The 115,343-nt window shown below is 52.4% G+C and carries 89 protein-coding genes, 3 tRNA genes, 3 pseudogenes and 1 riboswitch (2 of these 96 running past the window's edge); of the genes and pseudogenes, 40 read left to right on the top strand and 55 right to left on the bottom strand.

Translation table 11 applies throughout. The features are described from left to right. From SYN7336_RS18645 to SYN7336_RS28270, 4 genes are all read left to right on the top strand, one after another. Positions 1 to 1,081: the 3' portion of a tetratricopeptide repeat protein gene (locus SYN7336_RS18645; RefSeq protein WP_156820223.1), read on the top strand. It extends 1,076 nt beyond the left edge of the window; only the last 1,081 of its 2,157 coding nucleotides appear in the window; its start codon lies beyond the left edge, outside the window; its stop codon occupies positions 1,079 to 1,081. After that, entirely contained in the window at positions 1,081 to 2,445 is a 1,365-nt protein-coding gene (locus SYN7336_RS18640; protein WP_017327451.1) for a glycosyl hydrolase family 8, read from the top strand. Before SYN7336_RS18645 ends, SYN7336_RS18640 begins: the two co-directional genes overlap by 1 nt. Positions 2,446 to 2,469: 24 nt before the next feature. Further along, positions 2,470 to 4,833, top strand: a complete 2,364-nt coding sequence (locus SYN7336_RS26700; RefSeq protein ID WP_017327450.1) for a cellulose biosynthesis cyclic di-GMP-binding regulatory protein BcsB — start codon at positions 2,470 to 2,472, stop codon at positions 4,831 to 4,833. 79 nt (positions 4,834 to 4,912) lie between these two features. After that, positions 4,913 to 5,464 carry an FHA domain-containing protein gene (locus SYN7336_RS28270; RefSeq protein ID WP_227498539.1) on the top strand — a complete coding sequence of 184 codons (552 nt, stop codon included), beginning with the start codon at positions 4,913 to 4,915 and terminating at the stop codon, positions 5,462 to 5,464. A 329-nt stretch (positions 5,465 to 5,793) separates the two neighbouring features. On the opposite strand, the gene SYN7336_RS18625 is transcribed toward SYN7336_RS28270, so the two are convergent. The 9 genes from SYN7336_RS18625 to SYN7336_RS18585 all read right to left on the bottom strand — a co-directional run bounded on the left by SYN7336_RS18625 (position 5,794) and on the right by SYN7336_RS18585 (position 14,980). Next, on the bottom strand, positions 5,794 to 7,032 hold the full coding sequence (locus SYN7336_RS18625; protein WP_017327448.1) for a glycosyltransferase: 1,239 nt from the start codon (positions 7,030 to 7,032) through the stop codon (positions 5,794 to 5,796). Beyond that, positions 7,029 to 7,724 (bottom strand): DUF5752 family protein, encoded by a 696-nt coding sequence (locus SYN7336_RS18620; protein ID WP_017327447.1) that lies wholly within the window; start codon positions 7,722 to 7,724, stop codon positions 7,029 to 7,031. The genes SYN7336_RS18625 and SYN7336_RS18620 overlap by 4 nt, the downstream gene beginning before the upstream one ends. A gap of 75 nt (positions 7,725 to 7,799) precedes the next feature. Continuing rightward, positions 7,800 to 10,625, bottom strand: a complete 2,826-nt coding sequence (treY, locus tag SYN7336_RS18615; protein WP_017327446.1) for a malto-oligosyltrehalose synthase — start codon at positions 10,623 to 10,625, stop codon at positions 7,800 to 7,802. 462 nt (positions 10,626 to 11,087) lie between these two features. Further along, positions 11,088 to 11,465, bottom strand: a complete 378-nt coding sequence (locus tag SYN7336_RS18610) for a hypothetical protein (RefSeq protein WP_017327445.1) — start codon at positions 11,463 to 11,465, stop codon at positions 11,088 to 11,090. Between the two features lie 421 nt (positions 11,466 to 11,886). Then, positions 11,887 to 13,734: a malto-oligosyltrehalose trehalohydrolase gene (gene treZ / locus SYN7336_RS18605; protein WP_026101137.1), complete on the bottom strand. Its 1,848-nt coding sequence runs from the start codon at positions 13,732 to 13,734 to the stop codon at positions 11,887 to 11,889. Between the two features lie 35 nt (positions 13,735 to 13,769). Beyond that, positions 13,770 to 13,913 carry a hypothetical protein gene (locus tag SYN7336_RS31190; RefSeq protein ID WP_017327443.1) on the bottom strand — a complete coding sequence of 48 codons (144 nt, stop codon included), beginning with the start codon at positions 13,911 to 13,913 and terminating at the stop codon, positions 13,770 to 13,772. A gap of 163 nt (positions 13,914 to 14,076) precedes the next feature. Beyond that, positions 14,077 to 14,148: transfer RNA gene (locus SYN7336_RS18595), tRNA-Thr, on the bottom strand. 4 nt (positions 14,149 to 14,152) lie between these two features. Next, positions 14,153 to 14,238, bottom strand: a tRNA-Tyr gene (locus SYN7336_RS18590). 121 nt (positions 14,239 to 14,359) lie between these two features. Next, positions 14,360 to 14,980, bottom strand: coding sequence for a DNA-3-methyladenine glycosylase (locus SYN7336_RS18585; RefSeq protein WP_017327442.1), 621 nt, complete (start codon positions 14,978 to 14,980; stop codon positions 14,360 to 14,362). Positions 14,981 to 15,082: 102 nt separating this feature from the next. Between SYN7336_RS18585 and SYN7336_RS32765 the strand changes: the two genes are divergently transcribed. Then, positions 15,083 to 15,205, top strand: coding sequence for a hypothetical protein (locus SYN7336_RS32765; RefSeq protein ID WP_017327441.1), 123 nt, complete (start codon positions 15,083 to 15,085; stop codon positions 15,203 to 15,205). 154 nt (positions 15,206 to 15,359) lie between these two features. After that, positions 15,360 to 15,776 carry a photosystem I reaction center subunit II PsaD gene (locus SYN7336_RS18575; protein WP_017327440.1) on the top strand — a complete coding sequence of 139 codons (417 nt, stop codon included), beginning with the start codon at positions 15,360 to 15,362 and terminating at the stop codon, positions 15,774 to 15,776. Between the two features lie 111 nt (positions 15,777 to 15,887). Here the strand turns inward: SYN7336_RS18575 and SYN7336_RS18570 are convergent, their stop codons facing one another. After that, positions 15,888 to 16,700, bottom strand: a complete 813-nt coding sequence (locus SYN7336_RS18570; protein WP_017327439.1) for an inositol monophosphatase family protein — start codon at positions 16,698 to 16,700, stop codon at positions 15,888 to 15,890. A 176-nt stretch (positions 16,701 to 16,876) separates the two neighbouring features. Between SYN7336_RS18570 and SYN7336_RS18565 the strand changes: the two genes are divergently transcribed. Beyond that, the gene (locus SYN7336_RS18565) at positions 16,877 to 17,482 is read left to right on the top strand and encodes a DUF3318 domain-containing protein (protein WP_038027291.1); all 606 of its coding nucleotides are present in this window, start codon (positions 16,877 to 16,879) and stop codon (positions 17,480 to 17,482) included. Positions 17,483 to 17,516: 34 nt separating this feature from the next. On the opposite strand, the gene SYN7336_RS29170 is transcribed toward SYN7336_RS18565, so the two are convergent. The 3 genes from SYN7336_RS29170 to SYN7336_RS18550 all read right to left on the bottom strand — a co-directional run bounded on the left by SYN7336_RS29170 (position 17,517) and on the right by SYN7336_RS18550 (position 19,620). Further along, positions 17,517 to 17,633 (bottom strand): photosystem II reaction center X protein, encoded by a 117-nt coding sequence (locus SYN7336_RS29170; protein ID WP_071590813.1) that lies wholly within the window; start codon positions 17,631 to 17,633, stop codon positions 17,517 to 17,519. 105 nt (positions 17,634 to 17,738) lie between these two features. After that, on the bottom strand, positions 17,739 to 19,304 hold the full coding sequence (gene murJ, locus SYN7336_RS18555) for a murein biosynthesis integral membrane protein MurJ (protein WP_017327436.1): 1,566 nt from the start codon (positions 19,302 to 19,304) through the stop codon (positions 17,739 to 17,741). Between the two features lie 178 nt (positions 19,305 to 19,482). Further along, complete coding sequence (locus SYN7336_RS18550; protein WP_026101135.1) at positions 19,483 to 19,620, bottom strand: photosystem II reaction center protein K; 138 nt, start codon at positions 19,618 to 19,620, stop codon at positions 19,483 to 19,485. A gap of 130 nt (positions 19,621 to 19,750) precedes the next feature. On the opposite strand from SYN7336_RS18550, the gene SYN7336_RS18545 reads away from it, so the two are divergent. Beyond that, positions 19,751 to 19,839: transfer RNA gene (locus SYN7336_RS18545), tRNA-Ser, on the top strand. Between the two features lie 26 nt (positions 19,840 to 19,865). Here the strand turns inward: SYN7336_RS18545 and tsaB are convergent. Both tsaB and ftsZ read right to left on the bottom strand, forming a co-directional pair. Continuing rightward, positions 19,866 to 20,492, bottom strand: a complete 627-nt coding sequence (gene tsaB / locus SYN7336_RS18540; RefSeq protein ID WP_017327434.1) for a tRNA (adenosine(37)-N6)-threonylcarbamoyltransferase complex dimerization subunit type 1 TsaB — start codon at positions 20,490 to 20,492, stop codon at positions 19,866 to 19,868. A gap of 20 nt (positions 20,493 to 20,512) precedes the next feature. Next, entirely contained in the window at positions 20,513 to 21,718 is a 1,206-nt protein-coding gene (ftsZ, locus tag SYN7336_RS18535) for a cell division protein FtsZ (RefSeq protein WP_017327433.1), read from the bottom strand. A gap of 813 nt (positions 21,719 to 22,531) precedes the next feature. Between ftsZ and rpaB the strand changes: the two genes are divergently transcribed. Continuing rightward, positions 22,532 to 23,263 (top strand): response regulator transcription factor RpaB, encoded by a 732-nt coding sequence (rpaB, locus tag SYN7336_RS18520; protein WP_026101133.1) that lies wholly within the window; start codon positions 22,532 to 22,534, stop codon positions 23,261 to 23,263. 159 nt (positions 23,264 to 23,422) lie between these two features. On the opposite strand, the gene SYN7336_RS18515 is transcribed toward rpaB, so the two are convergent. Continuing rightward, positions 23,423 to 24,055 carry a response regulator transcription factor gene (locus SYN7336_RS18515; RefSeq protein WP_017327429.1) on the bottom strand — a complete coding sequence of 211 codons (633 nt, stop codon included), beginning with the start codon at positions 24,053 to 24,055 and terminating at the stop codon, positions 23,423 to 23,425. 723 nt (positions 24,056 to 24,778) lie between these two features. Here SYN7336_RS18515 and SYN7336_RS26685 point away from each other — a divergent pair. Then, complete coding sequence (locus SYN7336_RS26685) at positions 24,779 to 26,353, top strand: helicase C-terminal domain-containing protein (protein ID WP_017327428.1); 1,575 nt, start codon at positions 24,779 to 24,781, stop codon at positions 26,351 to 26,353. A 16-nt stretch (positions 26,354 to 26,369) separates the two neighbouring features. Here the strand turns inward: SYN7336_RS26685 and SYN7336_RS26680 are convergent, their stop codons facing one another. Both SYN7336_RS26680 and SYN7336_RS18500 read right to left on the bottom strand, forming a co-directional pair. Then, a complete protein-coding gene (locus SYN7336_RS26680) occupies positions 26,370 to 27,635 on the bottom strand; it encodes a serine hydrolase (RefSeq protein WP_017327427.1) in 1,266 nt (421 codons plus the stop codon). A 143-nt stretch (positions 27,636 to 27,778) separates the two neighbouring features. Then, a complete protein-coding gene (locus SYN7336_RS18500; RefSeq protein ID WP_017327426.1) occupies positions 27,779 to 28,606 on the bottom strand; it encodes an RNA methyltransferase in 828 nt (275 codons plus the stop codon). Positions 28,607 to 28,679: 73 nt separating this feature from the next. Between SYN7336_RS18500 and SYN7336_RS18495 the strand changes: the two genes are divergently transcribed. The 10 genes from SYN7336_RS18495 (at position 28,680) to SYN7336_RS26665 (ending at position 40,092) form a co-directional block, all read left to right on the top strand. Continuing rightward, positions 28,680 to 29,243: a hypothetical protein gene (locus SYN7336_RS18495; RefSeq protein WP_017327425.1), complete on the top strand. Its 564-nt coding sequence runs from the start codon at positions 28,680 to 28,682 to the stop codon at positions 29,241 to 29,243. 49 nt (positions 29,244 to 29,292) lie between these two features. Then, positions 29,293 to 30,321, top strand: coding sequence for a DUF4351 domain-containing protein (locus tag SYN7336_RS18490; protein ID WP_017327424.1), 1,029 nt, complete (start codon positions 29,293 to 29,295; stop codon positions 30,319 to 30,321). A 133-nt stretch (positions 30,322 to 30,454) separates the two neighbouring features. After that, the gene (gene rdgB, locus SYN7336_RS18485) at positions 30,455 to 31,057 is read left to right on the top strand and encodes an RdgB/HAM1 family non-canonical purine NTP pyrophosphatase (RefSeq protein ID WP_017327423.1); all 603 of its coding nucleotides are present in this window, start codon (positions 30,455 to 30,457) and stop codon (positions 31,055 to 31,057) included. A 49-nt stretch (positions 31,058 to 31,106) separates the two neighbouring features. Then, positions 31,107 to 32,030 carry a bifunctional methylenetetrahydrofolate dehydrogenase/methenyltetrahydrofolate cyclohydrolase FolD gene (gene folD, locus SYN7336_RS18480; protein ID WP_051039842.1) on the top strand — a complete coding sequence of 308 codons (924 nt, stop codon included), beginning with the start codon at positions 31,107 to 31,109 and terminating at the stop codon, positions 32,028 to 32,030. 162 nt (positions 32,031 to 32,192) lie between these two features. Next, complete coding sequence (gene crtE / locus SYN7336_RS18475) at positions 32,193 to 33,116, top strand: geranylgeranyl diphosphate synthase CrtE (protein WP_227498538.1); 924 nt, start codon at positions 32,193 to 32,195, stop codon at positions 33,114 to 33,116. 4 nt (positions 33,117 to 33,120) lie between these two features. Next, positions 33,121 to 33,576: a divergent PAP2 family protein gene (locus tag SYN7336_RS18470; RefSeq protein ID WP_017327420.1), complete on the top strand. Its 456-nt coding sequence runs from the start codon at positions 33,121 to 33,123 to the stop codon at positions 33,574 to 33,576. Between the two features lie 465 nt (positions 33,577 to 34,041). Continuing rightward, on the top strand, positions 34,042 to 34,404 hold the full coding sequence (locus tag SYN7336_RS18465; protein WP_017327419.1) for a response regulator transcription factor: 363 nt from the start codon (positions 34,042 to 34,044) through the stop codon (positions 34,402 to 34,404). Between the two features lie 6 nt (positions 34,405 to 34,410). Beyond that, a complete protein-coding gene (locus SYN7336_RS26675; RefSeq protein WP_017327418.1) occupies positions 34,411 to 34,938 on the top strand; it encodes a chemotaxis protein CheW in 528 nt (175 codons plus the stop codon). 86 nt (positions 34,939 to 35,024) lie between these two features. Continuing rightward, entirely contained in the window at positions 35,025 to 37,244 is a 2,220-nt protein-coding gene (locus SYN7336_RS28265) for a methyl-accepting chemotaxis protein (RefSeq protein WP_017327417.1), read from the top strand. Between the two features lie 4 nt (positions 37,245 to 37,248). Further along, positions 37,249 to 40,092, top strand: a complete 2,844-nt coding sequence (locus SYN7336_RS26665) for a hybrid sensor histidine kinase/response regulator (protein WP_017327416.1) — start codon at positions 37,249 to 37,251, stop codon at positions 40,090 to 40,092. 504 nt (positions 40,093 to 40,596) lie between these two features. On the opposite strand, the gene SYN7336_RS31185 is transcribed toward SYN7336_RS26665, so the two are convergent. After that, the gene (locus SYN7336_RS31185; RefSeq protein WP_227498537.1) at positions 40,597 to 40,773 is read right to left on the bottom strand and encodes a hypothetical protein; all 177 of its coding nucleotides are present in this window, start codon (positions 40,771 to 40,773) and stop codon (positions 40,597 to 40,599) included. Positions 40,774 to 41,010: 237 nt separating this feature from the next. Between SYN7336_RS31185 and SYN7336_RS18445 the strand changes: the two genes are divergently transcribed. The 3 genes from SYN7336_RS18445 to SYN7336_RS18435 are packed head-to-tail and all read left to right on the top strand — an operon-like array spanning position 41,011 to position 43,521. Beyond that, the gene (locus tag SYN7336_RS18445) at positions 41,011 to 41,682 is read left to right on the top strand and encodes an HAD family hydrolase (protein WP_017327415.1); all 672 of its coding nucleotides are present in this window, start codon (positions 41,011 to 41,013) and stop codon (positions 41,680 to 41,682) included. Positions 41,683 to 41,723: 41 nt separating this feature from the next. Further along, positions 41,724 to 43,031, top strand: coding sequence for a tetratricopeptide repeat-containing protein (locus SYN7336_RS18440; protein ID WP_017327414.1), 1,308 nt, complete (start codon positions 41,724 to 41,726; stop codon positions 43,029 to 43,031). Positions 43,032 to 43,062: 31 nt separating this feature from the next. Beyond that, complete coding sequence (locus SYN7336_RS18435) at positions 43,063 to 43,521, top strand: GatB/YqeY domain-containing protein (protein WP_017327413.1); 459 nt, start codon at positions 43,063 to 43,065, stop codon at positions 43,519 to 43,521. A 507-nt stretch (positions 43,522 to 44,028) separates the two neighbouring features. On the opposite strand, the gene SYN7336_RS18430 is transcribed toward SYN7336_RS18435, so the two are convergent. From SYN7336_RS18430 to SYN7336_RS18415, 4 genes are all read right to left on the bottom strand, one after another. Then, a complete protein-coding gene (locus SYN7336_RS18430) occupies positions 44,029 to 44,430 on the bottom strand; it encodes a response regulator (protein ID WP_369791865.1) in 402 nt (133 codons plus the stop codon). A 230-nt stretch (positions 44,431 to 44,660) separates the two neighbouring features. Next, positions 44,661 to 47,117: a PAS domain S-box protein gene (locus tag SYN7336_RS28260; protein ID WP_083885808.1), complete on the bottom strand. Its 2,457-nt coding sequence runs from the start codon at positions 47,115 to 47,117 to the stop codon at positions 44,661 to 44,663. 153 nt (positions 47,118 to 47,270) lie between these two features. Further along, positions 47,271 to 47,723, bottom strand: coding sequence for a response regulator (locus SYN7336_RS18420; protein WP_026101131.1), 453 nt, complete (start codon positions 47,721 to 47,723; stop codon positions 47,271 to 47,273). Positions 47,724 to 47,767: 44 nt separating this feature from the next. Continuing rightward, positions 47,768 to 49,777 (bottom strand): ATP-binding protein, encoded by a 2,010-nt coding sequence (locus tag SYN7336_RS18415; protein WP_017327409.1) that lies wholly within the window; start codon positions 49,775 to 49,777, stop codon positions 47,768 to 47,770. A gap of 798 nt (positions 49,778 to 50,575) precedes the next feature. On the opposite strand from SYN7336_RS18415, the gene SYN7336_RS28255 reads away from it, so the two are divergent. From SYN7336_RS28255 to SYN7336_RS18405, 3 genes are all read left to right on the top strand, one after another. Further along, complete coding sequence (locus SYN7336_RS28255; protein WP_017327408.1) at positions 50,576 to 51,175, top strand: PleD family two-component system response regulator; 600 nt, start codon at positions 50,576 to 50,578, stop codon at positions 51,173 to 51,175. A gap of 552 nt (positions 51,176 to 51,727) precedes the next feature. Then, on the top strand, positions 51,728 to 52,132 hold the full coding sequence (locus SYN7336_RS31180; RefSeq protein ID WP_156820221.1) for a hypothetical protein: 405 nt from the start codon (positions 51,728 to 51,730) through the stop codon (positions 52,130 to 52,132). A 433-nt stretch (positions 52,133 to 52,565) separates the two neighbouring features. Next, a complete protein-coding gene (locus tag SYN7336_RS18405) occupies positions 52,566 to 52,790 on the top strand; it encodes a hypothetical protein (RefSeq protein WP_017327407.1) in 225 nt (74 codons plus the stop codon). On the opposite strand, the gene SYN7336_RS31175 is transcribed toward SYN7336_RS18405, so the two are convergent. Then, a complete protein-coding gene (locus SYN7336_RS31175) occupies positions 52,747 to 53,238 on the bottom strand; it encodes a hypothetical protein (protein ID WP_156820220.1) in 492 nt (163 codons plus the stop codon). The genes SYN7336_RS18405 and SYN7336_RS31175 overlap by 44 nt on opposite strands. A gap of 727 nt (positions 53,239 to 53,965) precedes the next feature. Here SYN7336_RS31175 and SYN7336_RS26650 point away from each other — a divergent pair. Beyond that, positions 53,966 to 54,154, top strand: coding sequence for a hypothetical protein (locus tag SYN7336_RS26650; RefSeq protein ID WP_038026100.1), 189 nt, complete (start codon positions 53,966 to 53,968; stop codon positions 54,152 to 54,154). A gap of 643 nt (positions 54,155 to 54,797) precedes the next feature. Here the strand turns inward: SYN7336_RS26650 and SYN7336_RS32065 are convergent. Genes SYN7336_RS32065 through SYN7336_RS18385 form a run of 3 tightly spaced genes read right to left on the bottom strand, consistent with a single transcriptional unit; the run spans position 54,798 to position 56,280 of the window. Beyond that, positions 54,798 to 55,214, bottom strand: a complete 417-nt coding sequence (locus tag SYN7336_RS32065; RefSeq protein WP_071590812.1) for a tetratricopeptide repeat protein — start codon at positions 55,212 to 55,214, stop codon at positions 54,798 to 54,800. Next, positions 55,148 to 55,561 (bottom strand): tetratricopeptide repeat protein, encoded by a 414-nt coding sequence (locus SYN7336_RS32060; RefSeq protein ID WP_156820219.1) that lies wholly within the window; start codon positions 55,559 to 55,561, stop codon positions 55,148 to 55,150. Before SYN7336_RS32060 ends, SYN7336_RS32065 begins: the two co-directional genes overlap by 67 nt. Then, a complete protein-coding gene (locus tag SYN7336_RS18385; protein WP_017327404.1) occupies positions 55,483 to 56,280 on the bottom strand; it encodes an SIR2 family protein in 798 nt (265 codons plus the stop codon). Before SYN7336_RS18385 ends, SYN7336_RS32060 begins: the two co-directional genes overlap by 79 nt. Positions 56,281 to 56,550: 270 nt before the next feature. Between SYN7336_RS18385 and SYN7336_RS18380 the strand changes: the two genes are divergently transcribed. Then, the gene (locus SYN7336_RS18380; protein WP_017327403.1) at positions 56,551 to 59,574 is read left to right on the top strand and encodes an AAA family ATPase; all 3,024 of its coding nucleotides are present in this window, start codon (positions 56,551 to 56,553) and stop codon (positions 59,572 to 59,574) included. A gap of 111 nt (positions 59,575 to 59,685) precedes the next feature. Here SYN7336_RS18380 and SYN7336_RS31170 read toward each other — a convergent pair whose 3' ends face one another. From SYN7336_RS31170 to SYN7336_RS18355, 5 genes are all read right to left on the bottom strand, one after another. After that, on the bottom strand, positions 59,686 to 60,405 hold the full coding sequence (locus tag SYN7336_RS31170) for a hypothetical protein (protein ID WP_156820218.1): 720 nt from the start codon (positions 60,403 to 60,405) through the stop codon (positions 59,686 to 59,688). A 363-nt stretch (positions 60,406 to 60,768) separates the two neighbouring features. After that, complete coding sequence (locus SYN7336_RS18370) at positions 60,769 to 62,310, bottom strand: WD40 repeat domain-containing protein (RefSeq protein WP_020480092.1); 1,542 nt, start codon at positions 62,308 to 62,310, stop codon at positions 60,769 to 60,771. Continuing rightward, positions 62,307 to 63,863: a WD40 repeat domain-containing protein gene (locus SYN7336_RS18365; RefSeq protein ID WP_020480091.1), complete on the bottom strand. Its 1,557-nt coding sequence runs from the start codon at positions 63,861 to 63,863 to the stop codon at positions 62,307 to 62,309. Before SYN7336_RS18365 ends, SYN7336_RS18370 begins: the two co-directional genes overlap by 4 nt. After that, positions 63,860 to 65,425, bottom strand: coding sequence for a WD40 repeat domain-containing protein (locus tag SYN7336_RS18360; RefSeq protein WP_020480090.1), 1,566 nt, complete (start codon positions 65,423 to 65,425; stop codon positions 63,860 to 63,862). Before SYN7336_RS18360 ends, SYN7336_RS18365 begins: the two co-directional genes overlap by 4 nt. Positions 65,426 to 65,480: 55 nt before the next feature. Further along, entirely contained in the window at positions 65,481 to 73,313 is a 7,833-nt protein-coding gene (locus SYN7336_RS18355) for an Ig-like domain-containing protein (RefSeq protein ID WP_017327401.1), read from the bottom strand. A gap of 421 nt (positions 73,314 to 73,734) precedes the next feature. Here SYN7336_RS18355 and SYN7336_RS18350 point away from each other — a divergent pair. The 3 genes and pseudogenes from SYN7336_RS18350 to SYN7336_RS18340 all read left to right on the top strand — a co-directional run. Further along, positions 73,735 to 74,031: pseudogene (locus SYN7336_RS18350) on the top strand (SbcC/MukB-like Walker B domain-containing protein); the annotation flags it as partial. 215 nt (positions 74,032 to 74,246) lie between these two features. After that, on the top strand, positions 74,247 to 76,691 hold the full coding sequence (gene recG, locus SYN7336_RS18345) for an ATP-dependent DNA helicase RecG (protein ID WP_017327399.1): 2,445 nt from the start codon (positions 74,247 to 74,249) through the stop codon (positions 76,689 to 76,691). Positions 76,692 to 76,708: 17 nt separating this feature from the next. Next, a complete protein-coding gene (locus tag SYN7336_RS18340) occupies positions 76,709 to 76,960 on the top strand; it encodes a hypothetical protein (protein WP_017327398.1) in 252 nt (83 codons plus the stop codon). A 114-nt stretch (positions 76,961 to 77,074) separates the two neighbouring features. On the opposite strand, the gene SYN7336_RS18335 is transcribed toward SYN7336_RS18340, so the two are convergent. Beyond that, positions 77,075 to 78,859 (bottom strand): ABC transporter ATP-binding protein, encoded by a 1,785-nt coding sequence (locus SYN7336_RS18335; RefSeq protein WP_026101130.1) that lies wholly within the window; start codon positions 78,857 to 78,859, stop codon positions 77,075 to 77,077. A 132-nt stretch (positions 78,860 to 78,991) separates the two neighbouring features. Between SYN7336_RS18335 and SYN7336_RS26640 the strand changes: the two genes are divergently transcribed. Further along, on the top strand, positions 78,992 to 79,387 hold the full coding sequence (locus SYN7336_RS26640) for a Spy/CpxP family protein refolding chaperone (RefSeq protein WP_156820217.1): 396 nt from the start codon (positions 78,992 to 78,994) through the stop codon (positions 79,385 to 79,387). A gap of 146 nt (positions 79,388 to 79,533) precedes the next feature. On the opposite strand, the gene SYN7336_RS18325 is transcribed toward SYN7336_RS26640, so the two are convergent. Further along, positions 79,534 to 82,398, bottom strand: a complete 2,865-nt coding sequence (locus SYN7336_RS18325; protein ID WP_304412194.1) for an alkaline phosphatase PhoX — start codon at positions 82,396 to 82,398, stop codon at positions 79,534 to 79,536. Between the two features lie 534 nt (positions 82,399 to 82,932). On the opposite strand from SYN7336_RS18325, the gene SYN7336_RS18320 reads away from it, so the two are divergent. After that, positions 82,933 to 83,898 carry a GSCFA domain-containing protein gene (locus SYN7336_RS18320; RefSeq protein WP_017327394.1) on the top strand — a complete coding sequence of 322 codons (966 nt, stop codon included), beginning with the start codon at positions 82,933 to 82,935 and terminating at the stop codon, positions 83,896 to 83,898. A gap of 129 nt (positions 83,899 to 84,027) precedes the next feature. Here the strand turns inward: SYN7336_RS18320 and SYN7336_RS26635 are convergent, their stop codons facing one another. The 4 genes from SYN7336_RS26635 to nadA all read right to left on the bottom strand — a co-directional run bounded on the left by SYN7336_RS26635 (position 84,028) and on the right by nadA (position 89,584). Next, positions 84,028 to 84,372 carry a hypothetical protein gene (locus SYN7336_RS26635; protein WP_017327393.1) on the bottom strand — a complete coding sequence of 115 codons (345 nt, stop codon included), beginning with the start codon at positions 84,370 to 84,372 and terminating at the stop codon, positions 84,028 to 84,030. Positions 84,373 to 84,499: 127 nt separating this feature from the next. Beyond that, the gene (locus SYN7336_RS18310) at positions 84,500 to 84,832 is read right to left on the bottom strand and encodes a hypothetical protein (RefSeq protein ID WP_017327392.1); all 333 of its coding nucleotides are present in this window, start codon (positions 84,830 to 84,832) and stop codon (positions 84,500 to 84,502) included. A gap of 854 nt (positions 84,833 to 85,686) precedes the next feature. Continuing rightward, positions 85,687 to 88,233, bottom strand: coding sequence for a hypothetical protein (locus SYN7336_RS18300; protein WP_017327390.1), 2,547 nt, complete (start codon positions 88,231 to 88,233; stop codon positions 85,687 to 85,689). Positions 88,234 to 88,621: 388 nt separating this feature from the next. Next, positions 88,622 to 89,584, bottom strand: a complete 963-nt coding sequence (gene nadA / locus SYN7336_RS18295) for a quinolinate synthase NadA (protein WP_369791887.1) — start codon at positions 89,582 to 89,584, stop codon at positions 88,622 to 88,624. A gap of 245 nt (positions 89,585 to 89,829) precedes the next feature. Between nadA and SYN7336_RS18290 the strand changes: the two genes are divergently transcribed. Continuing rightward, positions 89,830 to 91,050 (top strand): glycosyltransferase family 4 protein, encoded by a 1,221-nt coding sequence (locus SYN7336_RS18290; RefSeq protein ID WP_017327388.1) that lies wholly within the window; start codon positions 89,830 to 89,832, stop codon positions 91,048 to 91,050. A 96-nt stretch (positions 91,051 to 91,146) separates the two neighbouring features. Here the strand turns inward: SYN7336_RS18290 and SYN7336_RS26630 are convergent, their stop codons facing one another. Continuing rightward, positions 91,147 to 91,359, bottom strand: coding sequence for a helix-turn-helix domain-containing protein (locus tag SYN7336_RS26630; RefSeq protein ID WP_017327387.1), 213 nt, complete (start codon positions 91,357 to 91,359; stop codon positions 91,147 to 91,149). 173 nt (positions 91,360 to 91,532) lie between these two features. Here SYN7336_RS26630 and SYN7336_RS18280 point away from each other — a divergent pair, with 173 nt between their 5' ends. Further along, positions 91,533 to 91,964, top strand: a complete 432-nt coding sequence (locus tag SYN7336_RS18280) for a transcriptional regulator (protein ID WP_017327386.1) — start codon at positions 91,533 to 91,535, stop codon at positions 91,962 to 91,964. Positions 91,965 to 92,126: 162 nt separating this feature from the next. Here the strand turns inward: SYN7336_RS18280 and thiC are convergent, their stop codons facing one another. The 3 genes from thiC to SYN7336_RS26625 form a co-directional block, all read right to left on the bottom strand. Beyond that, positions 92,127 to 93,503: a phosphomethylpyrimidine synthase gene (gene thiC, locus SYN7336_RS18275; RefSeq protein WP_017327385.1), complete on the bottom strand. Its 1,377-nt coding sequence runs from the start codon at positions 93,501 to 93,503 to the stop codon at positions 92,127 to 92,129. A 7-nt stretch (positions 93,504 to 93,510) separates the two neighbouring features. After that, a riboswitch (TPP riboswitch) is annotated at positions 93,511 to 93,608 on the bottom strand. 310 nt (positions 93,609 to 93,918) lie between these two features. Then, complete coding sequence (locus tag SYN7336_RS31800; RefSeq protein ID WP_017327384.1) at positions 93,919 to 94,071, bottom strand: hypothetical protein; 153 nt, start codon at positions 94,069 to 94,071, stop codon at positions 93,919 to 93,921. Beyond that, the gene (locus SYN7336_RS26625) at positions 94,068 to 94,334 is read right to left on the bottom strand and encodes a hypothetical protein (protein WP_017327383.1); all 267 of its coding nucleotides are present in this window, start codon (positions 94,332 to 94,334) and stop codon (positions 94,068 to 94,070) included. The genes SYN7336_RS31800 and SYN7336_RS26625 overlap by 4 nt, the downstream gene beginning before the upstream one ends. 455 nt (positions 94,335 to 94,789) lie before the next feature. Between SYN7336_RS26625 and SYN7336_RS18260 the strand changes: the two genes are divergently transcribed. Continuing rightward, complete coding sequence (locus tag SYN7336_RS18260) at positions 94,790 to 95,782, top strand: GntR family transcriptional regulator (protein ID WP_017327382.1); 993 nt, start codon at positions 94,790 to 94,792, stop codon at positions 95,780 to 95,782. A gap of 2 nt (positions 95,783 to 95,784) precedes the next feature. Here the strand turns inward: SYN7336_RS18260 and SYN7336_RS31165 are convergent, their stop codons facing one another. The 9 genes and pseudogenes from SYN7336_RS31165 to SYN7336_RS31905 form a co-directional block, all read right to left on the bottom strand. After that, positions 95,785 to 95,943 (bottom strand): hypothetical protein, encoded by a 159-nt coding sequence (locus SYN7336_RS31165; RefSeq protein WP_017327381.1) that lies wholly within the window; start codon positions 95,941 to 95,943, stop codon positions 95,785 to 95,787. A gap of 64 nt (positions 95,944 to 96,007) precedes the next feature. Further along, positions 96,008 to 96,190, bottom strand: coding sequence for a hypothetical protein (locus tag SYN7336_RS32760; RefSeq protein WP_017327380.1), 183 nt, complete (start codon positions 96,188 to 96,190; stop codon positions 96,008 to 96,010). A 111-nt stretch (positions 96,191 to 96,301) separates the two neighbouring features. Then, positions 96,302 to 96,388, bottom strand: a pseudogene (locus SYN7336_RS32850) (hypothetical protein); the annotation flags it as partial. Continuing rightward, positions 96,389 to 96,724, bottom strand: a complete 336-nt coding sequence (locus SYN7336_RS32435; RefSeq protein WP_071590810.1) for an RHS repeat protein — start codon at positions 96,722 to 96,724, stop codon at positions 96,389 to 96,391. After that, on the bottom strand, positions 96,693 to 98,288 hold the full coding sequence (locus SYN7336_RS18240) for a DUF6531 domain-containing protein (RefSeq protein WP_017327378.1): 1,596 nt from the start codon (positions 98,286 to 98,288) through the stop codon (positions 96,693 to 96,695). The genes SYN7336_RS32435 and SYN7336_RS18240 overlap by 32 nt, the downstream gene beginning before the upstream one ends. Positions 98,289 to 98,498: 210 nt before the next feature. Continuing rightward, positions 98,499 to 98,870, bottom strand: coding sequence for a hypothetical protein (locus tag SYN7336_RS18235; protein WP_017327377.1), 372 nt, complete (start codon positions 98,868 to 98,870; stop codon positions 98,499 to 98,501). A gap of 931 nt (positions 98,871 to 99,801) precedes the next feature. Further along, a pseudogene (locus tag SYN7336_RS26620) lies at positions 99,802 to 101,037 on the bottom strand (ISL3 family transposase). Between the two features lie 201 nt (positions 101,038 to 101,238). After that, the gene (locus SYN7336_RS18220; RefSeq protein WP_017327374.1) at positions 101,239 to 101,595 is read right to left on the bottom strand and encodes a hypothetical protein; all 357 of its coding nucleotides are present in this window, start codon (positions 101,593 to 101,595) and stop codon (positions 101,239 to 101,241) included. Between the two features lie 42 nt (positions 101,596 to 101,637). Continuing rightward, positions 101,638 to 103,239, bottom strand: a complete 1,602-nt coding sequence (locus tag SYN7336_RS31905; protein WP_017327373.1) for an RHS repeat domain-containing protein — start codon at positions 103,237 to 103,239, stop codon at positions 101,638 to 101,640. Positions 103,240 to 103,432: 193 nt separating this feature from the next. Between SYN7336_RS31905 and SYN7336_RS18210 the strand changes: the two genes are divergently transcribed. Further along, entirely contained in the window at positions 103,433 to 105,097 is a 1,665-nt protein-coding gene (locus tag SYN7336_RS18210) for an ISL3 family transposase (protein ID WP_017324316.1), read from the top strand. Between the two features lie 1,203 nt (positions 105,098 to 106,300). Here the strand turns inward: SYN7336_RS18210 and SYN7336_RS18205 are convergent. After that, positions 106,301 to 108,541: a polysaccharide biosynthesis tyrosine autokinase gene (locus tag SYN7336_RS18205; protein WP_017327372.1), complete on the bottom strand. Its 2,241-nt coding sequence runs from the start codon at positions 108,539 to 108,541 to the stop codon at positions 106,301 to 106,303. 606 nt (positions 108,542 to 109,147) lie between these two features. On the opposite strand from SYN7336_RS18205, the gene SYN7336_RS18200 reads away from it, so the two are divergent. Both SYN7336_RS18200 and SYN7336_RS18195 read left to right on the top strand, forming a co-directional pair. Beyond that, positions 109,148 to 110,170 carry a bifunctional nicotinamide-nucleotide adenylyltransferase/Nudix hydroxylase gene (locus SYN7336_RS18200; RefSeq protein ID WP_017327371.1) on the top strand — a complete coding sequence of 341 codons (1,023 nt, stop codon included), beginning with the start codon at positions 109,148 to 109,150 and terminating at the stop codon, positions 110,168 to 110,170. A 185-nt stretch (positions 110,171 to 110,355) separates the two neighbouring features. After that, positions 110,356 to 111,735: a nicotinate phosphoribosyltransferase gene (locus tag SYN7336_RS18195; RefSeq protein WP_026101129.1), complete on the top strand. Its 1,380-nt coding sequence runs from the start codon at positions 110,356 to 110,358 to the stop codon at positions 111,733 to 111,735. A gap of 106 nt (positions 111,736 to 111,841) precedes the next feature. Here SYN7336_RS18195 and SYN7336_RS29155 read toward each other — a convergent pair whose 3' ends face one another. The 3 genes from SYN7336_RS29155 to SYN7336_RS18185 form a co-directional block, all read right to left on the bottom strand. Next, positions 111,842 to 111,982 carry a photosystem II protein Y gene (locus SYN7336_RS29155; protein ID WP_071590809.1) on the bottom strand — a complete coding sequence of 47 codons (141 nt, stop codon included), beginning with the start codon at positions 111,980 to 111,982 and terminating at the stop codon, positions 111,842 to 111,844. Between the two features lie 170 nt (positions 111,983 to 112,152). Beyond that, the gene (locus SYN7336_RS28250; RefSeq protein ID WP_017327369.1) at positions 112,153 to 113,148 is read right to left on the bottom strand and encodes a septal ring lytic transglycosylase RlpA family protein; all 996 of its coding nucleotides are present in this window, start codon (positions 113,146 to 113,148) and stop codon (positions 112,153 to 112,155) included. Positions 113,149 to 113,419: 271 nt separating this feature from the next. Then, entirely contained in the window at positions 113,420 to 113,698 is a 279-nt protein-coding gene (locus tag SYN7336_RS18185) for a DUF3288 family protein (RefSeq protein ID WP_017327368.1), read from the bottom strand. Between the two features lie 781 nt (positions 113,699 to 114,479). Between SYN7336_RS18185 and SYN7336_RS18175 the strand changes: the two genes are divergently transcribed. Beyond that, positions 114,480 to 115,343 carry the 5' portion of a form I ribulose bisphosphate carboxylase large subunit gene (locus tag SYN7336_RS18175; protein WP_017327366.1) on the top strand. 567 nt of this gene lie beyond the right edge of the window, so the window shows 864 of its 1,431 coding nt (coding positions 1–864); its start codon is at positions 114,480 to 114,482; the stop codon falls past the right edge of the window.

Below are 115,343 nucleotides of genomic sequence, written 5' to 3'. Positions count from 1 at the left end.
GCAAGATCCCCACAACCGCAGCTATGCCCTCCACACCCTCAGCCTCGAAGCCGCCCTCTTAGCGGCTGGCAACCTCCCCACCGCAGCCTCCGTGCCGCCGCTGCGGCGGCTACAACTGCGGCAGCAACTGCGGCAGATCGTCCAGACCCTACCCGAAAACCCTACAGAGCGACAAGATTGGGCGATCGCCCTCGCTTCCATCGATCCCCCCGATCCAGACCTGTTGCCCGTATATTTGGAATTGCTGCAGCGGGGAGCTCGGCATCCCCCCCTGTTGCTGCGGGTGGCTCAGATGTTGGTGGCGCGGGGAGACCTGCAGTCGGCCCAATTGGCCTTAGCGGACTACCGCCAGTTCAATCGGCGAGAGACTGCACCCGCAGCAGAACTGCTGTTGGCCGATATCGAGCGGCGGCAGGGGAAGTTCGCGGCTAGCAGCCAGCGCTACGAAGTCATCATGTCAACCTATGCCTCCCATTGGCCGACTGCCCGCGAAGCTGCATTGGGATTGGCATGGGTCCGCTTGCAACAGAGCCAGCCTCGGGCTGCCATCTACCTATACGAACAACTGCTGCAGCAGAACCCCGAGGATTGGCGGGCGGTGCTGGGACAGGTGGCAGCAGCTCAGCAACTGCAGGCCATTTCGACCGCAGCGGCGATCGCCCTCATCGATCGCTGGCAGACCTCGGCCCCCGGCAGCGTACCGCCCCTCGAACTGTATTCCCTGACTGCCGATTTGCCCGCTCAACCCCATTGGAGCGACCTCTACGAAACGATGCTGGCTTTTGCGCCCCATTCCGCCCAACGGCAACCCCCCGTCTTGGCGGCGATCGACTCGGGGGACTCGTCTTCCCGTTCTCATCTAGAGGCGGGCACTCCCCCTCCCCCCTCTGCTCCAGCAGAGGAAGAGTTTGATGGAGCTCGCCTCGGTTGGGACTCCACTTTCAACGCCCTGCGCTACTATCGAGACTTGGCCCGACAGCAGCAGGGCGATGGCGTGACGCCTCAAGTGCGCGCTCGCCTGCAAGAGTTGCAAAAGAGCCTACTGCAGCGACGGGGATTTCAGCCAGAGTGGGAACGTTGATGGACAGAACTACCTCTCCTTCTCGCATGCATTTGCGCCGCTTGTCTGCAATGGCGATCGCTGTCTGCACTATCCTCGTCTTGGCCCTGTGGGGCTGCGTCACTGCGCCGTCGCCGTCAGCCACCTCGACGCCCCAGCCCCCAGTGGCGATCGAATCCCCTGTCGCCCCTCCCGTGGATGTGTCCGCTCCCCCACCCTCCGACAGTCCTTTACCCGACCTCACGAACGCACAGCTTGTTGCCCGCAGTTGGACAGCCTACCGCGCTCGCTTTATTCAGGCAGACGGTCGCGTGATTGATTGGGAAGCCAATGCCCGCACCGTTTCGGAAGGGCAAGCCTACGGTCTGTTGTTGGCGGTGTGGAATGACGATCCCGACACCTTCGATCTCGTGCTCGGCTGGGCCGAGCGCCACCTGCAGCGCACCACCGAACGGTTGGCAGCAGACGCCGATCGCTACCCCTCCCCCGATTCCCAAACGGAGCCCGTCGAGCCCCCCCCAGCGGATCGGTTGTGGGCTTGGAAATGGGAACAGCGATCGGATGGCAGTTGGGGTATTGTCGATACCAACTTTGCCACCGATGCGGATGTGGACGCCGTCACCGCCTTAATCCTGGCTGCACGTCGCTGGCATCGCCCCGACTACGAGCAGCTCGCCCTCGCCAAGCTAGACGATATTTGGAATTTGGGCACAATCGCAGTCACTGATAGCGATCGCCGCTATCTCCTGCCCGGCCCCGAAGCCCCGTTTCGCAACCCCAACGGGATTCTCATTCTCAACCCCTCCTACGTCGCCCCCTACGCCTTTCGCCTGTTCGATCTCGTAGATGGCGATCGCGATTGGGGCAAACTGGTGGAGGGCAGCTACCGCCTTTTGACAGAGGCTTCTAGTTTGTCCGCCGTCAATTTGCCCGGAAACTGGGTGGGGTTTAGCGATCGCACCGAACGCTACGTGCCCCTCTCCACCGCTGGTTCCCTCAGCAGCCGCTACGGATTCGATGCCATCCGAGTGTGGTGGCGACTGGTGCTGGATGCCCGCTGGTTTGGCGAGCCCAGAGCCGTCGCCTACCTCAACACCCACCTGACGCATCTCCAGCACCTGTGGCGCAGTCAACAAGCCATTCCCGCCGAGATCGATCTGTCCGGTATCGCCCTCGCAGACTTCGAATCGACCGCACAATATGGCATGCTGTATGCCGCGTTTGCCCTCGTCGACCCCGATATTGCAGCAGACATTCGCCAGCAAAAGTTGTTGCCCCAATACCGAGACGGTATCTGGGAAAACAACTCTGCCTACTACACCCAAAATCTCGTGGCCTTTGGCCTACTGGCCTCGGAACCGCCTCCCGCCAGTCTGGCCCGCTAATTCGAAGGATTTCTGTGCAGCACTATGAATCGCCTGTTTAGACTGGTTGGCTTACTGTTGCGCCAACCGCGATCGCCTGCCCTCGCCCTATTGGGGTGCGGCATAGTTCCACTCCTCTGGGCGGGGCTACCTGCGGCAGCGCAAATGCCCGACGACATTACCCAACAGGAAGAAGAGCTGATTCGGCGGTTTTCCCTGCCCTCCGACACAGGAACCACCCCTCGCTTCAATCCGCCCTCGGGCATCCCCCCCTCTGACGATCTGCCCGCAGGACAATCGGAATATATCCTCGAATTTTCCCGCAGCCCAGTGGTGGGGAATGCTCTGCGCTTGCAGGGCATCGTCGATGTCAACCAACTCGCCTTTCCCAGCCCCCGCAACTGGTCGGTAGAATCCGCGCGGGCCACTATCCGATTCCAACACTCCGATCTGCTCGATCCCGGACGCTCTAACATCACAGTGCGGTTCAACGGTTCCAGCATCGGCAGCCTGCCCCTCGATCGACCGGAAGCCGGTATTGCCACGGCGGTCTTCGACATCCCCCCCGAGCGATTCGAGCGCTTCAATATCCTATCGGTGCTGGCCCAGCAATACGACAGCCAAGCCTGCACCGATCCTGCCAATCCGGGACTGTGGACAGAAATCCTGCCCGATTCCTATATCTCCGTCCGCTATACCCCCGTCCCGGTCGACCTCGACTTCAGTCGCTATCCCTATCCCTTTTTCGATACCCAAGCCTTGGGTCGCAGCCGCTTGGCCTATCTCGTGCCGCAACAGGTGACTCCCGAATGGCTCACCGCTGTCTCCCGCTTTCAGGTGGATATGGGTCGCCTCGCCGATTTTCGTCCCCTCCAAACCCGTCTCGTGCCCGACTTAGCAGAAGCCAGTTCCAGCGAGCCGGTCGCGATCGTGGGCACCCCCAGCGACCATCCCGTCTTGGCCAGCCTCGACCTGCCCTTCGACCTCGTCAACAATCAGTGGACAGATGGCAACAATCGCCCCCTGCCGACAGATGTGGGGGTGCTGATGCTGACAACTGTGCGGAGTGGACAAGTCCCCCTATTAGTCATCAGCGGCAATGGCAGTGCGGGAGTATTGAATGGGGTTCGTACCCTAATTTCCCCCACCAATCGAGAGATCGGTACGGGGCAGGCTCTGCTGGCCACCACGATCGCCGACCTGCCCTCCCCCCCCGCGCGGGACTGGCCCCGCTATTTGCCCGATCGCGATCGCTTTCCCCTCAGCGATCTGAGCTTTGCAGATGGCAGCCCCATTCGCGATACCACTGTACGGGGGACAGACTCTGGAGAAATCGAGTTTGATTTTCGGGCACTGCCGGACGATCGCTTCACTCGCGGCAATCATATTAAACTGCACTACAGCTATGGTCCCCAGACCAATCCCCGTACATCGGCGATCGAGGTCTTGCTCGACGACATCGTCGTGGGGGGTCACCGACTCACCAATCTCGATGGCGAAACCGGGGTTCGAGCGGAGGTCGCTCTCCCCGAGGGGCTGATTGCCCCCAACACCCGCATGACCATCGCCTTTCGCCTCAACCCGCGCCAATCCGCCGCCTGCGGTTTAGTCTCTCGCGGCCATCTCTGGGGCACCCTCCATGCCGATTCGACCGTCAATCTGCGGCGACAGCAATCGGTGGAGTTACCCGACTTAGCCCTATTGCGCTACGGTTACCCGTTTGCTGCTCCCCAAGATCTCTCCTCCAGCGCGGCAGTATTGCCCGATCGACCCTCCTTCCAGGAGATGCAAACGCTGATGCAGTTGGCCTTGCGTCTAGGTCGCCTCAGCCGCGCCCGAGATGTGAAGTGGGAGGTGTATACGGCCAGCACTTTGCCCGCTCGAGTCCGGGACGAGCGACATCTGATTGCCATTGGCGATCGGCAGCGGTTCCCCTTCCCCGAACTCCTCACCTCCGGTAACTTCCGCCTTTACAATGTCATGACTCGGCGGTGGCAGGGAAACACCATTCAAACCCTGACGGATAGTGAAGGGGCCATCCAAACCTCCCTCTCCCCTTGGAACTCGCAGCGGTTGTTGTTGTCGCTTAGCGGGCAAACCCCCACAGCACTCGAACGCATCCAAGACTTTTTGGCCTTCGATGCCTGGTTCTTTCAGCTAGAGGGCGACACGGCATTTATCAAGACCTTCAGCCCTACCCCCGATCCGTTCAACCCCAACACCTTCGAGCTGGAATTTCTCAGTGGCGCTCCCACCCGACGGTTTGAAAATCTTTCTCTGCTGGCCAAAATCTCCCGACAACTGCAGGAAAACTGGCTCTTGCTGATTGCCGGTTTTGTGGTGCTGGCGCTGGCGCTCTATATCATTATCCAGACCATTCTCTCTCGTATGAAGGGCAACCCCTCTTGAAGCCTGGGGCGCGATGCGATCGGCTCGCTGCACTCGGCGGGTAGTCTAACCCAAGAGGTAAACATCCCCCATACCCCCTGTGGGTTCTATCCGCAGGCTGTGGCAACCCAATGCGGATATGTCCGAATACACTGAACTCATTGTGCCCGATGTGGAGGGCCAGCCATATCCACAACCCTCGACGGAAGTGGCTTCTGGTCCCCTTCCGGCAATTCCCCCTGCGATCGCGGATGGAGCTCTCGATGCTGACTGGCTGTCTCCTGACGCAGGCGATAGCCCCAACTTTACCCTCGGCGTTCACGACGGCAGACAGCCGCGCAGCTATCTGCTCGCGCAAGGGATATACACTCTGGGTCGCGACGCCAGCAATGCCATCCCCATCTCCAATCGATTTGTATCCCGACGGCATGCCTACCTAATTCGAGTTCCCCATCGCAGTGCCGGGGCCATGGGATTTACCTATTGTCTAGTGGACGGCAATCGTCAGGGAGGCTCCAGTACCAATGGCGTATTGGTCAATGGCGAGCGAGTTGCAACTCACTATCTCAAAAGTGGCGATTTGATTCAGATCGGCCCCGAGGTGAGAGCCTATTTCTTTGCTTTGGTCTCCCCCCAGCCGATACAGTTTTAGCCCGAATCCGGGCATCAATTAACGTCAGTTCGACAGGTTTCAGGCCCCCATCCCCTAACCCCTTCCCCCAAAATTGATACTGCTGGCGAAATTCATATTCCGAAACATTGGCCATTTGTCTAGATGCCTGTGGCCCCCTTCCCCTAACCCCTACCCCCAACTTTGGGGGCAGGGGAACGAGGCCCCGTAAGGATTTTCGGCTGTTTCTCCCCTCTCCCAAGTTTGGGAGAGGGGCCGGGGGTGAGGGCCATGCAAAGCCATTCAACTCAGGTTAAATTAGCCTTTGCTCTGACAGGCGCTCGGAGAGCGTACAGAATTTCTGTCTGTACTTATTTCAACTCGATTCGATCCCGCGCCTCATTTTGAAGTGCAACCATCAATGTCAAATACTCCCGTAACTGTCGGGTCAATAGAAAGTTCTCCCGAACGAATTCCCTGGCTTTAGCTCCCATCTCGGCAATGCGTTTCGGTTCGTGCAATAAATATCGAATGCGTAGGGCAGCTCCCTCGGGCGTATTCACTAAAAAACCGGTGTGATAGTCGATGACCTGCAAGCGAATTCCCCCCGTATCTCCGCCAATCACAGGCTTTCCTTTCCACATTCCTTCAGTCACTGTCAAGCCAAATCCTTCGCGAATCGATTTTTGCAGCACAATGTCAGCGGCTCGCTGGAGAGCATTAATGGTGCGGTGGGCGTCTGGCGGAAGCAAAAGGATATGAATGTCTGGATCTCCCTCTGCAGCCGCTTTGACTTCATCCAATACGATTTGCCCTTCGGGATCGTCTGCAGCTCCTCCTCCAGCAAGCACCAGTTGAAGTGAAGGAATGAAACGAGTAGCCAGTTGATAGCCTTGGATAACCCCTAAAGGGTCTTTGAAACGATCGTAACGAGAAACCTGGATCAGCAAAGGGCGATCGCGATCGATCTCGAATTGCTTGCAAACCGCTTCAATCTCGTCGGGTTCGAGATCGATATTCTTATCGGTCAAGGGATCGATGCTGGGGGGAACGATGTATTTCGGATGCGGTAATGCCTGGGCAAAAGCAGCCAGCGAGAAAATGCTGGCATCGTAGGGGGCAATAAACGGGCGAAGGAACTTCCACACCGAGCGATAGGGATGGCTGGCATCGATATGGCAGCGCCAGACCCACTTGCCCTGGCGATTGGGGCAGTACTGCAGCAGGGGGGCAGGTTGCGGATCGTGAATGAAGACAAAATCTGACGCTTCTAAGCGATCGCGTAAGGTATCGGCATTACTGACATTAACCGCTTTATAGTGCTTCAAAAGGGTCTCGGGAATGGGAACGGCATTGCCCTGTAGAGCGTTGTGCATTCCTTTCGTACATTGGTAAAACTTGACGTCGCCTTCGATGACTTCCCAGTAAGCATCGATGTCGAGCTCCCGCATCAAAGGAACCAACTGGGTGAGAATCTCAGCTACGCCACCTCCCTTAGCGGTGGAGTTAACGTGCAAGACTGTTTTGCCCTTGAGGGGCTTAGCCAATTGCAGCAGGCGATCGATCACTTCCTGACCCGTCACCCGAGCGTAGGTATCGAGAATATTCATGCAGCTACTCCTGACCTACAACAGGCTCTAAAAATCTCTGCCAAGCGGGAGCGGCAATCGATCAGGGGTTCGAAATAGGGATCGATCTCCGCAAGCTGGCATTCTAAGTTGCCGTACTTGCGATCCAATCCTCTCAGCCAGAGTCGGAAGTCGTCTACACCTTCTGGCAATCGCCTCCTGGCGTCGATGAAATGATAGAAGATACTACCCACCGACAGATGGGGCATCAATTCTGCCATCTCTTCTGGATGTTTGACTCGCTTGTAGGTGTCGAAAACAACGATCTGAGAGCGAATGAATTGAAACTGCTCCGTCGCAACTATCCAAGGAACAGTACCGGCTTCATCTAATCGCTCCTCAATGATGTCGATCAGTTCCTGCCGCAGCCCCTCCATGTCGATATATGCGGAGGGATCGATCATCGCCAGACGCTCGGCCAATTTATCGTCGTGGAGACCGCGCCGCGCCCAAGCGGCAAAGTCGTTGTTATATTCTCGTTCTTCAAATAGAGGTTCGAGTAGGCTGCCCCAAAAGTGAAAGTAAATGCTGTCGGGGACGATGGTTTGCAGGCGATCGCGCATCTCTTTCAAAGTCTCTGCTTTGTAGCCAGTCGCGATCGCAATCAGGGCGCAATCTTTCAAAGCAAAAGTTTCTAATCCATTTCCATGGTCGGTATTATCGTTAGCAGCCATGGTGTTCTTCCTCAGCGAAACAAGGTGCGATCGATTGTCAGGAGCTTGGAGCAAGGGCGGCGAACCTCAATACAATTATTTTTCGTAGCGACCTATCAGTAAAGCCACCGGAAAAAGCTCCAAAATCTCTCCGATGCCGATCGCCTCCCGACTCTGAAGCACTCGATCGGTGAAAACATTTGTCCACTGCAGTTCGAGTTCCGCAGGTATCGCCAAGTGCGTGTCCCTCCAGACTGCCGAACCTAGAGGATACTCGCCAGGTTTAATGAACTGGGTCAAAAACCTCGGTACAACCACAAGCGCCACCGTATCGCCATAATGCCAGGCAAACGCGATCGCGCAATCGGATAGCGACCCCACAACCTCTAATGGGACGTAAGTGCCGTGTTGGAAAACATCTGCATATTCCTGTCTTGCGCGAAGCGATCGCGCGATCGCAAACAGCTTGATGCGACCGTCTGTCCAGGAGCTCAGAAGTACCTTTAGTAAGCCGGAGAGATCTTCACTGGATTGCCGATCGAGTTCTTCTAAAAGGTGCAAGCGATATTCGAAGTCAACTGGGCGGCGATTGTCGGGATCTGCCAAGCTAAAATCCCAGAGTTCTGTTCCCTGATAGAAGTCGGGAATCCCTGGCGAGGCAATTTTAAGCAGTGTTTGCGAGAGCGAGTTATACATCCCGTAGTAGGCAACACTCTGCTGAAAGGGCAAAAATGCACTCGAAAACCCGTTTTCGTCGGCAGGTTGGAGGAGGCGATCGATGAAGTTTAGGTACCCTTCTTCGTATTCTGTATCTGGCTGCAACCAAGCAGTATGTACCTTGGCTTCGCGAACGGCCTTGATGGAATACTGTTTAATGCGTTCGGTAAACTGAGTGCGATCGCGATCGTTTAACGGAAAAGCTCCGACTAGTGTTTGGTAGAGGAAATACTCGTCGTTCGCGTCTGGAACCTCGCGGCGATCGGTGATTAACTTGCGAGCTCGGTTGAGCTGTTTCCAATAGTTAACTCGATCGCTCCACCGATCGGGAATTTCCGATAGGACGTTAACTCGAGCTCGAACATCTTCGCTACGCTTGGTATCGTGCGTAGAGGTTGTGTTTAGAGAATGCGGCCAGTGGTCTTGTTGCATGCGATTGAAATTATGAAACGAAGCAGTTGTAATTCCAAATTGAGCGGGAATACCTCCAACTTCATTGAGGGAAATAAGGCGATTGTAGACGTAAAGCAACGTATCTTCAATTCCTTTAGCAGTAAGCGGTCCGGTCACTTGCTGAAAGCACATGACAAAGCGAAGCCACTGAGCTTTTTCCTCATCAGTGAGCCAGCCATCAAATTGTAGTAGTAAAACCTTCTCAATCAAACTTAACTCATTCAATAACTGGGGGATATTCTGTTTGGCTCTACGAATAACCTCTTCGATATAGTTACGATCTCGTTCTCTCACCTCTGTTCCAGAAGAAATATAAGTTCGATAGACCGGGAATAAAACGAGGACCTCCTGAATCGCCTTGCGCAGACCATTGAGTGTAAAATCTCGGCCATAGCGATATAAGCCCGAGAACTTCTTCAATAAATTTGCTAAGTTTTCCAGATCGCCTGCCAAGTTGGTATCGACAATTAAGCGCTTTTTCTGAACGCAAAGAGTATCATATAGCTCGCTCAGTCCGGTGAAATCGGAGTAAATCTCATCAAAGTGACGCACATTATCTTTCTGGCAAAAAACTTGATTGACAACATTCAAAAAGTCGTATCCCGATGTTCCTTGAACGGGCCACTCTTGGGGCAGCTCTTCATATCTTGAGAAAAAATCGCGCTCTAGTTCGAGAATCTTTTCAACAATGAGATACCGATCGCCAATTTGCTCGCGCAGCCAAATCAAATAATCTGTCGGATCGTATAGACCATCGATGTGGTCGATTCTCAGTCCTTGAAAGTAGTCTTCTCGAACGAGCTGAAGAATAAGCTTGTGAGTTTGCTCGCATACCTCTCGATCTTCAATGCGCAGACAAACAAGGTCATTAATGGTAAAAAAGCGCCGATAGTTCAGCTCCTCTGCACCCACTTTCCAGAAGGACAGTCGGAAAAACTGCTTGGCTAGTAACTCATCTAGTAAATTGAAACTTTCTGGCTCGCCAGGGGTCCCGTTGAAAGTCTTCAGATTGCGATCGATAAACTTCTGGACTTCCGTATTTGCCTCATACAGCTCCCAGAGAAGACCTTTGCCAAATAGTAATTGTTCGTTTCGCTGCTCGCCAGATTCTCCTTCAGAAATATTCTGTAAAATGTACAGAATTCCCATTAACTTAATAAAATCAGGATGATCTTTACCTAGAGCGTGCGACAGCTCGTTCAGATCGTAGGTAACTAGCCTCGCATATGACTCAATTCTCAATGGAATTTGTAGATCGTAATAACTGACAGCAAGTCTTTCTCGTTCGTACTTCAGTTGTATTTGACCCTTTTCGAGACAATTACCATAAAAGTCACCCAGTAAAGGTACTAAAACCTTGCCTTTAATATCTTCGTAAGGATGTTCCCATTCGATGTCAAAATAATTAACAAACTCAGAATTCGGTCCGCGTTCGAGCACATCCATTAAGTATTGATTTTGACTGTCGTAAGCCATGTGGTTGGGAACGATATCTTGAATCCATCCCATTCCCCTGTCTTGCAGATCGTCCCGCAGGGCATCATATTTTTCTCGGGAACCTAATTCGGGGTTGAGCTGATTCCAATCCACCACATCGTACCCGTGGGTACTTCCCTGCCTCGCCTTCAAAATGGGCGATGCATAGATATCTGAAATACCGAGCTTCTCTAGATAGGGAATAATCTGTCGAACAGCATCCAATCCAAAGTCAGGTGTTAGCTGAATGCGATACGTTGATACTGGAATATACATACCGATACCAAGATCGAGGCAATTTCACTAGTATTTACACTGTTTTGTTTGGAGCTATTGATGCTCTTTCCATTTTAAATCAGCCCTCGATTCTAGATCGCTAATAGGTAACAAAAATTTTTTTAGAAACAAAAAAGCTTAAATGCTTGCAGAGGGGCTCAAATAATTGTTTGTGTCCAAAAAACAGGTCTAGAACTTTTAGGAACTCGTTGAGTATTCTCAGTAATTAGGGTTTGCCAAGTTAAGTATCTGGCGAAAATGATAAAGACTTAGATTGCCGAGGGTAACTCTGCACTAAATCTAGCCTTGTTTTACTCGATCTAGATTTATTCTCTCTGAAAGTAAAAGAGTTAATAACGAGCAAAAAGCTTCGGTGAAAGCTATAGAAATTCGTGACAGACACCTCTTTGGATCTCATTCTTGTTGAGAATCGGAAGTGTATCAGTATATGGGAAGCCTTGATTACCGCTCGAAACGCTTCACTGCAACGTCGAACGCATCCACCAACTCCGACCAAGCCTGCTCGAATCCTGTCTGAATGTCTTTCCATGCTGCTTCGCCACTGGCTTGCAGCTCTTGCAGCTTCATCTGTGCGGCTTCGCTCTTGGCAGCCAGAGACTCGATCTGATTTTCGTATTCCAGCTTGGTTTCTGCCTCAGCTTGGCGAGCTTTGGCCTTCAACTCGTCAATTTGAGCATTGAGCTTGTCAAACTCAGCCTGCACTTTCTTCTGGTACTGGCTGCGATCGCCTTGCGCTTGGCTGACAGACGATCGGTCACTTTGGACTTGTGTGTCGCGATTTGTGTCTTGCATAGGACGGGTATCTTTTTGCCCAGTCATAACCCTCTCCTTATGGCAAAGTCTTTAGTTCAAACAGCTCTGCAAGTTAGCTTTCGTACATTCGCGCGATATCTACGAGTTGTTTTCTATACAAACTTACAGTGAATAAAATCAATACGCTTTTACAGTAACAGTACTACTCAAATAATGCAATACTTATAGAATTTTTAGAACTGGCTATTTAAATGACAGACTATCAGAGCTGACAAACCTTTCCAATCCTCTCTCGACTTCAGTCACTTGCAACATCACTTGCCATTTCTCTATACATTCACAAAACATCCTTTATCGACCAGACAGACACACGTATTCTGCCCTTCGTTGACGGTGCCTCAAGCTTGGATGCATCATTCTTTGCGCATATATGGAATCGTACCGATCGCGAATTCTATGCAAGAGCTCTACTGCAGGCAATTAAGGTTTAGCTTGCTCTTGTTAGGGTAGATTTCTCGTAAAGAATGGCACTCAGTGCTTGTATCTCGAAGGCTTCATTCTGTTGGAGTACGCTTGGCGCAGCGTTCCCCGGTCCTTCCCACTTCATATCGGCAGAGTCCAATCGCTTAGTCCATTGGTTAGCGGCAGTCACGGGAGCGATTGTAGTTTTGCGATCGCCAAAGTTCATCACCCCGAGTATTTGGCTATTAGCCTGCCATCGCCTAAATAGAAGAATACCTTCGGTTTTCAGACTCGATACCTCTTGGCAAGCACGATCGAATTGGCGCAGGGCGGGATTGTGCCGACGTATTTGTAACAGCTCTCTGTAGAACTGACGCAATACCGCGTGTTTGCCTCGAAATTGCATATCCCAGTCGAGTTTGGATTGTTCAAAAGTGTGAATGCTTTGCGGGTCGGGCATTTCATTTGCATTGCGCCAATGGGCAAATTCAGCTTTTCGTCCCTGGCGCACCGCTTCCACTAACTCTGGATCGGTATGACTCACGAAATATCGAAAAGGAGCTGTTTCGCCATATTCCTCTCCCATAAATAGCAACGGAATGTAGGGAGATAGCAAGGTTGCTGCTGCTGATAACTTGATAGCTTCAAACGAAACTAACCGCGCGAGTCGTTCTCCCAGCATGCGATTGCCCACCTGATCGTGATTTTGAGCGCAGATGGCAAACTGATATGTGGGGCGATCGCTCGCATCGCTACCGTGATAGCGCTGGCGATAATGGGAATATTTCCAGTCGTAGACAAAGCTCGCCCGCCACGCTTTCTCGAAATCGCATAATTGACCGAAGTCTTGGTAGTAACCCTGCTGTTCTCCAGTGAGCAATGCATGGAGGGCATGGTGAAAATCATCACTCCATTGGGCATCAATCCCATAACCTCCGATATCAGCTGGGCGAATAATTCGAGTATCGTTCAGATCGCTTTCAGCGATTAGGTGAACCTGTCGATGGCTCTGCTCCTCGAAGGTGTCAACTGCCTCTGCAAGTTCCGCTAGAAAGTGCTTGGCACTGAAGTCGTAGATAGCATGTATGGCATCGAGCCGCAGAGCATCAATCCGATACTCGCGCAACCAAAATAGTGCATTTTGAATAAAAAAGTTGCGTATGCCATCGCTGTTGGGGCCATCAAAGTCGAGCGCGCTGCCCCAAGGGGTTCGATAGCGATCGGTGAGATAGGGACCATAACAGCTACTGTAGTTTCCTTCCGGCCCGAAGTGGTTGTATACCACATCTAAAACAACTGCCAGTCCTTGTTGGTGGCATGCATCCACAAGTTGTTTTAAGCCATTGGGACCGCCATAAGCTGTGTGAACGGAAAAGGGGTACGTCCCGTCATAGCCCCAATTGCGATCGCCAGGGAACTGAGCTAGCGGCATTAATTCAATTGCAGTGATTCCCAGTTCCTTCAAGGACTGCAATCTGGGCACAATCGCCGCCAAAGTTCCTTCAGGAGTGAACGTGCCCACATGCAGTTCGTAGATAACGAATTCTTCGAGAGGCATTCCCGACCAGGAAGAATCCGTCCACTGAAGGGCGTTGCGATCGACCACCTGAGAGGGGCCGTGAACCCCTTGCGGTTGCAGTTGAGAAGCTGGATCGGGGCGTAAGGTAGAACTGTCATCCAATTGATAGAGGTATGTCGAGTTTGGGCTCGCAGAGGCAACAGTGGCTGTCCAATAGCCCCGCTCTTGCTGCTGCATCTCGACCCGTCTCGACTCAGATTCTTGCGAAAGTTGCAAGCCAACTTTTTGGCATCGGGGAGCCCAAACCGTAAACTTGCAACGACCGTCCGCCAAATAGTTCGCTCCAATTTCCATGATTGCTGTAGCCCCCAATTCAATAGCCAACGTTCTCATTCGAGCTGCAAGTGAATCTCGCCAGCCGCGATCGATGCCTGGAATTGCGATCGCTCTGGAACAACGCCAAAATAGTCTTTCGTCTGGGCGAAAGCCTCTGCAATCTTGCCATCCCACTCATTATGGAAAGCCCGAGACAAAACTGAGGCAGGATACCGTTTTGTCTGTGCCAGATGGAATTTCAGTCAATTCCAGGCATCCAGACCGCGATCGCAATCCACTTCAATCGTAAAGGTTCAATCAGTCGAACCCGATATTTCGAGTTCGAGCACCTTTCGATCCTGCAGAAACAATCGCTCGACAAGCCCATGACCAGATTTGAACTGGTGACCTCCCCCTTACCAAGGGGGTGCTCTACCCCTGAGCCACATGGGCGAAATGGTGGGCCGAGTTGGATTTGAACCAACGTAGGACTAAGCCAGCGGATTTACAGTCCGCCCCCTTTAACCACTCGGGCATCGACCCACAAAACGCACTGAAACCAAACCGTTCGAGGCAAAATCTGCCAGTGATTCAATTGGCGCTCATCCATAGTGCCATCTCAAGTTTGCCTTTGACAACACAAGACTCCTAAAAAATTCACTCCCTAACGCTTCGATACTGCCCCATGCCCCCGCAAGTACCATCGCCACGGCGTTTCAATCCCCCGAGTCAGACCGATCCGGATCGTTTGCACGATATCTTCGCTAGCAATCAATTCCCGCCCCGATTCCAGCCAGATCGCTTCCCCCTCGCGGATCGCTAAGGGCCATCCATCCTGAGTGCGATCGATCCTTAAGGCCCGACACAACAACCCCGGTCCGGCTGCCACCCGCAATGGCCGCCCGCGCTTCTTATCCGGCACCCAATCCGGCAATTGCTCTAACTCTAGTGCCCGCACCAACACCGCACTGCCGACCCCTTCTGCATCAGTGACAAGATTGAGGCAGTGATAGACCCCATAGATTAAGTAGACGTATAAATGACCTGCTGGACCAAACATCGAGCGATTGCGATCGGTCTGGCGCTTGTAGGCATGACAGGCTGGGTCTCCTGGCCCATAGGCCTCGACCTCGACAATCCTGCCGCGATAGCAGGTGCCATCGGCCATTTGCCGCACCAGCACTTGCCCTAACAGCTCTGGGGCAACCTCGGGCGAGGGCCGCGCCAACCGCTCTTGCCCCCAGATCTGGGTTCTTTCTAAAGAGTCTGGAACAAACTGCGACATCTCAGTTAACCTATGTCTGTATAAAGATATTGACTGTTCGGAGATATTGACTGTTCAGAGATATTGACTGTTCAAAGATATTGACAGAGAGGCACGCAATCCATGGACTTTAAAGTCATCCTGCTCGGACTGACCATCGCGATGTCGGTGCTAGCCCTGTTTTTCGGCACCCAAAACGGCTTCTACAATACGGATAAATATCGCGGCAATGGGTCGGCCCACTAACGGCACAGAACGCTCGCTCCTAGCCCTGCCGCGAATATCTTCACCGGTCTGCAACAAATGATTACAGTTCTCGATCGCGGTCCAGAACTGATTTAGGGACGATGGTAGGATGCTCCCAACCCTTTGAAAAACATAAGTTACGGCTGGAGATACGATGACTATCGCAGATGCCAAAACTCCAATTTTTGGCGGTACCACGGGCGGATTGCTCAGTGCTGCCGAGCGCGAGGAAAAGTACTGCATTACCTGGACCGGTAAAGCAGGCCAGGTATTCGAAATGCCTACGAGCGGTGCAGCTGTCATGGTAGAGGGCACCAACTGCATCTACCTGCCCCGCAAAGAGACTTGTCTGGCGCTGGGCGCTCAATTGCGCGACTATAAAATTAAGGACTACAAAATCTACCGCATCCTCCCTGGCGAAGAGCCTGTTTTGGTTCATCCCAAAGATGGTGTCTTTCCCGAGAAAAGTAACGAAGGACGCGAAATGATTAACAAGGTCGATCGCAACCTCGGCAACAACCCCGAACCCGTTACGGTTAAGTTCTCCGATAGAGAGACTTACGATCCCTAAGCTCGTAGCTGTTGATTTCCCCCCCCCCTTTCCGAATGACCGCAGTTCCTCCACTCTCTGGCGTGGGGGAATTGTGGTTTGGGCCATGACGCTTACATATTGGCCGCGAGATCAAAGCTGGCCGACGATCGCCGAGGTAAAATCCTCGATCAGTTCGGGACGACTGACCACCAAGGTCGGATAAGACTGCGAGACATAATCCTGTCCGGGCTGGAGGGGGAAAATCGAGCTGCCGTCGAGGGGATACCAGGTGGCTCCCGCACCTTGGACGATCGCCCAGACCGCAGCAATATCCCAAATTTTAGGGGTGGCTTCGATCGCCCCCAACGTACTCCCCAGCGCCACAGTGGCCAGATTGTAGGCAGCAGCCCCCAACATGCGGCGCTTGCAGGGCAATTGCGAGACCGCATCCCAACTGCGAGAGCAGAGGCTGAAAAAGTGATGGCGAGTGAGGGGATCGCGGCTGGGGTGAATCGGGCGCTGGTTGAGGTAGGCGCTGTTGGCTGGCAGGGTGGGCAGGTGGGGTTTGGCTTGATAATAGCCGTAAAGGCTTTGCTGGAGGGGGGGGATGTGCAGGTAGCCGAAGACGGGAGTCCCTCGGTACATTAGGGCCATCGAGATGCCCCAAATGGGAATGCCGCGAGCAAAGTTGTTAGTGCCGTCGATCGGGTCGATTGCCCAACACCATTCGGTCCCGGGAAAGGTGCGATCGCTTTCTTCAGTCAGTAAGCCGTGTTCGGGAAACGCTAGCGCAATCGCTTGCCGCAGCTCGCGATCGGCCCATTCATCCGAGCGGGTCACCAAACTGCCATCTGCTTTCAGGGTGGCCTGCACTCGGGCAAAGTCCTGCACGAGCTGTTGGCCAATGCGGCGGGTTTGAGTGCTGCAGAGGCTGAGTACGTTCGTCCAAAAAGAGGCGTTCATGCAATCGAATCGTTCCTGTCTGGCAACACCATACACAGCGATGCTGCACAGTGGTGGCGGTTTCCCGTGGAGTTAAACATTTTCGCCAGTTCGCGGCGATCGCCAGACAAAATCTGCTGACAACCCGCCGCTTGGCGCTAGGCTAAGAATTGTTTTCTTTGCCCGAAGACCCAACTGTGGCCTACTCTGCTTCCATCAGCAATCCCCAAGAGGAAATTCAGCGGTTGCGGGATTTGCTGCCTGCCTCCCTGCGTCCCCTGCTGGCCATTGCCCCCATGCCCTACGGCACGATCGCCAGCGATCCGAATCGCCAGCTCATCGGCATCAAACCGCGCCCCCCCTGGCAACCCACTGGCACCATCCAAATTCAGTTCTCGCAATGGCTGAATATTCCCCAAGCGCAACGGGATTTGCTGTTTTTGCGGGAAGCGGGTTGGTTTGATAGTCGAGCTTGGCTACAGCCGGGGCTATACCAGATCGTCGCAGCGGCAGGCGGCTTAGCTACAGTGCTGGAGCTGGCGCTGCACAATCCAGTGTCAGTTCTGCTGGCGGGAGGGGTGACGGGATTGGCGGTGCGGCAAGTGTGGCAGAACTTGCATAGCGACAACGCCCAATTCAATGCGGACGAGTTTGCCCTGCGGCGAGCACAATATCGCGGCTACGAGCGCCGCGAGGCCGCTCGCCATTTACTCGCGGCACTCGAAACGGCAATGCAAGTCGATCAGACCGACGTTCTGACGATTTTGAGGCTGCAAAGGTTAAAAGCGATCGCGACTTCGTAAGCAACGCTCGCCTGCCATCGGCGGAATGAGTGAATTAGCTGCGCTTCACCTTATCGAGGTAGCCCAGAAAGACGATACCGCCAAAGATGAGACCCAGAACCACACCACCGTAGACGAGACTCAGCAAGAAGTTAATCAAAGAAGGTGTCATTACAAACTGCTCTTAACAACTGCTCTAGATTTTCTCCATACATAGTAAGGCTATCTCTGGCTTTTTGTGGGGAAATTTCACGCTGCGCAATCTTGACAGGCCCAGTTAGCGTCGCAAGATGAACTGTTGCAAGCGTTGTGTTGCTAAATTTACCTCTGGCAATCGCAGCCACAGTGCTCCAGCCACAAAGCCCAGCAATCCAACGCCTCCCGCAAGGCTCATCTGCACGAGAGTGGAGATCGCGCCCGAGTCCGGCCAAATGACGGCCAGCAGGCGCGAGGTTTGCCACATAGCAGCGGCGGCGATCGCCACGACCCCCAGTAACCTGCAAATATCCCAGAGAGTTTGTTGCCAGGGCCACGGACCGATATGTCGCTGCAATCCCCTCCCCAGCCAAATGGCGGCCACGAGATTGACGCCCGCAGTCGATAGCGCCAAACCGGGTGCCCCAAATAGATGAATGCCGATCGCGTCAAAGATGGCATTAAAGGCGATCGCCGCAACACTAATGCGAAGCGGAGTGCGACTGTCTTCGAGGGCGTAGTAGATGCGCACCAGCACGTCGCGACTGAGGTAGAACAGCATGCCGATGGCATAGGCACCCAACAAAGCTGCCACCTCGACCGTAGCCTCGCTATCGAACGCTCCCCGCTGATACACCACCCGTACAATGGGTCGCGCCAAAACCCCGAGTAACATGGCGCAGGGCAGAATGCCGAGAGCGACAACCACCAGCCCCTGCCGAATGCGCAGGCGAAATTCCGGCCAGCGATCGGGTACCGCCAGTTGGGCGTAGTAGGGCATCAAGGGCACCAAGATGGCATTGGATAGGATGCCGAGGGGGGTGAGATAGAGCAGTTGGGCGTAAGCAAGATTGCCGATGGTGCGATCGCTGGGGATGAACGAGGCGAAAAAGATGTCGGTGTAGACGTTGATGTGGACGGTGCCGGAGGAAATAATGGCGGGGATAACCAGGGCTACCACTGCCCGCACTTCGGGCCGTTTCCAGTCGAACCGGGGGCAAAAGGTGGTCAGTTGGAATTTGCGTTGTAGGGGCAGTTGAGCCGCCCATTGGGCAATGCCCCCTGCCAGAACGCCCCAGGCAAGGACTGTGGGAGTGTTGACATCCCCGAAGCCCACTAGCGCGACAATGACGGCCAAACTGGACAAGAGGGGGCTAATGGAGGGCAAAAGATAGTGTTCGGAGGCGTTGAGGGCTCCAAAACCGATGCCGATTTGACCGGAAAGAACGGCTAGGGGAGCCATGATGCGCAGGTGTTGGGCCGCCAGATCGCGAATGGCAGGGCTGGCTCCGGGGGCTAGCAGGAAGATAATGGGTTTAGCCGCTACCGCCAGCGCGATCGCAATGACAGCCAGCGCTAGGGCAGACAGAGTGGAAAGAGTTTCGACTAGGACGGCGTGATTGTGCCCCTGACGTTTTTTGAGGATACTGACCACTGCACTGTGAAACGGGCCATTCAGCCCCCCCAGCAACACGAGTAAGAACCCCGGCAGAATATAGGCAATCCCGAAGGCGCTGTAGGCTTCGCCAGCTCCGAAAAGGTCGGCGATCAACAGTTGGCGTGCCAAGCCCATAACTTTGCTCGCGGCAGTGGCGATCGCCACCAACCCGGCGATGCGCGTCAGCGATCCTGCAGTTTTGGCCGACATCGAACCTGGGGGATAGAGTTCTCAACAACCCTGACACGAAAAAGGTCGGCTATTAAAGACCGACCGAAAATAGAATTTTCTGGTTGAGGGCGGTTTGGTATCGCTGAATTCACATTACAAAAATGTCTGGCAAACTAGAGTTTGCCAGACACCCATTCAGTTCGAGAAAGGTTCGAGATTACTTGAACCCAGCGGCGGCTTGCCAAACAAATGCCAGCAGGAAAAACAAAACAGGAATGACAGGCAGAACGTCGATCAGGGGATCGAACAATTCGTAACCTTCAGGCAAGGAAGCCATTAGCATCATTAAGTGCATCTTAAAGCCTCTATCGATCTCGCTCAGTATTGCAAAAGAGCTTAACATACCGCGTAGCTGAATCGAAGGGTTTACTGCTACATTGCCAGTAGGGTCTCTGGCGGCGCAAGCAGCGCAGCGGTTCCTGTCGGGAGAGATGGCAGAGTCCGGTCGATTGCGGCTGACTTGAAATCAGCAGACCTCGTAAGAGGTCCGGGGGTTCGAATCCCTCTCTCTCCGTTTCCCGCTCCACAGCAGGCGATGCTTTACCCCCGATGGATTGGGGGAGTTCGTCTGTACTGAGGTACCGCCTGACTCCAATCGGGGCGCTCTCCCAGATCGTAGTGCCGCGCGGCGATCGCCGCTACTGCCATCGCAGGCGGTCGCTCGCTCCAATCTGCCGCATCGACCGCTGTCAATCCCTTGCAGGCGATCGCCCAGTCTTCTGGAGAATACAGCCGATCGCCACTCGCAACCTGCAGGTCGCCCTCGACCTGCTCGTAAATTCCGCCAAACCATTCTCCCCGCTTGGCGTCCATTTGTACCGCCAGCGCTCGGTCCTCCCCGCCATCGGATAGCACTGCCGCCGCGATCGCCGCCAACGTCGAGATGCCAAATACGGGAATTGATAGCGCTTGCCCCAACGTGCGCGCCACCGTCACCCCCATCCGGCAACCGGTGAAACTACCTGGCCCTGCTGCCACTGCCACCGCCAGCAATTCCGGCCAAGGGCAGTCAGCCATAAAGGCGGTCAAACAGGGGTGCAGTTGGCTGGCCATCTGCCGGTCGAGCGACCAAAATTGCGATCGCAGGGGTTGGCGATCGGGATAGCTCAACAAGGCCAACCCCAAGGTTGGCGTTGTCGTATGCAGACTCAGAATCAAATGCGCCACAAGCCACTCTAGAGGTCTGCCTAGCGACCGCGACGCTTGCGTAGGAACTCGGGAATGTCCAGCGTGCGATCTTCACTGGGAGCCTCGGCCTCGCGAGCCGCTGGACCGGCTGGCGGAACAGCCTGCTCTGCCACCCTGCTCTCCACCGCCGCGATAAATTGATTGGCAGGCAATCCGTGAAAACCCGTTGCAATCACCGTGATGCGGATTTCCCCCTGCATCTTCTCGTCAATGACTGCGCCAAAGATGATGTTGGCCTCTTCGTCCACTGCTTCAGCGATAATTTCGGAAGCCGCCGTTACCTCGTGTAAGGTCAAATCTTCGCCCCCCGTCACATTCAGGAGCACTCCCTTCGCACCATCAATGGAAGATTCCAACAATGGCGAAGAAATCGCCGTCATGGCAGCCTCTCGCGCCCGCGACTTGCCAGAACCCATACCAATTCCCATCAGCGCCGAGCCTGCATCGGCCATGACGCTGCGGACGTCGGCAAAGTCAACATTGACCAAGCCGGGAATTGTAATGATATCGGAAATGCCTTGTACCCCTTGGCGCAAGACGTCGTCTGCCACCCGAAATGCTTCCTGAACGGGGGTCTGCTCTGAAATCACCGAGAGCAATTTGTCATTTGGGATCACGATCAGCGTATCGACGCAAGTTTGCAGCGCCACAATCCCCTCGTTAGATTGCTTGGTGCGCCGACGCCCTTCGAACGTAAACGGGCGCGTCACCACACCCACGGTCAAAGCCCCCGTTTCTTTAGCGATTTGGGCCACGATCGGGGCTGCCCCCGTGCCGGTCCCCCCTCCCATACCGGCGGCAATAAAAACCAGATCGGCTCCTTCTAGAGCTGCTTGAATCTCGTCGTGGGACTCTTCCGCTGCTTTTTGACCCACCGCAGGATTGCCCCCAGCCCCCAGTCCGCGCGTCAGCTTTTGGCCGATTTGCAAGCGTTGCATCGATTGGGATTGAACCAATGCCTGGGCGTCAGTATTGATCGTCCAAAACTCCACGCCATTGAGCGAGCTCGCCACCATGCGATTCACGGCATTGCCACCGCCACCGCCAACTCCGACAACTTTTATCTTTGCTGCACTACCAGGCACGATTTCATCCAATTGGACGGACACTTGCGATTGAGAACCATTCCAAGCGTAGCCGTTAACCCGCTCGACATCGCCTAAAATTGGGTTGTCAGATTCACTTGAGGCTGTGTTTTCATGCATCGTACCTTCACCTGGAAGATCGAACTCAGGACAATTAGACGTCATTATGCGCGAAACTAGGATTTTTACCACTCAATATTTAATAATTTAATTGATTTGGGTCTCAATATCACCCGATCGAAACGCAAAAAGGCTGAAAGTGAACGGTCGGCAAACGGTTGCGGCCTACGATCGCCGCCAATAAATGAGCTTGGTTTTCCGTCTCGATACAATAGCGATTCTGGTCGATCTACTCGAGTTCGAGGGGCGATCGCCAAGCAAATTCGAGGCAGTATTGAGGGCAAAATTGGTCTGGAAGTGAAGAGTTCTATCGCTCGCGGTCGCCACTGACCGCCCGCGCCATCGAGGATAAGATTTCACCAGAGTTTTGCAATTTTGGATACGAGGTCTGGTAATTTGGCGGGGAGGACTGACGCTCGCTGCAAAGTAATCAGCTGCAAGAGGAGCGCAAAAAGTAAGGCTCTCGAGCTCGAACTTGAGGTAAAAATACTCATTCAATCTCTGTTTGAGGAGCCCAATGTTGCAAATTTTAGTAACACTCTGCGATCGATTCTTGCAAAAGGCGGGCTAGACGTGAAACAATAATTAAAAATTTTAAGATAAGTGCCAATTTACTTAATTATGGATACAGACGAAAAAGTCGACCCCGAGATCGCCTCAGAATGCCTCTTGCCTGGGATTGCGCCCGGTTTATCGCTCGTTCGGTTCGTGGGGGGTAGCCGCGAGCTCGCGGAGAGATGGGATGGCGCTGCCTGTTGAGTTTAGTGAATTCGATGCGCACTTTTACTGTTTCGCTAGCGGAGAGGTTGAACGTTGGAAATTCAAAGAAAAGAACGAATCTTGGTGGTGGATGACGAAGCTAGCATTCGCCGTATCTTAGAAACTCGTCTGTCGATGATTGGTTACGATGTCGTGACGGCCTCGGATGGAGAAGAGGCGTTAGATGTGTTTCACACGCAAGACCCCGATCTGGTGGTCCTGGATGTGATGATGCCCAAGCTGGATGGCTACGGCGTTTGTCAGGAACTGCGCAAGGAGTCGGACATTCCCATCATTATGCTGACGGCTTTGGGAGATGTGGCCGATCGCATTACTGGTTTGGAGTTGGGGGCTGATGACTATGTCGTCAAGCCGTTTTCTCCCAAGGAATTAGAAGCTCGCATTCGGTCGGTGTTGCGCCGCGTGGAGAAATCCAACTCTGCAGGCATTCCCAGTTCTGGAGTCATTCACGTCAACGCGCTGCGCATCGATACCAACAAGCGGCAGGTCTATAAGGGGGACGAGCGCATTCGCCTGACGGGGATGGAGTTTAGCTTGTTAGAGCTGTTGGTGGGGCGATCGGGCGAGCCGTTTTCCCGTTCGGAAATTTTGCAGGAGGTCTGGGGCTATACCCCCGAGCGTCATGTAGATACTCGCGTAGTAGACGTTCACATTTCCCGCTTGCGAGCCAAATTAGAGGACGACCCCAGCAATCCCGAGTTGATCTTGACTGCCCGAGGAACCGGTTATCTGTTTCAGCGCATCGTTAAAGACGACGAAGAGTAAGTGGCTGTAAGCTCCGCGCGCCTTCGACTTCTGATTTCCCTTTCCGCTTGCTAAAGAAACCCTTACCCCTGGCGTATTGGCTTTGATGTAGATCGTTGTGTGTTGTGAAATGTGGACCCGTAGAAAGAAGCGGGCGGGATGAGAGCTGTAAGGGAAAGGCTAGCGCTTGCCAATGCTGCCTTCCATCGCCCAGCGAGCCAGTTCGGTACGGTTGTGGAGTCCCGTCTTGCTCAGCATATTGCTGACGTGGCTTTCCACAGTTCGCTGGCTGACGCTGAGGGTGGCGGCAATTTCGCGGTTGGACATGCCTTTCGCAACGAGCTGAATGACTCGAGTTTCGGTCGGGGTTAACTCGACTTCGCGATCGAGGGTGAGGGTGGGTTGCAACATGCCCCCTTGCATCTGCAACAATCGCTCGGTGTGCTTGAGGGAAGATTCCACCTGAGCCACGAGCTCTTCGGGTTCGAAGGGTTTGACCATGTAGACATCAGCTCCAGTGGTCAAGCCGCGCACGCGATCCGAGCTTTGCCCTTTGGCCGACAGAAACATGACCGGAATCCAACTAGTATCGGAATTTTCACGGATGCGCTCGACAAAGCTGTAGCCATCCATCTCCGGCATCATCACATCACAGATAATCAAATCCGGTTGAAAATCTTCCATAGCTTCGAGTGCTTCATAACCGTTACCAGCGGTTTTCACGTCATAGCCACGAAATTCCAAATAATCTTTAACCAACAAAATTAAGTTGGGATCGTCATCAACAAGCAACAGCTTTTTCTGGATTTCCACGCTTACCTACCATTCACTACCGTAAAAGCACTCGGTGTTTTTACTGAATTTTGACTGAGTCAACGAACCTTGGGCGAAGGGAGCCTAAAATGCACGCAAGCTAGCTACAAAATCGCCGTTAAGCAAAGATCGATGCTAGCGATCGCCCAGATGTCATCAGTAACGAGCTCAAACGTAAAACTCGACTGTTACTGAACGCTGACATCCCGATGTGAAAGACGATTCCCCATTGAAATGTAGTTCTAGGGGGAAATTGATGGGCCACAGAGGGCTGTCTTTTACATTGTTGGGAGAATCAATTCGTGCTGCACTTAATTTACTCTATTTCTATACTCTGTGCATGCCGATGTGTCCCCTGCTTTCTCTTTGCAACGTCGGGGCGATTCAATTCTTAATGTCCCCGTCGCAAGCCAATCGTCGCAATCCAATAGTTACCCTTATCGGTAGTTACCCTTATCGGTAGTTACCCTTATAGGCCGAGCGCCTGTTCCCACCTCCAGCGGGCTCGGGATCAATTGACAAGCTCTCGATTGTTACTGGAAAAACTCATGGGTGTCAGCAGGAGGGCGGCGATCGCCAGGCTGCCCGAAGGAGTCTGATAGAGTGAAAACACCTTGCCTGAACTGGATGGCAGGCGATTGGGGTACCCCTAAAGTGAAGGCCACTCCTAAGCTAGCGCGATTGAAGTCTAATGCGCGATTGCAGTCTAAAGAAGTCTAAAGCGTGATTGAAGTCGAAGTCCACCAACATTTGCGCCGATTGTTGCGCCAGCGGCGATCGCCGACGGGTTCCGTCCCGCCGGATTGGCCCCATCAATTGACGATGGCTCGATTGGTGGCAAGAGGATTGCGGCTGCAGCGGCATGCGCTGATTCAGGTGCCGACTGGGGATGCCTATCGCCTGAGCTATCTATTACCGGCTTTGATGTGGCCCGGTGCTACCCTCATCTGTGCGCCGACAAAGGTGCAGGCACAGTTGATCTACGATGGGGTGCCGCAGCTACAGTCGGCTTTAGACTTACGCAAGCCAGTCTTGCAGGGGGACCGGTTCCCAGCGGGGTTTGAAGGGGTTTTGCTCGTAGAACCGCAGGTGTGGTTGCACGATCGCCTCTGGCCGGTAGAAGGCTCCGACGCTTGCTTTCCCCGCCACATTCCAGTCATTGTCGATCGCGCTGAAAGCTTAGAGGATTGGGCGCAGCAAGCCCTGACGGTGACACTGGCAGCAGACGATTGGCACCATTTGGAGATTGCCCTACCCCACTGGTCGGAGCGGTTGCGAGCGATTCGCATGGAACTACTCGCTCGGCTATGCCGCCGTCCCCCCGTTCAGTTTTTGCTGCATGGGGACGAACGGGTGCTGTTGGCTGAAGCGATCGAGTTAGCGGGAACGCTAGAGCCTGTCTTGCCGCTCCCCTGGGCTCGCCTGCAGCAGCAGTGGCAGCAGCCAGATTGGGTGCTGTGGGCAGAGAAACTGCCCAGTTTCGGCCAGTTTCTGATTCATCTCAGTCCGGTGCGGGTGGGGCCGATTTTGGCTCGGCAGTTGTGGCCGACGCAGTCGGTGGTAACGATTGGCGAGGCTTTGGATTTAGACAAAACTGCTTTTGCCTATCGCCAACGGCTGGGGTTGCCCGAGTTGACGGCCCTGAAGTTTTTGCCCGATCGCCGCGATCGCCCTCTATATCTCTACACTCCCACGCCGTTCCCGGCCCCCAACAATCCACAATTTCGCGATCGCCTTTTGAGTACCCTCGCACAACTGGTGGCCCGCACCAACCGAGGCCCTGTGGTGGTGCTGGTGTCCGATCGCCCCTTACACGGTCAAGTGGGTACAGCCCTCGCGGCAGAGTTTGGCTCGCGGGTGAAGGTCAATGCCCCCTACCATCCCGAGCGGGGGGTATTGGTGTGCGATTGGGACTATTGGCTGGCAAACTCGGATCGAGGGGCGGCCCCCGTCCTGATGGCGATCGCCACACTGCCGTTTCCCACGATGGAACATCCTTTGGTGGCGGGGCGGGTGAATTACCTCAAACAGTTGCGCCAAGACTGGTTCCGCAACTATTTACTGCCGATGGCAGCGTCCTACCTGCAGCGGGCGGTGGGGGTCATGCGGGGTCTAGAGGGGGTGGTGGCCATTTTAGATATTCGGGCGATCTCCCGCAGCTACGGCAAACAGCTTTTGGAAAGCCTGGCTCCTACGCTGTCAGTCTCGGAACGGGATTTAGCCGAGCACTTAGAATTATCCCGCCCGCAAACAGCGCCAGCCTCCAATTCTAGTGCCAGTGTTGAAACAACCGACTAGCAGGCCAGATTCCGAGCTAGGGCCGAGCTGCCCAGTAATTGTAGACCTCGCGGGAAACCTGCCGAATCAGCTCGCTCGCCTCTGGATCGCTATGCGATCGGGCGACGAGCACCGCGATCGCATAGCGCCGTCCGTTGGGCAAATCCACTAAGCCCACATCCCCGAGTAGGGAGCGGAGAGTGCCGGTTTTATGGGCAATGATGGCACCGGGACCGAGACCTCGAGGCAGTAAGTCGGCATTCTGGGTGCGCTGCATGATGCTCAACAGGCGATCGCGACTGCGCATCGACAGGAGGTGGCCTCGCTCGATCTCTTCTAGCAGGCGAATCAGATCGTCAGGACTGGTGGTGTTGGTGCCTTCTAGGTCGGGCAAAGGATTGGAGAGTTGCGTCTGCTGCAAGCCCCATTGTCGAAAGCGCCGGTTGAGGACGTCGCGACCGCCCAAGCGATTGACAATGAGATTCGTGGCGGTGTTATCGCTCACCTCAATCATCCAGGTGGCCGTATCCAGCACGGAATGTTGCGAGCCGGGGGGTTGGGTTTGCAAGCTGCCCGCTTCTCCCACAATGGCACTGGGCTCTAAGGTCAGCAGTTCGCCAAGGCGCACTTCCCCCCGATCGACCGCTTCTAGCAGCGCCACCAGAATGGGTAATTTAATCGTGCTGGCGGCGGCAAAGCGTTCGCTGCCGCGCACGTTAGCATAATTGCGTCCCTCCACATCCACCACGACCATCCCCAGGCGCAATTGAGGGTTGAGGGCAAGCCCTTCGATGCGAGCTTGCAACTCGCTTAAATGCTGTCCCCGTTGCAGGGGAGGGGGGAAAGGGGCCGCGAAGCGGGGTGGTGCAATCGTGGCAATGGCCATCTCTGAGGTGGTGACTTCGGGAAAACTGGCGATGTCGTTTCCCCAGCGACGAGCCACAAGTCCGCAGGAAAGCCCGATCGCCAAACTGAAGGCCAAGCCCCGCGAGGCGATCGCCTGCCAGGAGGGTGGGGTGGCGCGGCGAGCGCGAGGAGGACGTCGCTTGTTTTGATGGGTTCTTGGAGCGGGGGGCTGCAAAGGGAGGGGCTGCTGGCGATTTGAGCCCCGGACGGAGGGTGGAGAAGTTGAGCGCGATCGGGGGATGTGCCTGCGTCCGATCGCCGTGGGTGGGGGATAAGAACGGGGGGAGCGCGATTCGAGTCGAGCTTGGCGATCGGGTCGATCCATCGTTTGGGCAATACCGGCTTGCTGTCTGCGAGCGCGGCTGCGTCGAGATCGCCACGAGCGATTGTCATTCATTTCCACACCTCACCATTTTGAATCTCTGGGAGGGCCAGTACCGTATCGAGTTGGGTCGGTAGCCCCCAGAGTGTAATCCACCCTACTCGATCCCCAGAGAGTGTGCCTCTAAAGGATCGAGACTGTATTGCAGTGGCCCTCAGTTACCCCTCACCGTTCATTGTAGTGTCCTCGCCCTGGCTGGACTGTTTCGACCCCGCTCGCTGTCGATCGGCCCAGGCTAGCTGTCGCAACACCCCTCGCAGTAAGGCCACATCTTCGAGACTCAGTCCGGCGCGATCGAACAGGCGGCGAAACTTGCGCAGCTTGCGGGGTACGGTGTGGGGATAGAGAAAGCCAATTTGAAGCAATAACTGTTCTAAGTGGGCGTAAAAACCATCCAGCACTTGAGTGGGGGCTAGAGGGCGATCGCGCTGGAGAGAAGGCGGGCTCGCCCCTATCTGTAGGGCCAGTTGCCGCAGTTCGTAGGCACAAATGCCGACGGCTTGAGCGAGATTGAGGGATGCATAGAGCTCGCTGGTGGGGATACACAATTGCTGTTGGCACTGGGCTAACTCTCGGTTGTTGAGGCCGCGATCTTCGGGGCCAAACACGAGGGCAGCGGGGCAGCGATCCGGTCTCAGGAGGAGCGGCAAGCCAGCCCGAGGGGAGAACAGCTCGAATTCCATCGGTTGATTGCGACCCACCGTACCGGCCACCGCGCGGCAATCAACTAGGGCTTCTGGCAGCGAATGGACCTGTCGGGCAGCTTCCAGAACATCGGCAGCATGAACTGCCATTCGCAAGGCTTCGGGATCGTCGGTACGGCAGTGGGGAGAGACCAAGACCAGTTGGGTCAATCCCATATTCTTCATCACCCGCGCGATCGCCCCCAGATTCAGCGGTCCGGCAGGTTCCACCAAGACGATGCGGATCTCGGACAGGCGATCGCCAACCGATACCGATGGGGGGGCAGAGTCTGACTCAGCCATCGCGCGATGTCCTTTGCAGGCGTGCAAGTTTACAATACAGCAGCGTAAACATTCGTTAACTAGGCCCTGATTGATGATGCATTTCCCCGATCGCCACTTCGTCCTCTCTCCCTTGCATCGTTACTGGCGCGCTTGGGTTCTCGGGACGATATTGCTGTTGAGCCTGTGGAATGGCAGGGCGATCGCCGCCAATGCAGCCGAGTCGGCGGTCAATCTGGAGCAAGCAACTGCTCGCTTGCAGGCGATCGCAGAGGAGATGAAACAGATCCGCTTTTGCAACCGCTCCACTTGTCGGTTCCGGGAAATTGAGGTGGATGTGGCGGCGGCAGAGGATGGCAGCGCTCTGTATACCGGCAGAATTGATGCCCGTTTGGACCGTCCGTCCGCCATGTTGGATGTAGCCCACTATAATCTTGCCTTTGAGGGCGATCGATGGACTTTATTGGGGGGCGAAGAACTATCGGATGTATCGTCATTCAGCTTCGCGGGTTCTGATTATCATGTTTACAGCGCCTATAACGGTCGCAGTTTCAGTTCGAATTTAGCCAACAGCAACAGTTCCTTGAGGGTGGGGTATCGCGATTTGTTTTTCAGCGTTATGGACGGCGGCCTCGAACGGATAGCCGATCCAACTTGAACTGAGACTCACCTATTTGCGCTCCAATCCTCTTCCTCCCTTCACCGGTATGAGTTCAACCCGCCAAGATTTCGATAATCCCTGGAAAGAGATTTTAGAGGCCCATTTTGCCGAGTGCTTGGCCTTTTTCTTTCCCGAGATCCACGCCGAGATTGATTGGAGCAGAGGCTATGAATTTCTGAATACCGAACTCCGACAGATTGCCCGCGACGCAGAAGTGGGCAAGCGCTGGGCAGACAAGCTCGTCAAAGTGTGGCGCAACGATGGCCGCGAAGCCTGGGTCATCATTCACGTTGAAGTGCAAGGTCAGCCCGAGACAATTTTTACTGCACGCATGTTTACCTACAACTACCGCTTGCGGGACAAATTCAATGTCCCCATCGTCAGCGTGGCCATCTTGAGTGACGAGCAACCCAGTTGGCGACCCAATCAATTTGAGGCCGATTTGTGGGGCTGCGAGGTAAGCTTTCGGTTTCCAATGGTGAAGCTGTTAGACTACGGGCAACGCTGGGAGGAGCTGGAAGCCAGTGAGAATCCCTTTGCCACAGTCGTGATGGCCCATTTGAAAGCCCAGGCGACGCGAGGCCAGCCAGCCGAGCGCAAGGATTGGAAATGGAGTCTGACGCGGCGGCTATACGAGCGCGGTTACGAGCGTCAAGCGATCGTGAATCTGTATCGATTTATTGATTGGGTGATGCAGTTGCCTGAGGAATTGGAGCTAGAATTTCGGACAGAGTTGGAGCAATGGGAGCGGGAGGGTCACATGACTTACCTCAGCACGATGGAGCGTATGGCACTTCAGGAAGGGCTCGAACGGGGACGTGAAGAAGGACGTGAAGAAGGACGTGAAGAAGGACGTGAAGAAGGACGTGAAGAAGGACGTGAAGAAGGACTCGAACAGGGAGAACGATCGCTGATCCTGCGTCTGCTCGCGCGACGCTTTGGTGAGGTTTCTGCGCAGCGCCAAGCTCGCATAGAAGCGCTGGCACTGCCTCAATTGGAAGCACTGGGTGAAGTGCTGTTGGATTTTCAGAGTGGGGCAGATCTGGATGGTTGGTTGGATGAATGCGATGCGTGAAGGCGATCGTCTATGGGCTTGCCTCCAGATAAAACACCGCTCGGGCAAAGCATCTCTCAAGCATTGAGCGATCCGATACATTCTCGGCCTGAAAGTTCCCAATCTCTCCCGGCAGCTTCTTAGGACACACATCTTGAGCATTCCCCTGATTGTTGCCACTGGCAATCCCGGCAAACTGCGCGAATTCGAGCAATTTTTTCAGCAATTGGGCTGCCATCCTTGGCAATTGCAACTCAAACCCGCCGAACTTGACGTAGATGAAACCGGCCAGACCTTTGCCGACAATGCTCTGCTCAAGGCGCGGGGGGTGGCCACTGCCCTGGGCGAATGGGCGATCGCCGACGATTCCGGTCTAGCCGTCGATGCCCTCAATGGCGCACCGGGGGTTCACTCGGCCCGCTATGCCCCCACCACGGCAGAGCGCAACTCGAAGCTGCTGCAAGCATTGGAGGGAAGCGGCGATCGCGCCGCATGCTTTATTTGCGAAATAGTACTCTGCCGCCCGGATGGTAGCGTCGCTGCTACCGCTACCGGACGCTGTCGCGGCGAAATTGCGCCTGACCTGCAAGGCAGCGGCGGATTTGGATACGATCCGCTATTCTACGTACCGGAAGCTGGAATGACGTTTGCCCAGATGTCTCCCGAGCAAAAGCAGCGGCTGGGCCATCGCGGCAAAGCCTTGCAGCAATTGCGATCGCGCTTGCAGGATCTCGATTTCGCCACACTGCAGCAGTAGGCTAAATCCCTTCCAGTCCACCCTCTACTCTTCTGATAGCAACACCGCCATGACATCCGTTTACCCACCTGAAAATTCTGCTCGCGTGGCAGGTGGAGCCAAAATCTTAGATGGCAAAGGGCTGGCCCGCCGCCTGCAGCAACAGCTCCAACAGACTGTCGATAAACTCGCCCCCCAAGTGGGGCGTCCCCCAGGATTAGCCGTGCTGATGGCGGGGGACAATCCCGCTAGTGCCGCCTACGTCCGCAATAAAGAACTGGCCTGCGAGCGGGTCGGGATCGCATCCTTTGGCGAGCACTTCCCCGCCACGGTGTCCCAAAGGGAGTTACAGGAGACCATCGAGCGACTCAATCGCGACGATCGCGTCGATGGCATTTTGGTGCAATTGCCTCTACCTAACGGCCTCGACGATCGCGAACTACTGCTGGCGATCGATCCCGACAAAGATGCCGACGGCCTGCACCCAATCAATCTGGGCCGATTGATGAGAGGGGAACCGGGGCTGCGCAGTTGCACCCCTGCCGGAGTGATGGAGATCTTGAAAGACGCCAATGTGGACCCGAGCGGGAAACACGCAGTGGTGGTCGGTCGCAGCCTGTTGGTGGGCAAACCCATTAGTCTGATGCTGCTGGGTGCCAACGCCACCGTCACGATGGCCCACTCCCGCACCCCCGATCTGGGTGCTGTCACCTGCACCGCCGACATTCTCGTGGTGGCGGTCGGCAAGCCCGCTCTCGTCGATGGCTCGATGGTGAAACCTGGTGCGGTGGCGATCGATGTGGGCATTAACCGCCTTGCTGCTGCAGGGGATCGAGGTCGGTTGGTGGGGGATTTGGAATTTGATAGCGTGAGGGCGATCGCCAGTGCCATCACCCCCGTCCCCGGTGGTGTCGGCCCCATGACCGTCACAATGTTGCTCGAAAACACCGTGCGCAGCTACTGCCAGCGGTGCGGCATCGAGACGCGTGCCTAGAGCAAAGGGGGAGAATCGCTCCCACCCCCGAGACTAGACCAATCCCGAGCCGTGCGATAATGACAGCTTGATTGTCACTGTTGCAGGCAAAGCCGAGGTTTGCAAAACGATTGCGCCAGAAGGCTCTCGAACCTGTAGCATTGACTCTGGATTCTCAACGCCGTGGGACCACCCATTCTGAGGAGCGTGACGTTGGCTGTCGATGCCTTTAATCTGACTGAATATTTGACCGAACAGCGGGCGATCGTCGAGCGGGCACTGGAGTTATCCTTACCCGTGGCTTACCCGGAAACGCTGTACGATTCAATGCGCTACAGCCTCATGGCAGGGGGCAAGCGCTTGCGGCCAATCTTGTGTTTGGCCTCTGGCCAGTTGGTGGGGGGCAGGCTCGAACAGCTCTTGCCCACCGCTTGTGCGTTGGAAATGATTCATACCATGTCGCTGATCCACGACGATTTGCCCGCTATGGATAACGATGACTACCGACGCGGCCAACCCACCAATCACAAGATCTACGGTGACGATATTGCCATTTTGGCGGGGGATGCCCTGCTGGCCTATGCCTTCGAAGTGGTGGCCGAACGAACCGAGGACGTTACGGCCGATCGCATTCTCAATGTTGTGGGTCGCTTGGGTCGGGCGGTGGCTGCTGAAGGTCTCGTGGGGGGGCAAGTGGTGGATCTGCAATCGGAAGGTCAAGAGGTTTCGTTAGACACATTGGAATTTATCCACGCCCACAAAACGGGGGCCCTCTTAGAAGTCTCTGTTGTCTCTGGTGCCATCTTGGCGGGTGGCGACGACGATGCGATCGCCCGTCTGACTGCCTATTCCCGCGATATCGGTCTGGCCTTTCAAGTCATTGACGACATTTTGGATGTGACGGCCACCAGCGAGCAGTTGGGCAAAACTGCTGGCAAAGATATCGCTGCTGCTAAAGCCACCTACCCCAGCTTGCTGGGCTTAGAGGTCTCGCGGCGCAAAGCGGCAGACTTGATCGCCCGGGCCAAGCAAGTGTTAGAGCCCTATGGCGATCGCGCCTTGCCCCTCAAGGCGATCGCCGATTTTATCGCTAACCGAACCCACTAAGCCTATGCTGCAGGAGCTCGCGGCCAATCGACTGTTGTGGATGGCGCTCCTTTCTAGCCTGATCGCGCAGGCATTCAAGCTGCTGATCCGCTATCTCCAATCGGGAAAAATAGACTTTCACGTCTTGGTCGAAACCGGCGGCATGCCTAGCTCTCATGCGGCATTAGTGACTGCTTTAGCCTTTGGAGTGGGGTTGCAGGAAGGCTGGGACAGCGTTCTCTTCGCGGTATCTAGCGTATTTGCCTTTATTGTCATGTATGACGCTGCGGGCATTCGCCAAGCCGCCGGCAAGCAGGCTCGCGTGCTCAATCAGATGCTGGAGGAGCTGTTTGGCGAAAAGCACGAATTTAAGGAAGTGCGCCTTAAAGAACTATTGGGGCACACTCCCATCCAAGTGATTGTGGGAGCAGCTTTGGGGGGAACCTTTGCCTGTCTTTCGATGCCACTGTGGATGCCTTAATGTCGATCTCGCGCCCTTGTCAAGCCAGAGCCTGAGCCAGATCGCCCCGAAAAACCTTGCGTTTGGCTGCAGGTGACGTTGAAAGTTGTGTAGATGCACCGAGAAGATCTCGGTGAAGATGTGTTCGAGCTAAGGAGTAGCTTTCCTAACTGCCACCCGAGCTGGGTCGGATTATTTGACCAAACCCTTCACGCAGGTGGAGATCCTCAAGCTGCTGGCGAAACATTTAGACGAGAGCTAGGGCAAGCTTCTGTAGGGGGCTCCACTCTGGCGAGCGAGATTGCCTCACTGACACTCTGTTCCCCTGCACTCTGTAGGCGGTTTCTAGCTTCACTTGCCAACCTATAGCGATCCTAAATGAATTGTAAACCCCGATTCTTGTCAGCCCTGGGTTTCAGGCCAATTAGCGTTCACGACTGATTTATGACTGCTATACATGAATTTATTAGAGGAAACGATTTCAGCATGAGCACGATTTTAGTCATCGACGATATCAAATCCGAACTCGAACTGCTCGGTCACTATCTCAAACAAGAGGGCCACACTGTTGTGTGTACCTCCGATGTCCGAGAGGGAATCGACACTGCCACCAACTATGAAATCGATGCCATTGTGGCCGATGTGGTCATGCCTGGCATGAGTGGGTTCGAACTCTGCCGCCATCTCAAAGCCAGCCCCGTCACCAGTAGCGTACCGATTATTTTCTGCACCTCGAAAGATCGAGATATCGATCGCCTCTGGGCCATGAAGCAGGGGGCAGATGCCTATCTCACCAAGCCCGTCACCCAAAAACAACTGGTGCGGGCTGTCGAATCTGTGGTGAGCTAACCGGTTATGAACGCGATCGCAGCAGCAGTTCCGAACCATCGGCAGGTCGGGGACCCTCTCTACCTGCGGTTGCAATTGGATCGGCAGACGCCTTCGCTCTTACCGATGGCGAGCGTACAAGAGGTGCTGACCTTGCCGGTCGGTCGAGTCTCGGCGATGCCGAACGTACCTGCTTGTGTCCTGGGCGCGATCGTCCGCCGCAGTCGTATCTTTTGGGCCATTGACCTAGCCCACCTCCTGGGACTGCCACCGCTAGAACGACAAGCGCAGCAATACATTATTGCCCATATTCAGTCTGGCGGCGATTGCCTGGGGGCCGTTGTTCGAGGAATTCAGGGGGTACAGCGATTTCCGATCGATGCCTTGCATTCGCCGCTGAAGGGAATGGTGGACGAACACTGGGTGCCTTTCATGCGCGGCTGCATGTCGCACGAAGGCGAGATTTTGCCTGTATTCGATCCCGAGGCGATCGCCAAATCTCTAGCTCCGAACGTGCCTCGCTCTCCCAGGAACATCTCGTCTCTGCAGGCTTGACAATTGTAAATCTCGACTAGTCGGACAAAGAGTTACCCCTTATCGAATGAGGGAAATACTCCCCTATCTTTAGGTAGACACACCCTATGGTTTCTCACCGAAATCCCGAGCTGAAACCCCGCCAGCCTACTCCAATTGGCGACCTTGCCCGCAACCCATCTGAATCAGCAGGAGACCAGCCCCGCCACCCGCCAACGACAACTGGCACCCTCGGGCAGAGGAAAGCCCAAATGGCCGATTCCGCCACCCCCACTGGATCGTCGGGATCGATCGCCGATCGCTTCAGTGGCCTGACCGCCAACCTTCCCCTCATGACGGGACTGGCGATCGCCGCTGGCGTTTTGCCGCTCTCGGGATTGGGGCTTGTCGCCTATAGCTTTGCCAGCCAAGGATTGCAGGATTCCATCATCACGCAGCAACAGGCGAATGCTCTCGAAACGAGCAATCTGTTCGATACGCTGGCGGTAGATGCCATTTCGACCCGAACGAGAGCAATTTCCAACTTAGGTATTGTCCGCAACCCTGCTGTGATTGAAAATACAACCCAGGCATGGAAAGAGGCGTTGTTTCAACGATTTGTCGATCAGGGGCTCAGTAGCGTAGAAACCGTCAGCTCGAGCGAGGCGTTACCCAACGTCTCGGCAGGAGACCGCAGCTTAATCGGCGACAACTCAGTCGCTTTGATGAATGCGGCGATTGAGCGGAAGGATCTGTATATCGCGTCTAATTTTCAAAACGATGTAAGCGGCTCGAATGCGATCGCGGCAGCCATTCCTGCCGTTAACTTTGAAACCAACGAAATCACTGGTGCTGTGGTAACTCGCTTATCCCTCAGTGCCATCAATTCAGAATTTATAGAAACCACCAATTTTCTCAACTCGAACCTGTCAGGCTTTGAAGAGGCTCAATCCTATGCTATCGATCGCGATGGGCATCTATTAGCGGGCGTTGAGGAGAGTTTCCTAGGCAGCTCGATTGACTCCATCTTGAGCTGCAACAGTCAATTTTTCGATCGCGAGGGAATTTATTCCGAAGTCTGTTTAAACGCAACAGATCGCCAAAAGTATCTCGTTACCCATGTGCCTCTTCAAAGCAGCGATATGTCCGAGCCATTGGGCTGGGGGATCGTCGTTTCTCAGCCTGTAGCAGCTGCCTTTGCTCCCCAGCACAATCTACGCCTGACCTTCGGCTCGGGCATAGCCGGAGCTGGCACTCTGGTTGGGATTCTAGGAGCATTACTGGCTAAGCTCCTGTATCGCCTGCGCTGTGTGGCAGAAGAACAGCGCCAGCGGCATGAATCCATCCAACAGCAAGTTCTGTCAATCTTGCACGATATTGATGGAGCATCCCAAGGAGATCTCACCGTGCGGGCAAATGTGTCTGATGGGGCAATCGGCACAGTGGCCGACTTCTTCAACTCGATTGTGGAAAGCTTGCGGAAAATTGTTATTCAGGTGGAATCGGCAGCCGGAGAGGTCAATGCCTCGCTGGGGAATGACGAAGAGTCAGTGCGCCTGCTGACGGAAGTCGCCACTCAGCAGGTCCGAGAAACCACCCGCACCCTCGAGTCAGTCGAGACGATGACAAAGTCTATTCAAGAAGTGGAGGAAAGCGCACGACAAGCCGCCGAGGTCACTCGCACTGTGGCCGCGACAGCAGAGACTGGAGGCATTGTGATGGACCGGACCGTAAAAAGTATTGTCAGCCTGCGGAAAACGGTTGCCGAAACCGCCAAAAAAGTCAAGCGTTTGGGGGAATCTTCTCAGCAAATTTCGAAGGTGGTATCGCTGATTGACGAAATTGGCCTACAAACGAATCTTCTCGCGATTAACGCCAGTATTGAAGCCGCTCGAGCGGGTGAAGAGGGTCGAGGCTTTGCAGTGGTTGCAGAAGCAGTTGGCAAGCTGGCAGCGCAATCAGCCAACGCCACTAAAGAAATTGAGGAAATTGTGGACACCATCCAGCTAGAGACTGGCGAAGTAGTCGAGGCGATGGAAGTGGGGACCCGTCAGGTGGTGGAAGGGACACAATTGGTGGAAGAGACCAAGCAGAGCTTGGAGATATTGTTCGAAGCCTCCGGCCAAATTGACAAACTGGTGCAGTCAATTTCTGCTGCTACAGTTTCCCAGACACAAACCTCCCACCAGGTGTCCGAGTTGATGCACGAAATCGCTCGCATTTCCGATCTCGCTTCCCGCTCTTCCCGAGAGGTGTCTGAATCGCTGCAAAAAACGTTGAAGGTTGCCGACGAACTGCAGGCGTCAGTCAGGACTTTTAAGTTGGATGCTGAATCCAGTCAAGGGTAAGCCGATGTCTGTCGATGCGACCGAGCGAGAGGTCAAACTGCGGTTTCTCGAAGAAGTGCAGGAGTTTTTCAATACGATCGAAGCGGCTCTGCTAGAACTCTCTCGCGGCGATCGCGATCGTCACTTGCTGGACAGCTTGCGAGCCGCCCACTCAGTCAAAGGAGGGGCTGCCATGATGGGCTTTCACACCCTCAGCAGCATTGCCCATCGCTTCGAAGATTCCCTCAAAGCCCTCAAAGCTCGCGGCCCCGACGTGGCGATCGAGCGCCCGCTGGAAAGACTGCTGCTGGCAGGATTGGACAGCATGCGGCAGGTGGCGACTCACAACCGCCAGATGGAGGGAGAGGAAAGCCCGCCTGCTTGGCTGGATGAGCAAGTGGAGCCTGTCTTGCAGATGTTGCGAGAGATTTTGGGAGATCCCACACCAGAGGATGAAGCGGCTTTACTGTCGGAATCTGAGGGCCGGGACATGACTGCCGTCATGTTTGACACCGAGGTGGGTAGCTGTTTGGAGCGATTGGAACAGGTGCTCGCCGATCCCGAATCCCCCTGTCTGTTACCGGAATTTGCGATCTTGGCCGAAGAGTTAGAAGGGCTGGGGGAAATGCTGCAATTGGGAGCCTTCAGTCGCTTGTGTGGGTCTGTGGCTCAACAGTTGGCAGCGGCTGAATCCGATCGGGTTGTCGATGTGGCGACAGCAGCATTGCAAGCCTGGAAGCGGTCCCGAGCTCTCGTGCTGGCGGGACAAACTCAACTGCTGCCCGATTGCCTGCAGGTGGAGCCTGCACCGGCAACAACCGCCCCACCACCCTCCGAAAAACTCTTCTCCCCGCCACTCCAGAGTGAAGGCCAGATAGAACGCACCGTTCGGGTGGACTCCGATCGCCTCGAGGAGCTGAACAACTTGTTTGGGGAATTCACCATCGAGCGCAACGCTCTGGCACTGCACCTGCATCGCGTGCAAAATTTGTTCTCGAACCTAAAACAACGGGTGCAAACGTTAGAGCAATCGCGACGGCAACTGCGCACCGATTACGACCAACATTCGGCAGCTCCTACTCATCTGACAGAGATCCCATTTCCATTAGCCAGCAGCGACAGCGACTCGCCTTCCCTAGCTGCCCTCAGTCAGAACGAATTTGACGAGCTGGAGATGGATTGCTATACCGATCTGCATTCTGTGTCGCAGGAACTGATGGAAACCATCGTGCAGGTGGAGGAAATCGCTGCAGACATCGATTTGGGCTTTCAAGCAGCCGATCGTGCCAGCAGCGATATGGATCGCACCTCTAAGTTGCTGCAGGCCAATCTGAGCCAACTGCGCATGCGACCATTCCGCGAGCTGGTGAGTCGTTTCCCTCGCACCGTTCGAGATCTGTGCTCGGAATATGGCAAAGAGGTAGATCTGGTCGTTCGAGGCAGTAGCATTCTGTTCGAGCGGGCTGTGCTCGAATCTCTGCGCGATCCCCTCATGCATCTACTGCGCAATGCCTTCGATCACGGCATTGAAGATCCGGCCACCCGTTTGGCACAGGGCAAGCCGGAACGGGGGACCATCCAAATTCAGGCTCAATTGCTGGCCAAACGTACTGTCATTACCATTCGAGACGATGGCCAGGGAATCGATCCCGCCAAAATTCGAGCGCGCCTGCTCGAACTGGGCTATGGGGCTGAAGAGGTCGAGCGAGCCAGCCGTGCCGAACTGCTCGATCGCATCTTCGAGCCGGGGTTCAGCACCGCCGATCGCGTCACCGAGCTGTCAGGACGGGGCATCGGCATGGATGTGGCGCGCTCCAATCTGACTCGCATGCGCGGCTCCATCTCAGTTGACACCGAATTAGGGGTAGGCACCAGCTTCACCCTAGAAGTGCCCTTAACCCTTTCCCACCTGCGGGTGTTGATGGCAGAAAGTGACGGGATGCCGATCGCCTTTCCCTTAGAAGCGATCGAGGAAATTCTCTTGCTAGACCGAATACCCACGATCGAGCTTGACGGCACGCCCGCCCTCTGTTGGCAGGACCGTACCCTGCCCGTCATCCAAATGGGCGCGTTCATGCGATTCCAGCACCCGCACCTTCCAGTCGAGCTAGAAACTGCCCCCATCCTGACTGTGCCCGCCGTGCTCGTCATGCTGCAGGGAAAGGACGCGATCGCCGTCCAGATCGATCGCCATTGGGGGGAACGAGAAATCGTTGTCCGACAGGTGGAAGGCTCTTTACCCCTTCCCTACGGCTTTTCGGGCTGTACGATCCTCGGCGACGGCCAAGTGGTTCCCTTAGCCGATGTCGCCGTCCTATTTCAACTAGCGTGCGGCACTTCCGCAGTTCTATCCTCCAGTTCTCTATCTGCCAGTGCTCCCCTCCAGACAGAAAGCAAAGTTGTCGAACCGAAGAGCCCTCCTTCCGAAAAGCCAGTCGCGCCACAGGCCAAGACCATTTTGGTTGTAGACGATTCTACTAACGTGCGTCGCTTTTTGGCCCTAACTCTAGCCAAAGCTGGCTTCGATCCCGAGCAGGCCAAAGACGGTCGAGAGGCCCTCGAAAAATTGCGATCGGGTCTAGCGGTCGCTGCGGTTATCTGCGATATCGAAATGCCTCGCCTGGATGGGTTTGGTTTTTTAGCTCGAGTGCAGGCGGATCCCCATCTGGCCCAACTGCCCGTTGTGATGCTCACCTCTCGTAGCGGCGACAAGCACCGCCGTCTGGCAATGGAATTGGGAGCCTCGGCCTATTTCACCAAGCCCTATCGGGAGGTCGAGCTATTGCAAAAACTCCGGCAACTGACAGGCGATCGCCAATCTCTAGCCGCTCCGCAAGGCGATTGCCTCAGCATTGAGGGAAAGAGTTAAGGGATGGGGCCAGCCTGTTGGGTTCAGACTTGGGCTAAAACATGCTGATTTAGGGTAAGCTTTGAATTAGTATTGTGTCGAGGTTTCCTGTTTGAAATTGATGGTATCGATCGGTGCAATTGTCGTTTTACGAGCCAGCACGGGAACCTTAAATCTACGTGTTGTATAAAACAGATACGTGTTGAATAGAACAGATCCAGTGCAAGCAGAATGTATATCCATTAAGGAATAGAGCTATATCAGACAGAGCTCGATCCTGCAGTACTCAATCGAACAAAAACTCGAAATTAATTCCAAAAAAAACTACTTACTCTAGCATCATAAAATTCTTAAAACAAGGCTGACTAAAAGCACCAATTAGTCAATCCGAAAAACTTGGTATTTAGTTTTGTCAGCAAAAGCTTTACAAGCGTAAACACGGATTTTCAAAACTTAAGCCCATGTCAGCTTAGAGGCATCAAAACTCTTGATGTTGTTTCGGGTTGATAAAGTACTATGCTTGTTTTAACGATCGGAACCCAGCGTTCCGGTATCGCGGGCGTCTACGTCTTTATTCCTCTCATTCAAAATGTGATGGCAGACAGGCTCGGGTGGGTTAATTCCGCTAATGGTTTGGCCAGCACCGCTGGTGGGTATAGGTTGCTGCGATTTCACGCGAGTGGGGACTCCACTCAGCAACATGCTTTCTTTTCTGACTCCGCTTCTAATCGTCCATTTTTATGGTCTTTAAAATTGATTGTGAAATCTTAATTTTGCTGTATACTAAAGTATCTCCAATCGCGCAAATATAAGGCTATTTTTTCTCAATGTTTTTGATAATACAGACCGATCTAATGGTCTGTATTAGGGATTGATTTCTCGATTTTCGACCGGGATCTCAGCTCGCGTTAGTCCTGTTTTTCGAGCGATATTCGAACGATGCAATACTGGGCGATCGCCTGCGATTACGATGGCACATTAGCCACTGACGGCAAGGTGGATAACAGCACTATTTTGGCGATTGAGTGCTTGCGCCAATCGGGACGGCGAGCCATTTTGGCGACCGGCCGACAGTTAGACGATTTGCAGCAAGTATTTCCCCAAATCGATCGCTTCGATCGAGTGGTGGCAGAAAATGGCGGCTTGCTATACAACCCTGCCACGGGCGAACAGATGTTATTAGGATCGCCCCCCCCAGCGGATCTGATCGAGCAATTGAGGCTGCGCAATGTTAACCCACTCTCTGTCGGTCGCAGTTTGGTGGCCACATGGCAACCCCATGCAATGGATGCACATGTCGCCATTCGCCATTTGAATCTCAACTGGCAGGTGATATGCAACAAGCAGGCCGTGATGCTCTTGCCCTTTGGGATCGATAAAGGCAGTGGCTTGCAGGCAGCACTGGCAGACCTGCAGCTTTCTGCGGCATCGACCATTGGCATTGGCGATGCTGAAAATGACTGCGATTTGCTGGTGACTTGCGGATATGCTGTGGCGGTGGGGAATGCCTTGCCCGTGGTGAAAACGCTGGCCGATTGGATTACGGTTGGAGAGCAGGGGGCAGGGGTTCGCGAGGCGATCGACCGCCTGCTCGAATTCGAAACGCTGTAATCGGTTCGATATTCAGTTGTATTGAAAGAGGCGATCGGGCAATGGGTAACGAGGAAAAAATCTGTTTTGTCATTCAAGGATTTGGCCAGAAAGTCGATTATCGAACGGGTAGAACGCTGGACTTGGATGCCTCCTACGAAGTCATTAAGGAGGCAGTAGAGGATGCGGGACTTAAATGCATTCGCGCTGACGAGATTCAACATTCGCAAATCATCGATAAGCCGATGTACGAGCATATTTTGAATGCAGATCTCGTCATTGCCGATCTGTCCACATCGAATGTGAATGCGGCCTACGAACTGGGGGTGCGGCATGCCGTGCGCAGTCAACCCACAATTGTCGTGGCAGAAAAACAATGGGACTTTGCTTTCGATATCAACCGCAACGCAATTCGCACCTACGAACATCTCGGCACCGATATCGGTCGTAAAGAGGCGAGGCGATTTTCCAAAGCATTGACTGAGGCGATCGAGGCTATTTTGAGTGAAGGGAAAGTGGATAGTCCACTGTATACTTTTCTGCCCGATTTGCAGCCGCCGACTGAAGCAAGAGTAACAGTAAAAAAGAGCGCCAGCTTTGCCCCTGAGGCTTCGGCAACTGACGCAGATAGCACTGCAGATGCCTCTGTCAAGGTGTTACTCGATCGAACCAAAGATGCTTTGCAGAAGAGTGATTTTGTCGTCGCCAAGTCAATGCTAGAAGTCTTGCGCACGATGCGCCCGCAGGATGAATACATTCTGCAAAAGCTGGTTCTAGTGACCTATAAGAGCGAACTTCCCACTCAGGGGCAAGCGCTATTAGACGCCCGCGATTTGATGCTGAAACATCTCGATCCCAGACATACGAACAATCCAGAAACTATTGGCCTTTGGGCTGCGGTCCACAAACGCTTGTGGTCTCGCGAGCGGGATTTGTCTTGTCTCGAAGAGAGTATCGATGCCCTAGAGCGCGGCTTCAAGCTGAAGAATGATTACTATAACGGCATCAACCTAGCGTTTATGCTGAACGAGCGGGCCAGAGTGGACGGTGCCATGCCTGCCGAGGCGATCGCCGACTACGTGACGGCCCAAAGAATTCGGCAGCAGACGATCGCCATTTGCGAGGCAAGGCTAGCAGAGACAGAGGCTGAAGAGCGCGTTGAGGAAACCTATTGGGTACTGGCGACTCTGTGGGAAGCTGCTGTCGGTTATGGGGACAAGCAGTTGGCCGACCGTTGGGAGCAAAAAGCTAGGCAGCACGTCGAGTCCCGCGACCTACCCAACTGGATGTTGGATTCTACACAGAAACAAGTGGAACAGTTGGAGCAGTTGCTAGAGCCGTCTCCTCTCCGCTTCCTGGCCAACTCATAATCTGTATCGAACTTGTTACGAGGGAATTCCAATGGGCTTAAAAGAGACCATTTCTGGCGATCTGAAGGCAGCAATGAAGGCTAAGGATAAGCTGCGCTTGGAAACGATCCGCAGCATTAAAAAAGCGATCCTGGAGAAGGAGGTGAGCGTACGTCCTTCCGGGCGAGAGGAGTTGACAGAGGCAGAGGAAATGGAGTTGTTGGTCAAGCAGGCCAAGCAGCGGCGAGATTCGATCGCCCAATATCGCAAGGCTCAGCGGGATGACTTGGTCGAGCGGGAAAGCGCAGAATTGGCAATTATTGAAACGTATCTGCCGCAGGCGCTATCTGAGGAAGAATTGAGTCAGGCGATCGACGAGATTATCGAACGGGTGGGGGCCTTGTCGGCGAAGGATTTGGGCAAGGTGATGGGGCCTGCGATGCAAGCGCTCAAAGGGCGGGCGGATGGAGCAAAGGTTCAGCAAATGGTTAAGGCAAAGTTGAGTTCTTAGCCACTGTCAATCAGCCAGCATAAACCGAGTCTAGTCTAAAACCCGTAGTTTTGATGAGACACCTATGAGTCCCTCTCACTAGCGCTGTCGATCGCTGCATTCGCCCCCTAAATCCCCCATTCTGGGGGACTTGACGACAGTGCTAGCTGGGGTTTGGAGGCGGGGAAGACGAACCGGCGAATCGCGGTCATTAAAGTTGTAGAACCGAAAGCCAATAGCCTCTCACAAGTCCCCCACTGGTGGGGGATTTAGGGGGCCGAGTGCAACGCCTGAAAACTCCAGGTTTCAACATGGATGCGGTTTAGGTTCAGCTCGGCTAGAGGTTGGGTAATCTTTTAAATATGGTGCAAATCTCACAAAAGCTGATTGGAGAGGGGATTGAGGCTTTGATGACTGGCAAAATTTGATTATCTGTGAAGTGTTACCTGCCATTGAACGATGCCCAATTTCAAAGATTCGACATTTCAAAGATTCGACCCTGTAGATGAGTTCCTCAATGGCGAGCGCCTAGGGCATCTCGCACAATGTCCAGTATCGATTCAAAGTCGCCATCACTTCAGCAAAGTTGGGGAATGTTACTGGCTTGAGGATATAGCCCGCCACGTTGAGACGATACGCTTCGATGCGATCGCGATCTTCATCGGACGTTGTTAGAACAATGACGGGTAAATTACAGAGTTTGCTGTCTGTCCGCAATTCTCGTAAAAACTCGATACCGTTCATCTGGGGCATGTTCAGATCGAGCAAAACGAGTCGTCGCATTTTGGGGATGGCGATCGCGCGATCGCCGCTGCGCAGCATATCGAGTGCTTCCAGCCCGTTGCCCGCCACAAACAGGGGATTGGTGATGTTGTTGCGCTTGAATGCCCGCTGGACGTTCATAACGTCAACTTCATCATCTTCAACCAATAATATATTTATCTCTCGGTTAGGCAAAACTACTCACGGATAAACTGCACTGAAACTATTTGGACTTGTCCGACTATTGTCTGACGGCGATCTCCTACAACTTCAATAGAATACACATTCGTATGGGCGACGGCTTCTGACAAAGGAGGTGTTATGCGATACATTTCTAGATCTCTATCCGATAAATCGGTTAAGAAACTAGCGGTCTCGCTGCCTGCAGCTCTCGCTGCTTAAAGTTGGGAGATCGGCAATGAAAATGTGAATGTAGCACCGCGACCTGGCTGCGATTGGACCTGAATCGATCCTCCACTGGTTTCAACAATCTTTTTCACAATCGACAAGCCGATGCCCGTATTCTCAGTTTTATCGCGAGCTTCCAGCGTCTGGAAGATGCTGAAAATCTTCTCGTGATACTGGGGGGCAATTCCAGGACCATCATCGGCAACGCTGAAAACGACTCGATCCCGTTCTCGGGTTGCCGAAATCCGTACCTGTCCGTCGGAACGGTTGTGGTGTTTGACGGCATTGCTAATCAAGTTGCTAAACACCTGCTGTAACAGCAGCTTTTCGGTGACGATTGTGGGCATCGGATCGTCAATTTGGATGCGACATTCGGGAGGAAGAGATAACATCTCTAGCACCTCGGCGAGCAGCACCGCAACGTCAACTCGAATCTGCTCGGTCCCAGTCCGGCCCACCCGCGAATATTGCAGTAGCCCGTTAATCAAGGCTTCCATCCGCTCTACGCGGCTTCTGAGCAGGTTCATCTGGTGGCGGGTCTCCTCCGTCAGAACATCTTCCAGATCTTCTTCAATCCAGTGCGACAAATTGGCTATGGCTCGCAGGGGAGCTTTGAGATCGTGGGATGTTACGTAAGCAAATTGATCCAGTTCCCGATTGCGGCGTTCCACCAAGGCAGTGGTCTGTAAGAGAGAGGCGTTGATCGCTTCTAGTTCCTCTGCTCTTGCCTGTAGAAGTTCTTCGGACCGCTTGCGCTGAGTGATGTCAGTCAATATGCCGGTCACGCAGGCAGGTAGCGGCTCGGTTGCTTCCATCCGACTGGCATCCATCTCCAGCCAGCACAGATCGCCCGAACCCGTCCGAACCCGAAACTCCAAGCGTCGCCCAGACTCTTCCCCTTGGCACAGCTGCTCGATCGCCTTCTCATAACTGGGCAGATCGGCGTCAAAGAGGTAACTGCTCAGCTTGGTATTCAGGCTGGTGTTGCGGTCGTAGCCCATGACCTCAGACCAAGCGGGGTTGAGGAAAGTCAAGTTTCCAGACAAATCGAGTTTGAAGATGATGTCCCGAACGTTGTTGACGACCGATCGATACTGCTGCTCGCTCTGCCCCAGGTCGAATTTGGCCTTCTGCTCTCGTGTCAGTAACTCTTGGTTATGAAAATTGAGGCGCTCTAGTGCAGCAGTCCTTTGCTCCACACGGGCCTCCAGGTCGTCATTCAACTCGCAGATGGCGGCTTCAAACTGCTTGCGCTCGGTAATGTCTCGCAATAAGGCGATCGAAACCCTCGGTTCGCCCGTGGTGGCATTGCAAACAACGGAGCTCGAGCTTTCGAACCAGAGATAACTACCGTCCGAGTGCCGCATTCGGTATTGCGAATGGTATGGTGCAAAGACGCTCGCAGCGATCGCGCGAGTTCTATTGAGCGCAGCAGCATCCTCCGGGTGCATGAGTTCCATCAAGGACCTACCGATCAAGGCATCGGGTTCGTATCCCAGACGATTGTGGACCGATGCAGAAACATACCTCACCACTCCTGCTGGAGTAGTTTCCACAAGCACATCCTGAATATTCTCCGCCAGCAGGCGATATCGCATCTCGCTTTGCCGTAACTGGCGCTCAGCTCGCCGTTGTTCGGTGACGTCTCGCATGGTCGCCACGGCCCCAAGTTTGCGACCATCGGTGGCCAAAATCGGCTCGCCATTGGCCAAAATTAATCGGGTGGGTCCCCGTTCTGGGGCGATGACCATTTCGGCATTTTTAATCGATTCCCCCCGCAATGCTCGAAACAGCGGGATCTCTTCTGTGGGGAGAGGGGTCGTACCATCAGCACGATATAAGTCGTAGTGATTTGCCCAATCGCTAGCGGGAATGGGCTCTTGGGGTAAGCCGTGGAAGTTTCGCGAGGCGCGGTTAAACAGCGTCAGAACCCCATCGAGGTTGCAGGCAACGATACCATCAGACAAATTGTCTAAGAGGGCATCCACAAGCTGTCGTTCCTCGTCCAACTGGCGGCTAACCGAAGGTGGAGCTTGATTGTCGTTGCAAGTTCCCACCCACTCGCAAATTTTACCGGCAGAGACAATGGGTTCAATGCGCATGTAGATCTGTTGCTGCGGCACTCGCGATCCGGCCAAACACACGTCAACCTCTAAGGCTTTTTGTAGCTTGTGGTAAGTCTTCCACTGAGCGTTCAAGAGCTCGGCATCGGCTGGCTGCAGCAAAGCAGCTAAAGGGCATCGATCGCGGCGATGGAGTGGCGTGTTAAAAAGTGCCCACCAACGTCGATTTCCGAACAAGATCTCTCCACTCGGACTGGCAACCCATATCGGTACCGATATGGCATCCATGCGCTGGTAGGCGCTATTGTCAATCGGCTGTGCCTCCTCAGGCTGTCCGTGCAAATGGTTTGAGGTTATTTGCGGCGAAAAAGTATTGGTATCCATAGTGCTGTGGAGAGGTGGACTTGAGGAATGAATGATTTATGAGGACTGAATATCTACAGCAGGGGTTTCTGATATCTCGCGCGATTGGAGTAATCGGTAGCTCCTTCGAAGGAAGCACTGAATAAGTCTGGCTGGCGAGAGCAGCACAATTCGCTAATAGGGTTCTGTATCGTTGGCTGCATGGGCTTTAGCCTCCAGCAGGCGATTGAGAGATTGCACAAATTTGTCGTAGTTGACAATTGGCTTGGTCCAAAAATCGTCAGCTAAAGCCGCTTCCAGCAGAGATTGACGCTCCGATGCCATTACATAGGCTGTCAGCAGCACAACTGGGACATGGCAGGTACTGTCCTGAGATTTGAGAAACTGAGACAGGTCGGCTCCGCTAACCTCGCTCCCTTGCCATACGGCACCGGGGAGGTTGATATCCATAATGACTAAATCGACCTTGCCAGCCTGACACAACTCCATCAATATGGCGGGCTTGCTGGTGATTCGTACCCGATGTACGCTCAGCTTTTCGACTAACTTGGCAGTCCCTTTTGCCAGCAGGATATCGTCCTCAACCAGTAAAAGATTCATCGATGGGAGTTGTCGAGCGATCGTCACGAGAGAGTGCCTCTTTAGTGGAAATTGTAAAATGCAAGTGCAAACTAGCCCTTAGCAGATGGTTCTTCTAGATCTTCGTCAACACGAGGAATCGTAAAACTGACAGTGGTGCCTTGCCCTCTTCCAGGGCTGTCCAACCAGATTTTGCCCCCCATCAACTCCACTAGGCGCTTGCAGATGGTCAGCCCCAATCCCGTGCCGCCAAAGCGTCGTCGAATCGAGCCTTCCTCTTGAACAAATGCCTCAAATACCAGCGCTTGCTTGCTCGCGTCAATTCCGATGCCGGTGTCGCTCACCGAAATTGTTGCCTCGTTGGAAGCGGTCTGAATTGCAGTGACGCGTACGGCCCCTGCGCGGGTAAATTTGAAGGCGTTAGAGAGCAGGTTGGTCAGAACTTGGCGGAGCTTGAGTTCGTCCGCTATGACAGTTTTCACCTGGCAGTCGATCGATAGATCCACTCCTCGGCGATCGCTATCGAGCCGGAAGATGGCAAGTTTCTTTTCCAAGAGCGAGGGAAGATGGGCGGGGGCAAGGTTCACCTGCATCCGACCGGCTTCAATTTTGGAGATATCCAATACCGTGTCGATTGACGATACCAGATCTTCTGTGGATTGGTAAGCCACTTGGATGTATTCCTGCAGCTCGGCCTCGCTATCGTAGAATCCCTCTTTCAGGAGCTTGAGATAGTTCAGCGTCAATGCCAGAGGAGTCCTCAATTCGTGACTGGTTGAGGATAAAAAATCGGATTTGAGCTGACTGGCTTCCTCTGCCGCACTGCGGGCTAGCGAAAGCTCGCGATTGCGCATTTCCAACAGCAACCGCTGCTCGTACTCGCAACGATACAAGCGCTCTTGCATCACAGCCGTTGACAGGCGATCGCTCAAAGAGCGCAGCAAATCCACATCTGCTTGGCTCCACGAATGCGCCCGATCGTGCTTGAGTTCGCACCACTCCTCAAAGGATTGACGGGGCCTATCCTGGCGTTCGTCCTCGTTTTGCCGTCCTGCCCATAGGGTTTTCGTATCGATCCCCTGCCGAAATACAGCTAGGGCTCCTAAAGCTTCGCTGCCATACTGCAAGGGAACAATGGCAACGCTGCGCAAGTTAGTCTCGCGAAAGGAATCTCGATAGGGCCTAAGGCTGCTTTCGCGATCGAGGTCTGACGCCACTAACAAGTCAGGGGTAGAACAGGTGTTCTCCAAAAACTCTACCCATTCGGTTTGCGTTAATGTTGGCTGCTGGCCAAATGAATAGAAATCAAAATCACCGCTGACAGAGGCAATTTGCAAAAGCCCTCCTGTCGCGTCTACCGATCCGGCAATTTGACCGAGAGCATCGGTCAATATAGTCTGGCGATCTTTGGGAGCATGTAAGAGTGACGTCAGTTGATTGACGGAGATTTCGCGAGAGGCGCGATCGCGAGCCTGAAGGAGTAGTTTTGCTTGGGCAATGGCAATCTCCACCTGATCGGCAATGAACTGCAAGACTTGGAGGGTTTGCAGGTCGAACGCTCGGGGTTTGCTGTGGTGGGAGATCAGCAGTCCCCACAATCGGTTGCCATTGAGAAGGGGAATGACCACAGAAGACTGAACCCCCATCAAGGACAAGTACTCGACATGGCACGGATCGACTGGGCGCTTGAGCAGGTCCCCGAGTGGTTGATTCCAGACCTCTTCAACAGTCAGCTCGTCAGTTGCGGTACTCGGCAGGCGATCGGGCTCGCTCAATAAAATCTCTTGGGCTGCCAGATCGACAATCGTTCTAACCCTAGTTTTGCAAAACAGCTCTCTTGCCTGAGGAGGAATATCCCCTGCAGGGAAGTGCAAGCCTTTGAGGGAAGGAAGGCGTTTCCCAGACAGCGACTCAGCAATAACCTGCCCGCTGCCATCGGGGTCAAATCGGTAAATCTTGACCCGGTCTGTTTTTAAGAAGTCTCGCATTTCTGCAACTGTGGCATCCAAAATGTCTTGCAGCTCCAGCGATTGGCGGATACGGCTGGCAATTCTATAAATCGAGGTGCTGCAAGTTGGGGATTGTTCCTTTCTGGAGGTCACGTTTGCTCTCCGATACGAGTCATGGTTCCTAGTGGCCCTATGAGAAGACGTTATTTATTATGTTTCACCATCTGAAACACTTTCCACTCATATATTTTTGACATGCTAGTTGGCAAGCTCGCTCCATATCACTTCAGCCTGGATAAGTTCAGTCTTGAACCTTGAACTCTAACCTTAAACTCTTATGAGCTGAAACCCTTTCTCTGTCGGCACTCGATCCTAGTCTTTGAGTCACTGCCAAAGTGAAAATTGCTGAGCACTAAAGCAGATGACGAGCGCTAGACACTTGAGTGACAGCCTATGCAGACCCTGCTCTCAGTAATTTCACTAGGATAGCTTTTCCGCAGAATTACTGAACGCAAGAAGAGTGGTAATACTGAGGAGATCGGTATAAAAATGGGAAATCTATACTTAACTACCCCAAGTAAGCAGTAAAAAAAGAGATGAATTTACACATTTACCAAGATCTACTCCTTTCCTGTATCAGAGAGGACTTGCCCCCGCTTCTACTACTTAGATACCAAAGCTGGGAAGTGGAACAGTCGCAAGATCTAAGCAGCTATTTAAAGGAGAGCTGTAATTACGAACCAGAGTGGGACAAAAGTATCGCTCTACTCGAAAGAACTCACCGATCGATCGGTGCAGTCGCGATCCAATGCCTTCAAATAGAGAATAGAATTACAAGGCTTAAAGAGAGAATGGCAGTTTGAGAGTAAATGTTGCCTCGATCTTAGCTGGCTGAGGTAAGTTCGTGAGTCGTAAGGCTTTAGCAGATATCTACTTCATGGAGGACTGGTCATGAAAAGCATTTTGGCGATTGATGATGACTTAGTAGTCTCGACATATATTAAGCGTATTCTACAAGCTAATCAGTACCGCGTCATGACTCGCAAAAGTGGTAAAAGTGGCTTAGAAATAGCGCGTCAAGTACAACCTGACTTGATCTTATGCGATGTACTGATGCCCGATATGAGTGGCTACGAGGTCTTAGAGGCATTGAAACAAGATTCAGCCACTTCTGATATCCCCTTTATCTTCCTCACATCTAAAACAGGTAAGCGGGACATTATCGATGGTATCGAACTAGGTGCTGCTCAATATCTCAGTAAACCTATTGCCTCTGAAGATCTACTCGCAACCGTTGCCACTCGATTTCTCGATATTGAGCGAGAGTGCAATCAAAAGCACCATATAGCTACCACAAAAGAATTCATAACCATTTCACCCGATTTGGAGAGGGATTATTCGGGTTGGTGGTTAGCCTTCGAGCCTAACTCCCATCAAACTTTTTTAGGGAAAACTCAAAAGCTGGCCTATATATTTGCACAAAGAGCACATCCATGTGGCGTGTTTCTCTACCATAGGCTAGGCGGCAACTCTAGTTATGTCCAAGCCTGACCCAAAGGCATAGAAAGTGCTTCTCTCATATATCTCTATCGCAGAGAGTGTTAGAGGCCGCTATAGCCTCAAGTTCTTTCCAAGCTCGAAACATGAAGACAACCCTTCTCTAATTCGAACAATATGGCTATGCAATGTAGCTATATTGACTTCTGCTCAATCGCGAAACAAAGCAAAGGAAAAAGCGAATGCTTCTATTCATCTTATCACTATATTTCTCAGTCAGCTTGACTTGGTTTGTACATGCAATGTTGGCCGCTCCATTATGTGACGATCGGGGTAGAGTTATAGGACAGTCTAGTTATCAGGCTCGATACGATTCAGTAAAAGATTTTATCAATAAATCTGTCCAAATGGAACTATATAGCAGTCGTAATTCAGTCGTAAATGACGAGAAAATGGAGGCCGATGGCTAAGAAGAAACGGTGTTTATAATTCATCTAAAATTACTATATATGCTAATTTTTATCTCACATAAAGATTGGTTTGTGGTGCTTTTAGTGAAAGACATATATGCACGCGTAAAGATCGACCTTAATCTAGGAGATAGCAATGAAGAGCTATAGAGATACAAATCCTCTGAATCGAGAAGTTGAAGAGAGTATTAACTATTTGGAAGCCACTAAAAGACAACTACCAAAACGGATTCTAGAATCTATATCTATCAGTATTCTGTGCTCTTTGACTTTATTTGGTGGCTCAGGAAATATCGCAGCAAAAATAGCTGTTTCAGTAATAGGTCCATTGTCTACTCTTAACGCTGCAATCTTATCGTTGAAGCTGAGAAATGAATCTAGCTTAAATCAAGACTTAAGAAAGCTAAAACATCTCAACAAATCGCTACTGTATTACTCAGTTGAGTTTGATACTTTATCCGATAGCAACGCTCTCGATCGTAACAGTGACATTTCTAATGTATTAACATCAAATATAGGAAGCGTCAGTGTGCAATCTTAACTCGATCTCTAAGGCTATCTGATAATTCTCAATATTCCAGTATATAAACCCCATTCAGATAAACATCTTATCTGGAGATAAGGACAGCTCCAGGATTGCTCTCACCATGATAATCAGCGGACTGAGTTCTACAAATCGTTCAAATATCTCTAGCATTCTTTACCCGCAGACCTCTATGTAGTGATGTTCTAAAACACTAGAACTTTTCGGTAAAATAAGCCACCTTAACAGGGGTAGGCTTAAGAACCCCTCACACAAGCGGCTGGCATGGGCCGCAAATCATGCCGTCTTTCGGTTTTATGACCGGGAGACGGTACTAAATGTCCAGGCTCCGGCTAAAAAGTGCCGTGGCCGTGCTTGTGTGCGGTTTCTTAACTCCCGGTCACCTCCCCAACAGGTGGTGACCGTTCTACTAACAAGGGAGAAGCGCACCGTGACTGAGCCCAATAATCAATTACTGCAAGAACTGGAACAACTCACCGCGATCGCCTGGACTTTGGCAACGGCAATGGAGGTGGAAGAAGCCGATCGGTCTTATCGCCTTGCCATTCAACACATTATCCAGGGTCTCAAGCAGCTTTGCGATCGCCTCAAGCAGGAGAAGGCTTTTACACTTACCCCGCATAAGAAAAAACCACGAGACCCAGCCTGGGTATGACCACTAACTGCCCTTCATAATGGCCAGTATAATAGGATCCTGTCGTACGCATTGCTAAAACTATTTCTTCATACAAAGATTCCTCTAAACCCAAGTTCTTAGCGCAACTCATCCCAGCCCAAAAATTTGTATTATTTGCACTTTGTTTCAAAGGCGTTCCTTGCCATCTTTGATATAAATAGTATCGACTATTACTTCTGGTACTCCCTCTAGCTCTTGTTGCATCATTAAAGAATATCAATCCTTGGTTATTGATTTCCTCTAATATTTCTTCGGTTAATGTAAATATGACAGCACCACAACCCTCACTAATTCCAGAGCTTATTTTGTTCCGATAAACATCTGATACTTCTATCTTTTCAGGCAAAATGCTACTTCTATCATCAGATAACAAATAGCAAGATTGTAGGGTAACGATGAGAGCCAGTATGACAACCTTAAGCTTCATGAATGGTTATACACCGATGTTTAGTGAACATCTGCTCTAAAACATAACACCCACACCCAGTTCCAGTCACTGAGCTAGCCACTGGAACCCACTTAATCCAAGGCAGTGTTTTTACTGGTTTACCAACAAAAATAGTATTGTTATCGTCAGATCGGCATTTTATTACGCAAGTCTCATATTCAGAGCGCATTATCATTATGTTTTGGTTTTACTTCTAGACTCTGCATTGGCCCTCACCCCCGGCCCCTCTCCCAAGTTTGGGCGAGGGGAGAAACAGCCTGAAGTTTTGAGTGATGGACTGTTGGATATCAATGTTGGGTTTGGGGCGATCGCTTTTAGGAATATGTTTTGGTTTTGCTTCTAGGCTCTGCATTGGCCCACCCCTCGGCTGAGCTTGCGCTGAGGGCGGTTCGGTGTGTCGAATTCACGTCCATAAAGCTTTCAGCGGCTGTCGGTAACAACGCCTAGGCAAGCTCACTCTGAGGAGTGATAGCCTTGCTATGGGATGGCATACATATCCGCCATCCTGGGGCTTAAGAACCCCTCACACAAGCGGCTGGCATGGGCCGCAAATCATGCCGTCTTTCGGTTTTATGACCGGGAGACGGTACTAAATGTCCAGGCTCCGGCTAAAAAGTGCCGTGGCCGTGCTTGTGTGCGGTTTCTTAACTCCCGGTCACCTCCCCAACAGGTGGTGACCGTTCTACTAACAAGGGAGAAGCGCACCGTGACTGAGCCCAATAATCAATTACTGCAAGAACTGGAACAACTCACCGCGATCGCCTGGACTTTGGCAACGGCAATGGAGGTGGAAGAAGCCGATCGGTCTTATCGCCTTGCCATTCAACACATTATCCAGGGTCTCAAGCAGCTTTGCGATCGCCTCAAGCAGGAGGCTGAACGGGAGTCATCATAGGGGGGGCTCGCCCAGGGCAATATCTGCGCAAAATACTTTGTTCCATCATGGCCTCCGGGGTACTCCCGCCAGAACGCAGAGCGTTTGGCGGTGAGGGGGATAGGATAGTTAAACGCAGGGCGGTTGGACTACCGCTCTCTGGCTGTGGAGGCTTATCCGCTGGGATGCCTGTGAAACAGCAACTCTCACTCGTGAGTCTGAGAAGCTCCCGCTAGACCCGTAGGGTTAGCGGTGAGAGTAGTCACAGTTTTAATCACAGCTCTCTTGGGCTAACGAATACCAATGCTTATGAATACTGCTATAGATCTGGCCCTCACCCCCAGCCCCTCTCCCCAGGGAGAGGGGAGCAGCAGCCGGGGAGGGGAGCAGCAGCCGGGGAGAGGGGAGCAGCAGCCGGGGAGAGGGGAGCAAGAGCTTTGTTCTCTTTCCCCCAAATTTGGGGGATGGGGGCCAGCTAGCGATCGAACTCGGTTTTTCAATAGAGTCGGTGATGGCATCTGTAGCCCAATTTCAGTTAATTGGGATAATCCTGTGGGCAAGTCCCCAGAATGGGGGGGGTAGGAGGCGAGTGCAAGAGGCAACAGTGTTCTAAACAGCTTGCCCTGCAAGGCTTCTGGAGACTTTTGCGTAATGTATAGAGGGGCTATTGAGTTGGGTGGGGGGGATTGTGGTGCAGGCGCTCTAGGGCGGCTCGGACTGTTTGGGTTTCGGGGCGGAGGGGGATTGTGGTTTCTAGGATGGGGAGGGCGCGGCGGTAATAGGAGAGGGCTTCTGCAGATTGCCCGCGAGCTTCGCAAACTTCGGCCACAATTTTGAGGCTGATGCCGACTTCTGGGTGCTCTGGCCCCAATGTTTGCTCGCGTAGGGTTAATGCTTTGAGGGCGAACGTCTCAGCTTTAGCGTATTTTTTCTGCTGTCGATAAAGCTGTGCCAGCCTAGCCCAATCGAATGCAATGGATAGATGTTTCTTGCCCAAAGAAGCTAGTCCCAGCTCTAGGGCTTGCAAAAAGAGTGGCTCTGCTTGCTCATAACGGTTCTGTAGCCGATAGAGTTCTGCCAAATTGTGAGGCTGGTGGCGACATCGGGATGCTTCTCTCCCAACAGTTCGCGCCTCAACTCCAGCGCCTGCCGGTACAGCGGTTCCGCTTGCTCGTAGCGACCCTGCGAACGGTTGAAGTGAGTGCGCATAAAACTCTCTAACTGAGTATCCAACTCAGCCCCCCGCACCGCCAGCCAACAGACCCCACCCCGATACCCCTCCAAATACCGCCGAGCATATTGCAGCGCCAACTCCGTCTTGCCAATCCCCCCCATCCCCGCGATCGCCGTCACCGCAACGCGATCGCCCCGCTGCAACATCTCGTGCAACTGCACCAATACCCGCTCCCGCCCCACAAACTGCGCCACGCCGCTATAGGGCAAATTCGACGGAATCCCTGTTTCCCGCTGTCGCTGCTGCTCTCTCTCTTGCTGAGCTTGCAGATCCCCCACCTCAATCGCAGAGGGTGCAAGACCGCCCAAAAACGCAGCCAAATCTCCATTTGCATCGTCTGTGCGTGCTCGCTCCGCCGCACATCCTCATAAGACCGAATCCCCAACACAACAGATTCCGGCTGTTCCCAATAGCCGTGCAAGTGCAAAATTCCTTGTTCGTCTCCCCGCAGCACCCGCTCCACCCGCGCAGTCTCCAACCAAGTCACCGGTCGCAAGCCCGTCACCTCTTCCAGCAACCCGTCATAATTGGTCGTTGCAATCACCGCCCCCAAATCCTGCAAGGCTTCGATCGCCCCCCGCTCGATCGCCGACAACTCCCCTACCGTCTCCCGCAGCCACCGCCGAAACTCTCCCCCAGACGCATTCAATCTGGCTTCAAGCTCGCTAGCGATCGCCAAGATTTCTGACAGCTCGCAATCGCGATCGTTCAACGCCGCCAGCTTTCTTTGCACCCAAGCCCGTTGCGCCCGACCCAACTTCTGGCACTGGCGCACGCCATGTTCGAGCAAACCCATCCAAGACGCCACCGGATGATTGCCAGTAGCGGCGATCGACACCCCAGCCCCAACAATGACAACCACCTTGCGATCGGCGACTAATCCTTTGAGTTCGTTAACCAGATAGGCAGACATCGTCGCATCACCATACACCGTCTCATTCTGCCGAATTCACCCAAATTTGACGAGACTAACCGACCCGAACCACAAACAACCACAAGTTCAGCCCCTCCCCCCGGCTGCTACTCCCCTCCCCCCGGCTGTCACTCCCCCCGGCTGTCACTCCCCTCTCCCCAGGGAGAGGGGCCGGGGGTGAGGGCTCCCGCCTTTCCCCCCGCAACAATATCAGATAGATTCTAGAGGTATGTTTTAATTCAACTAAAACCAAAACATGGCTATTGACTGGTGATACCCGTCCGCCTTACCCTACGCCAGTTCTTCAGCTACGAGCGAGCTGTTTTAGATTTTAGCAATCTCCACACAGCCTGTATTTGTGGCGACAACGGCGCAGGAAAATCCGCCCTACTCGAAGCCCTCACCTGGGGAATTTGGGGACAATGTCGCGTCAGCGTCGAAGACCATTTAATTCGACAGGGAGCCACAGAAGCCCAAGTTGAAGTCATCTACCAATCCTTCGCCCAAACCTACCGCATCTTACGCAGCCGATCGCTCAACGGACAAGGCTCTCTAGAATGGCAAATCCAAACCGGGCAAGGTTGGCGATCGCTCACCCAAAAAGGCATCCGAGCCACCCAACAAGCCATCCAAACCCAGTTAAGACTGGACTACAACACCTTCATTAACTCCGCCTATTTACGGCAGGGACGAGCAGACGAATTTACCCTCAAACGACCCGGCGATCGCAAGCGACTGCTAGCCGAAATGTTGGAATTGCAGCAATACGAACGCTTAGCCGAACAATGTCGAGAACAATTCCGCACCGCCAAACTGCAGGTGGAATTGTACCAAAAGCAACTGGACCGACAAACCGCCCAACTACAACAGCAACAGCAAATTCAGACAGAATTTGAAGCCCTGCACGCGCAACAGGTGCAGTTAGAAGCCGCGCAAGACTCCGATCGCCACCTGCTAGAAGCCGTCAAAGCTCGCGATCGCCGCTGCCAGCAAGCCCAACAACAGCAGGACTGGCAACAGCAGCAGTTAGAGACCTTGCGGGCCACACTGCAGCAGACCGAATCCCAATGGCGACAGCAACGGCAGCGGCGTCAAGACCTGCAGCAATCGATCGATCGCGCCGCCACGATTGAGGCAGGCGATCGCCAATACCGCCAGATAGCCCAGCAGGTCGAACAGCTACAACAGCAATTCCAACAGCGCCAAACCCTACTCCAAGCACAACAGGACCTACAAACCCAAATCGCCGCACGGGAACACCAACAGTCGCTAGCCCTCCACAAACTGCAAACCCAACTGGAACAGTTGGAACACACCCAAGCCGCCGATCGAGCCATTGTGGCGGAAGGCGATCGCATCGCCAGCGCCGTCGCCAGCTACCGTCAAGCCCAAGCCAATCTGACCCGGCTCGATCGCCTGCAAGCCAAAGCCGCCCCCCTACTCGCTCAACAGCAAACCTACCAAAGCGCCATCGAGCGAGACCGCGATCGCCTGCTAGCCCGCCAAGAAACCCTGCACCAACAGGTCAGCGAGGCCCAGCAAATGGCGCAGCACCAACAGGTAGCCCAAGCCGTGGCCGAAATCGAAACACAGTTGGAAGAGCTGCACAAATTGCGAGTCTATCAACAGCGGGTGTTGGAAAAGGGCCAAGAGCGGCGGGCCTTGGTGCAACAGTTACAGGAGCGACAGCGATCGCTGCAGCGGGAATGGCAGCGGTTGGAAGATCGCTCTCGTCAACTGCAATCGCCAGGGCAAGCCTGTCCGTTATGCGAGCAGGCACTAGAAGGCGATCGCCGCACCGCCGTCTTCACCAAACAGCAGGTGCAGCAGGAAGACGTCTCCGAGCAAATTTGGGTAATTCGGGAGCAATTGGCGGTGTCAGACCGCGAAATTGAATTGTTGCAAACGGAATATCGCGATTTATCCGAGCAACTCGCCCCCTTCGACCGCCAGCTCGAACAGCAGGGACGCTTGCGGCAGCAATTGGAAGCCAGCCAACAGCAAACAGAGCAGGTGCAACTGTGGCAGGCCGAACTGGAGGAAATCGACGCTATCCTCGCCGCCCGAACCTATGCCTTCAGCGCCCGCTCGCATCTGGCCGCAGTGGACGCCGCCCTTGCCCAGCTCAACTACAACGACAAAGACCACGCCCTCTGCCGTTCGGAGGTCGAACGCTGGCGGTGGGCCGCCTTCAAGCAGAGCGAACTGCGCAAAGCCCGACAGCGGCTCGACCGCACCCGCGCTGCCATCGCCGATTGCTGCAGCCAAATCGCCACCCTCAACGCCCCCACCCAAGCCCAAAATCGGGAGATTGTCCAGCTCGCGCAGCAGTTGAGCCAAGTGCGCGAGCGCTTCGCCTGCATCCCCTACGACGAAACCGCCCACCAGCAACTGCAGCAACAACTCAAAGCCCTGCAACAGTGGCGATCGCAAGCGGAGGCCCTACAACAGGCCCGCGAGCAACTGCCCCAATGCACCGCCGCCTGTGCCGAGCTCGAACAACTGCTCCACACCCACCGCCAAGCCCTCAGCGATTGCCAACAGCGCCTCGACGCCGCCCAGCGGGAATTGGCTGAGCTCGACCGCTCGGCCCCCTGCGCCGCGACTGCCAGTGCCACCGAATTCGAAACGGCGATCGGGCAGCGGCGCAAAACCCTCGATCGCATCCTGTCTCAGTTGGGGGCCAAGCAACAGCAACTGCGGCAATTTGAAACCCTGGAACAGGATCGGGCCGACACAACACAACAATTGGCCCAATTCCGTCGCCAACTGCAGGTCTATCGCGAATTAGCGCGTGCCTATGGCTCCAATGGCATCCCCGCCCTGATTATCGAAACCGTCCTGCCAGAGTTAGAGGCAGAGGCCAACCAAATTCTGGGTCGCCTCACCCACCATCAATTACATTTGCAATTCATTACCCAGCGCTCCAGCCGCCATAAAGGCAAAATCATCGATACCCTCGATATCGCGATCGCCGATCCGCGCGGCACCCGTCCCTACGAAACCTATTCGGGCGGCGAAGCCTTTCGGATTAACTTTGCCATTCGTCTGGCCCTCTCCCGTCTATTGGCGCAGCGATCGGGGGCCAGTTTGCAAACCTTGGCGATCGACGAGGGGTTTGGCAGTCAGGATGGCGCAGGGCGAGACCATTTAGTCTCGGCGATTAATGCTGTGGCGGATGACTTTAGCTGTATTTTGGCGATTACTCACATTCCCAGCTTGCGCGATCGCTTTCCCAGTCGAATTCAAGTGAGCCGAACTGCATCGGGCTCGCACCTGGAGGTTTTGAACTGAGTCACTCGCTCTACAAAGGGACCGCGTGTGCCAAACCACTGCCCAACAAGGGGACCTGAGTCTCGCCACTAATGTTTACATTATTTATTTACAACAGAGCCGTTATCGGCATCATACGTGTTTAGCTACTTCAGTCCACCATTCCAACATTGTTCGAGCGACACTAGGCGCACCATTGATAAATGGGGCAGGGAGCGCTCTCTTTCCCAAACGTGCCAAGCGCCTATGGGAGTCATTCAGCCATGTTGAAGGATAGAGCTTACAGGGAATCTGATAGTAGGCACACTCCCAAAATAGATTATATCCAGCAATGCCGATCAAATGTTTTATACTATTGCGCATGACAGTAATGGGATAAATAACTTGGTGGGAGTAGGCAGGATATTTTTCACGTAAGAATTGATGATTTTTCTTCTCACTACTGACAATGACATTACTGTCATAGCTGCGTTCCGAAGCCTTAGTTTCTAACACAACGGGTGGGAAATCTCCCGCTTCATCGACATCTGAAACGGTGATGAGGCGATCGTATCCTGCTAAATCAGGTCGTCGACGGCTAATTTTACGAATACAGAGGCTATGGCTAAAGTCATTTGGTCCATAAGGGCGGGCGGATTCCCAGCCATGTTCGCAAACAATCGGTTGATGGGGTTGTAGTTGAGAGACCACCTCAACATTATTAATCCACTTTGGCAAAGGGACATGGCTTAAGGTGTGGTAAACCTTAAAATGAATCTGGGGAAGGTGAATGACTAATGCTAGAATTCGCGTCCAATGCCCCCAGCCAGGAGCATTGACAGCAACCTGAATAATTGGAGACGAATTGCTCATACCTAACCTGCCGATTGACTTGCATTCTACTTATAGTCATATCGATTGTATTCTTTTAAGCTAGATGCTGCTTTTACAATTAGATTGTATATGCGATCGCCTAATTCTTCACATTCAGGATGCACAGCTATCAGTATAGTTCTAGAGGGTGGTAAAAGCATCACACAATTGGCGATCCCTGTCTTCTAAGTTAGGGTTTGTTGCCAAGTAATCCTTCATCCAAACGTAACCAAGGGCAAGTAACTCGTCAACAAAATAGAAAAATTCTCGACTGCGTCTAAAGCCCGATCGAGGGGTAAGAGATCGCCCCCAAAGCGAAAATGCTTCGGCCTACTGTGAGGAGTGAATAGTGGGTTTTATTTTTCATGGGTTTTGCCAATCACACATTCGGCGATCGCCTTCACTCAGGTCTGGGCTCGATGCAAGATAGTCTTGCAGCCAATTACAACTGAGCCCGAGTAATTCATCGTAAGTCATTTCTGGGATGTCAATGACATCTGAAGCATTTATTAGCAAAGGATCGTAGGGCTTCCAAAAGATGATATTGCCTTTGTAATCAAGCGAAAAAAGTGTTTGTGCGTCAGAACTAAATTGCAAATCTAACACACTAGATTGATGGCCATCTAAATTGAGTAAAGGTATACCATCTACAGTCCAAAGTCGAATTGAACCATTTGGATCGCCAAAAAAAATTGTTTGCCCATCGGGACTAAATTCCATAGTCCCTATAAAACCATCAGCCCAATTCCCTTCATATTCCTCCTCATCAATAAGCGATATATTAGCCAGCTGTGAAGCATCAACTCTCCATACTTTAAGAAGTCTACCAAAAGTAACTGCTGCCAGTAGTTGGCTATCCGGGCTAAACTTTAGGTGTAGAAGTGGATGACGAATTAAATATGGATTACTCGGTATGTAGTTTTCTAGTATAGCGATTGATTGGCCTGTAAATGTTCGTAAATCAATTATTCCTGCATCACTACCAACGGCAATAAAATTCGAATTTGGACTAAATACAAATCTATTAACTCCTAAATCTTGAAAATGTTCTATATCCGTAAGATTTATAAGATGATTGTTGTCAATATCGATCAGTTCTATTCCAATCCGATCTGGATGATACCTAGCAACAGCAATAACGAGCTCCGATAAAGTAAAATGCCCGCTTAAAACCTTGTAGTCAGCACCTCCTACAAACCGATCTGACAAATAGCCATCTTCTATTTTCCATATTTCGACATGTCCCCCCTGTAAACCAGGCATGAGAGTCTGATTGTTGAAACCAACAACAGATTGTCCATCTGGACTAAAGAATATTTCATCAACAACCTCTGCAACACTTTCAAAATTTTCAATCTTTGATTCATTGATATCGATAAGAGATGCCCGGCTTCTACCACCAACAGCGATTAAACTTGAGTCAGGACTAAAGCTTAGATCGGAAATATTACTTGATAACTCCTGAAGATTCCAAGTGGCAGCTAATAAGCCATCAGTTTGCCAAAGTTGTATCCCAGTAAAGCTGTATGAAGCTAAGAGATTGCCATTTGGACTCAACTCCAAAAAAAGGCGATCGCGAGTTCTCAAGAGGTTATATCCTCTTAAGTTATATGCTGACTTTATGGTTAGCTCATATAGGCGTTCTACTAAACTCTCACATTCAGAATGAATGTCTATCAGCATGCTCCCAGCTCTTGTAATACTAACTAGTGCCTGAAACTGCTGATTCTCTTCTAACAACCGTTCTGTCTCCTCTAAGAGCGGCTCAATAGATTGTGCCCTAGCTCCACAAGAAGTGTTTCCAGAGCTTGCTGACGTCAAAGTGCAGCTTGTTAGGGCGATTGCACCCAAAACGAAAATGCTTCGGCCTACTGTGAGGAGTGAATAGTGGGTTTTATTTTTCATGGGTTTTGCCAATCACACATTTGGCGATCGCCTTCATTCAGATCTGGGCTCGATGCAAGATAGTCTTTCAACCAATTGCAGCTAAGCCCAAGTAGATCTTCGGAAGCTATAGAAAGCACTTCAATGATATCTGGAGTAGGTATAAGTAAAGGGGTATTAGGTTTCCAAAAAATAACATTGCCGTTGAAATCAATTGAGGCAAGAGTTTGTCCGTCAGGGCTAAATTGTAAATCCGATACACTAGATTGATGGCCATCGAGATGCAGTATAGGTGTGCCATCTATATTCCAAAGGCGGATTGAACCTTCTCGATCGCCAATGGCAATTGTTTGTCCATCAGGACTAAATTCCATCGCATGTGAAAAACCGTATTTATTTACATCTATCTCCTCATCTAAAAGTGAGATCTCAGCCAACCGAGAACCATCGACTTTCCATATTATAAGATGCCTATCGAAAGTAATTGCAGCCAGTAGTTGGCTATCTGGACTAAACTCTAGCTTTAGAACTTGATGCCGAGTTCGATATGGATTACTTGGGATATGACGTTCGAGGATTGCAATTGGTACGCCTGTAAATGTCCACAACTGAATAAGTCCTCCGTCGTTTCCAGTAGCAATAAACTTTGAATCTGGACTAATCCGAAATTCTTTAACTCCTAATACTATATTTGTCACATTAGGAGTTAAAGGCTCTATATCTGAAAGAGTTGTAAGAGTAGTGCCATCTAACTCGATTAACTCTATTGCAGTTCGATCGGGATAGGAACTATAAACAGCAACGATAAAACTCGACGATGTAAAATGTCCATGTAGAATATTATAAACAATTCCACCCATAAATTGATCGGATACGTAGCCATCATTAATCTGCCATATTTCAACTACTCCTCCTGGCAATCCAAAAGGTAGATTTGATTGAGTACTGAGACCAGCGATTGATTGTCCATCGGGAGCAAATAAAACGTTATAAAAAAAATCTGCAGGACTTTTAAATCTCTCAATTCTTAATTCATTAAGATGGTAAAGAAGTATCTGATTTCTGCTACCGATTGCTATTGAATGAGAATCAGGACTAAATTCTAGATCGGCAATATCTTCAAGTAAATCGTGGCGAGTTAAACTAGAAAATAATGAGCCATTGGTTTGCCAAAGTTGTATACTAGAATCATTGTAAGAAGCCAGAAAATTTCCATTTGGACTAAGCTCTAAGATCCAGTGAGAGTCAGTGTTCAGCTGATTATATTCTCTCAAGTTAGATGCTGACTTTATAGTTAAATCGTATACACGATCGCCTAACTCTTCACATTCAGTGCGATCGCCAATCAGGATACTCCCAGCTTTCGTAATACTAACTAGTGCCTGAAACTGCTGATTCTCTTCTAACAACCGTTCTGTCTCCTCTAAGAGCGGCTCAATAGATTGTGCCCTAACTTCACAAGAGGTGTTTCCAGAACTTGCTGACGTCAAAGTGCAGCTTATTAGGGCGATCGCCCCCAAAGCGAAAATGCTTCGGCCTACTGTGAGGAGTGAATAGTGGGTTTTATTTTTCATGGGTTTTGCCAATCACACATTCGGCGATCCTCTTCACTCAGATCTGGATTCGATGCAAGATAGTCTTGCAACCAATTGCAACTGAGTCCAAGCAACTCTTCATAGCTAATTACAGGAACATCAATGATATCTGAAGCCGTTTCTAGTAAAGGACTGTAGGGGTTCCAAAAAATCACATTGCCATTAGAATCAATTGAAAAGAGGGTTTGCCCATCAGGGCTAAATTGTAAATCTAATACGTTAGATTGATGACCATCTAATTGCAGCAAAGGTGAGCCACTAATAGTCCAAATTCGGATTAAACCATTAGGATCGCCATAGACTATTAGTTGAGAGTCAGGGCTAAATTCCATAGCCCCAATAGAACCATGAGTCCATGTTTCCTCAGCTATTTGCCTATCAATCAGTTGTATATCAGCTCGAGCTGTAGAGTCAACATTCCAGACTTTTAGCTGCCTGTCAAAATTCAAAGTTGCTAGTAGCTGACTATCTGGACTAAACTCTAGATGCAGAAGTTGATGACGTTCTAAATATCGACCTTGGCGAATAAAGCCATCTAATAGACCTATTAGGTCACCTAAAATTGTACGTAATTCAATAAAACCTGATTCACTGGTCAATACAATATAATTTAAGTCTGGGCTAAATTCAAATCTATGAACACCGAAATCCTGAAAATTCTCTAGATCTTTAAGCTCAGTAATTTGGTTATTATTTAAATTAATCAGCTCAATACTAAGGCGATCTTGGTAGTATCGAAGAACAGCGACATAAAAGATAGATGAACTTAAATATACATTTAAAACCTCATACTCAGACCCAGCAACAAACCTATCTAATAAATGACCATTCTCAACTAACCATCTCTCAACATATCCTCCTTGTAAGCCAGATCTAATAGTTTTATTGTTAAGTCCAACTATCGACCTTCCATCAGAACTAAATAGAACTCGATCGACAATATCTGCAGAACTTTCAAAACTCTTAATCATTAGGTTGTTGATATCGATCAGAGATACCTGACTTCTCCCACCAACAACAATCAAGCCAGAGTCAGGACTAAAGCTCAAGTCTGTAATAACACCTGGTAGTTCTTGACGATCCCAGGCTGCAGCTATAGAGCCATCAAGATTCCAAAGTTGTATGCGATGAAAACCGTATGACGCCAATAGGTTACCATCGGGACTTAGCTCTAAAAAAAGTGGATCATTAACTCTCAAGCGATTATATTCTCTTAAATCAGATGCCGATAAAACAGTTAGCTTGTAAAGGCGATCTAGTAAATCCCGACATCCAACGTATGTATCAATCACTCGAGATCCAGCTTTGGTTATAGTGAATAAAGCCTGAAACTGCTGATTTATATCCAATAATTTTTCTGTCTCTTGCACAAGAGATTCAATAGATTCTTCCCCATCTTCACAGAATGAATTAGCTAAACCTTTCGGCAGCAAGTAAACATCTACAAATAAGAACAGAAATAGAGTAATAAAAAATTTACTTAGAAGGTTAAAAGCATTCTGGCATTTGAACTTCATAGTCATCAAAATATATTGAGTCATAAGAAAACACTCCCAGGCTCACAATGCATTAATTGGAGCAAATGTTGCCTATTTGTCAATCAAATCCTCCATAGTCAAAGACATCATCGATCAAGAAAGCTGTGACAACATCTTCATCTCCTAAAGGCAAATCAACTTCATCAGTAACAGCCGATGCGTTGATAGTAAACTGATAGCTATCAAAAGGTAATTTCTCATAAGTGATATTCAGAATAGTAAATGCATCTCTCGATTCAAAATTTAAGGGGGTTAAGACAATACTCGTACTATTAACCAAGCGGAAATTCTCTAGTGCAAAAGAATTAGGATTGATAGCTTCCGAGAATACCACCTGAATTGTATCCGTCTGCCCAATAATATCTCCGTCTGCAGGGGTAATGGACTGGATTTGCGGTGCTACTGTGTCTGGAGCAAGCTGAATCGTTTCCACTCTATCTGATACACCTAGTGGATTGCCAGCACGATCGGTCACTGCATCTGCATCAATAACAAACTGGTAGTTCCCTGAGACCAGTAGGGTAAACGTAATGCGCACTGTTCTATCGCCATTGCGCAGTTGGAAGTCGGAGGGATCAACGACATTACCAGCCTCGTCAATCAACCTGAAGGTATTGCGGTTCACAGTGCTAGCATCCAATGCCTCGGAGAAATCAATCTGAATGCTGCGAGGGCTACCTTGGGCAGCTGTACCATTCGGCGTGTCGCTATTAACGATCTCTGGTAGTGTGACATCTTCTACCAGTTGTACGACCAGCAGCTCGGAAAGAGCAGAATTGCCGCCTGTATCTGTCACACGGACCTGGACTGTAAAGGTATCGTTAGTTCCGTCAAAACGAGGTGCTATGCCAAACAAATCGAAAGGGAAAGACACATCATTGCGAACCACTTCGCCATCAATCAGTAACTCCACATTTCGAACTTGGACATCATCACTCACTGACACACTCACTGGGAAGGTTTCACCTTCTAAAATCTGTGAAATATCTATTTCAATGGTTATCTCTGGAGCCTGACCGCCAGCATCGAGAGGTAAGTAGTTGTAGACCTGAAAGTCGCCAGCCCCATCCGCGACGAACGCAACACCAGAAGCAATAGCAATATCCTGCACTGAGCCTGGTGTATCGAAGCCAAACAAGAAATTATCGGTGACGATCGGATCGCTGACATCATAAATGCCAAAGCCTAAAGCCTCGGAGGCTACCAGAGCTAGGCCCGAGCCATTTAAGGCAAAATTACGGGAAATGAACGGAGTTGTTGGATCGGCGATTTCAGTCGGATTGGTCGGGTCCGAAACATCAATGGTTCTCAGACCCCGTCCACCAAGATAGGCAACCCCATCGGCAGCAAAAATACCCAGGCCATTAAGGCCACCAATATTTCCTAAAACTTGCGGTGCATTTTCATCTGAAATATCGACAATAGAAAATTGACTGGAGTTATGGATATACAGTTCGGTACCTTCCCTCGCCAAACCCGTGACTGTACCAAAACCTGGCAATCTAAGCCGTTGTAATTCTTCTCCAGTATTCAAGTCAATCGAGACCAAATCTTGACCAGCCGTTGCATAGACAATGCCGTCAAAGACCTCGACCTGAGTCGCATTGATACTGAGGGTATCGCGTATGGACGGTAATAATGGGTCGGAGACGTCAACTAGGACTAGCCCGTCAGTTGTTGCTAAGACGGCGATTTGTAAGGTGGGATCGACCGAAACATCTACTGCTCGCTTACGGAACAGATTCAAACGGCCCTGCATAATCGGATTGACAAATGGCGAAACATCTACAATCGCTAGTCCCTCATCGGTGGCGACATAAGCAGTTTGCCCGCCAGATGTCTCGCCTTCAACAATGACGGCATTAGCATCGCCAAGCACAGGCAAGCGAGCGACTAATCCAGTGGGATAGGCAACGCCATCTAAGGGATCCAATCCTTGTTCGAGTTCAGCAGCATCGCTGATACCATCGCCATCGGTATCGATATTCCCGGAATCAGTGCCAATCGCAAATTCCCCAATATCTGGAATGCCATCCGCATCTGTATCAACACCGCCAAATTCCTCTCGGACTAGCAAACCTAAATCTGTCAAAGCACCGCTTGCATTAGCTGTTCCGGTATAGATGCCAGTACGATTCTCGGCAGCATGGTAAGCTGTAAGTATGTAATCAACATCAGGAGGAAGAATTTCTATAAATTCGCCCACGGTATTCGAACGTCCAGACAGTTCAAATCCATTGGATAGTTCGAAACGATAATAGAGATAATCTACGCTACCAAATCCCACTTCAGTAGAGATAGGAAGTTCTTCAGGTAATACTGAAGATGCCAAAGGTAGGGCCACATTCACAATAGGCGCATTGGTATTTATCGGTATTAATGTTGGAGGAGTGAGACTGATATGGATATGATCTCGATGGCCAGAAAAATTTCTCTGATTAATACCTAAAGCCGTCAAAACTTGTCGCATTCGCTGGTAGTCTGAAGCGAGACTTCCGATAAGAACTTCGTCAAATGACGGACCAGCCACATGAGCAATAGCTGCAATGTCTAGGATAAGATTTTGCTGCTCGACACTGGGCAATAAAACAATTGTCATACCAGAGGGCAACATTACAGGCGCTTGTAGTGCAGTCTGTATATCAGCTAAGTTACTGGCTGTAGAGAGACCTGCTAGCGCCTGATCGACTTGAGCTTGCGTAAACGGGCTGGCAGCAGTGATGACAGGAATAGTGTTAATTGCATCTTCAATTGGAAAATCAATGTCATGCCCTGCTTGATGCTCCCCATGTTCTGTAGGTAAAACATCGGGAAATTCAGTCAGGGAAGTAACTCCGATTTGAAACTGGCGAGGATCGTTAGATGCTCCAACAGTTCTTGTCAAATCGGGCCTCTCCCTAGCTGCGAGATTAAGTATTTGCTGAGTCCAGCTAGTCGCAAACCTTTCATCCCCAATAGGTTCAAGGGGAACTTGACCCTGGGTTGTTCTACCGACAAGTGAGTCATCAATTCTTAGCCAGAATGGGGCATTTTCAGCATTTAGCCAATCTAGCGTATTTTGTCCGACAATGCCATCAACGACGCTAGGAGGAAAAGAAGGACCTGGTATATCTAATAAGTCGGTTGGAGCACCTAGGCCACTAGGTTCGATAGCTGCTTGGAAGAGTTCGATCGCTTGGATAAAGGGCTCATTTGCGAATACTCCAGAAGAGCTACCATCAACCGTGATTTCAGTTTGGTTATACCCAGGAAAGTCAAAATAATTCAGCCTGTGCTGGACGCGGTAAATATCGAGGGCATTATCGTTAGCTTGCCCTGCACCAACAAGACCCGAAATCGTAAACGGGCTGTAGCCATCTTCTATCTGAATCTCCAGAATGCCTTCTGGTGTCGATATCCCTCCGTTGGGATCGGTCAATTCCGCGCTAAATGTCGTTCGATAGGTGTCAGGTCCCACTGTCCGAACATTAAAATTATTAGCAGGATCGAGACTTGGAATACCTGCTCCAGGGATAAAGTAAAAGACTCCAGAATTATCAAAAGACTGTCCATTCAATCCGATAATGTCGCCGCTAGTAGGGTCGATCGCCAAACTACCGTCTAAGCGATCGGCTAATGCATTAGAGAATACTGCTGGAAATTGATCGAACGACGGATCGATTGTCCAATCGGCAGCAGTTCCTCCCGGAGGAATCGCTAAGTTTAGGTCGATTTCAACAATATCCCCCCGATTGCCTTGGATGATGACACATTGAGTCGAGGTACATTCTTCTCCCGCAGCGGTAGTACCCACTTGAACGAAATGCCACCCCGGTGCCAAGATGCCTACCCCTGGATCGGACACCACCATCAGCCCGTCATCACTCACCGTCCCAGTACCAACGACCCGCCAAATGCCAGCATCGTGATCGAACGACCAAATCAGACTCTTCTCTCCCGGTGCCAATCCTTCCAAATTGGGGAACTGGACCTGAGCCGGAACGTCGAAATTCGTCGCTCCCCCTGCCTGAATCGAAATCACCAACTGCGGATTGAGCGTAGCAGGCAAGGGTGCAGGCAGACGACTGGGATCGACCGGGATAATGGTCGCTTGAGTGGCAGCATTGCCAAAGTCATCTTGAGCCGAGCCCGGTAAAAACAAGACCTGAGTCAGATCCCAAACAGCAGGATCGATCTCTGGGAAAAGTCGCTGCAACTGAGACTTCCCAGCATCCCCAAATCCCACCTGCGTCTCTTCCGTGGCCGACAATGCTTGAATGTCGCCATCAGCCAGAGTGGGGAGGAAAATATCGAAGACTTCTCCCCGACGATTGAGCTGAGTTGCCTGTCCCGGCAAACTTTGGAACGACTTCCCAACCGTCGCGTAAGTCGTGCCTGCAGGGGCACTCGTCGCCGTGCTGCCGTCAATATGCACGAACAACTCTGGGGCAGGAACATCCTCCAGTAGGAAGAAGCCATTCTCATCCGTCACTGCCGTTAAACCGGGGAACGCATCCACGCGAATGGTAGCCCCCACCACCGCTCGATCGCTACCATCCGCATTGGGATTAGATGAATCGAACACATAGCCAAACACATCCGTACCGGGAATGCGCGTCAGGGGTAAGGTTGAAAACTCAGCCGTCCGCTGCCCGCCAGCCACCCCATCGCCATCCGCATCGATCGCCACCCCATTTTGACCAATAATGCCATCGCCGTCGATTTGCAGGCGCACTTGAGTGCTCTCGCTCCAAGGCTGGTCTGGATAGAACCGCGCAAACTCTCCAGTAGAACTCACCACAATCCGACCGGACACCTCTTCCCCCAAAGCAAACACTTTAAACGTGTCTGAGTTCACACTCGCAGCATCCACCGGCCCCGAAAATCGAACGATCGCCTCTCGCGTCAAACTCACCCGTTCGTCCCCATTCGCAGGAGAAAGTTCTGTAATGCTGACAGGCTCGTTGATACGGGTGATACTTTGGATGACAAGGCTGACATTTCCTGCGCGATCGACCGTCTGAATCGTGAAGTCGTTGTTCCCCAAAGCTAAAGCGAGATTCGCAAACTGGAACTGCCCCGCACTGTCAGCAATTGCCCTAGCTCCAGTCTCTAAGAGTTGAACTTCAGCCCCCACCTCCGTCTGTCCCTGGAGAGTAATCATGTCTGCGCCTGTAATCCGGTCGCCAAGAATGCCGGAATCAGAAGCAGGAGCGAGGGCTAGCTGAGTGTCGGGAGAATCGAGATCTAGAAAGAAGCTCAGACTGAAGTTGGCAATATTGCCACTCGCATCTTCTGCGTCTAACTCTAGAAAATAAACATCTGTTTCTAGGGGTTGGCCGAAGACAAACTCCAGCAACTGTCGATCCAAGCTAAAACTGCCATCTGCCTGGACTTCGCCAATCAGATCGACCCCTGCAATCGGTTCGCCAAAGGTTTGAAACGTTTGAATTTGGGCTCGGAGAGCGACAAGCTCCCGGTCATCCGCGACAGTTCCAGCGATCGCCACCTCCGCAGTAATCGAATCGGAATCGCTCACACCGGTATCGATCGCGAGTTCGGCAATCAGATCTGGAGCCGTGGTATCTTCATCCCCCACTAACACCACCGTCACGACAAAGGTCGCAACCGTTGCGTTCCCCGCCAGATCGCTCGCTCTGAGTGTCAGGGTTTGAGCACCCTCCACCAAGCCAGCCAAGCTAATTGCCGCATCGAAACCACCATCGGGATTCACCGGCACCTCAACCGTAGCAAGCCCCTCAAACTGATAGCTCAAACTGGCGATCGCCGAGCCCGTTTCAGCCACGCTCCCCTGTAACCTAGCCCCCTCAGCAATCTCGCTCCCGTCAGCAATACTCTCTACCGTCACCTGAGGCGCTTGGCGATCCACTGCAACTGTGAGTGAACCAGAAGTACTGGCATTACCCGCCAGATCGGTTGCCGTTGCTGTGACTGCGCGATCGCCCTCCGCCAACTGCGCGATCGCAAATACTGTGGCTACATCGGTGGCGATCTCTTGAGCAACGGGCTGCCCGTCCACCAACAGTTGAATGCTACTGCCCACCTCCGCTGCGACGGCAAACTCTAGCGGGTCAGCATTGGTAATTGCATCGCCACCACTAATCCCGCTGTCACTGCCTGCGAGTAATTGAGGCGTCCCTACTCCAGGCACAGCCGTATCGAGTGCAAACGTTAAGTCCAATGGCTCCGACACATTGCCCGAGCTATCCTGTGCCATCAACTGAAGCGTTAAACTTCCATCGGGCAACAGGCCGCCATAAATGCTCGCCAGTTGGTCGGTCGTGAAGCTAAAGCTGCCATCCGCCTGCACATTAGGCAGCACATCCACAAACTCGGGATTGACCCCATTGGCAAACCGGGCCACCAACCCGGCTACTGCTCGGTCGTCGGTCACCTGACCGCTAATGGTGGGGTCGTTGGTAACTCCATCCCCACTGCCAGCTCCCGTATCGTTGGCTAACCCAGCCGTCACCACAGGAGCGAACGTATCTATTTGAGAATCGGCGATCGCCGTAATGCTCTCGTTGAAGGTGATATTCCCCTTCGCCTGCACCGAGCCCACCAACATCGCGGGGCTGTTAAACGAGACATTCCCCCCCGCCACCAACTGAGCGCGCGTATCCGTCACCCCATTGAAAGTCAATTGCCCTTGGGCCACCACCGTCAAGAAATCCTCTGCCGTCGTAGAAGCGGTGGCCCCATTAACATTGAGAATGCTACTGGCATTGCCATTGGCCAGCAGTGTCTGCCCGCTAAAGCGAGCCCCACTGCCCATGCGCACGTTACTTCCCGCCAGAGCTGAGCTGTCAGTCAGTTGAGCGTTGCCCAGATCGATCGCCCTCTGTTCCGAGAGCAGCAGCACATTGTCGAGACTCTGATGGTTGCCGTTGAAGGTAATCGCGCCACTCTCCACCACAATGACTGCATTGCGAATCGTGACCCCATCGGGAATCGTCAAACTGCCGTTCGCCACTCTGACGTAGGTGGGATTCTCCAGCGTGCCGCCACTGGGGAAATTGGCCTCGAATTCGGCGACGGTGTTGATGGGGGTTTGATTGGGATTGAAGTCAATCGGAGTGGCACCTGCCGGGAGTCTGGCCGCCAGCTCGTTGGCGCGGAGAGCGGCAAACGTCGGAACTGAAACGGTCAGCGGCCCCACCACCGCAGGGGGCAGCAAATTGGCATAGGGATTGTCTAAAACCGTTGCCACCGAATAGTCTGCGGCGACGGCGACGGCATTCTCCACCAATACCAGTTGGCCAGCTGCGTTGACGACGGGATTGCCTCCACCGTCTAACTGCACCTGCAGAATCGGGGTTTGCTGGAAGTCAAACCCATCTCCGGCATAGATGCGGGCATCGTCCGAGAGAGATAGCGGATTGCCATCAAAATCGCCACTGCCGTTCACCGTGACGCGACCTTCTGCCACCACCGCAAAGACGGGGGCTGCTGCCGCTTCTGCCAGGGTCGCCAAACTACTACTCGCGACTAACAGCTCGCCATCTGTGCTTGTCCCCAGCAGTTGAGAGTCTGTCTCGCTGCCCGTGAGCAGGTCGAACGAGTTAGCGGCCTCCTCCAACAGTCGTCGCTGCTGGTCGGCAGACGAGCCCGTGCCGCCTCCAGAAGAGGAGGGGAAATAACGTCGAGGTCGAGAAACCGAGCCAGGAACTTCAGGCTCGAACAGCTCTTCCTCCAGCGGGGTTAAGGGTTCCGATTCAGTGACAAGAGCACCTTCACCCACAGTTCCGCCCGCACGAGAGCGAGACAGGTTCAAACCACCTTCTAAACTGGCCTGTTCTAACAGAGAGCCGCTGGGCAATTCGTCGTCGAGCGCGAGGCCAGAGGCGAGCGGCGCTGGCGCGGCATTTAGGGGCGAACCAGAAAAAGGCATGGGAACTGAATTCCTGACGACAGATCGATCGAGACAGAAACGATATTGAGTTCAGAAAGCACAGCAGTTGGCCTACCCGAGTATGGGGATGCCGTGAAAATAAGGTGAGAAGGTGATTAAATGGTCTGCAATGGGTCAAAGTTAACTGTAAACTCGCCAAAGACCTATTCGTGCATCTACGGAAATGAGCGGCTCGAAACGTATAAAACAGTTCAGAAATCTCAGAGACAACCTCAGTAATTAAGCTATTTAGGCACAATTTAAAATCTCGATATAATGCTTAAGTATTTAATATATCGAGCGCTCAACTGCTGTTCTATATGGCTTACAGCTTATCTTGACTGAGGCTTGAACCTGCTTTTGGCTGCCAGAATGAGAGATAGGTGGGATTGGAGAGGGCAAGAGCGATTGGAAAAATTAACATAACACCTATTCGGGCGGCGAAGCCTTTCGGATTAACTTTGCCATTCGTCTGGCCCTCTCCCGTCTATTGGCGCAGCGATCGGGGGCCAGTTTGCAAACCTTGGCGATCGACGAGGGGTTTGGCAGTCAGGATGGCGCAGGGCGAGACCATTTAGTCTCGGCGATTAATGCTGTGGCGGATGACTTTAGCTGTATTTTGGCGATTACTCACATTCCCAGCTTGCGCGATCGCTTTCCCAGTCGAATTCAAGTGAGCCGAACTGCATCGGGCTCGCACCTGGAGGTTTTGAACTGAGTCACACGCTCTACAGAGGGACCGCGTGTGCCAAACCACTGCCCAACAATTAGCAAGGAGTGGGGAAATAGATGGCTTGATACAGTGTTATCTGCCCTCAATGCTGTAGCATAAATAACTCACAATCCTCTAGATATATTACGCTTCCTAGAGAATTCTGCTGTAGCGAGAGAGTCATCCGTCGCTACACTGGATGAGAACTCTGTAAAGGATACGTGGCAGACCTTTCAAAGGATTTCCAGCGAATTCATAAAGCCCTTGCGGTAGAAGCCGACAGCGGCTTCGGCGACCTGCAGGGGCGACAATCTCGCTTTTCAGAATTCTTGAACGACTGGCTAGCCGACGAGCCCCCTCCAGAACTCCAGCTCGACGCAGAAGATCGGCGCAAATGGCAGGACTTGGGGCAGAAATATCGCAGCTATGCCGACCTGCAACTGGGCGATCGCCGACACTTGGTCGCCGAAACCCGCCGCTGGCTCTACCAAGTCAAAAAACAACAGGAACCACCGCCCCCCGCAAAACCAAAACTGCCCTACTTCGGTAAAACCGACCTCTCTCTAGAACAATCCCTGCAATATCTCAAAGGCATCGGTCCCCGTTCCGCCGACAAATTGAATCTATTAGGACTGCAAACGGTGGAGGATGCCCTCTACTATTTCCCCCGCGATCACATCAACTATGCCGCCCAAGCCACCATTCAACAGGCCAACCCTGGCGAAACCATTACGATTGTAGGCACTGTGCGCAGTTGCACCTGCTTTACTAGCCCCAAAAACAAAAGCCTCTCCATCTTTAACCTGAAAGTAGCTGACAGCAGTGGCCTGATGCTGCTGAATCGCTTCTTTGCCGGCAAACAATTTGCCAATCGCGGCTGGCAAGAAAAAATGATGCGCCAATATCCCCGTGGGGCGATCGTGGCAGCCAGCGGCTTGGTGAAAAAAGGGAAATACGGACTTACCCTAGACAATCCCGAAATCGAAGTTCTAGCCGATGAATCCACCGACATCAAATCCCTCAAAATTGGCAAAATTTTACCCGTCTATCCCCTCACCGAAGGCATCGGTGCCGATCTCGTCCGTAGGGCCGTCCACGCCTCTATCCCGGCAGTTGCCCTGCTTCGCGATCCTCTCCCCCTCAAACTGCGGCAATCGTTAGACCTATTGGAATTGCAGCAGGCGATCGCCAATATCCACTTCCCCACCAGCTCGGATGTCCTCATCCAAGCCCGCCGCCGCTTAGTCTTCGACGAATTCTTTTACCTGCAGCTCGGTCTCCTGCTGCGGCGGGAACGCAACCGCGCCCAAGAATTAGCCACCCCTCGCTACACCCCCCAAGAAGGCGAACTGATCGATCGCTTTTACAACCTGCTCCCCTTCGACCTCACTGGAGCGCAGCAGCGGGTGGTAACCGAGATTCTGGCGGACCTGCGCGCGCCTGCGCCGATGAACCGGTTAGTGCAGGGGGATGTGGGCTCCGGGAAAACGGTGGTGGGGGTGGTGGCGCTGCTGGCAGCGATTCAGTCGGGCTGGCAGGGAGCACTCATGGCCCCCACAGAGGTCTTGGCAGAGCAGCACTATCGCAAGTTGGTGGACTGGTTCAGTCAGTTGCACCTCCCCGTCGAACTCCTGACCGGCTCCACACCTGCGGCAAAGCGGCGAGAACTCTTGCGGCAGTTGGAGACAGGAGAATTACCAGTGCTGGTGGGCACCCACGCGTTGATTCAGAAGCCCGTCAAATTTTGTCGGCTAGGGCTAGCGATTATTGACGAGCAGCATCGGTTTGGGGTGCAGCAGCGGGCGGCACTGCTGGCCAAAGGCGATCGCCCTGACGTACTGACGATGACGGCAACGCCAATCCCTCGCACCCTGACCCTCACTTTGCACGGCGATTTAGATGTCAGCCAGATTGACGAGCTGCCGCCGGGACGCAAGCCAGTCAAGACCACCATTGCCTCCCCCCGCGATCGCCCTCAGATCTACGATCTCCTGCGGCGCGAAATTGCTCAGGGGCGGCAAGTCTATATCGTCTTGCCCTTGGTGGAAGAGTCGGAAAAACTGGATCTGCGCTCGGCGGTGGAGGAGCACCAGCGCTTGCAGGAGCAGGTGTTTCCCAATCTGCGCATCGGCCTGTTACACGGGCGCATGTCCTCAGGGGATAAAGATGCCGTCATTCAGCAATTTCGCGATCGCCAGTTAGATATTCTCGTGTCTACCACGGTGGTCGAGGTGGGGGTGGATGTGCCGAATGCGTCGTTAATGGCGATCGAGCATGCGGAACGATTTGGCTTGTCGCAACTGCATCAGTTGCGGGGGCGCGTGGGTCGGGGGGCAGCGCAGTCCTATTGCCTGTTGATTACCCACTCGCGATCGGAGAATGCGCGACAGCGACTGAAGGTGATGGAGCAGTCGAACGATGGGTTCTTTATTGCCGAGATGGATTTGCGCTTGCGCGGTCCGGGGGAGGTGTTGGGGACGCGGCAGGCGGGGTTGCCGGATTTTGCTCTGGCGAGCTTGATGGAGGATCGAGATACGTTGGAGTTGGCGCGGGGGGCGGCGGAGAAGCTGATTGCCAAAGATCCGACGTTGGAGAAGTATGCCAATATTCGTCAGTGTTTGAAACAACGATACGCGCGGCTGTTGGGAGGGGCGATTTTTACTTGAGTGGCACGAGTGCTAGGATGCGAGAGGAGCTCGGACCGGGCAAGCCTGACATGACCCCCGAGATTAGGGAAGAACTAGACAGGCTCGAAAGAATCGCCTCCCTAAACCTTCAGACGAGCACCAACAATCTCGAAGCGATCGCCAAACAGGATGGGCAGATAGGCCAACTGAGAGAAGCGCAACAGCAATCGCAGAGGCAAATAGATTTGCTAACCGAATCAATAGGCCAACTCAAACGGGCCGTGGATTACCTGCTGAGTCAGGATTGAGCCGTGGGGCGATCGCCCCCACTCAGCACCGCCACTATTTTAGGGTTACTAGCTGTCGTTAAACTTCTCTCATTACTTGGGAGCACGAGTCAGCAAGTCAGGGGGTCGATCTCATTAACTCTCCAGACCGAGCTGAACGTGCCAAAGACTGGCATACATGCCCCCTCGATCGACCAGTTCTTCGTGGCGGCCCTGCTCGACGAGCTGGCCTTTATGCATGAGGTAAATGCAATCGGCCTTGCGGATGGTAGATAGGCGGTGGGCGATCGCAATCACCGTCCGTCCCCGAGAGATTTTATCCAGCGATCGCTGAATCGCCGCCTCCGTTTCGTTATCCACCGCCGAAGTGGCCTCATCCAGGATAAGAATAGGTGGATCTTTGAGAATGGCGCGGGCGATCGCCAATCGCTGCCGCTGACCGCCGGAAAGCTTTTGGCCCCGCTCCCCCACAATTGTGTCGTAACCCTGTGGCAACTGCTCGACAAACTCGTGGGCTTCAGCCAGTTGAGCAGCAGCGACAACCTCCGCCAAAGTGGCATCAAAACTGCCGTAGCGAATGTTTTCAGCGACCGTGCCGTGAAAGAGAAATACGTCTTGGCTCACCAGCCCAATTGCTCGGCGCAAGTCTTTGAGGTTGAGTTGGCGCAGGTCGGTGCCGTCTAACGTAATACGGCCGCTGTCGATTTCGTACAGCCGCAATAGCAACTTGACGAGGGTACTTTTACCCGAGCCTGTGGGACCGACTATTGCAATGGTTTGTCCGGCGGGAATGTGGAGGGAGAGATTCTCTAAAACAGGGGCGCGATCGCGATAGGCAAAGGTCAGCTTTTCTAACTGCACTTCTCCGCGTACATCTGCCGTGGGGAGCGGTTGGCGACCCGCGTGAATGGCAATGGGGGTATCGAGTAGATCGAGCACTCGCGTCGTGGAAGCCACCGCTCGACGATACTCGTCTAACGTTTGGCCCAGGCGAGTCAGAGGCCAAAGCAGGCGTTGGGTGATAAAGACCAGCGTGCTGTAGACCCCCACATCCAATCTGCCGCTAGCTGCCTGCAGCCCTCCACCTAGCAATGTGGCGGTAAAGCCGACCAAAATGACAATGCGGATGAGGGGGACGAAGGCGGCACTCACGGCGATCGCCCTGCGGTTGCTGGTGCGATAGGCATCACTTTCACTGCGGAGGCGATCGAGCTCGTAGGCTTCGGCGGTAAAACTTTTGATCGTCATCATGCCGCCCAAATTATTGGCCAGCCGAGCACTCAGCACACTGACCTTCTCCCGCACATCTGCATACAGCGGAGCCAGTTTGCGCTGAAAGATGAGCGATCCCCACAGAATGAACGGCATGGGCAACATGGCCATCCAAGCCACCGATGGCGTGGCAATGAAAAAGGCAATCCCCACCACAATGACGGTGGTAACCACTTGAATCACCTCGTTGGCTTCCCCATTCAAAAACCGCTCTAGCTGATTGATGTCATCGTTCAAGATGGCCATCAAGCCCCCCGTACTGCGCTGCTCGAAAAACGCCATCTCCAGCTTTTGCAGGTGGGCATAGGCGTCTAGCCGCAGGTCGTGTTGGATGTGTTGGGCGAGATTGCGCCACAGGCGAGCATAGGCATATTCAAACGCAGATTCCAAGCCCCAGACGATAAGGGTGACCAACGACAGCAACAATAATTGCTGGAAAACAGAGGTAATGCCCCAGCCAGCAATGAAGGAATCTTCTCGCTCCACCACAACGTTAATGGCGGCACCGATGAGGACGGGCGGGGCCAGATCGAAGATTTTATTGAGGACCGAGCAGGTGGAAGCCAGCCGCACTTGCGATCGGTAGCGATGGGCGTAAGCGAGTAACCGTCGTAGAGCGGGACGGCGAGCGGGCGAGGTTGCGTTCATCAAGGCGGCAGAGATGGTAGCTGTTTCCCCATTGTGCAAGAACGGCTTCTGTTTGGGGCGTTCCCATAGGTAGGATTGAACCCGTTTCAGATTGCGACAGTCTGAATGGATGACCTGTTTGGAACGCAACCTGTGAACAGAATTTTAATTGTCAGCGGTTTAGTCGCAGTGGCGATCGCCACCAGCCTCGCCCCTGCCTTTGCAGGCCGCCAGCGCCGAGGAGAGTTATTCGAACAACTCAATCTCACCCCCGAGCAACAGACGGAGGTGGAAGCATTGCGCGCCGAGCATCAGGAACAGCGGCAAGACATTCTCACTCCAGAACAACAGGCGATCGCCGAAGCCGCCCTGACAGAGGGGCGATCGCCCAGAGAGTTTGTCTCCGAACTCGATTTATCTGACGAACAACGCCAACAACTGCAAGAGCTGCGTCAAGCTAGTCGGGAGGATTTTCGAGCCATTTTGACCCCCGAGCAGCAGGCTCAATTCGATGAATTGCACTCCCGCCGTCGAGGTCGCAGGTTCTAGGCTGTCAGACCGCATGCTCATCGCGAGCATCGCGAAACTTGGCCGAGTTGTCTGCACCATCGAGGGCGATCGCCCCCAAAAAAGCCCCAGCCTACTCTAGTGAGGCTGGGGTTAAGTTTAAATACCTTCAATCAGCGGTCAGAGACTCAGACAAAAGCCAAGTCAGTCAGCTCAAATCCATTGCCCACAAAGGCAACGAGTTCGTCGCCCAGGAAGTCAAAGCTGCCATTGCCATCATCGAGCGCAATAGCCGTGGCAGGACCGCTACCCAAGCTAAAGAAGGCGTAATCGCTCAGACTGCCCGAGAGCTGAATGCGATCTTCACCCGTCGCAAAATCTGTCAGTTCGGCCACATCAGCAGTCCCAGCCTCAGCGTAGAACGCCCCTGACTCGTCGCCTAAGACAAAGGTATCTCCGCCAGCACCGCCCGTTAAGGCATCGGCCCCGCCAACTCCGTTGAGGATATTGGCACGAGCATCGCCCGCGAGATTGTCATTGAAGACAGTGCCCGTGAGATTTTCAATACTTCTCAAAGTATCCGTAATCAGTACATCGGGTGCAGGCTCGTAAAAGGCAGTGCCAGCAGCCAGATCTACCGTGACTCCAACGGGAATGTCGCTGAAATCAGCCGTATCGTTGCCGCCGCCGCCATTCAGGCGATCGGAGCCACCGCCCCCCATGAGGGTGTCAGCACCGCCGTTACCGAAGAGATCGTCGCTACCGCTGCCCCCAGCAATGAAGTCGGCGCCGCCGCCACCGATGAGATCGTCATCCCCTTCGCCCCCATACAGAGTGTCAGCACCACCGCCCCCTCTGAGGTCGTCGCTGCCGCTGCCCCCTTCGAGGGTGTCGGCACCGCCGCCACCGAAGAGGTCATCATCTCCCTCACCGCCAACCAGGGTGTCATCGCCAGCGCGACCGAAGAGGTCGTCATTGCCACCTCCCCCTTGGAGGTCGTCATCGCCTTGGCCAGCTTTGAGATCGTCATCGCCAGCACCGCCCCAGAGGGTATCGTTGCCCGAGTCACCTTTGAGGAAGTCGTCGCCGTCAGCTCCAAAGAGTTTGTCATCGCCGCCTCGGCCCTTAATAATGTCGTCGCCAGCTAAGCCGCGAATGGAATCGCCATCGGCGGTTCCTCGCAGGATGTCATCCCCGCTGGTGCCCACTTGAATTAAGTTGGTGTTAATGAGCAGGGACAACTGCCCCCCTTCAGACAGGTTGTCATCCGTGAGGGCAGAGAGATCGCCTTGTTCGAGGTTGACATCATCTTGGTCGGCTAGACCGTGGGCTTGGACGTCGAACAGGAAGATCGAGCCAGCCACTTCGTCAAACAAGCTGGAAACGTCCACAATCCCGGAGGTTTCCCACTCGCCTGCATTCAGAACAATCGTGTTGCCATTGGGATCGACGACAACAAAGTCGTTGTCACTGGGGATGCCGTCGTCAGGACCGAACTCGAAGTCCTCGTCCACAGCTGTGGTGGGGTCGGGAACGGAGGGATCGAGGATTTGGCTGCGATCGACGATCGCAATGGCCTCGACATTACCACCGACAGCGGCCACCTCAGGAGCAGCATTGGGCTCGACTCGAACGATACTGGCTTCGTTAGGATTAACGGCACCCTGACCAAACAGAACTTCACCGGTTGCCAGGGTATCTTCTTCTGCTTCATCTTCTTGAACGTAGATGAAGCCATCATCACCCCAATCTAGGTTGTCAGGGCTACGGAGGCTACGGTTGGGATCTTCATCGCCATCGTAGATTACAGTATGAACGGCAGTGATGGAACCCGTGCCTGTGGTGAAGTCGAAGCCAGAAAAATCGGTGTCAAGAGTATACAAGGCACCGAAGGTATCTGCACCATCACCAGTTTCAGGATCGATCGCAAAGTTATCGACACCAGTTACGGCCTGAACAATCTCAGTAGGATTATTGGGATTAGTTGCAAGATCCTCAGGGCGAGAGAGTTGGAAAGCACCAACTGCTTCGGCTTGAGCAAACAAGTTACCCTGGGTAGGGAAACCAAACTGGTCAAAATCATTCAGGGCACCCTCTAAATCCTGAGATAGAGGATTAATGTTGCCGTCTGCATCGAGGTTATCGTTGTCAATTTTTACCCAGGCACCCGATGCGGTGGTACCTGCATTGCGAAACTGGAGTGCATTGACAATATCATTGCTGTCATCTTCATCGAGGTTAGCATCAGGCACCCAAACGTAGAGATCGCCACCGGTCAGACCGTTCTGCTCCAGGAAGTCATCAGAATCAGGATTCTTCTCACCGACATAGAGGTAATACGGAGGACTTTCGGTTTCACCATCGCCATCGAAGTCAAAGGGAGACTGGTCATCAGCCAGAATGAAAGCAACGTGAGTGGTTGTACCTGTATCAATTTCGGAGGTGTTTTCCCAGGAGCCCCGAGCCAAGAAAGGAAGCTGGTAAATCTCTCCAGTTGCAACATCTAAAGCCCAGTTGGCACCACCCACGTTATTGAAGAAGCCGCCAACTTCTTCACCAGCAAAGTAGACATCGTCTGCCAAACCGCGACCGGAGCCAAACTGCTCGGCCTCACTCAAACCCCCAGAGCAGAAACGAGCAAAGCCTTCAACCAGTCGAGTACCGCCATCAGGGTTACCGGGCTCTGCAAAGATCGGATCGAAGATGGGATTCTCAGCGGTGTTCTCAGTAGCCACATCACCATTAGCATCGATGATTGTGTTGTAGGCGATCCCTGCATCTTCAATCCCAAGGTCTTCGATGTTGATGTCGAAGTAGGAGATACGACCACCGACCAGTGTAAAGTCATCACTAGTGTCGGCCGTACCTTGAGTAATGGTGTACTCGACTCCCTCAAAATCTAGCAATTCGTGGTTGGTAAAAGCCCGTACAGTATTATCATCAAAACGAATAGCACCAACACCATCTAAAATACCGACAGGTTGGTAGTCACCAGCAGTAGAGCTGTTTAATGCACCGGTTGTGCCAGGGATAATTTCACCAATAGTTACCAATGGAACAGGAATGAAACCAGCCTGCCCAATAACTTGAGACGGGAAACTAGTTGTAAAGTTCATAACCTTTTAATGCCAAATAACAAGTAATTGGGCATCTATCCCCTCTTGGAGAATACTTACCCCCCAAGAGAATACTTGAATACACTTTTTTAGAGGTTAAGACTGTACTAGAGATGATTTATGACCTTGTTAAGGATTAGGATATTTTCATTTTAGATTTATTAACAGCCCATTGAGTATAGAAGAGACTTGTTAAGCTATGTATTTTTTCTCGATTTAAAAGGCTTTATTAAGTTTTGCAATCAATTAATCCTAAAGCGATCTGCAATTTTAACTAGGGCTAAAACCCGGCGCAGCCAAGCTTTTTGGATGTTAATGAGCGGAGCAATACAGATATCTCTAAGCCGGACGGGGAAATAGGAATTAAATCTAAACCCAACTGAAATCATCGAGTTATGAAGCTTATATTAGGTATTGCTAAAAGGCTGCTAACGTTACGATCGCACTTCACAAAGCAAACAGTTTGAACCTATGTCAGAACAAGTGATAGCCAAAACAAATTCCACTGTTGTGCGATCGGGGCATTCTAAATGCGATCGCTGGGTGAAGGGCAATGGGTCCGCGCGGGAGCGCATTGAGACTGGGGTTGTCATTCCCGAGTGGGCACCCTCATTCCAGCTTGCCCCCGATGCCAAGATTTTTGCGATGGGCTCCTGTTTTGCCCGCAATGTTGAAAAAGCCCTGCTTCAGCGGCAGGCTCGGGTCACCAGTGCAGAGCCGGAAAGCGACATTTTAGAACTGCGCACGAATTTGCTCACCGGCCTACTGAATAAATACAACCCCATCTCCATCCATCAGGAATTGACATGGGCGAGCAGTCACACCCCGTTTCCTGAGCATGGGTTTATCGAATATGACGGTAAGTATATCGACCCCAGCCTACGCGATCGGGGGCGAAAGGGAACGCTAGAATTTGCGCGAGCGCGGCAGGCACAACTGCAACAATACTTTGCTCGATCTTTTGAAGCAGATCTCGTCATCATTACCTTGGGGTTGACGGAAACCTGGTTCGATCGCACGACGCGCATAGCCCTAGCCGAAGCACCTTCGCCGCGTTTGTTCGAGCAATACCCCGGTCGCTTTGCCTGCAAGATCCTGTCCTATCCCGAATGCGCTACTGTCCTCAGTTCCATCTATTCGATTTTGCAAAAATACGGCAATCCCAATTTAAAGGTTGTCGTTACGGTATCTCCCGTCCCCCTGCAGCGCACCTTCAGTGGTCAAGACGTTATCGTTGCCAATATGATGTCGAAATCGACCTTGCGATCGGCGGCTGGCGCATTGGCAGTAGCGTCGAGCGGGGTAGATTATTTTCCCAGCTACGAAGCTGCGATGGTCTCTAACCCCAGCTTGGTTTGGATGCTCGATCGCCGCAACGTCAGCGATTTTATCGTCGATCGCATCATTGGCGAATTTACCCGTCGCTACGGACTCTAACCGTTCGACTCGATCGCGCGGCACCGATCTCGATCCCAAAGGACGCGGTCGCTGAGGACAGACCCGTCAAGATCGCCACCCCATTCTATGGAGTATTTTGGCCCAATGCAGCTCTCAGTAGCAAAATGGCTAGTCGTCACCAGCAGTTGCATCGGTGCCGAGGCGGCGCAGTTGGTTTCTGACAATTCTCAAGTAGCGGCGATCGTTGATGGTTTCAGGAGCCAGAATGCCTTCATCAATACCGGCTTGTACGAGCGTTTCTTCTGTCACTCGTCCTGCCCGGTAGCCCACCAGCAATCCGCCGGAGCCGGGAATCCCACGCTCTCGCAACATACCTCGCTTGGCCAGAAACACTAGAGTGACGGGAGCTACATTTGTTTGAATAGCTCGGGCCGTTTCTGTGCGAGTGGCAAAGGGTACAACGGCTGCAGATAAGACGAGAACAGACAAACCACCGAGAATGAAGCGTTTCATGGACTTTTTCCTAACTATCTAGAGAATTGAGCGGTAGCGATAGAACTCAGCAAACTGCAGACAATTGGCCGATGGGAGCCCAACTGTATTCCACAGTCGGGCCGAGCCAGTAGTCGAACCTTGATGACTAGCCGCTATTCTCATCAGTGCCGAGGTGGCGCAGTTGGTTCCTGACGGTTCTCAGGTATTGGCGATCGCTGATGGTTTCGGGAGCTAGCATGCCTTTGTCAATCGCGGATCGAACGAGCGTTTCTTCTGAAATCCGCCCCGATCGATAGCCCACCAGGAGATCGCTGGAGCCATCGATATCGTCCAACATGCCTCGCTCGGCTAGAAACACGAGGGTGACGGGGGATACGTTTGCTTCAGCAGCTTCGACTGTTTCCGTGCGAGTGGCAAAGGGAACAACGGCTGCAGATAAGACGAGAATAGATAAACCACCGAGAATGAAGCGTTTCATGAGTTTTCTCCTAAACTATCTAGAGAGATTGAGCTACAACAGTCGAACTCAGCAAACTGCAGATAATTGGAAGATCGATCTCAGCGATCGCCACTCAAGAGTTGAAAAGGATTGGCGATAGAGAGTTTCGGAAAAACCTTCCAGCAATTCTACCAACAAGGCTAAATCCAGAACAAAATCGCGAGATGCCCTGACGCAACTCAATGCCTCAGTGTCTCGTGAATGAACTTTAGCCGTGTATAGCAACTGAGCTGCAGACGATTGAGAGAGAAGTCAGTCCAGATCGGTTGAGATAAAAGCTCTGTCGAGCTCGTAAAGAGCCTGACTGAAGCTGTTGTATAGCAGCTTATCCAGACCGATTAGTTCGAGTTAGATCGGGACAATAGAACATTGACATCGTGCAACTAGCAGACTTAAAAGCGCGCATAAGTCCAAAAAACAACCCTTACACAGATAACTTCTACTGAAGATTCAATGGGGAGATAGTTCAAAAACCAATTGCAATGGGGTCAAGTCCTTGTTTCCTTACCCTTATATTAACCTCTAAGAACATGAAGGTTTTCTGTAAAGGAAATGTTTGACGGGGCTTGAAAATCTTGAGAGATAGCTTAGGCTGCATTAAGTCTCTTTTCATAAGTTCTATGAGTCTGCTAAAGATACCTAAATCGATATAACGATTTTTGCTCAGATCGCCGAGCGGTACCGAAAAGTCAGTCCTTTTGGGCGATCGATCTGCGGGATGCAATGCGTTGCAACGTCAGTTCGACAAGTGTGGCCCCCATCCACACTTCGCGAGGGGAGAGGGGCCGGGGGTGAGGGCATGCAGAACCATCGAACTCAGGTGGCACAAGCCCTCACTCCTCCCGTTCTAACTCTCCCGTCTTCGCAGGATCCCATTTCTGCCAAGTCTTCTGAATTGCCTGAAACGACGTTTGCGGCTTGTGGCGATACATTTCCCATCCCAGTTTGATGGCAAACTTTTGCACCAGCGTCAGCTTCCAAGATAGAGGTGCCTGATATTCGCCGTTGGCCGAGAAAAACACCGACTTAATCTCATTCACCAATTCCTCGGTCAGCTCGATCTCGTATTTTTTGGCCTCCTGCTGCAGCCAATCCCACACTTTGCGGGTCCAAGCGGGAGCATCTGGCCCCGGATCGAATACCAGATCTTGGTTGATGGCGGGGAAGTTAATATCGAATGATTCAAACTCAATCCCTTGCCGAGTAGCTTCGGCCTCTAGATCTGCGAGGGTGCTTTGCACGGTATCGTCGGATCGATCGTAAGCCTCAGACAATTGTTGAATCTTCCCTCGAGCTTTACGATCGCCCATCTCTTCTAGCAAATTGCCCAAGCGACTGCGTAACTTCAATGCCTCAATATTCACGGCATTCTGGACACTTTGAGTGGAATCGCGCACGTTGAGGGCAGCGATAAAGGGACCGGCGATCGACATCAGCCAACCCTGGCGATCGGGCCTATCTGCTTGGGGAGGGATTTCGGGAACTTCGGGAAAGGTGACGATCGTGAGGAAGAGAATCCGCTTGATGTTGTGCTGACTCTTCTTGCCATTTAGCACAAACCGCCGCAAAAACTCGCTGCCAGTGGCAACGCCAAAGTTGTCGAAATAGCCTCCATCGGCAACGTGATAGAAAATTTTGCCTTTATCGTTGCGAGCGACGGGGGTGACATAGGGAAATGTGGCTGACAGGCGGGCGGCAGTGGTCACGTCCAGATCGGCTCCCTTGAAGAGGGTGTTGAAGTCAACCGACTTGGAGGCGGCGTCGGGACCAAAATCCATTGGGGTAATTAAAAAGCGCTTGCCATCTTCAACCAGAGTGGCATTAAAGACGGGGAGGGGAATGCGACCCGCTTGAATGGCAGATTTCCAACTTCCCAACGTCACATTGGGCTGGCTGAGCTCCAGTTTCCAATCCTGCTCGATACTCCAGCCTCGATCGTAGATGGGACCGACGAATGTGGGAAATCCGAAGAAGCGCCAAAAATCCAGAAACGCCAGCCCCCAGCCTGTGGCATCTAAACTGTCGCGGGTGGCACTCGCAAATATGCGATCCGCTGCACGATCGTCTAGGGAGCTTTCACCGGCAGAACTCTGCTGTCCTTCCACATCCTCTGCATCGATGTAGTACATACTGCCTACCGATCCCCCCGAAACAGAGCTGATGAAGCCAATGTGTCGAGAAAACGTGTTTCCCAAGGCTTGCCGCAATCCAGTTAAGACTCTAACTGCCCAACCGGAAGCTTGAATGCCGCCACCGCTCGCACAGACTACCACCAGCGTATGGCCGTCTTCTGGATTGGGATCTCCATTGGGTAGTGTCTCGTACGCCCACCGCAGGCGGGCATCGAGTGCCTGCTGGATATCCCGCTCTCGAGTAGCAGTATCTTCGGAGGCTACCTTTGGCAAGGAGGCACCCATTGCCAAACTGTCAGGATCGAGCTTGCCGCGCAATTCGTAATAGTGATCGACGTTGAAGCGGGTATACAGAATTGCTGAAACAATTAGAAGCGGGGGCAGCACCGGAAGGCGAAAGCGATCGAACAAGAATGAGATCGACCCCAGCAGCAGAGCCAGACTGGTGGCGATGAGCAGCACGTACAGCAGCGTGGGGGCTTCGGGGGAAGCCTTTGTTTTGCGCTCGGGGGCATACCAAAATTTTGCGATCGCGTAGACGATCGCCAGTGTCAGCAAAAATGCGATCGCCGGTAGATGTCCGTTCGTCAGTTCGGTGCCGCCATCCGTTAAATAACCGGCCCGATCGCTGGGGTCCCAAATGAGCAGCTTCAGCAACCACACCACAGGGACTTGTAAGAAGGTGTCGCTGTTGAGGTAATTGCGAATGACTGAAAATACCCCTCCAATTACCCCAGCGATCGCAGCTCCTGCAGCCGCTCCGATCCAAATCTGGCGATCGTTCAAGCCCAATTTCCCCCGCGAAAAGCGAATGGTCAGGTAGGCAGTGGGCAATGCCAGAAAGATGGCTGTGAGGTAAGACAGCGGGAAAATATGCGGAAATCTTGCAGTCAGGGAATAGATCTCAAACCGAGCTGGAACATTGAGCAGGATGACATTTGCCCCCTGAACGATGCCTATCCCCGCAACAATAGCCGCCGCAATTGTGATGGCCAACTGCCCCCAGCCCTTCAACACAAATAGATTGCGCAGGATGTTGGGGACGAGATAGATGGCGATAAAGGGAAATGCCAGCAGGAATAATGCCCCGATCGCAGGGACTCTGAGAAAGAAAATGTACTGAACGGTATTGCCAACAAGCTGTAAAAGAGCGATCGCAAACAGAATCCCCAGCCATAGCAGCAGATTAATCAGTTGATTGCGTTTTTTAGTGGAAAGACTGGGATCGATGGTTGGAGAGTTAACCATGCTGACTCGCTGTTGATAAAAACATCAGTAACAGAGCGGCAAAATCCCCCTCGCCACCATCATTTAATAGAGAAGAAGGCATTTTAACAGAGAAGCAGGCCCGTTATTCCCTTGGCTGATGGGGTGTGATAGGGGCTGGAATGTTAGTGAGCTCAGGTGTCAAATGAGAATAGGATGCAATCTTAAGCTCTCCCCCCCCCCATTGTGGACAGACTAGCGTATCGAATGAGCGCAGAATGTCATATTTCTATAAATTTCCTGGAGCGTTAGAAATGAAGATTAGCTTGCAGCAGTCAGTTTAGGCGCATATCGATCCGGCGGGTCATCGACGGATTCGGGATTGATGCAAGTTTGCTCCCAACTGTATTCCTTGGCAGGAAAAGCTGGCCTACACACTCATTTCAAACATGCGCTGAATGGGTCGTAACGCCTGAACCCGAATCTCTGCCGGTACATCCACCTCGGGAGAGCGATTCTTCATGCACCAGTACAGTTTTTCCAGAGTATTCAGCCGCATGTACGGACACTCGTTACAGTTGCAAGTATCGTCCGTCGGAGGCGCAGGAATAAACTGCTTGTGGAGCACCCGTTTTTCCATTTGGTGAATGATGCCCGGTTCGGTGGCCACAATAAAGGCTGGTGCTTGGCTGGTTTGACAGTAGTCGAGCAATGCAGTGGTGGAACCGATATAGTCAGCCAAGCGCAGCAGGGGCACTTCGCATTCGGGGTGGGCTAACACTTCGGCGTTGGGGTGTTCCAGTTTGAGTTGGATGAGTTTTTTCTCCGAGAAGGTTTCGTGGACGATGCAACTTCCTTCCCACAGCACTAAGTCGCGACCGGTTTGTTGCATGACGTAGCGACCTAAATTGCGATCGGGGGCAAAAATAATGGGTCGCTCTGCTGGAATTTGCTCCACAATCCGAACGGCATTCGAGCTGGTGCAGATAATATCGCTCATGGCCTTAATTTCAGCGGTGCAGTTGATATACGACACCACGACGCAATTGGGATGGGCTGCTTTAAACGCGGCAAATTCCTGTGGCGGGCAGCTATCGGCCAACGAACAGCCCGCCTCTAAGTCAGGCACCAGCACTAGTTTGTCGGGGTTAAGAATTTTAGCGGTTTCAGCCATGAAATGAACGCCCGCAAACACGATGACATCCGCATCAGTCTCTGCTGCCTGTCGGGACAGACCTAACGAATCGCCAATGTAATCGGCAATATCTTGAATGTCGGGCTCTTGGTAATAGTGGGCCAGCACGATCGCATTGAGTTCCCGCTTGAGTTCGGCGATCGCCTCAAACAAATCCAGAGGTGTCAGATCGGTCGCTGTTTGGGTGGGGCGTGGCAGTGTGGAAGCAAACACGGATAATTTAGGGGTGGATGGGTATTTCCACTCTAGCTTTCTTGAGAATTTCTAGCTTTCTTGAGAATTTGCCCTGGGAGTGGCGATCGGGGACGCATTCTGGAGCAGGAGCGAGCACGACAAGTCTCTAAGTTATGCCCCGAGCCTCAACCTCGAAAAACCCAAAGACTTTGATTTGAGGGTAACTCGGCGCTTACTCTAAAAGATGGAAGAGCGCACGGACACACCGCATGCACATTGCTTGGATTGGCAAGACATCTCCCTTTTGCGGCAACGTCACCTACGGTTTGGAAGTCACTACGGCATTAGCCCAGCGGGGCCACCGCATCAGCTTCATCCACTTTGCCTCGGGCAATGCCTCCGAGTCCGCCTCAGAATTGCCAACCGCTTGCCGCGCCCCATCCCAGCCTGTCTGGGCTGCTGAAATCTCGCTCCCTTGCTTGCACAAAAATCAAATTTTCACGATTCCCACCCCCAACTCCCGCCAAATTCTCAAAGACGCCCTGCAAACCCTCAAGCCCGACCTCATCCACGTTTCTCTCACCCTCTCCCCCCTCGATTTCTCCATTCCCAAGCTCGGTCGCCAATTGGGAATTCCAGCAGTTTCCACCTTTCACCCCGCCTTCGATCGCCATCGCCGCACTTTTGTGTCTCGCACCCAACACCTGCTCTATCAGCTCTATGCCCCCTCTCTAGCCCAGTACCGCGCCACGATCATCTTCTCAGAACTGCAAAAACAGCTCTTGATTTCCTTGGGGGTTCCCGAAGCTGGCATCAGCGTCATCCCCAATGGCGTCGACACCGACAAATTCTGCCCGGGACCGTCGAGGATTAAGGAGGAGTTGGGGACAGACCGACTATTTGTCTATCAGGGACGCATTTCCCCCGAGAAAAATATCGAATCGTTGCTGAAAGCCTGGAAGCAAGCAGACATGGGCGATCGAGCTCTATTGGCGATCGTGGGGGACGGTCCGCAGACCTCTACACTCAAACCTTTTTACCGGGCCGATCGCGGCGTTGTATGGTTGGGTTATGTGGCTGACGAACAGCGACGCATTGAGATCTTGCGGGGGGCCGATGTATTTATCTTGCCATCTTTGATTGAAGGGCTTTCGATTTCCCTGTTGGAGGGCATGGCTTGCGGAACGGCAGTAGTGGCAACAAATGTAGGAGCCGATGGGGAGGCGATCGAGGATGGGGCGGGTATTGTTCTGTCAGCGGCTAAAGTCACTGCAGAGTTGACTTCACTCCTACCCTTGCTGCGGGACCAGCAGGAATTTACTCAGATGTTGGGGAGGAAGGCCCGTCAGCGAGTCTTGCAGCGCTATACCCTCAGCCGCAATATCACTCAGCTAGAAACACTGTATAGCCGGGTCTTGGGCCGCTTAGATGCCTCAGAGCCAATCGAACTGCCCGAAACCAGCAATCTATCTTCACCTCCAGCAGCCTGAGCGTAGAGCTTGCCCCGAGCGAGCTGCTCTACCAGCCTCGCGACTAGCTGTGGCGATAGCCGCCAATCGCGATCGCCATCGATGCCACAAAACGGGCTACTCTTTTGGAGCCTGTGGATACGAGTCGGGCCAGACCTCCCATAGAGGGCGGTCGATCAGCTCGGCGATTTTTTCTTCCACCCGCCGCGAACGATCCCGACGACTGATAACATTCCAAACGGTTTGCGGCGTGCAATTGAGCAACTGGGCCACATCGGTCTGCGTGTAACCAGCCTTGCGAAGCTCCGCTTTAATATCTATCGGATTCATCCTCCAGCGCAATAAAATTATTACAGACAACTTCTTCGTTAGGCTACTTCCTCAGCCATTGCCTGTCAATAATGTTAGTGTTAACTTTTTTGTTAGCGTGGGGTGATGTCTTGCATGCAAACGCTGCGCAGGATATATAAGGTGCGTAAAGACGTAATTTTAAGGGTCTGACGGTGCCACTGACTGGGAGGCGGCTCATTGATGCTTTTGCGAGAGACGTACAGTCTGCGATCGCACAGGCTGAATCCCAAGAAGCCCTAGCCAAAGAGCTGGGAACCAGCAGCAACACGTTAAAGAACTACAAGAAAGGCAATCTCAAGAATTTGCCCGATCCAATCATGTTGCGAGAGATCGCGAGTAAAGTGGGGTTTACATCGCTGGACGGGTATCTGGCCCATTTAGAGGGGCGGGATTTAGACGCAAATCAGCGGGAAGCTGCGCCGAAGCCAACGACGATTATTGGCAGGCAGATCCTCAACCTTCAAGATTTGGAAGAAGTTCACAGCGTCATCGAGCTGGCGAATCAGCGGGCTCGAGAGTTATTAGATCGCGAGAACCCACGGCCTTCAGAATTAGTCGGGGAGCCCGAGGGCGAGGCTGAGTAACCAAACCTACTGCTCCAGCGGCGATCGCGGTGGGGGAGTTGCGAGAGTGCGATCGGATTATCTGGATGAACTCAGTCCGCAAGTGGCGAGAGGGGATTTTAGTGTAGAAAAACCCTCCTCCCAAATGTGGAAGAAGGGTCAGACTTGAGAGTAAGAAGGGGTTTAGCTCGTCACTAGCTCTGCGTCCTTCGCTAAGAACTTCTCCAATTCCGTCAGAGCATCGGCATCCACCTTGGTTTGCATGGGGCAGAACTTGGGACCGCACATCGAGCAGAACTCCGCCGTTTTATAGATATCGGCCGGTAGAGTTTCGTCGTGATACTCGCGCGCGCGCTCGGGGTCGAGGGAGAGCTCGAACTGGCGGTTCCAGTCGAAGTTGTAGCGGGCGTGGGAAAGTTCGTCATCGCGATCGCGAGCCCCCGGACGGTGGCGGGCAATGTCCGCCGCGTGGGCCGCAATTTTGTAGGCGATCAAACCGCTGCGCACATCCTCTGCATTGGGAAGGCCGAGGTGCTCTTTGGGGGTGACGTAGCAGAGCATGGCGGTACCGTGCCAACCGGCGATCGCCGCTCCGATCGCAGAGGTAATGTGGTCGTAGCCTGGAGCAATATCGGTGACCAAGGGACCGAGCACGTAGAAGGGCGCTTCGGAGCATTCTTCCATTTGCTTGCGCACGTTAAATTCAATTTGGTCCATCGGCACGTGACCGGGACCTTCCACCATCACCTGAACGTCGTCTTCCCAAGCTTTGCGAGTAAGCTGGCCCAGGGTTTTCAATTCCGCCAGTTGGGCGTCGTCAGAGGCATCGTGGGTGCAGCCGGGGCGCAGAGAGTCGCCAAGGCTGAAGGAGACATCGTACTTTTTGAAAATCTCGACGATGTCGTTGAAGTGGGTGTAGAGGGGGTTTTGTTTGTGATGGTGGAGCATCCATTGAGCCAAGATGCCGCCGCCACGGGAGACAATGCCGGTAATGCGATCGCGCACCAGGGGCAGGTGTTCGATCAGAATTCCGGCGTGGATGGTTTGATAGTCTACCCCTTGTTGGGCGTGTTTTTCGATGATGTGGAGAAAGTCGTCGGCAGTCAGGTTCTCGACATTGCCGCGGACGCTTTCTAGTGCTTGATAGACAGGTACCGTGCCGATGGGGACGGGGGAGGCATTGATGATGGCGGTGCGGATTTCGTCCAGGTTGCCGCCTCCGGTGGAGAGGTCCATCACGGTATCTGCGCCGTATTTGACCGCTAATTCTAATTTGGCGACCTCTTCACTCAGGTCGGAGGAGTTGGGAGATGCGCCGATGTTGGCATTGACTTTGCATTTGGAGGCAATGCCGATCGCCATCGGTTCCAGGTTGGTGTGATTGATGTTGGCGGGGATAATCATGCGTCCGCGCGCCACTTCAGCTCGAATCAGGTCTGCCGGGAGATTTTCGCGTTGGGCGACGAACTCCATTTCTTCGGTGATGGCCCCTTGGCGAGCGTAGTGCATTTGCGAGACATTGACTTGTCCGCGACGCTTGGCGACCCAGTTGGTACGCATTTGAAGAGTCCTCAATAAACAGCTTCCCTTCGCTGGCATTATCCAGTGTCAGGTTCTAAGGGTGTTATCTCAGCCCGACCGTTGCGGGCACCCCTAGCGTTGGGCTCTATTGTACTGCGAGCGAGTTGAAAGAGCGATCGCTTCTAGTCGTTCGAGCGGAGACAACGCAGGCTGGTCGAACTGTCAATTTTCGGCCTCCTGCGAGGCCATCTGCGGCTGAAGCCCAGATTTCTTTATTTACCAGATTTCTTTATTTATGAGTATCGAACTACTGCAAGTTGCGGGTGACATATTCTCGAATATCTGATTCTGCCGCATGATGGCTTAATTAGCACCTGGGGACAATCGAATATATGGATTCGTTTTTTCTGAGCAAGAGTTATGCTGGGTGCCACTGAATACTGTAAGGCTTGTCTTATTCTGGTTGCTTTTTCCGGTACTTCTCTTGGAAAGTGGCTGCCAACTCAGCCATCTCTTTGGCTTTCTGCTCTGCCAGATTAGCCACTTCAAGCGCTTTGGCTAGCTTAGCCCGTTGTTCGGAAGTTATCGCGCGGCGCTGGGAAATCATAGCTCTCGGATGATGGCAGATGTGCGGGTAACCACTATCTTAGTGTCCAAAACCCGACCCAACAACTCCGACAAATCTTCTCCCGCAGACTGAAAAGTACTAGGGGACTGATTCTGCAAATCTTGGAGAGTGTCCTCAATGCGCCGTCGAGCGATCTCTACAAATAGAAGAGTATTATTGAGCCTAGCGTAGAGCTGAAGCAGACTGACGTCATCTGCAGGTTTTCCTCCTGCCAGAAGAGAGCGAAGTATAGTGAGTGTCATTCCAGCCTCAGATTCAATTCGATCTAACTCATGTAAACCGCATCCATGTTGAGACCTGGAGTTTTCAGGCGTTGCACTCGGCCCCCTAAATCCCCCACCAGTGGGGGACTTGTGAGAGGCTATTGGCTTCGTTCTACAACTTGAATGACTGCGAGGTTCGTCTTCCCCGTCTCCAAACCCCAGCTAGCACTGTCGTCAAGTCCCCCAGAATGGGGGATTTAGGGGGCGAATGCAGCGATCGACAGTGCTAGTGAGAGGGACTAATAGATACCTCATCAAAACTACGGGTTTCAGACTAGACTCGGTTTAGCAAGCGAGAGCTTAGATCGAAGAGTTCAGGTGGAATCGACATTGCATACTTGTCATTAACTTAAATAGCATTCTATTTCAGCAGGATTCTCCAGAATTCAAAGAACTGCGATCGCCCCTCTTTGAAGCTTCTCCCAAGCTAAGCAATGCAACCCAAGTTTTACATCCAGCCCCAGAGCGACAGTCCCGCATCGGCTCAGTTAGCCAGTCAGATTGCCTTCGCGATCGCCTCCAACCAATTCAAACCGGGCAGTCGCTTGCCCAGCACCCGCCAACTGGCTATGCAAACGGGCTTGCACCGCAACACCATCAGCCGCGTTTACAGTCAACTGGAAGCGCAGGGGCTGATCGAGGCGCGAGCGGGCTCGGGAATGTACGTGCGGGAAGGAATTTCCCCTGCTACTGACCCTGCAGATCCTGACGAAAACTCCGCTGCCACAGCCGCGCAACAGATCTTGCAAGCGGCGCTCGACGGCTTGGGTCAACTGGGCTATTCTCTAGCCCAGATTCAGACGTTGCTGCTGGATGCCATTGCTTGGCGACAGCAGTGCAGTGCCCAGGCGATCGTGACTGTTCCTCAAGCGCAACAGGGCGTTGCCCGTTTATTAGAGTACGAATTCAGTGAAGAGTTGGGATTGTCCGTTCAGTCCATTGTGCTGGAAGCTCTAAGCCCCGTATTGGCGGAAAATTCTTCGGTGACGCTCGTAACCACCCGCTACTTCCTCCAGGCAGTAGAAACCGTGGCCGCGCCCTACCGCGCTCGGGTGATTCCCATTGATGTCAATACCTACGAACGGGAGTTGGAGGCGATCGCCCAATTGCCCGCCCACAGTTGCGTCGGCATTGTCTCCATCAGTCCCGAAATTGCCCAGGTGGCAGAAGTGATAGCCTGCAGCCGCTTTGGCGACGAACGGTTGATTGTTGCCGCTCCTGCGAGCGACAGGTTTCAGCTCGAGGCCATCGCAAGGCGAGCGGAGTTGATTCTGTGCGGTCGGTCGAGTTTGGAGGCGGTGAAGGCGGCAGTGAGAGAGGTGCGATCGCATCGCATTCGGCTGCCCGAGATTGTGGCCTCCGACCCCTATATCAGCGAGCACTCCCGGCAGGCGATCGCGCGGGAATTTGGCTTGTCCTCAGACTAAATCTATCGGCGATCGCTTTGCAGTAGTCGGGCATTAGCCTGTAACAGACAGACCTCAGCAAAGCCCAACAAGCCCTCGCCGAAGTCGAAGCCCTCCGCATCCAACGGAAACAGCAAAAAGGCAGCACCCAAGCCAATACTGTTCGGATAAGAAACTATCAACCTCTGAGGAACGTCACCTATCCCAGTTGTCGTGAGGATTTCCTTTGAGATGAGCCTGAAAGCTTTATTCTTGGGTCACTCCCCAATCCGACCAATCAACAGCCTCTAAACTTTGGCCTGGGGCAATTTCAGCTAAGAGCTGTTCCAGGGAATCGGAAGCTTCGGGATAAATAATTCCAGCTACACGGCCCAATTCATCATCAAGATAGTGCGTGGAGTTACCGCTCGGATCGATAGTGGTTCGCACCCTGCCACCTCGATCGTATAGGTTGATGCTGCGAAGATTATCGGATAAATCATCAGGTGTATCGTCAGCAAAAATTGTCTCAACTAATTGATTGAGATTGTTATAGCGAAATTCAGTTCGATTTAAACGTGGATCGGTTATGGCTATTTGGTTCCCAATAGCATCATACTCATAACGAGTAATTCCACCTTCAGGATTTTAGATGGAGATAATTCGATCTTCACGATCGTAGGCCAGTCGAGTAATAATTTCCTCTTGAATGCCAGCAGCATTAGTGACAGTTCTAGTCTCGGTTAAGCGATTGCCTCTATTGTCGTAGGTATAGCGGATTTCATTTCCGAGGAAGTCAATGGTATGTATTAAATTGCCGAAGTGGTCATACTCTAAAGAGCTAGAGTTTCCTGCCGGATCGATAAATGCAATTGGCCTGCCACTCTCATCATATTCTGTACCAGTAGTACGTCCGGCAGCGTCAATGGTAGAGGTGATATTGCCATTGCTGTCAAACGATTTCGGTGGTATTCTCGGGGTCATAAGTCAGCGAGATCGCCTCTCCATTAGCATTAAAGATCTGCGATAAGCGATCTTGCTCGTCGTATTCCGATCGAATGCCTGTCCGACCCAGGGGATCGATAATGTCTTCTAAAAAGTGAGAACGTTCTCCGTTGTAGCCAAATTGGGTCGTATTGTTTTCGCGATCCGTTACAGAGACTAAATTCCCAACGGCATCGTATTCGTAGCGGACGCGGTTCCCATCTGGATCTACCAATGCGGCAATGCGTCCTTGCACGTCCCGCTCGAAGACGATCGCCTGACCGGTGGAGCTGACTACCCCGCCATCGCTAAAGGTGAGGCGATCGCCAAACGGATTCTCAACTGTGAGCAAGTCTCCCGTGACCGCATCAATGCGATAAATCCATCCCTCTCGGCTGGTCAGCCGGTAAATGCCGCTAAAGCCGCGATCGGTGTCGGCAGGATTGAGACCAGCCCCATGATTGAGACTGACATACGAACCGTCCGCTGCCCGTGACAGCCGCGATACACCTTCAATCTCCAACCTGCTAGTAACTCCAGCATCCCCTCGGAAAGCCGAGCGGTAGATAGTCGGGTCGCCCCCCAAATCCACAGAGGGGAAGAAGGCCGAAATCGGGCCGACCGTCGGCGCAAACGTAAACGCCTGTCTCTCGCCTCCCGGCAAGGTGATGTAAACCCGAGTTCTGTCGTCAAACGCTTGGGAACGAATTCCTAATTGCTCGAACAGCTCGTCCGGTCCCAAACTGGTGCGCAGATCCGTATCGCGGAACTCCAAACGCCAGCCAAAGCCAAAGTCGTCGCTGCTGCTGGCATTAAGACTGTCGTAAGTGCGAGTGACGCTGATGGGAATCCCGGTCAGGGGAATTTGCAGGTCGGTAAACGACACCTGGAAATTCCCCAACTTCAAGCCCCCCACCACATTGACGGTCTGCTCGATCGCATTCACATTCCCCGTTTCATCCACCGCTTCCAATCGCAGCGTGTAGGCATCGTTCTGCAACAGCGTCGGGTCGAAGTCGCCGAGATCGCCATCTGCAATGTTTGACTCCCCTCGGAAAATCTCAACAAACTCGTCCGTCCCTACAGGCGCAACCGAGAGGGTATAGAAGTCCAGATTGTCATCCGTCACCGTGCCGAAGATATCTGTCGGTGCCGTGATGAACGCCTCAAACTGCTCGGCCACGAGCTCCACCATCGGCGGCGTGCCGTCGCTGAAATCGACGACATCGAAGGTGAACGTAGATTGGGATTGATTGCCCACCGCGTCAGTCGCAGAGGCGATCGCCCTCACCTCCCCAGCCCCATCGGGCGTAAACGCAAACGTCCCATCCGCCTGCAACAGCACGGGAGCTCCATTCACCGCCAACGTCAGCAAGTCCACGCCAACATTGTCGGTCGCCGTCGCCAGGAAGGTAATCGGATCGCCCAAACTGACGCGGTCATTGGTCGCAATCAAATTCACCAACGGAGCCGACTCATCAACTTGTGCAGGAGTCAACGTAAACGTCCCATCCGCCTGCAACGCCACCGGAATGCCATCCACCTCTAACGTCAGCAAGTCCACTCCAACGTTGTCAGTCGCTGTCGGTGTCGTTATTGAGCGCTAGCGTGTAAGGACCGCTGGCAAACAGCGTGCGGCTGAAATTACCGCCAGTGCGAGAGCGATCTGCTCGCCATCGGGGCCGTAAAGGGTCAAATTGGCTGCAGATTCTGCGAGTAACGTCTCCAGTTGGAGATTTTCTCCGGCAACTCCCTTGAATAACGCTCCTTAACGTCAGTCATCTATCCCAAACTTATTCATCCAATCTTCCTTCTCTTTCCACCAGTCCACACCAGGCACAACAGGTGATTCCAAAATAGATTCCTCTTCCGAGCGATCAACAACCTTTCCATCTACTATCTCGAGCATTTCGTCTACACCTTCAGGCACGAATCGAAGCTCGTGATTGCGATGCAATATTAAGAATTTCTCCATCACTCGGCCGAAAAATTCATCACGCTTGTGCCACCGTCTCGTCTTGTCCTCAAATATTCCGTCAAATGTTATATCATCAAGCAAATTTCCATTTTTGTCTTCCTCATAGACTTTGCCAAATGACAGGTAAGTCTTGCAGTTGAAGCAGATTAGCATATAGTCTCTAGACATTTTTATAATCCAAGAGTAACATCTAAGTTGTCTGACGTAATTAATCGGACTGTCTGTCCAGGTTGCACGCTACCTTTTCTCACAGCTTCATTAAATGCAGAGAACGCGTCTGGATTGCTCAGCGGGCTTCGACGTAGATCGATTATTACATTTTGATTCCCCTGACAGACAAGAGCTTCTCTAATGCGATCAGCAACTTTGGAAGAGCTTGAAGTCCTCAACTGCTTGAGTTCAAATGTCTCTGTACGTTGCCATTGATATCAAGAAGCCTTATGTCCGGTCCTTCTACTCTTGTGCCAGCAAGCTGAACGTCAAACCCACGGTCGACAAAGAATTCTTGCGCAAACTCCCTTTCCGACACCTTTGGCTTGGACAGCTCCGTCAAGGAAACTTGGCGCCGAGCGAGGGCAACGCTACCACCACCACTGACAAAACCTTGTCCAGCCCCATCGATTCCCCCGGAACCAGCACCGCCAGAAGCACCACGGCCAGTTTGCCTAGCCCCTCCAGCACCACTTAAGTCTGTTCTTACTAATTCTTTCCTTAACTCGAATTCCGTAGCACGCTGTTAAATAAAGTTCATCAAGGATGCCGCAGTCAATCAAGATTACTAAGTCTTTTTTTGGCTAGCTTCAAAGCGTCTTCAAAGACACTTAGTTAGACTTTTACGAAGTCTGTATTTCCTGGCTCGTTCAAACTGGGGAATTCGATGTTCATCTCTTCTGGCATATTTTCCTGGCTAACTAAGGCAATAAATTTTCCATTAATATAAATCTCGGCAATTAACTCATTATAATCAATGTCACTACAGATCTAAACTTTGAACTCTTCTTTCATAGCAATGCCTCCTTTAAGAGAATTGGTTTGAAGTAATCAATCAGATCGTTTACTCAGACTGTCGAGGATGGTAATTTCGGCTCATCGGTTCTGACTATGCTATTTTTGACTCAAAGTACCAACAAAGCAGAGCTCTAGTTTTGAAGTTTTCAAAGTTTCTAAAGCCATAGCCCAATCTCTTAATCAGTTTAAGCTTGTTGTTGATTCCTTCAACTATACCGCGGCTTGTTTTCTGGTCAAAGTAACCACAGATCTCTCCACACCATCTCACAATCGTCCCATAACTTTCAGGAAAATATTCCTTTGATTTCTTTAGTCAAGAGATTAGCTTATATGAGCCATCCAACCAATTGTCGAAGTCATCAAAAACGCTTCTAAACTCCTCTTTAAGTTCATGCATTTTTCCTAAAACAGGTACTTCTTTCGCTAGATTCAACAACTTTTCATGCTGCTCTGAATTTAAATTCTCTTCATTCTTTAATAAAACATATTTTGTTTTATTGATTGCTTCTAGCTTTTCCTCCCTTTCTGCTTTGCTCTCAATCTTTCCCGCAGCTTTCTTCTCTTTTCTTCTCTCTTTGTCTAGCTCTTCGTTGACTATCTTCATTACATGAAACCTATCTGCCATCACTGTCGCATTTGGCATCATTTCTTCAACTAGATCCCGGTATGGCCTCCACAGATCGATACTGGCTTCCACAATTCTACTCAACACCTCTTCTCCCCATCCAGTAAAGACTTGACGCAATTCCTCTTGACGACGTGACTCTAGCAACATGAGTGGCTTCCTAAGATCTAGGTCCACTAAGACAGCACAATAGTTACCCTGTCCTTTGACTAATGAAATCTCATCGATTCCTAACCTCTTTAATCCTTCTGGTACTTCTTGAATTAATTGCTCGCCCAATTCATTGAGAATTGTTTGGATCTCATCATCACTTAGATCGTTGCGTTCTGCCACACTCCGGATATCGCTATCCAAAACCTGACCAATGATTGCTCTGGCTAAGCGCTTTGTATAAGTTCTATTCTTGTCAACATGCTCTAGCACTTCACTGAATGGCTTTCCACAATTCTTACACTTAAATTGACGGCGATTGATTCGTAGATAAACAGATTGTCCACTCATTGGCAAGTCTCTAACTAAGTACCGGTGATTTTGGTGCAGTCTTCGACTCGTCTAACCGCAATGAGGACAAATGGCTTGTCGACTTTCTGACTCTAGTTCCAAGAAGATGCCGATACCTTCAAAAGTTTGATATCCTGTGACCCGAGACCCAGGCAGATCCAATGTCTCTGTGAGTAGTTTTTGACAGGCTGTGGCGAGCATATTATGATCCTTTAAAGATGATATCTACATTATCATTCAGATATTTATATGATTCAATCTCTTGTAATCCATGCTCAGTAAGAGCTCTGGCCTCGGGATAGAAGTTTTGATTTTAGTAGATTTGTTCTTTTTGCCTTGTTTGGCATAGCAGGACAGGAAGAGCCGTAATTTCTTTCAGTGCTCGATGCTTTAGCAGCACTCCTAAGTATTTAAATGCTCTATTTTCACACTTTTGCAAATAATTTTTATAATATTAGTGGCATGAAAAGTGATTAGATGAAGTTTTGGGAAATCAAATTTTTCATCTATTGAATACTGATAACTTTGGAGGTCGTCAATATTTATCTGTCTAAATTCATGGCAAATCTCAAAAACAATTATATCTACAGGATCGAGATCTAACAAATCCCGAGAAAAATTAACATGCACAACACCTTGAAATGAAATCTTAGTCATCTCAATAGGAGCAGGTGCTTTTATCCAAAAAACATAGCCCATATCTTCAAAGCCGAAAGAGTCAAAATAGCTAATTGAAAGTTTTTCTAGTTGGCTGCTCATTGATTTATCCTCGGAAATATTCTCACAAAATTATCTAACTAATTATGAGCCTGGGTTGAAAAATTCAGGAGGGTGTTGGTCATGTGGGGTACTGCGTGGCGTTTCTGAACCATCAGGTGCTAGACGCTGTCCACGATTTGTTCTCGATCCATCAGTAGCATATTGAGGAGCTGCTTCGCGAACTACGCGGCCAGTTTTCCAGTTAACAGTCACTCGAGAACCATCTGGGTGTTTGAACGTTTGATAACCTGATGTCGGTGAAACCGACCCTCCTTGAAAGCCTTGACTAGTTAGTACATCTGCCACTTCTTGGACAGAAGCACCATTTAAGTCAGGGATTTCTGAAGCTGTACCATTACCCCCTACACCTGCTGGTCTTCGATCAACTGGTACATCATCAAATGGATTACTATCTGTCAGGAAGGCGTCTGCTGGATTGATGTCAATGTCACCCCCAGCACCTGAATGGGGGGGAGCGAGGGGCTCACCAAGAAGTGGGCCATCTAATGCGCCGCTGCCAAGAGGACTGCCATCCAAATCGAGAACTGGATTGGGTGTGGGGGATAGACCGACATTCCCAATACCCTTAAAGTTTTCGTTAATGGGGAAGCTAAAAGTGTTTTCTACGCCTAGGTTAACCAGATCGATGAACGCGACGAGGAAGTTATCTCCAGTGATATGGTTCTGCAGAGATAAGCCCGCTATCGCGAAGAGAGTACCGCCAACAATCGTCGTTGCCGTTACTTCATTCAGAGTGAATAAGCCACTAGGATCGGTATTGTTGACCGGGTTGTTGTGGGCGTACTGATACTTGTGTAGAGAGTAAGGGTCGTCCAAAAAACCGGGGAACGGATCTCGACTAATAAACCGTCCCAAGTCCGGGTCGTAGTAACGCGCTCGTAAATAATCCAGCTCTAGTACATCATCCCGCTGCTCGCCCGCAAATTGGAAGTCGGTATCGGCACCTTGTTGGAAGAGTTCTCGCCCGAAGGCATCGTAATCGAACTGGCTGACAATCTCGCCAGCGCTATCGGTGAGAATGCGGGTACTGCCCAGCCCATCGGCGTGAAAATAGGTAACTGCATCGTCTGCATCGATCTGGGCGATGAGACTGTCGCCGTAGACATAGGCTGTCAGGATCTTGCCATCGACGCTGTATTCCTCCAAAACTTGAGCAAAGGGTCGATTGGGATCGACCAAGTAACGGGTTTCCTCTCCGTTGACGGTTGAGGCAACGCGGATGCCGAAATCGTCGTAGATATATTCGGCTTGCTGGGTTTCGCCGTTTCTATCGATGGTGGTTGAGACGAGGCGATTTTCGATGTCGAAGGTGTACTCAATCTGTTCGGTGGAGTTTTCCCGACGAACGAGATTGCCATTGTCGTCGTAGGCGAATGTGGTTGTGATGCCACCGCCATCGAGAGTTGTGGTGAGTTGGTTGTTTTGGTTGTAGGTGTATAGCGTCAGCCCCTCCGCAGAGTCGTTACGGGTAAGACGATTGCCGACGGCATCGTAGCTGTATTCGATGAGGCGATCGCCAGCGAGCGGATCGCTAATGGACTCGCTCAGCAGACGGTAGGTGCTGTCGTAGGTGTAGTTCACCTGGCGACCGTCTAACTCGACCACCTGCGTGCGATTGCCCACTGCATCTAAGGCGTAGTCGAAGCGGGCAAAGAGTTCGCCGTCAATGTTGGCCTGTTGCAGTGAGACGAGACGATCGAGGTCGTCGTAAACAGCCCTCTTGCATATTCATCCGACTTCGGGGTCTTGTCCGCTTTTGGTGATGCAGAGAAGGTATAGGAGAATACCAGGTGCAAACCCTCACTCTGCCAAGCCCGTGGAACTTTTACAGCATCTCCTGCCCAGCCAAACGGATGTGAGCTTGAACAGTTGGAGTATCGATCCGGCCAACCAACAGCTCGTTGTTAACCTCTGCTCGACTCAAACGGTGGCCTGTTGCCCGCTGTGTCATCGCTCCACCGATCGCATCCATAGCCACTATGAGAGAACGTTGAGGGATCTGCCATTAGTTCAATTCACGCTGACGATATTGCTCCAAGTCTGTAAGTTCTTCTGCCTCAACGAGCGTTGCCCTCGGCGTATCTTTACGGAGCGTCTGCCCGAGGTTGTCGCGCCTTGGGCCAGACGCACGACTCGCTACACGGCTCAACTGGAAGCGATGGGCTTAGCCCTCGGTGGTTCGGCAGCAGCCCGCTTGAGCCATCAGCTCGGATACGGATACAGCCGCAACACCATCTTGCGAGCCATCTCCAAATTGCCCCTACCAGTCATGGCCACGCCAAAGATATTGGGGGTGGATGATTTCGCGTTTCGCACGGGTCATCATTACGGAACGATCTTGGTCGACTTGGAGACCAACCAACCGATCGCACTACTCCCCGACCGGGCGGCTGGGACCTTAGCAGCCTGGTTGAAAGAGCATCCTGGCGTGAAGATTCTCTCGAGAGATCGCTCCAAAGCCTACAGGCGAGGCATGAGCGATGGAGCACCCGATGCCATCCAGGTAGCCGATCGCTTTCATCTGTTGCAGAATCTCGAAGAGGCTTTAGAGAAAGTCTTTAAGGGACAAACCCAGTCGCTCGAACAGGTTGAGCAGCAACAGATTCAAGCCCAACAGCCAACCGAAGCACCGACCCCCGAAGCTGCTCCGGATAGATATCGAACCCAAAGGGAAGTCAATCGGGCCATACGACTGGAGAAGTGGGAACAAACCCATGCTCTACGCAAGCAAGGCTATGCCATTAAAGACATTGCCCATCACCTCGGCATTGGCGAGCGAACGGTGTATACCTACCTGGCCGCGTCAACGTTTCCGGAATGGCAATATCCTGTGGGGCGGCGGAGAAACCCCAGTTGTTTGGATCCATACAAGGCTTACCTGTCAGAGCAATGGCAGCAAGGGCGCCAACAAACTAAACAGTTGTTTGGCGAGATCCAACAGCAAGGGTACCCGGGCAGCTATATGACCGTCGCCCGTTACACTCGGCAGTTGCGTTGCTCTCTGCCCTCCATCAAGCCCAGCCGAGAATCCCTCAATGACTTACCGGGTCGGGGACCAGCGCCATCACCCGCCACACCAGTGTCAGAGCCTTTGAGTGCCAAGCGGGCGGCTTGGCTGCTGTTGACACGGCCTGAAAACCTTACGCCTGAGGAGAAAACCCTGCTGGAAAAACTGGGCCAGCAGCCAAAGTTATCGGGGGCGATCGCTCTGGCTCAGGGGTTCATCAAACTGGTGCGCGAGCGACTGCCTGGGGAATTCGACGATTGGCTGGAGACAGCTGTGAGCAGCTCAATCAAGGCATTACGGAGTTTTGCCAAGGGTCTTCAAGAAGATTACGATGCGGTGAAAGCAGCTCTCACACTCGAGGTGAGCAATGGGCCAGTGGAGGGTCAAAACAACCGACTAAAAATGCTGAAACGGCAGATGTTTGGAAGGGCTGGGCTCGAGCTATTGGCCAAGCGCCTCATCCTAATCAGTTGATTCTTATACGAAATAAGCGCCTCATTTAGGACAGATTTAACGATCACCAAAAGCGGACAAGACCCCGAAGTCGGATGAATATGCAATAAAGTAGTTGCGTTAGCGAGACCGCCAGAGAGATAGCTCTCGCGCACCTTCTCCTAGGGGATATTTGCTAGAGCCCACAAACAAGGACTTGGGTAAGCATTCAATATAAAGCCGTGAGAAATGTAGATAAACTTCGTCTGAGCAGAGACCCGTAGTTTTGAGAATGTGTCTATTAGACCCTCTCACTAGCGCTGTGGTTCGCTGCATTAGCCCCCAAGTCCCCCAGAATGGGGGACTTGAGTACAGTTCCAGTTGAGGGTTGGGAGGCGGGGAAGGCGATGGAGATCGTGATGATTAAAGTGTAGAGCGAAGCCAATAGCCTCTCGGAAGTCCCCCACTGGTGGGGGATTTAAGGGGGAGCTCAGACGTGCGAAGGCGATCGCTCTCCAAATGTTGCGCGAGGGAATGCCGATCGAGCAAATTAGCCGTCTGACTTATCTAACACCAGAAGAGATCGAGGCGCTGTCCAGACAAGGGACGAGCTAACGTGGAGAGCGGAAAACCCCGAGGAAGATGGTTTCTAGCAGGGAAACGAGCTTTGAGCAAACCTGGATCTCGATACCTGTATGGAACGGCTCGGAGCAGTTCTCGGCTCGGGTTCGGCATCGCTCGAAAATTATATTCTCTGGCATGGTTTAAATTTGGTCGATTTAGGGTAACAAAACAGGCGAAATCGAGCCACCTTGATGATGGCTTTAGCGAGCGATCGCAAGCTGACGTCAGAGTGCGGTTTTAGGTTGGATTTCGCCGAAAGCGCTCAAATCCTAACAGCTCCAGCCAATGAGGATGCGATTGTCCCGTCATCAGTTCCGCTGGACCCTTACCCACCCGCTCGGGACACTGGCTGCGCATAAATGTCCGATGCTTAAGGAAGAACCTCAGTAGCTCCAAATAAGGAGCTCCTAGCTGTCGACGCAGGAAGAAGAAGTTGCACAGACGGGAGTTAAGATTCTCCACCATCGAAACGGAAAGATTGCTGATTTGCTCCGGAAACACCCCTCGGACTGTAACCCTGTGATGAACCACGCCCCTCGCCCTAACTCACAGTAGAGTAGTTGTTTTGATAGTAGTAGCTGTCGCGACCGTAGTTGCCGTAGTATCGGGTTTCGGTCGGTTCTACTCGCGGTTCACCACCAACCCCGCTAACTTGCCGTGCTCCGCTTGGAGAATCTCAGTTGCCCGCAGGACTGAAGCTTTCGAAGCCATCTCTAAACTGACCACCAAGACAACACCATCCACAATGCTAGCGACACTTTGAGCATCGGCAAATCCCACAATCGGTGGCGTATCGATCAAAATATAGTCGTATACCTCTTGCCAACTTGCCAAAAGAGTTGACATCCGCTGCGATAAGAACCAAACCAGCGGATTGCGGACGCGAGGGCCTGCCGGCAGGACATCGAGATGGCCCTGTTGGAACGAAGACACCATGTCTCGCCAATCTAGCTCGGGATGCCTGAATACCGTACTCAACCCAACTCGATTGCCAATCTCGAAATTTTGGTGAACTGTGGAATGCATAAAATCAGCGTCAACCATCAGCACTCGCTTGCCCACTTCAGCCAGCACCTTACCTAAATTGCACGCCACCGTACTCTTCCCCTCTCCGGGGTGAGCAGAGGTGATAGCTAGCACTTTAGAACGACCGTTGCGACAGGGCAGAGCTTCGACATTGATAGCCAGTTGACCCAGCGCCTCTTGAAAGAGAGACCGCCCTGCATATCCATAAGGCGAGGGCACTGCTTCTACATCGATGCTGTCTTCGAGCTCCTCTAACTCATCGCCATCCTCCAACCCATCAGGATTTTCTGGATTCGGCAACAAGAGGGTATCTAGCTCTTCTGCCGCAGGGAGTGCGCCCAACAGAGGAACTCCCGTCAGTTCGAGAGCCTGCCGATCTGTTTTGACTCTGCCATCCAGTAGCTCTAGTACAACGGGCACACCAGCTCCAAGAGTGAGACTGCCCAACAAGCCATAGAGCAAGTTGCGCGGGATATTGGGAGAAAAAGGTTCGCGCGGCAAATAAGGGGGCTCGAAGAGACTCCAAGGAGCAGCCCCTTGCGCCCCCACAATGCGCAGTTCTTGCAACCGCACTAAAAGAGTATTCAACTGTTGCGAATTGACCCCCACTTTGCGCTCCAGCTCTGCATATTCCTGCTGTAGAACCGGTAACGATTCAAAACGCTCCGCCACTGAAGCCGCATCGACCCGCAGACCCTCCAATCGCTGCAACTGCAGTGCCAGCTCTAACTGTGTCGCCTGCAGTTGGCTCGTCAAGGTTTGCTGCAGAGAGAGCTGCTGAATGGCTGGGGCACTGGCCGAGCTTTCGGTACCGTCAGTTGTTGGAGTACCGAACGATAAGGTGGCAGGGGGAACGACAATGGCCAATAATGCTTCTGCACTGGGGACAGTCCCCAACACCTCCCCCGCTCGCGCCCTCAAGAGCTCTACTAGACGATCTCGATCCTGCTTCAGGGTTTGAATCACGGGAGACTCTGCCCGAAAGCGAGACTGTTGTAGGGCAAGTTGAGTTTCTATCCCTTGGAGTTGGCTGGCAAGGGCTTGGTAAGTGCCATCTTGGCTGAGGAGGGTACTGGAGAGGGCTGTCTCGGGATCTTGGCCGACTTCGATCAGTTGAGCGCGCAATTCTGTCAGGCGGCGGCGGGTGAGTGCGATCCCTTGCTCTAGTTCTTCGACATTCCGTTCTAGCGAAAACTTGAGACCGGCAATCGTGCCGGCAAAGCCATTCGGATCCACAAGGCCATGCTCTTCCCGAAAGGCCCGCAGGCGATCGGCTGATTCATCTAAAGCCTGCTGGGCAGTTTCAATCGAGCTTTCGACAAAAGCGACGGCATTTGACTGACTGGATCGCAGCCGCTCTTCGCCGAACTCGAGGTAAAATTCGCTGGCGGTCTCCAACACTCCTTTAACGCGCGCTGGATCGGAGTCTGTGTAAGAAATCACCATTAATCCCTCTTCACCCAAGGGGCGAACAGATAGGTTCCACAGCAGGTGAGGGGGAGAAATTGCTGCCCGATAAACTTCGGGCAAGCGCTCGTAAATATTGGAGAGCAACGGGGCTCTAGCCAGCGTGCGTGCCTCGAAGCCCAGCGCCTCTTTCGATGGCGCACCCTCATTCGAGCCTACAACGCCAGGTGAATTGCTCACGAGCAATAAAAATTGAGATCGATACTGGGTATCGCGAGTAAAGGTATAAGCCATGCAACAGGTCATGATACCCGCAGAGACAACTGCAGCCCAAGGCCATCGTTTGCGCAGCGCTCGGAGGGCGTCCCCCAAACCAAAAGGGGACTCGCTACTAGTTGCGGCTACATCTAAAGTATCTTCATCTAGCATAGGGTTGGAAGGGGTTGGATGGGTAGAAGCTCGACATAAGGAAGGAAGTCACGGTCTAGAGAAATACGAGGGTTGTCTGAGTGAATTCCGCAATCATCTTGAGTATCGTCCATATAATGCAGAGCAGCTAGAAGTATTTACTCACCTCAAGTGTGGCCTCAGTATGATAATTATAGACTGAATAGCGAAAGCTACATAAAAATGGATAAATCAGTATTAGCAAGAGCACATCAACCCAAAGTTTTGCTCGACAAGCGGTGTCTTTCTCGAACCTGATATGATTCGCAGTCACCCTACCTACCCAATCATTAAGCTAGCCCTGGCACAGTATCCTCTAGCTTGCCCTGATACTCGCAACGGAATAAACGGGTAGCTCGAAACGCAATCCTGCTCTGGCTAGTCTAAACCGGGAGAACAGCTTGGCCCGTATAAGCTCGTATTCCTGTTGAATACAAACCTCACTCAATCGATACTACAGCATCGTTTAATTCAGTCTCGATAGGGTAGCGCATGTGGCACTGCGCGATCGCGCAGCTCTTCTAACTTGTAAGATTGTATACTGAAAAAGCTTTCGGAGAGAAAGCTATGGTATCCAGGGAGTCTGGAATGACATTTAAATATGACTACTGCGTCTACGTGGGTCGGTTCCAACCGTTTCACTTAGGCCACCTAGAGACTGTCAAGACGAGTCTAAATCGCGCCGAGTCTCTCATCATTATCCTCGGCAGCCACAGGGTTGCCCCCAACATTAAAAATCCGTGGAGCTCGGCGGTGCGCGAGCAGGCGATCCGAGCTTGTTTGCTGCCCGAGTGGCAGAAACGGGTTCAGTTTTTGTACGTGCGCGATCGCCTCTACAGCGACAATCTATGGCTGACGGACGTCCAGCAGAAGGTGTATGAGATGACTGGGGATAAGGCCAGAATTGCCATTATCGGCCATCGTAAAGATAGCAGCTCTTACTATCTGGATTTGTTTCCCCAATGGCATTTCATTCCTACCGAGTCCTTTCGCGGGATTAACTCGACAGAGATCCGCAACGCTTACTTCAGCCAGTTAGAGGAAAACGATTACCGCGACAACCTACCTGAAGGCACGCAGCAATTTTTACAGGCATTTCGCCAGCAGCCCCTCTATCAAACGCTAACGGAAGAATATCAATTCATTCAAAGCTACCGACAGGCTTGGGTCAGGGCCCCTTACAAACCCACATTTGTGACGGTGGATGCAGTGGCGGTGCAGTCCGGCCACATTCTGGTGGTGCGGCGAAACGCAAAGCCGGGTAAGGGGCTGATTGCATTACCTGGCGGTTTTTTGCAGCAGGACGAAACTCTCTTAGAGGGGATGTTGCGGGAGTTAAAGGAGGAAACAGGACTCAAGGTACCCCGACCGGTGTTAAAAGGCTCGATTGTGGACAGTCAGGTGTTTGATAACCCCGAGCGAGCGCTGCGGGGACGCACGATTACTCACGCTTACTTCATTCAACTCAAAGCGGGCAAGCTTCCTCCAGTGCGAGGCGGAGACGATGCTAGTAAGGCTTGGTGGATGTCTCTATCGGATCTGTACAGCCACGAAGATCGCTTCTTTGAAGATCACTTCCAGATCGTGCAGCATTTTGTCAGTCGGATCTAATGGGTGCCAGTACTGGCAACGGCTGGCAATGGCACTAGGGATTAGCTTTCCAGGGAGCGATAGGATTCTATCCCTGTCCTCCTATTGCCTCTCTCGGGGAACTGATGGGTTCGGATAGACCGGGCCTTAATCACTAACAGGTCAATCGCTAACAGTTGCGGAGCGCAACTCAGGAGCTCATCATGATGAAATACAACTTCTTACTGGATACCGACTCTTATAAGGTGAGCCACTGGTTGCAATATCCTCCCGGTACTGAAGGCATGTTTTCCTATGTGGAAAGTCGGGGGGGGCGCTATCCGGCCACCCTCTTTTTTGGCTTGCAGTACATTCTCAAACACGATTTGGCCCATCCTGTCGAAGCGTGGATGGTTGAGGAGGCTAAGGAGTTTTATACCGCCCACGGCGAGCCGTTTAATGAGGCTGGGTGGAATTACATCGTGCGAGAACTCGGAGGAAAGCTGCCCATTCGCATTCGAGCGGTGCCGGAGGGGACGGTGGTGCCGGTCCACAATGTCTTGATGACAGTGGAATCGACAGACCCGCAGGTGTTTTGGCTGGTGTCGTGGTTGGAGACGCTGCTGCTGCGGGTATGGTATCCCGTGACGGTGGCAACCCAAAGTTGGTATCTGCGACAGGCCATCTACGACGCCCTAGTTCGAACTGCGGACAACCCCGATGGCGAGATTGGCTTCAAGCTGCACGATTTTGGAGCGCGGGGGGTATCCAGTTGCGAGTCGTCGGGGATTGGGGGGATGGCCCACCTAGTCAGCTTCTCGGGCAGCGATACGGTGCAAGGGGTGGCTTATGCCAATCACTATTATCACCACCCGATGGCGGGGTTCTCGATCCCGGCAGCAGAGCATTCGACGATGACGGCTTGGGGGCGATCGCGAGAGGAGGCTGCTTATCGCAACATGCTGGAGCAGTTTGCCAAACCGGGTAGCTCGGTAGCAGTGGTGTCCGATTCCTATGACATTTGGCATGCAGTGGAGAACTTGTGGGGGGGATCGCTGCGGCAGGAGGTGCTCGATTCTGGGGCGACGGTGGTCATTCGGCCCGATTCTGGCAATCCGGCAGTGGTGGTCAGTCGCATTCTCAAGATTTTGGACGATCGCTTTGGCAGTACGACAAACTCAAAGGGCTACAAAGTGCTCAATGCGGTGCGCGTCATTCAAGGGGATGGCATGAATCCCGAGACGATTGTGGAGGTATTAGAGGCGATCGCCAAGCTGGGCTTCAGTGCTTCCAATATCGCTTTTGGCATGGGGGGAGCACTACTGCAACAGGTGAATCGCGATACTCAGAAATTTGCCTACAAGTGCAGCCTGGTGAGGATTGACGGCAAAGACATCCCAGTCCTTAAAGATCCTGCCACCGATCCCGGCAAGCGCAGCAAGCCCGGTCGGTTGGACTTGGTGGAGCATAACGGCGAATTTCAAACGATCGTGCTACCGGTTGCGAATCCCAGCCGAGAGAGTCAGCTAGAGACAGTGTACGAGAATGGCAAGATTGTGCGGGAATACAGTCTCGAACGAGTGCGCCAGCGAGCGGGTGCGAGATAAGGAGCGCGCACTCGTTTCTCCATCACAACAATCCCCCTAGATTGCGGTAGGGCAAGATCTAGGGGGATTGTTGTGCGAACTTGCAGTCCGGCAGGCCATTCAAAGGTTAGTCATTCTTCCAGGGGGTGTTGCCTCGATCGCCAAAAAGCTTGGCTTCACCACTTGTAGTAGCTTTGAAGATGTTGTAGCCAGCCCAGCCTAAAGCTAGAAGAATGGGGCCCAATACGACTAAAACGCGCCAATCCATAATCAACCCTACTTGTTAAATAAGCCGAATACTCGGATTGTAATCGATTAGCGGGAGCGATCGCATGTGTTTGGCCATTCGGCAGTAGGCCCTCTACCTAGAAACCGCTCTCAATGGGAGAAAAAGCAGGAGTTCGCGCTTTTGACTCGCGGCAAGCAAGATGGCTGCGATTATGAAGGTGACTGCTCTAGAGCATCGATAATGCGAACTCTTACAGGACTCACACCGACGTGAAGAATGCCGAGTTCCCGAGCAACCGTTTCTGACAAGTCCAGAACTCTAGCCCCGACATAAGGACCGCGATCGTTCACTCGCACGATGGTAGCGCGTCCGGTGTGGAGAGCGGTTACGTGAAGGTAGGTGCCGAGTGGGAGACTCTTGTGGGCAGCAGTAAACGTTCCCGGCACGAAGAGTTCCCCCGAAGCCGTAGGGCGACCGTAAAAATAAGGTCCGTACCAAGAGGCTAACCCCTCAAAATCGACGGGTTCGTCACTGGAGCCATATTGGTAGGCCAGCACTGCTGCTTCGGATAGGGGTTCTCCGTCCAAAGCGATGCGCAGGTTATTAATCCACATCGCGGCTAAATCGCTGGGATGGCGATCGTACCAAGCAGCAGTCTCTGAATCGACAGTGAAAATCACTTCGCCCTCGATCGCCCCGACCGCTTCCCCATTGACCCATGCAGGACGAGCCATCTCGGGGTGAAGCGCCTGCTGCGCGGCCAGTGCTTTCAGTTCGCTGGCAATCAGGCGAGCGCGCTCTTCCTCTGCTGCCGATAGTGAAGTCACCGGGATGTCGTTGACCAGGACGTGATTGCGCGTGACGCCATCCTCACTGACAGTTGCCACTGCGATTTCGGGCAGCCGTTCGTCTGCAACAACTGCTGCAGGTGCTTGGGGCAGATCGGAACTGCGATCGGAAAGGGGGGCCATCCAATAGTTGACGCCGAGAGCACTTCCCAGCATGACTCCCGCCCCTAATGCGATCGACCCCAGATAACTGGAGAGGCAATGTTTTTGGCTGTTGGGGGCGCTCGGTAATAGCCGCTCGTGCGGCTGGCGGCGAAAGAAAAGATACCGACGAGAGCGCAGCTCGAGGTAGCGAACGGATCGAGAGAGTTTGAATAGGTCGGCAAACGCGATCCCGGAACTATCAGAACGTGTCATAAATTCGCAATGTTTTCTTCGGGATCGCTATAATGCCTAAGCAGAAGGAATAGGTACATCAGCCTAAAGGTAGAGGGCGAACGGATGAAATCGCCACAATCCATAGGGCGTAAGGATTTATTTGGAATAAGCTTTTATGCCTATCTGGCAATAACTGCGCTAAACCGCAGCTTGAAGTGCGTGTTTGGCACAGTCCGACGTCCTTTAAGCAACCTTGCCGAGTCAGTTTGTGTGAATTCTGGGCCTGTATGTTGTCCGTGCAAGGCGATCGCTAGGCCCAGTCATCCCGCTTGCTAAACCGTTCCCGGTACACCGTTTGCTCTTGATGAATTGCCCGCGTTTTCGCAAATAGGTCTGTCTCGCTTAGGTTCCAAGTCTGGAGGATACCATCGAGGTCTACTTGAATGTCGCGGGCACCGGGAAAGCCGTCATAGCGAATCCGCAGGCGCGCCACTTCGGCCAAGTTGAAATCAGAGGGGGTACCGTCTTTCAAGATCGAAGTCAGTAAATCGCGATCGGCTTTGTATTGAGGGTGTCTTTGGTCGGTCATCGTATTTTCGGTGTTTGATATTTTCGGTGTTTGATATTTTCGGTGTTTGATATTTTCGGTGTTTGATATTTTCGGTGTTTGATATTTTCGGTGTTTGATACAGTGTGGGCTCGAATCGAGTTCATCTGGATATCTTGCAAGAGCACAGGATGCACGGGATAGCCAGCTTTCATCTCGCGATCGCATCTTCGGCTCGCTGTGCCATTTGAGGAGGGTGGCCGATCTCCGATCGCCTTTTACCTGCTGTCAACCCAAGCTACCGAGTAAAATTGTTATCGCGATCCCCATCTGCTCTGCCCCCTTTCTGTGACGGTTTGTATCGTTGCTGGAGGATGCAACGGCCGATCGCCCCTCTCTCTCGGGCTAAAGCCTAACTCACCCAAATCCTTGACAGGCAGTCGTCCCGGAGCTTTGGACCGATTGCGCTATCAGAGCCGACGGCAAACCTTAAGCAAGATTAATCAATTGTATAAATAAAATAACATTTGCTTAATTTCGAAGAGTGATAGCTTTTGAGTGGCCGAAGAAGTGTTAGTCAAGATAGGATTGCACTTCGAGCGAATTCCGCTTCGAGTCAAGGGATCGCCCATTCGCGAAACATATCGTTACGCGCAATCATTTCCCGCAGATGAGCGAAATAGAAGTAAACGCTCCCTCGAGAGTTAAGATTACTTTTGCATTGCTCGACATGTTGAAAAGTTGTGCCTGGATTGGCAGTCTGACTGCCCGATCCCAGGTTTTGCAGCTTCGCAGTATTGAGTGGCTTACGAGGAAGTAAGACGTGTCTTATTCACAAACTAGAACTCAGACGAAAGCAGGTTTTGAGTCCGGCGTTAAGGACTACAAACTCACCTACTACACCCCCGATTACACGCCGAAGGATACCGACATTCTGGCGGCATTTCGCGTGAGCCCCCAGCCGGGTGTACCGATTGAAGAGGCTGGCGCAGCTGTGGCGGCTGAATCTTCAACTGGTACTTGGACCACTGTGTGGACCGACCTGCTGACGGACCTAGACCGCTACAAGGGCCGCTGCTACGACATCGAGCCCGTTCCCGGCGAAGACAATCAATTCATTTGCTACATCGCTTATCCCCTCGACCTGTTTGAAGAGGGCTCCGTCACCAACATGCTCACCTCTATTGTTGGTAACGTATTCGGCTTTAAGGCACTGCGCGCTCTCCGTCTGGAAGACTTGCGCATTCCCGTTGCCTACCTGAAGACCTTCCAAGGTCCCCCCCACGGCATCACCGTCGAGCGGGACAAGATTAACAAGTACGGTCGTCCCTTGCTGGGTTGCACCATTAAGCCCAAGTTGGGTCTGTCCGCGAAGAACTACGGTCGCGCAGTCTACGAGTGCTTGCGCGGCGGTCTCGACTTCACCAAAGACGACGAAAACATCAACTCTCAGCCCTTCCAGCGCTGGCGCGATCGCTTCTTGTTCGTTGCGGATGCCATTCACAAGGCACAGGCTGAGACGGGTGAAATCAAGGGTCACTACCTGAACTGTACCGCCAGCACCTGCGAAGAAATGCTAAAGCGGGCCGAGTTCGCGAAAGAACTCGAGATGCCCATCATCATGCATGACTTCCTGACCGCAGGTTTCACCGCTAATACCACCCTGTCCCACTGGTGCCGAGATAAC

This window comes from Synechococcus sp. PCC 7336, assembly GCF_000332275.1.
Lineage (GTDB): Bacteria > Cyanobacteriota > Cyanobacteriia > Thermostichales > PCC-7336 > PCC-7336.
This window is presented reverse-complemented; position numbering and strand designations above follow the sequence as displayed.

What these genes read in the sequence shown, in the direction of transcription:
- treY (WP_017327446.1), bottom strand. Translation starts at nt 10,625, where the DNA reads ATGTATATTCCAGTATCAACGTATCGCATTCAGCTAACACCTGACTTT.
- SYN7336_RS18320 (WP_017327394.1), top strand. Translation starts at nt 82,933, where the DNA reads ATGTCAGAACAAGTGATAGCCAAAACAAATTCCACTGTTGTGCGATCG.
- SYN7336_RS18440 (WP_017327414.1), top strand. Translation starts at nt 41,724, where the DNA reads ATGGGTAACGAGGAAAAAATCTGTTTTGTCATTCAAGGATTTGGCCAG.
- SYN7336_RS31185 (WP_227498537.1), bottom strand. Translation starts at nt 40,773, where the DNA reads ATGTTGCTGAGTGGAGTCCCCACTCGCGTGAAATCGCAGCAACCTATA.
- SYN7336_RS18310 (WP_017327392.1), bottom strand. Translation starts at nt 84,832, where the DNA reads ATGAAACGCTTCATTCTCGGTGGTTTATCTATTCTCGTCTTATCTGCA.
- SYN7336_RS29155 (WP_071590809.1), bottom strand. Translation starts at nt 111,982, where the DNA reads ATGGATTGGCGCGTTTTAGTCGTATTGGGCCCCATTCTTCTAGCTTTA.
- SYN7336_RS18205 (WP_017327372.1), bottom strand. Translation starts at nt 108,541, where the DNA reads ATGCTAGATGAAGATACTTTAGATGTAGCCGCAACTAGTAGCGAGTCC.
- SYN7336_RS18495 (WP_017327425.1), top strand. Translation starts at nt 28,680, where the DNA reads ATGATGCATTTCCCCGATCGCCACTTCGTCCTCTCTCCCTTGCATCGT.
- SYN7336_RS18260 (WP_017327382.1), top strand. Translation starts at nt 94,790, where the DNA reads ATGCAACCCAAGTTTTACATCCAGCCCCAGAGCGACAGTCCCGCATCG.
- SYN7336_RS28250 (WP_017327369.1), bottom strand. Translation starts at nt 113,148, where the DNA reads ATGACACGTTCTGATAGTTCCGGGATCGCGTTTGCCGACCTATTCAAA.
- SYN7336_RS18500 (WP_017327426.1), bottom strand. Translation starts at nt 28,606, where the DNA reads ATGGCTGAGTCAGACTCTGCCCCCCCATCGGTATCGGTTGGCGATCGC.
- SYN7336_RS28260 (WP_083885808.1), bottom strand. Translation starts at nt 47,117, where the DNA reads ATGGATACCAATACTTTTTCGCCGCAAATAACCTCAAACCATTTGCAC.
- SYN7336_RS18300 (WP_017327390.1), bottom strand. Translation starts at nt 88,233, where the DNA reads ATGGTTAACTCTCCAACCATCGATCCCAGTCTTTCCACTAAAAAACGC.
- SYN7336_RS29170 (WP_071590813.1), bottom strand. Translation starts at nt 17,633, where the DNA reads ATGACACCTTCTTTGATTAACTTCTTGCTGAGTCTCGTCTACGGTGGT.
- SYN7336_RS32435 (WP_071590810.1), bottom strand. Translation starts at nt 96,724, where the DNA reads ATGACCCCGAGAATACCACCGAAATCGTTTGACAGCAATGGCAATATC.
- SYN7336_RS18575 (WP_017327440.1), top strand. Translation starts at nt 15,360, where the DNA reads ATGACTATCGCAGATGCCAAAACTCCAATTTTTGGCGGTACCACGGGC.
- SYN7336_RS18340 (WP_017327398.1), top strand. Translation starts at nt 76,709, where the DNA reads ATGCGAGAGGAGCTCGGACCGGGCAAGCCTGACATGACCCCCGAGATT.
- SYN7336_RS26675 (WP_017327418.1), top strand. Translation starts at nt 34,411, where the DNA reads ATGAACGCGATCGCAGCAGCAGTTCCGAACCATCGGCAGGTCGGGGAC.
- SYN7336_RS18585 (WP_017327442.1), bottom strand. Translation starts at nt 14,980, where the DNA reads ATGTCGCAGTTTGTTCCAGACTCTTTAGAAAGAACCCAGATCTGGGGG.
- SYN7336_RS18570 (WP_017327439.1), bottom strand. Translation starts at nt 16,700, where the DNA reads ATGAACGCCTCTTTTTGGACGAACGTACTCAGCCTCTGCAGCACTCAA.
- SYN7336_RS26625 (WP_017327383.1), bottom strand. Translation starts at nt 94,334, where the DNA reads ATGACACTCACTATACTTCGCTCTCTTCTGGCAGGAGGAAAACCTGCA.
- SYN7336_RS18235 (WP_017327377.1), bottom strand. Translation starts at nt 98,870, where the DNA reads ATGTCTAGAGACTATATGCTAATCTGCTTCAACTGCAAGACTTACCTG.
- SYN7336_RS18365 (WP_020480091.1), bottom strand. Translation starts at nt 63,863, where the DNA reads ATGAAAAATAAAACCCACTATTCACTCCTCACAGTAGGCCGAAGCATT.
- SYN7336_RS26635 (WP_017327393.1), bottom strand. Translation starts at nt 84,372, where the DNA reads ATGAAACGCTTCATTCTCGGTGGTTTGTCTGTTCTCGTCTTATCTGCA.
- SYN7336_RS18185 (WP_017327368.1), bottom strand. Translation starts at nt 113,698, where the DNA reads ATGACCGACCAAAGACACCCTCAATACAAAGCCGATCGCGATTTACTG.
- SYN7336_RS28255 (WP_017327408.1), top strand. Translation starts at nt 50,576, where the DNA reads ATGAAAAGCATTTTGGCGATTGATGATGACTTAGTAGTCTCGACATAT.
- SYN7336_RS18290 (WP_017327388.1), top strand. Translation starts at nt 89,830, where the DNA reads ATGCACATTGCTTGGATTGGCAAGACATCTCCCTTTTGCGGCAACGTC.
- SYN7336_RS32765 (WP_017327441.1), top strand. Translation starts at nt 15,083, where the DNA reads ATGGACTTTAAAGTCATCCTGCTCGGACTGACCATCGCGATGTCGGTG.
- SYN7336_RS26700 (WP_017327450.1), top strand. Translation starts at nt 2,470, where the DNA reads ATGAATCGCCTGTTTAGACTGGTTGGCTTACTGTTGCGCCAACCGCGA.
- SYN7336_RS18620 (WP_017327447.1), bottom strand. Translation starts at nt 7,724, where the DNA reads ATGGCTGCTAACGATAATACCGACCATGGAAATGGATTAGAAACTTTT.
- SYN7336_RS18335 (WP_026101130.1), bottom strand. Translation starts at nt 78,859, where the DNA reads ATGAACGCAACCTCGCCCGCTCGCCGTCCCGCTCTACGACGGTTACTC.
- murJ (WP_017327436.1), bottom strand. Translation starts at nt 19,304, where the DNA reads ATGTCGGCCAAAACTGCAGGATCGCTGACGCGCATCGCCGGGTTGGTG.
- SYN7336_RS18465 (WP_017327419.1), top strand. Translation starts at nt 34,042, where the DNA reads ATGAGCACGATTTTAGTCATCGACGATATCAAATCCGAACTCGAACTG.
- SYN7336_RS18385 (WP_017327404.1), bottom strand. Translation starts at nt 56,280, where the DNA reads ATGTCTGCCTATCTGGTTAACGAACTCAAAGGATTAGTCGCCGATCGC.
- SYN7336_RS18435 (WP_017327413.1), top strand. Translation starts at nt 43,063, where the DNA reads ATGGGCTTAAAAGAGACCATTTCTGGCGATCTGAAGGCAGCAATGAAG.
- treZ (WP_026101137.1), bottom strand. Translation starts at nt 13,734, where the DNA reads ATGGAAATTGGAGCGAACTATTTGGCGGACGGTCGTTGCAAGTTTACG.
- SYN7336_RS18445 (WP_017327415.1), top strand. Translation starts at nt 41,011, where the DNA reads ATGCAATACTGGGCGATCGCCTGCGATTACGATGGCACATTAGCCACT.
- thiC (WP_017327385.1), bottom strand. Translation starts at nt 93,503, where the DNA reads ATGCGTACCAACTGGGTCGCCAAGCGTCGCGGACAAGTCAATGTCTCG.
- SYN7336_RS18470 (WP_017327420.1), top strand. Translation starts at nt 33,121, where the DNA reads ATGCTGCAGGAGCTCGCGGCCAATCGACTGTTGTGGATGGCGCTCCTT.
- SYN7336_RS18360 (WP_020480090.1), bottom strand. Translation starts at nt 65,425, where the DNA reads ATGACTCAATATATTTTGATGACTATGAAGTTCAAATGCCAGAATGCT.
- SYN7336_RS18625 (WP_017327448.1), bottom strand. Translation starts at nt 7,032, where the DNA reads ATGAATATTCTCGATACCTACGCTCGGGTGACGGGTCAGGAAGTGATC.
- SYN7336_RS26630 (WP_017327387.1), bottom strand. Translation starts at nt 91,359, where the DNA reads ATGAATCCGATAGATATTAAAGCGGAGCTTCGCAAGGCTGGTTACACG.
- folD (WP_051039842.1), top strand. Translation starts at nt 31,107, where the DNA reads ATGACATCCGTTTACCCACCTGAAAATTCTGCTCGCGTGGCAGGTGGA.
- SYN7336_RS18200 (WP_017327371.1), top strand. Translation starts at nt 109,148, where the DNA reads ATGACATTTAAATATGACTACTGCGTCTACGTGGGTCGGTTCCAACCG.
- SYN7336_RS18195 (WP_026101129.1), top strand. Translation starts at nt 110,356, where the DNA reads ATGAAATACAACTTCTTACTGGATACCGACTCTTATAAGGTGAGCCAC.
- SYN7336_RS31175 (WP_156820220.1), bottom strand. Translation starts at nt 53,238, where the DNA reads ATGAAGCTTAAGGTTGTCATACTGGCTCTCATCGTTACCCTACAATCT.
- SYN7336_RS18550 (WP_026101135.1), bottom strand. Translation starts at nt 19,620, where the DNA reads ATGCACTTAATGATGCTAATGGCTTCCTTGCCTGAAGGTTACGAATTG.
- SYN7336_RS18220 (WP_017327374.1), bottom strand. Translation starts at nt 101,595, where the DNA reads ATGAGCAGCCAACTAGAAAAACTTTCAATTAGCTATTTTGACTCTTTC.
- ftsZ (WP_017327433.1), bottom strand. Translation starts at nt 21,718, where the DNA reads ATGCATGAAAACACAGCCTCAAGTGAATCTGACAACCCAATTTTAGGC.
- SYN7336_RS18610 (WP_017327445.1), bottom strand. Translation starts at nt 11,465, where the DNA reads ATGACTGGGCAAAAAGATACCCGTCCTATGCAAGACACAAATCGCGAC.
- SYN7336_RS28265 (WP_017327417.1), top strand. Translation starts at nt 35,025, where the DNA reads ATGGTTTCTCACCGAAATCCCGAGCTGAAACCCCGCCAGCCTACTCCA.
- SYN7336_RS18490 (WP_017327424.1), top strand. Translation starts at nt 29,293, where the DNA reads ATGAGTTCAACCCGCCAAGATTTCGATAATCCCTGGAAAGAGATTTTA.
- SYN7336_RS18640 (WP_017327451.1), top strand. Translation starts at nt 1,081, where the DNA reads ATGGACAGAACTACCTCTCCTTCTCGCATGCATTTGCGCCGCTTGTCT.
- SYN7336_RS31170 (WP_156820218.1), bottom strand. Translation starts at nt 60,405, where the DNA reads ATGAGCAATTCGTCTCCAATTATTCAGGTTGCTGTCAATGCTCCTGGC.
- SYN7336_RS18355 (WP_017327401.1), bottom strand. Translation starts at nt 73,313, where the DNA reads ATGCCTTTTTCTGGTTCGCCCCTAAATGCCGCGCCAGCGCCGCTCGCC.
- SYN7336_RS31800 (WP_017327384.1), bottom strand. Translation starts at nt 94,071, where the DNA reads ATGATTTCCCAGCGCCGCGCGATAACTTCCGAACAACGGGCTAAGCTA.
- SYN7336_RS26680 (WP_017327427.1), bottom strand. Translation starts at nt 27,635, where the DNA reads ATGAATGACAATCGCTCGTGGCGATCTCGACGCAGCCGCGCTCGCAGA.
- SYN7336_RS31180 (WP_156820221.1), top strand. Translation starts at nt 51,728, where the DNA reads ATGAAGAGCTATAGAGATACAAATCCTCTGAATCGAGAAGTTGAAGAG.
- SYN7336_RS18370 (WP_020480092.1), bottom strand. Translation starts at nt 62,310, where the DNA reads ATGAAAAATAAAACCCACTATTCACTCCTCACAGTAGGCCGAAGCATT.
- SYN7336_RS26665 (WP_017327416.1), top strand. Translation starts at nt 37,249, where the DNA reads ATGTCTGTCGATGCGACCGAGCGAGAGGTCAAACTGCGGTTTCTCGAA.